At 47.8% G+C, this 115,343-nt stretch carries 94 protein-coding genes, 4 tRNA genes and 1 other annotated feature (2 of these 99 running past the window's edge); of the genes, 35 read left to right on the top strand and 63 right to left on the bottom strand.

Features of this window, described 5'->3' with window-relative positions; genetic code table 11:
- From ldtA to nac, 3 genes are all read right to left on the bottom strand, one after another.
- Positions 1-572: the 5' portion of a L,D-transpeptidase LdtA gene (gene ldtA / locus ABLV66_RS09110; protein ID WP_348875963.1), read on the bottom strand. Its footprint begins 370 nt before the window's first position; 572 of the gene's 942 nt are visible here — the first part of the coding sequence; it begins with the start codon at positions 570-572; its stop codon lies beyond the left edge, outside the window.
- Positions 573-648: 76 nt separating this feature from the next.
- Positions 649-1,599: an HTH-type transcriptional regulator Cbl gene (cbl, locus tag ABLV66_RS09105; RefSeq protein WP_045390486.1), complete on the bottom strand. Its 951-nt coding sequence runs from the start codon at positions 1,597-1,599 to the stop codon at positions 649-651.
- 106 nt (positions 1,600-1,705) lie between these two features.
- A complete protein-coding gene (nac, locus tag ABLV66_RS09100) occupies positions 1,706-2,623 on the bottom strand; it encodes a nitrogen assimilation transcriptional regulator NAC (protein ID WP_045390201.1) in 918 nt (305 codons plus the stop codon).
- 314 nt (positions 2,624-2,937) lie between these two features.
- On the opposite strand from nac, the gene ABLV66_RS09095 reads away from it, so the two are divergent.
- The 3 genes from ABLV66_RS09095 (at position 2,938) to ABLV66_RS09085 (ending at position 4,855) form a co-directional block, all read left to right on the top strand.
- Positions 2,938-3,013: transfer RNA gene (locus ABLV66_RS09095), tRNA-Asn, on the top strand.
- 117 nt (positions 3,014-3,130) lie between these two features.
- The gene (locus ABLV66_RS09090) at positions 3,131-3,844 is read left to right on the top strand and encodes a 4'-phosphopantetheinyl transferase family protein (RefSeq protein WP_348875965.1); all 714 of its coding nucleotides are present in this window, start codon (positions 3,131-3,133) and stop codon (positions 3,842-3,844) included.
- Between the two features lie 78 nt (positions 3,845-3,922).
- Positions 3,923-4,855, top strand: a complete 933-nt coding sequence (locus ABLV66_RS09085; protein ID WP_348875967.1) for a nucleoside recognition domain-containing protein — start codon at positions 3,923-3,925, stop codon at positions 4,853-4,855.
- Here ABLV66_RS09085 and ABLV66_RS09080 read toward each other — a convergent pair.
- Entirely contained in the window at positions 4,766-6,343 is a 1,578-nt protein-coding gene (locus ABLV66_RS09080) for an alpha/beta hydrolase (protein ID WP_049060177.1), read from the bottom strand. The two genes, ABLV66_RS09085 and ABLV66_RS09080, sit on opposite strands and share 90 nt — an antisense overlap.
- Positions 6,344-6,491: 148 nt before the next feature.
- On the opposite strand from ABLV66_RS09080, the gene ABLV66_RS09075 reads away from it, so the two are divergent.
- Positions 6,492-6,731 carry a histidine kinase gene (locus ABLV66_RS09075; protein WP_045390193.1) on the top strand — a complete coding sequence of 80 codons (240 nt, stop codon included), beginning with the start codon at positions 6,492-6,494 and terminating at the stop codon, positions 6,729-6,731.
- A 128-nt stretch (positions 6,732-6,859) separates the two neighbouring features.
- Positions 6,860-8,314 carry an AMP nucleosidase gene (locus tag ABLV66_RS09070; protein ID WP_045390191.1) on the top strand — a complete coding sequence of 485 codons (1,455 nt, stop codon included), beginning with the start codon at positions 6,860-6,862 and terminating at the stop codon, positions 8,312-8,314.
- Positions 8,315-8,406: 92 nt separating this feature from the next.
- On the opposite strand, the gene ABLV66_RS09065 is transcribed toward ABLV66_RS09070, so the two are convergent.
- The 3 genes from ABLV66_RS09065 to ABLV66_RS09055 form a co-directional block, all read right to left on the bottom strand.
- Positions 8,407-8,482: transfer RNA gene (locus ABLV66_RS09065), tRNA-Asn, on the bottom strand.
- 123 nt (positions 8,483-8,605) lie between these two features.
- Positions 8,606-10,045 carry an EmmdR/YeeO family multidrug/toxin efflux MATE transporter gene (locus ABLV66_RS09060; protein ID WP_045390189.1) on the bottom strand — a complete coding sequence of 480 codons (1,440 nt, stop codon included), beginning with the start codon at positions 10,043-10,045 and terminating at the stop codon, positions 8,606-8,608.
- 95 nt (positions 10,046-10,140) lie between these two features.
- Positions 10,141-10,233 carry a DUF5951 family protein gene (locus ABLV66_RS09055; protein WP_221694692.1) on the bottom strand — a complete coding sequence of 31 codons (93 nt, stop codon included), beginning with the start codon at positions 10,231-10,233 and terminating at the stop codon, positions 10,141-10,143.
- 5 nt (positions 10,234-10,238) lie between these two features.
- Between ABLV66_RS09055 and ABLV66_RS09050 the strand changes: the two genes are divergently transcribed.
- From ABLV66_RS09050 to ABLV66_RS09040, 3 genes are all read left to right on the top strand, one after another.
- Positions 10,239-10,314, top strand: a tRNA-Asn gene (locus ABLV66_RS09050).
- A 259-nt stretch (positions 10,315-10,573) separates the two neighbouring features.
- Positions 10,574-11,215, top strand: coding sequence for a hypothetical protein (locus tag ABLV66_RS09045; protein WP_348875969.1), 642 nt, complete (start codon positions 10,574-10,576; stop codon positions 11,213-11,215).
- Between the two features lie 275 nt (positions 11,216-11,490).
- Positions 11,491-11,566: transfer RNA gene (locus ABLV66_RS09040), tRNA-Asn, on the top strand.
- A gap of 43 nt (positions 11,567-11,609) precedes the next feature.
- Here ABLV66_RS09040 and ABLV66_RS09035 read toward each other — a convergent pair.
- The 4 genes from ABLV66_RS09035 to ABLV66_RS09020 form a co-directional block, all read right to left on the bottom strand.
- Entirely contained in the window at positions 11,610-12,965 is a 1,356-nt protein-coding gene (locus tag ABLV66_RS09035; protein WP_315711160.1) for a NosD domain-containing protein, read from the bottom strand.
- A gap of 109 nt (positions 12,966-13,074) precedes the next feature.
- Complete coding sequence (locus ABLV66_RS09030; protein WP_348875971.1) at positions 13,075-14,508, bottom strand: glycoside-pentoside-hexuronide (GPH):cation symporter; 1,434 nt, start codon at positions 14,506-14,508, stop codon at positions 13,075-13,077.
- 94 nt (positions 14,509-14,602) lie between these two features.
- Positions 14,603-15,613 (bottom strand): LacI family DNA-binding transcriptional regulator, encoded by a 1,011-nt coding sequence (locus ABLV66_RS09025; RefSeq protein ID WP_045391623.1) that lies wholly within the window; start codon positions 15,611-15,613, stop codon positions 14,603-14,605.
- 270 nt (positions 15,614-15,883) lie between these two features.
- Positions 15,884-16,456, bottom strand: a complete 573-nt coding sequence (locus ABLV66_RS09020) for a hypothetical protein (protein WP_348875972.1) — start codon at positions 16,454-16,456, stop codon at positions 15,884-15,886.
- Positions 16,457-16,587: 131 nt separating this feature from the next.
- On the opposite strand from ABLV66_RS09020, the gene ABLV66_RS09015 reads away from it, so the two are divergent.
- Entirely contained in the window at positions 16,588-17,478 is an 891-nt protein-coding gene (locus tag ABLV66_RS09015; protein WP_348875973.1) for a LysR substrate-binding domain-containing protein, read from the top strand.
- Positions 17,479-17,524: 46 nt separating this feature from the next.
- On the opposite strand, the gene ABLV66_RS09010 is transcribed toward ABLV66_RS09015, so the two are convergent.
- The 4 genes from ABLV66_RS09010 to ABLV66_RS08995 all read right to left on the bottom strand — a co-directional run bounded on the left by ABLV66_RS09010 (position 17,525) and on the right by ABLV66_RS08995 (position 20,844).
- Positions 17,525-17,863 (bottom strand): DUF1869 domain-containing protein, encoded by a 339-nt coding sequence (locus tag ABLV66_RS09010; RefSeq protein WP_045391899.1) that lies wholly within the window; start codon positions 17,861-17,863, stop codon positions 17,525-17,527.
- A 9-nt stretch (positions 17,864-17,872) separates the two neighbouring features.
- Positions 17,873-18,205: a TehB family protein gene (locus ABLV66_RS09005; protein WP_045391632.1), complete on the bottom strand. Its 333-nt coding sequence runs from the start codon at positions 18,203-18,205 to the stop codon at positions 17,873-17,875.
- 214 nt (positions 18,206-18,419) lie between these two features.
- Entirely contained in the window at positions 18,420-20,336 is a 1,917-nt protein-coding gene (locus ABLV66_RS09000) for a putative bifunctional diguanylate cyclase/phosphodiesterase (protein ID WP_045391635.1), read from the bottom strand.
- Positions 20,337-20,346: 10 nt separating this feature from the next.
- Positions 20,347-20,844 (bottom strand): putative pterin-binding protein, encoded by a 498-nt coding sequence (locus ABLV66_RS08995; RefSeq protein WP_045391638.1) that lies wholly within the window; start codon positions 20,842-20,844, stop codon positions 20,347-20,349.
- Positions 20,845-21,131: 287 nt separating this feature from the next.
- Here ABLV66_RS08995 and shiA point away from each other — a divergent pair, with 287 nt between their 5' ends.
- Positions 21,132-22,451 (top strand): shikimate transporter, encoded by a 1,320-nt coding sequence (gene shiA, locus ABLV66_RS08990; RefSeq protein ID WP_348875974.1) that lies wholly within the window; start codon positions 21,132-21,134, stop codon positions 22,449-22,451.
- Between the two features lie 12 nt (positions 22,452-22,463).
- A complete protein-coding gene (locus tag ABLV66_RS08985; RefSeq protein WP_074165846.1) occupies positions 22,464-23,204 on the top strand; it encodes a lipoyl protein ligase domain-containing protein in 741 nt (246 codons plus the stop codon).
- 5 nt (positions 23,205-23,209) lie between these two features.
- Here the strand turns inward: ABLV66_RS08985 and ABLV66_RS08980 are convergent, their stop codons facing one another.
- A complete protein-coding gene (locus ABLV66_RS08980) occupies positions 23,210-23,947 on the bottom strand; it encodes an HPP family protein (RefSeq protein ID WP_348875975.1) in 738 nt (245 codons plus the stop codon).
- Between the two features lie 199 nt (positions 23,948-24,146).
- Between ABLV66_RS08980 and ABLV66_RS08975 the strand changes: the two genes are divergently transcribed.
- Positions 24,147-25,256, top strand: a complete 1,110-nt coding sequence (locus ABLV66_RS08975; RefSeq protein ID WP_348875977.1) for an adenosylhomocysteinase — start codon at positions 24,147-24,149, stop codon at positions 25,254-25,256.
- A 38-nt stretch (positions 25,257-25,294) separates the two neighbouring features.
- On the opposite strand, the gene cobT is transcribed toward ABLV66_RS08975, so the two are convergent.
- The 7 genes from cobT to dacD all read right to left on the bottom strand — a co-directional run bounded on the left by cobT (position 25,295) and on the right by dacD (position 31,273).
- Complete coding sequence (gene cobT, locus ABLV66_RS08970) at positions 25,295-26,353, bottom strand: nicotinate-nucleotide--dimethylbenzimidazole phosphoribosyltransferase (RefSeq protein WP_348875978.1); 1,059 nt, start codon at positions 26,351-26,353, stop codon at positions 25,295-25,297.
- A 27-nt stretch (positions 26,354-26,380) separates the two neighbouring features.
- A complete protein-coding gene (gene cobS / locus ABLV66_RS08965) occupies positions 26,381-27,121 on the bottom strand; it encodes an adenosylcobinamide-GDP ribazoletransferase (protein ID WP_047066394.1) in 741 nt (246 codons plus the stop codon).
- Positions 27,118-27,660, bottom strand: a complete 543-nt coding sequence (cobU, locus tag ABLV66_RS08960; protein WP_348875979.1) for a bifunctional adenosylcobinamide kinase/adenosylcobinamide-phosphate guanylyltransferase — start codon at positions 27,658-27,660, stop codon at positions 27,118-27,120. Before cobU ends, cobS begins: the two co-directional genes overlap by 4 nt.
- Positions 27,661-27,832: 172 nt before the next feature.
- A complete protein-coding gene (locus tag ABLV66_RS08955; RefSeq protein ID WP_015365834.1) occupies positions 27,833-28,156 on the bottom strand; it encodes a DUF496 family protein in 324 nt (107 codons plus the stop codon).
- Between the two features lie 168 nt (positions 28,157-28,324).
- Complete coding sequence (locus ABLV66_RS08950) at positions 28,325-29,383, bottom strand: FUSC family protein (RefSeq protein WP_045391654.1); 1,059 nt, start codon at positions 29,381-29,383, stop codon at positions 28,325-28,327.
- Between the two features lie 101 nt (positions 29,384-29,484).
- Positions 29,485-29,955: a DNA gyrase inhibitor SbmC gene (gene sbmC / locus ABLV66_RS08945; RefSeq protein ID WP_047067123.1), complete on the bottom strand. Its 471-nt coding sequence runs from the start codon at positions 29,953-29,955 to the stop codon at positions 29,485-29,487.
- A 151-nt stretch (positions 29,956-30,106) separates the two neighbouring features.
- Positions 30,107-31,273, bottom strand: a complete 1,167-nt coding sequence (gene dacD, locus ABLV66_RS08940; RefSeq protein WP_348875981.1) for a serine-type D-Ala-D-Ala carboxypeptidase DacD — start codon at positions 31,271-31,273, stop codon at positions 30,107-30,109.
- 386 nt (positions 31,274-31,659) lie between these two features.
- On the opposite strand from dacD, the gene ABLV66_RS08935 reads away from it, so the two are divergent.
- The 4 genes from ABLV66_RS08935 (at position 31,660) to sbcB (ending at position 37,743) form a co-directional block, all read left to right on the top strand.
- Positions 31,660-32,808, top strand: coding sequence for an acyltransferase family protein (locus tag ABLV66_RS08935; RefSeq protein ID WP_348875982.1), 1,149 nt, complete (start codon positions 31,660-31,662; stop codon positions 32,806-32,808).
- Between the two features lie 383 nt (positions 32,809-33,191).
- Complete coding sequence (locus tag ABLV66_RS08930; protein ID WP_052667984.1) at positions 33,192-34,454, top strand: O-antigen ligase family protein; 1,263 nt, start codon at positions 33,192-33,194, stop codon at positions 34,452-34,454.
- Between the two features lie 17 nt (positions 34,455-34,471).
- Positions 34,472-36,151, top strand: coding sequence for a hypothetical protein (locus ABLV66_RS08925; RefSeq protein WP_348875983.1), 1,680 nt, complete (start codon positions 34,472-34,474; stop codon positions 36,149-36,151).
- Positions 36,152-36,321: 170 nt separating this feature from the next.
- Positions 36,322-37,743, top strand: coding sequence for an exodeoxyribonuclease I (sbcB, locus tag ABLV66_RS08920; protein WP_348875984.1), 1,422 nt, complete (start codon positions 36,322-36,324; stop codon positions 37,741-37,743).
- A gap of 38 nt (positions 37,744-37,781) precedes the next feature.
- On the opposite strand, the gene fusA is transcribed toward sbcB, so the two are convergent.
- Positions 37,782-39,884 carry an elongation factor G gene (fusA, locus tag ABLV66_RS08915; protein ID WP_047045925.1) on the bottom strand — a complete coding sequence of 701 codons (2,103 nt, stop codon included), beginning with the start codon at positions 39,882-39,884 and terminating at the stop codon, positions 37,782-37,784.
- A 238-nt stretch (positions 39,885-40,122) separates the two neighbouring features.
- Here fusA and ABLV66_RS08910 point away from each other — a divergent pair, with 238 nt between their 5' ends.
- Positions 40,123-40,434, top strand: a complete 312-nt coding sequence (locus ABLV66_RS08910) for an ArsR/SmtB family transcription factor (RefSeq protein ID WP_015365828.1) — start codon at positions 40,123-40,125, stop codon at positions 40,432-40,434.
- Between the two features lie 104 nt (positions 40,435-40,538).
- Here ABLV66_RS08910 and plaP read toward each other — a convergent pair whose 3' ends face one another.
- The 4 genes from plaP to ABLV66_RS08890 all read right to left on the bottom strand — a co-directional run bounded on the left by plaP (position 40,539) and on the right by ABLV66_RS08890 (position 43,928).
- A complete protein-coding gene (gene plaP / locus ABLV66_RS08905) occupies positions 40,539-41,897 on the bottom strand; it encodes a putrescine/proton symporter PlaP (protein WP_015365827.1) in 1,359 nt (452 codons plus the stop codon).
- Positions 41,887-41,949 (bottom strand): membrane protein YoeI, encoded by a 63-nt coding sequence (gene yoeI, locus ABLV66_RS08900; RefSeq protein ID WP_098949253.1) that lies wholly within the window; start codon positions 41,947-41,949, stop codon positions 41,887-41,889. The genes plaP and yoeI overlap by 11 nt, the downstream gene beginning before the upstream one ends.
- A 236-nt stretch (positions 41,950-42,185) precedes the next feature.
- Entirely contained in the window at positions 42,186-43,067 is an 882-nt protein-coding gene (locus ABLV66_RS08895) for a LysR family transcriptional regulator (RefSeq protein ID WP_047078083.1), read from the bottom strand.
- A 36-nt stretch (positions 43,068-43,103) separates the two neighbouring features.
- Positions 43,104-43,928 (bottom strand): SDR family oxidoreductase, encoded by an 825-nt coding sequence (locus ABLV66_RS08890; protein WP_045391752.1) that lies wholly within the window; start codon positions 43,926-43,928, stop codon positions 43,104-43,106.
- A gap of 176 nt (positions 43,929-44,104) precedes the next feature.
- On the opposite strand from ABLV66_RS08890, the gene hisL reads away from it, so the two are divergent.
- The 9 genes from hisL (at position 44,105) to hisIE (ending at position 51,344) form a co-directional block, all read left to right on the top strand.
- Positions 44,105-44,155, top strand: coding sequence for a his operon leader peptide (gene hisL / locus ABLV66_RS08885; RefSeq protein ID WP_009654477.1), 51 nt, complete (start codon positions 44,105-44,107; stop codon positions 44,153-44,155).
- Positions 44,131-44,253 (top strand) — a sequence feature (His leader region). Its footprint overlaps the gene before it by 25 nt.
- Before the next feature lie 47 nt (positions 44,254-44,300).
- Positions 44,301-45,200, top strand: a complete 900-nt coding sequence (gene hisG, locus ABLV66_RS08880; RefSeq protein WP_045379285.1) for an ATP phosphoribosyltransferase — start codon at positions 44,301-44,303, stop codon at positions 45,198-45,200.
- 39 nt (positions 45,201-45,239) lie between these two features.
- Positions 45,240-46,544, top strand: a complete 1,305-nt coding sequence (gene hisD / locus ABLV66_RS08875; RefSeq protein ID WP_063414436.1) for a histidinol dehydrogenase — start codon at positions 45,240-45,242, stop codon at positions 46,542-46,544.
- A complete protein-coding gene (gene hisC, locus ABLV66_RS08870) occupies positions 46,541-47,602 on the top strand; it encodes a histidinol-phosphate transaminase (protein WP_348875985.1) in 1,062 nt (353 codons plus the stop codon). Before hisD ends, hisC begins: the two co-directional genes overlap by 4 nt.
- Entirely contained in the window at positions 47,599-48,666 is a 1,068-nt protein-coding gene (gene hisB / locus ABLV66_RS08865; protein ID WP_047066723.1) for a bifunctional histidinol-phosphatase/imidazoleglycerol-phosphate dehydratase HisB, read from the top strand. Before hisC ends, hisB begins: the two co-directional genes overlap by 4 nt.
- Positions 48,666-49,256 carry an imidazole glycerol phosphate synthase subunit HisH gene (hisH, locus tag ABLV66_RS08860; RefSeq protein WP_045391767.1) on the top strand — a complete coding sequence of 197 codons (591 nt, stop codon included), beginning with the start codon at positions 48,666-48,668 and terminating at the stop codon, positions 49,254-49,256. The genes hisB and hisH overlap by 1 nt, the downstream gene beginning before the upstream one ends.
- Entirely contained in the window at positions 49,256-49,993 is a 738-nt protein-coding gene (gene hisA, locus ABLV66_RS08855) for a 1-(5-phosphoribosyl)-5-[(5-phosphoribosylamino)methylideneamino]imidazole-4-carboxamide isomerase (RefSeq protein WP_047045942.1), read from the top strand. The genes hisH and hisA overlap by 1 nt, the downstream gene beginning before the upstream one ends.
- A complete protein-coding gene (gene hisF, locus ABLV66_RS08850; RefSeq protein ID WP_045391773.1) occupies positions 49,975-50,751 on the top strand; it encodes an imidazole glycerol phosphate synthase subunit HisF in 777 nt (258 codons plus the stop codon). The genes hisA and hisF overlap by 19 nt, the downstream gene beginning before the upstream one ends.
- Positions 50,745-51,344: a bifunctional phosphoribosyl-AMP cyclohydrolase/phosphoribosyl-ATP diphosphatase HisIE gene (hisIE, locus tag ABLV66_RS08845; protein WP_315711187.1), complete on the top strand. Its 600-nt coding sequence runs from the start codon at positions 50,745-50,747 to the stop codon at positions 51,342-51,344. Before hisF ends, hisIE begins: the two co-directional genes overlap by 7 nt.
- A gap of 75 nt (positions 51,345-51,419) precedes the next feature.
- Here hisIE and ABLV66_RS08840 read toward each other — a convergent pair whose 3' ends face one another.
- Positions 51,420-53,024: a phosphoethanolamine transferase gene (locus ABLV66_RS08840; RefSeq protein WP_063447760.1), complete on the bottom strand. Its 1,605-nt coding sequence runs from the start codon at positions 53,022-53,024 to the stop codon at positions 51,420-51,422.
- A gap of 295 nt (positions 53,025-53,319) precedes the next feature.
- Between ABLV66_RS08840 and ABLV66_RS08835 the strand changes: the two genes are divergently transcribed.
- Positions 53,320-54,498, top strand: a complete 1,179-nt coding sequence (locus ABLV66_RS08835; protein ID WP_315711188.1) for an acyltransferase family protein — start codon at positions 53,320-53,322, stop codon at positions 54,496-54,498.
- Positions 54,499-54,548: 50 nt separating this feature from the next.
- Here the strand turns inward: ABLV66_RS08835 and ABLV66_RS08830 are convergent, their stop codons facing one another.
- From ABLV66_RS08830 to ABLV66_RS08795, 8 genes are all read right to left on the bottom strand, one after another.
- Entirely contained in the window at positions 54,549-56,033 is a 1,485-nt protein-coding gene (locus tag ABLV66_RS08830; protein ID WP_052766190.1) for a glycosyltransferase, read from the bottom strand.
- A 4-nt stretch (positions 56,034-56,037) separates the two neighbouring features.
- Positions 56,038-57,207, bottom strand: a complete 1,170-nt coding sequence (locus tag ABLV66_RS08825) for a glycosyltransferase family 2 protein (RefSeq protein WP_348875987.1) — start codon at positions 57,205-57,207, stop codon at positions 56,038-56,040.
- A 166-nt stretch (positions 57,208-57,373) separates the two neighbouring features.
- Positions 57,374-59,128 (bottom strand): glycosyltransferase family 2 protein, encoded by a 1,755-nt coding sequence (locus ABLV66_RS08820; protein WP_348875988.1) that lies wholly within the window; start codon positions 59,126-59,128, stop codon positions 57,374-57,376.
- A 22-nt stretch (positions 59,129-59,150) separates the two neighbouring features.
- Positions 59,151-60,287 (bottom strand): glycosyltransferase family 4 protein, encoded by a 1,137-nt coding sequence (locus ABLV66_RS08815; protein ID WP_348875989.1) that lies wholly within the window; start codon positions 60,285-60,287, stop codon positions 59,151-59,153.
- A 6-nt stretch (positions 60,288-60,293) separates the two neighbouring features.
- Positions 60,294-61,184, bottom strand: a complete 891-nt coding sequence (locus ABLV66_RS08810; RefSeq protein WP_047045964.1) for a glycosyltransferase — start codon at positions 61,182-61,184, stop codon at positions 60,294-60,296.
- Positions 61,181-62,332 carry a UDP-galactopyranose mutase gene (gene glf, locus ABLV66_RS08805; RefSeq protein WP_047045968.1) on the bottom strand — a complete coding sequence of 384 codons (1,152 nt, stop codon included), beginning with the start codon at positions 62,330-62,332 and terminating at the stop codon, positions 61,181-61,183. The genes ABLV66_RS08810 and glf overlap by 4 nt, the downstream gene beginning before the upstream one ends.
- An 11-nt stretch (positions 62,333-62,343) precedes the next feature.
- A complete protein-coding gene (locus tag ABLV66_RS08800) occupies positions 62,344-63,084 on the bottom strand; it encodes an ABC transporter ATP-binding protein (RefSeq protein WP_045391802.1) in 741 nt (246 codons plus the stop codon).
- Positions 63,084-63,851 carry an ABC transporter permease gene (locus ABLV66_RS08795; RefSeq protein WP_045391805.1) on the bottom strand — a complete coding sequence of 256 codons (768 nt, stop codon included), beginning with the start codon at positions 63,849-63,851 and terminating at the stop codon, positions 63,084-63,086. The genes ABLV66_RS08800 and ABLV66_RS08795 overlap by 1 nt, the downstream gene beginning before the upstream one ends.
- A 951-nt stretch (positions 63,852-64,802) precedes the next feature.
- Between ABLV66_RS08795 and ABLV66_RS08790 the strand changes: the two genes are divergently transcribed.
- Positions 64,803-65,807, top strand: coding sequence for an NAD-dependent epimerase (locus ABLV66_RS08790; RefSeq protein ID WP_045391808.1), 1,005 nt, complete (start codon positions 64,803-64,805; stop codon positions 65,805-65,807).
- Between the two features lie 256 nt (positions 65,808-66,063).
- On the opposite strand, the gene ugd is transcribed toward ABLV66_RS08790, so the two are convergent.
- The 21 genes from ugd to galF form a co-directional block, all read right to left on the bottom strand.
- Positions 66,064-67,230: a UDP-glucose 6-dehydrogenase gene (gene ugd / locus ABLV66_RS08785; RefSeq protein WP_045391811.1), complete on the bottom strand. Its 1,167-nt coding sequence runs from the start codon at positions 67,228-67,230 to the stop codon at positions 66,064-66,066.
- Between the two features lie 223 nt (positions 67,231-67,453).
- Positions 67,454-68,818, bottom strand: a complete 1,365-nt coding sequence (locus ABLV66_RS08780) for a TolC family outer membrane protein (protein ID WP_228339515.1) — start codon at positions 68,816-68,818, stop codon at positions 67,454-67,456.
- An 11-nt stretch (positions 68,819-68,829) separates the two neighbouring features.
- Positions 68,830-70,161, bottom strand: a complete 1,332-nt coding sequence (locus ABLV66_RS08775) for an HlyD family type I secretion periplasmic adaptor subunit (protein WP_348875990.1) — start codon at positions 70,159-70,161, stop codon at positions 68,830-68,832.
- A 52-nt stretch (positions 70,162-70,213) separates the two neighbouring features.
- On the bottom strand, positions 70,214-71,989 hold the full coding sequence (locus tag ABLV66_RS08770) for a type I secretion system permease/ATPase (protein WP_348875991.1): 1,776 nt from the start codon (positions 71,987-71,989) through the stop codon (positions 70,214-70,216).
- 250 nt (positions 71,990-72,239) lie between these two features.
- The gene (locus ABLV66_RS08765) at positions 72,240-74,843 is read right to left on the bottom strand and encodes a beta strand repeat-containing protein (protein WP_348875993.1); all 2,604 of its coding nucleotides are present in this window, start codon (positions 74,841-74,843) and stop codon (positions 72,240-72,242) included.
- 507 nt (positions 74,844-75,350) lie between these two features.
- On the bottom strand, positions 75,351-76,412 hold the full coding sequence (locus ABLV66_RS08760; RefSeq protein WP_348875994.1) for a glycosyltransferase family 4 protein: 1,062 nt from the start codon (positions 76,410-76,412) through the stop codon (positions 75,351-75,353).
- Between the two features lie 155 nt (positions 76,413-76,567).
- Positions 76,568-77,974, bottom strand: coding sequence for an NADP-dependent phosphogluconate dehydrogenase (gnd, locus tag ABLV66_RS08755; RefSeq protein WP_045391829.1), 1,407 nt, complete (start codon positions 77,972-77,974; stop codon positions 76,568-76,570).
- A gap of 219 nt (positions 77,975-78,193) precedes the next feature.
- Positions 78,194-79,345: a glycosyltransferase family 4 protein gene (locus ABLV66_RS08750; protein WP_348875995.1), complete on the bottom strand. Its 1,152-nt coding sequence runs from the start codon at positions 79,343-79,345 to the stop codon at positions 78,194-78,196.
- A gap of 82 nt (positions 79,346-79,427) precedes the next feature.
- The gene (gene cpsG, locus ABLV66_RS08745; protein WP_088389864.1) at positions 79,428-80,801 is read right to left on the bottom strand and encodes a phosphomannomutase CpsG; all 1,374 of its coding nucleotides are present in this window, start codon (positions 80,799-80,801) and stop codon (positions 79,428-79,430) included.
- Between the two features lie 16 nt (positions 80,802-80,817).
- On the bottom strand, positions 80,818-82,239 hold the full coding sequence (locus ABLV66_RS08740) for a mannose-1-phosphate guanylyltransferase/mannose-6-phosphate isomerase (RefSeq protein WP_047046485.1): 1,422 nt from the start codon (positions 82,237-82,239) through the stop codon (positions 80,818-80,820).
- A 55-nt stretch (positions 82,240-82,294) separates the two neighbouring features.
- Positions 82,295-83,284, bottom strand: a complete 990-nt coding sequence (locus ABLV66_RS08735) for a polysaccharide pyruvyl transferase family protein (protein WP_047078094.1) — start codon at positions 83,282-83,284, stop codon at positions 82,295-82,297.
- Position 83,285: 1 nt separating this feature from the next.
- A complete protein-coding gene (locus ABLV66_RS08730; protein ID WP_348875997.1) occupies positions 83,286-84,827 on the bottom strand; it encodes an MATE family efflux transporter in 1,542 nt (513 codons plus the stop codon).
- 61 nt (positions 84,828-84,888) lie between these two features.
- Positions 84,889-85,872, bottom strand: coding sequence for a glycosyltransferase family 4 protein (locus ABLV66_RS08725; RefSeq protein ID WP_047056464.1), 984 nt, complete (start codon positions 85,870-85,872; stop codon positions 84,889-84,891).
- Positions 85,873-85,889: 17 nt separating this feature from the next.
- Entirely contained in the window at positions 85,890-86,936 is a 1,047-nt protein-coding gene (locus tag ABLV66_RS08720) for a glycosyltransferase (RefSeq protein WP_348874677.1), read from the bottom strand.
- A 112-nt stretch (positions 86,937-87,048) separates the two neighbouring features.
- Complete coding sequence (gene wbaP / locus ABLV66_RS08715; protein WP_047078097.1) at positions 87,049-88,476, bottom strand: undecaprenyl-phosphate galactose phosphotransferase WbaP; 1,428 nt, start codon at positions 88,474-88,476, stop codon at positions 87,049-87,051.
- A 101-nt stretch (positions 88,477-88,577) separates the two neighbouring features.
- Positions 88,578-90,743, bottom strand: a complete 2,166-nt coding sequence (locus ABLV66_RS08710) for a polysaccharide biosynthesis tyrosine autokinase (protein ID WP_047078098.1) — start codon at positions 90,741-90,743, stop codon at positions 88,578-88,580.
- A 16-nt stretch (positions 90,744-90,759) separates the two neighbouring features.
- Positions 90,760-91,194 carry an arsenate reductase/protein-tyrosine-phosphatase family protein gene (locus tag ABLV66_RS08705; protein ID WP_072047967.1) on the bottom strand — a complete coding sequence of 145 codons (435 nt, stop codon included), beginning with the start codon at positions 91,192-91,194 and terminating at the stop codon, positions 90,760-90,762.
- Position 91,195: 1 nt separating this feature from the next.
- Complete coding sequence (locus ABLV66_RS08700; RefSeq protein ID WP_047078099.1) at positions 91,196-92,332, bottom strand: polysaccharide export protein; 1,137 nt, start codon at positions 92,330-92,332, stop codon at positions 91,196-91,198.
- 111 nt (positions 92,333-92,443) lie between these two features.
- Positions 92,444-93,883 carry a capsule assembly Wzi family protein gene (locus ABLV66_RS08695; protein ID WP_047046462.1) on the bottom strand — a complete coding sequence of 480 codons (1,440 nt, stop codon included), beginning with the start codon at positions 93,881-93,883 and terminating at the stop codon, positions 92,444-92,446.
- Positions 93,884-94,804: 921 nt separating this feature from the next.
- A complete protein-coding gene (locus tag ABLV66_RS08690; protein ID WP_045391862.1) occupies positions 94,805-95,434 on the bottom strand; it encodes a phosphatase PAP2 family protein in 630 nt (209 codons plus the stop codon).
- Between the two features lie 448 nt (positions 95,435-95,882).
- Positions 95,883-96,773, bottom strand: a complete 891-nt coding sequence (gene galF, locus ABLV66_RS08685; protein ID WP_015706060.1) for a UTP--glucose-1-phosphate uridylyltransferase GalF — start codon at positions 96,771-96,773, stop codon at positions 95,883-95,885.
- Positions 96,774-97,628: 855 nt separating this feature from the next.
- On the opposite strand from galF, the gene ABLV66_RS08680 reads away from it, so the two are divergent.
- Positions 97,629-99,215, top strand: a complete 1,587-nt coding sequence (locus tag ABLV66_RS08680) for a TerC family protein (protein WP_047046458.1) — start codon at positions 97,629-97,631, stop codon at positions 99,213-99,215.
- A 47-nt stretch (positions 99,216-99,262) separates the two neighbouring features.
- Here ABLV66_RS08680 and asmA read toward each other — a convergent pair whose 3' ends face one another.
- The 4 genes from asmA to alkA form a co-directional block, all read right to left on the bottom strand.
- The gene (asmA, locus tag ABLV66_RS08675) at positions 99,263-101,110 is read right to left on the bottom strand and encodes an outer membrane assembly protein AsmA (protein WP_348875998.1); all 1,848 of its coding nucleotides are present in this window, start codon (positions 101,108-101,110) and stop codon (positions 99,263-99,265) included.
- Positions 101,111-101,137: 27 nt separating this feature from the next.
- Positions 101,138-101,719, bottom strand: coding sequence for a dCTP deaminase (dcd, locus tag ABLV66_RS08670; RefSeq protein WP_015365790.1), 582 nt, complete (start codon positions 101,717-101,719; stop codon positions 101,138-101,140).
- 91 nt (positions 101,720-101,810) lie between these two features.
- Positions 101,811-102,452, bottom strand: coding sequence for a uridine kinase (gene udk, locus ABLV66_RS08665; RefSeq protein WP_015365789.1), 642 nt, complete (start codon positions 102,450-102,452; stop codon positions 101,811-101,813).
- Between the two features lie 114 nt (positions 102,453-102,566).
- Complete coding sequence (alkA, locus tag ABLV66_RS08660; RefSeq protein ID WP_348875999.1) at positions 102,567-103,415, bottom strand: DNA-3-methyladenine glycosylase 2; 849 nt, start codon at positions 103,413-103,415, stop codon at positions 102,567-102,569.
- Between the two features lie 136 nt (positions 103,416-103,551).
- On the opposite strand from alkA, the gene yegD reads away from it, so the two are divergent.
- Positions 103,552-104,904, top strand: coding sequence for a molecular chaperone (yegD, locus tag ABLV66_RS08655; protein ID WP_348876000.1), 1,353 nt, complete (start codon positions 103,552-103,554; stop codon positions 104,902-104,904).
- A gap of 99 nt (positions 104,905-105,003) precedes the next feature.
- Here the strand turns inward: yegD and ABLV66_RS08650 are convergent, their stop codons facing one another.
- Entirely contained in the window at positions 105,004-105,060 is a 57-nt protein-coding gene (locus ABLV66_RS08650) for a type I toxin-antitoxin system Ibs family toxin (RefSeq protein ID WP_512174160.1), read from the bottom strand.
- Between the two features lie 256 nt (positions 105,061-105,316).
- On the opposite strand from ABLV66_RS08650, the gene ABLV66_RS08645 reads away from it, so the two are divergent.
- The 5 genes in view from ABLV66_RS08645 to baeS are tightly spaced (at most 1 nt apart) and all read left to right on the top strand, a layout consistent with a single transcriptional unit that may run on beyond the window.
- Positions 105,317-106,561: an MdtA/MuxA family multidrug efflux RND transporter periplasmic adaptor subunit gene (locus ABLV66_RS08645; RefSeq protein WP_289578134.1), complete on the top strand. Its 1,245-nt coding sequence runs from the start codon at positions 105,317-105,319 to the stop codon at positions 106,559-106,561.
- The gene (locus tag ABLV66_RS08640) at positions 106,561-109,683 is read left to right on the top strand and encodes an MdtB/MuxB family multidrug efflux RND transporter permease subunit (protein WP_348876001.1); all 3,123 of its coding nucleotides are present in this window, start codon (positions 106,561-106,563) and stop codon (positions 109,681-109,683) included. The genes ABLV66_RS08645 and ABLV66_RS08640 overlap by 1 nt, the downstream gene beginning before the upstream one ends.
- Complete coding sequence (gene mdtC / locus ABLV66_RS08635) at positions 109,684-112,761, top strand: multidrug efflux RND transporter permease subunit MdtC (protein ID WP_348876002.1); 3,078 nt, start codon at positions 109,684-109,686, stop codon at positions 112,759-112,761.
- A 1-nt stretch (position 112,762) separates the two neighbouring features.
- Positions 112,763-114,178 carry an MFS transporter gene (locus tag ABLV66_RS08630; protein WP_047078107.1) on the top strand — a complete coding sequence of 472 codons (1,416 nt, stop codon included), beginning with the start codon at positions 112,763-112,765 and terminating at the stop codon, positions 114,176-114,178.
- Positions 114,175-115,343, top strand: partial view of an envelope stress sensor histidine kinase BaeS gene (gene baeS, locus ABLV66_RS08625; protein ID WP_320483215.1) — the 5' portion only. 286 nt of this gene lie beyond the right edge of the window; 1,169 of the gene's 1,455 nt are visible here — the first part of the coding sequence; its start codon is at positions 114,175-114,177; its stop codon lies beyond the right edge, outside the window. The genes ABLV66_RS08630 and baeS overlap by 4 nt, the downstream gene beginning before the upstream one ends.

The following is a 115,343-nucleotide window of genomic DNA, read 5'->3' as shown; positions in this document are numbered from 1 at the left end:
GCATACAGCCTGCCGATATAGATAGCATATAGCCCCATCGGATTATCTGGCCCGGGGGGCACCATCGCCGGCAGGGTTTTACCTTCTTTGGCGTACTCACGACGGGTATTCGCCGTCGGTACCCAGGTAGGTCCTTCCTGTTTACGTTCCACCGTCGTCACCCAGTTGCGCGGCGTTTCACGCCCCGCCTGGCCAATACCGATCGGCAGCACCTCGACGGTAGTGCCCTCGGGCGGATAATAATAAAGCCGCATCTCGGCGACGTTGATTACGATACCGCTCCGTACGGTGGCAGGCAGGATCAATTGCTGCGGGATAATCAACGAACTACCGGATTTAGGCAAATAGACATCGACGCCGGGGTTAGCCTCCAGCATGTTGCTGAGCCCCTGCCCGTACTGCGCGGCAAAGGTTTCCAGCGGCTGGGTGTTACGCTCGGGCACGCTAATTTTAATCGGGCTGCCAACCAGACGACTCCCTTCCGGCGGTAACTGATAACTTACCGCCAACGCGCTGTAGCTGGCCAACATCATCACCAGAGAGCAAAGCAACTTCATACGCCGCACCATCATTTTCCCTTCCTCAGTCGCGACTCACGTGAATGAATTATAGCTGCTTTGGCACCTCCCGCTGACCTGCTGTCCGCACTCAGATTTGATAATCGATAGCCACTTCCTCCGGTTCCATCGCCTGGCGTTTAATCTCATCCAATGATAACCCGGCATTGCACAGTTCAATGAAACGCCAGACATAGTTACGCTGTAACTGACCGCGTTTTAACCCCAACCAAACGGTATTAGCATCAAAGAGATGGCGTGTTTCCAGACGGGTAAAGGTATCCGCTTCGCGAGCATCGCCGGATTGCTCCGCCACCAGCCCCACGCCCAAGCCCAGCTCCACGTATGTTTTAATGACATCGGAATCCTGAGCGCTGAGAACGATATCCGGCATCAGCCCTTTACGGGTGAAGGCTTCATCAATACGCGAACGTCCGGTGATCCCCTGCCGATAGGTAATTAACGGCCAGCGTGCAATAGCCTCAAGCGTCAGCGGCGTAACCTCAATCAGCGGATGATCTTTTGGCACTAACAAACTGTGATGCCAGCGGAACCAGGGGAATGCCACCAGCGTCGGATCGTTACTTAAGCGCTCGCTGGCGATACCAATATCCGCCCCGCCGTTGTGCAGCAGCGCTTCGATTTCCTGCGGCGTCCCTTGCACTAACTCCAGCCGCACGTCGGGGAACAGTTCGCGAAAAGCTTTAATCACCGGAGGCAGGCTATAGCGTGCCTGAGTATGCGTGGTGGCAATGGTTAATACGCCTGAAGCGTCGTTGGTAAAAAGGTCGGCCAGCCGGCGGACATTGCTGGCTTCGTTGAGGATCCTTTCGGCAATAGAGAGCAGCGCTTTGCCAGGTTCGGTCATCCCCAGCAGACGCTTACCACGGCGGATAAAGATTTCTATCCCCAACTCTTCTTCCAGCTCACGAATATGGCGGCTGACGCCAGATTGCGAGGTGTACAGCATGTTAGCAACCTCCGTCAGGTTGTAATCCCGACGGGCCGCCTCACGAATAATTTTAAGTTGCTGGAAATTCACCTTTTCCCCCAGGTCTTCAGACATAACATGATGTCTATTGTTAAAGTCTGTTTACCCGGCAAACAAATAATAAAAACCAGCAACTTATTCCTTAAAAGAATATAACCTAACTGACCAGCTGTAATTCACGATTCTCCAGGGACGGACGACTAACCAGCGACAGCAGGATATCTTTGACGGCCTGTGCTTGAGGAGATAAGCCGCCACGTGCCGAGGTATTCAGTGATAACGACAGACTCATCGACGGCGTGCTGATGCGCGCCATCCAGCCATTAGCCGTAGCACACAGCGCGCGCGCCGCCGATTCCGGCAATACGGTAACGCCCATTCCACTGGCGATTGCCGCAGTTAATGTGGTGATGGATTCGATCTCGCCAATTACTTTTGCCGACAGGCGGCGTAAAGTGAAAGCTTCGGTGACCCGGGCGCAAACGGCGCTATAGTCGCGCGGTAAAAACAGGCTCATTTCCGCGACGGCTGAAAGGTCAACGCTTTGCCCCGGACAGTTTTGCGTACCGACCAGATACAAATCCTCTTTCAGCAGCGGCTGGCTGACCACTCCCGCCACCGGCGAACGCTCATACAGCACCGCCATGTCCAGCTGACCGCCAAGCAGCTTGTCATTCAATACGCTGCCGCTGCACTCCTGCAGATATACGTTCACCTCGGGAAGTTCATTACGCACCGTTTGCAACAGCGGCATGGTGATCGCCGAAGCCGCAGTGCCCGGCGCAAGTCCAATAGCCACCTGCCCGCTCAGCGTCTGGCCAACGTTATGTACCGCCAGATGCGCCTGTTCACACTGACGTAAAATGGTCCGCGCATGGGTATAGAGAATCTTCCCCGCTTCCGTTGGCGTGACGCCTCGCTTGGTGCGAATCAACAGTTTCTGCTCCAGTTCACCTTCCAGGGTCGCTACCTGCTGGCTCAGCGCCGGTTGTGCGATGTGCAAGACTTCAGCGGCCTGGGTCAGACTGCCGATATCGACGATTTTCACAAAATACTTCAGTCGTCTTAAGTTCATTTTGCCTCCTGTAAGGGAATGCCACTACTGGCCATTAAGTTACAGGTATTTTGCAAGATGCTTGCCAGGTTTTACGTCGCGACATCATCACCCTGCTGGTGCGGCAAAATAAGGGTTTGTGATAATACTGGTGGCTTCCATGAGCGCATGATATGCCCCATTAGGGGTATAAATGCACCATCACGGTGCATTGCGGCATGATTTATCATAAAAGGCTTTTGATTGTTGAAATTGTCAGCAGTCGCACGCTTTATGGCGATTCAGCCTTTGACAACACCGTCAGTCATCGATAATATGCGCCCCGTTCACACGATTCCTCTGTAGTTCAGTCGGTAGAACGGCGGACTGTTAATCCGTATGTCACTGGTTCGAGTCCAGTCAGAGGAGCCAAATTTAGAAAAGCCTGCCTTCGAGCAGGCTTTTTGTTTTATATTTCACACAACTCTTCTGCTTCGTTCATCACCTGCGCTATGGTAGCGCCATACTGGTTTTTCCTGATGAGTCTGCATGTTTATCGTTACCAACAGCTTTCACGATCTCCCCTTTATTCAGCACGCCGAATGCGGCTATCTTCGTGCTGACCCGGCGTTGACATTTTGTCGGGTACGTTTCGCCAGATCGCAACTACAGGACGCTCTTTTTAGCCAGTACGCCATCCCGCTCCCTCCTTCTCTTACTGGCGCCGTCGCAAAACGGAAAGCCGAATATTTGGCCGGGCGCTACTGCGCGCGCTATTTGCTGCAACAATCAGGTTGTTTCGAACCGGTGTTAACCGCTACGGATCGTGCGCCAATTTGGCCGGCAGGCTGGCGAGGAAGCGTCTCGCACAGCGAAGATATTGCCATCGCGGTGGTTAGCGCCGAGGACGACGGTTTGTATCCCGGGGTCGATATCGAGCATCTGCAACCGGGGATCATGCTGGAAAGCGCCGATATGTTTGTCTCGAGACCGGAACAGACGCTGCTTTCCTGTTGTGGTCTGGATAAGGAGTGGGCGCTGCTGCTGGCTTTCTCGGCCAAAGAAAGCCTGTTCAAAGCGCTTTATCCGCGCGTACAGCAGATGTTTGATTTCGATGCCGCCGCTATGGTCGCACTCGACCCGGCAAATCAGCGTTTCACGTTACGCCTTAATAAAACCCTCAGCGACGAGTTGCCCACAGGTAGCCAGTTCAGCGGCGAATACCACTTCCGTGAAGGCGCTGTTCTTACCTGTCTACGCTAACACACGAAAGCATGTTCATTTTGCCCCTTCAGGATTATGATGGCGCTAACTATTTGACCTGCATACAGTGATAGATAAATGGATGTCATCGGCATCATTATGTCAGCGGGAAAATCCTCCGTCGACGTAGCGCTTTATACCTTGTTACCCATTATGGTCGTCATGCTGATCATAATGAAATATCTCGAAGTCCGTGGAATTCTCGACATCATCGTGCGCTGGCTGGCGCCGCTGCTTAAGCCCTTTGGGTTGACCGGCATGAGCGCCTTCGCGCTGATTCAGATAAATTTTGTGAGTTTTGCCGCCCCGCTCGCCACGCTGGCGATTATGGATAAACGTGGTGTTTCCGACCGACAAATAGCCGCCACCCTGGCGATGGTGTTCGCCATGGGCCAGGGCAACGTTTTCTACCCCTTAACGCCGTTCGGCCTGCACTGGCTGGCCGCAATCACCATTTCGATTGTCGGTGGACTCTGCGCCGCAGCGGTCTGCTGGTACGCCACCGGGCGTAAGTTATCCATTGTCGAGAGCAGCCGGGCAGAAGTGCTCCCGGAAAGCGAACAAAATAATCACGGGCTGATTGCGGTCATCAATAGCGCCGGCGCCGACGCTATCCGCCTGGCGCTTGGCGCCGTGCCGATGCTGATTTTATCTTTGACCATCGTCGGCCTGATGCAGGCGGCTGGCGTCATCGAGATGCTGCAGCGCGTACTGATGCCGCTGCTGCTATGGCTACATATCCCCGAAAACTTCGTCCTACCCGCGCTGGTGAAATGCGTGGCGGGCGGTACCGCCTATTTTGGGGTTATCTCCGAGCTGGCGCAGCAGGGTAAAGTGACGCTCAGCCAGATTAACGCCTCCGCAGGGCTCCTCATCCAGACCTTCGACCTACCCGGCATCGGCATTTTCCTTGGCGTCAGCTCAAGATTTGTGCGTCTTTTCCGCTTCGTCGCCCCTGCCGCCCTCATCGGTATTGCGCTGCGGACGGTACTGCACATCCTGTGGTTCTGAGAACGACGGCAGACGCTGATTGATCCGCTGCAGCAGATAGGGGAAAAACGGGTTAGAAGTAGCGCGCATTAACGTATCAAGGCCGACGCTCAGCGTCGCGGTCTCGCCGCGTAGCGAAATGGTGCCAAGGCTAATACCGCTAAGGTTTTTCTCCGTCGGCTCGCGGCCATACAGCGAATCGGTGATGGGGAATGGCACCGCAATATGCGAAAGCGAGTACATATCCTGCGGCCAGGCCAGATGCAGCGCCTGCGTTCTCTCTGCGGTTTGCCCCGCCAGCGTCAGTCGCGCGACGGTATCGAGGGTGTGCTCAGTCGCGTTCGTCACGATAGTCGTAGAGTACGGACGCGGCGCCGGAGGTAACAAGGTATTCACCGCTGAGTAGGTCGCCGGGCGAAACAGCGCCCGCAGGTTCGCCGCCTGATTAATATCGAAAATCACCAGTTCGCTGCCGTTGTCCGGCAAATAGCGGTACAACGAATCAACCACCGCCCGGGTGCTGACTGTAGAATCAATCACCGATTGAAAGGTTAACACCGGGGCGAGAGAGGTTAAGCGTTGGCTCTGCGCCGCCGCAAGAATCTGTTTTTGCAAGGCCTGGGTCAGCAACCACGACTGGCGCGCCGCCTTAACCGGAAAGGAATTGTACTTATAGGGGTTAAACTCCGGAACGACATTTAGCCACGCCGCACGCGCAAAGGCGGGAAACACCGAGGGTAGCCCGGCAAGTCCTGCGAAACGGGCAAAAGCGGTTACGCCAATCATCGGCGATAACAGTATTATCTGCTGCGGCCTGACCAGCGATTTATCGGTCAGTTCATCGAGCGCATACTTCAGCGCCAACGCGCCGCCGTTAGAATATCCCACCAGATGCAGCGGCACATCCCCACCGGCAAGTCGCGTCGCTTCCCGAACCGCCAGGCGCGTTGTCGCCAGCCACTGTTGCCAATCAACGTGGGTTAATGCGCCCGGGGCGGTACCGTGGCCGGGTAAGCGCGGCGCCACTGCAATAAACCCCTGCCGTTGATACTCTTCCGCCAGATAGCGCACGCTGTAGGGGGAGTCGGTTAAACCATGCAGTAGCACCACCGCACCACGCGGTTTGCCGGATGGCAATAGTATAAAGGAGCGATTCCAGTCAGGCTTAAAGCGTGGTGGATAGACCAGGCTGTCGCGATAAAAGCGGTTTATCGGCGTTTTGTCAGCGGCAGGCAGTTGGTCACTGACCTCACGCCGCAAATCGGCGAAAATCTCATCTTCCCGTTTGAGATAGCTGGCAAAACTGGCGCGGTCGATTTCATCAGCGGTCATCTCATCGCCAGACCAGGTATGCCAGCGCTGCAATGCAGGTCCACGTTCAGATTCATATATTCGTCCGATGAAAAATACCACCACTACAATAACCGCCGCTGCCAGCGTTTTTTTTGCTAGCGAGACTATTCTTAATCCAGAATGATTCAGAAACTTGTTAAGCCGCATCAAAGCCATAAGCGTTATTTGCCTGTCCCGCTGCATCGCAGAGTTAAGATTTAACAACGTGAGCTAAACGTAAATTAAACCAATGGGTAGTTTCAGTTGTCTTTAAAGCGATAACACGTCAATTATCATGCCGAGTGTATCAAGCCAGGGTGAAAAAATGGAATGGTGGGTAAAAAAAGTACGGAAAAATTCATCTCCAGCAAGAACTTGCGTGGTTCTACAGAGCGGTCAGATCGTGGTGATTGCTGAAATCGAAAGCCGATGCAAACTGCAGGAAGGCGATAAGTTAACGCCTGGTCCTAATGCGCTTTATTACATCAACAATAACAGCGCGGCGACATTAAGAGTGATAAGCGCAAGTAATTTTAGCGCCGAACGCTGGGCACAGACTGCCTGACCCTGCGCGGCTAAGCTTTTATTATCAACGCGTTTGAATATTTACCCGGGACAGTAATTTTCCTTCGCCATTTTCACGCTGTAGCATACTATCGACAGTATCAGCAGACCTGAAACAAGGAGCGAATGATGAACCAGAAGGCCGTCAGTCTGACCCCGGAGCAGGCGCTTTCCCAGCTGGAAGCGCAGTATGAAAGAGCGGTTAACGCGTTGCGTAAGGCCATTGGCGAGTACATTCACCACAATATCCTTCCTGATGAAATAGCCCGTGCTGAAGGCTTATTCGTCTATCCTCAACTGTCTGTTTCATGGGATGGCGCCGAGCACAAAGCCTTAAAAACCCGTGCCTGGGGGCGATTCACCCATTCGGGCTGCTACACCACCACCATTACTAACCCAAAACTCTTTCGCGCTTACCTGCTGGAACAATTAACTCTGCTGTATCAGGATTACGGCGCGCATATTAGCGTTGGCCATTCGCAGCACGAAATTCCCTTTCCTTACGTGATTGATGGCTCAGCCCTGACGCTGGATCGCTCAATGAGCGCTGGATTAACACGTTATTTTCCAACCACCGAACTGTCGCAGATTGGCGATGAAACCGCCGATGGTCTGTTCCACGCTACCGAGTATTATCCGCTGTCGCATTTTGACGCCCGCCGCGTCGATTTTTCGCTGGCACGTCTGAAGCATTATACCGGCACGCCGGTTGAGCACTTCCAGCCGTATGTATTGTTTACCAACTACACTCGTTACGTCGATGAGTTCGTCAGCTGGGGCTGTAGCCAGATCCTCGATCCGGATAGCCCGTACATTGCCCTCTCCTGCGCAGGCGGGATTTGGATCACCGCCGACACGGAGGCCCCGGAAGAGGCGATTTCCGATCTGGCGTGGAAAAAGCACCAGATGCCGGCCTGGCACCTGATCACTAACGACGGTCAGGGCATTACGTTGATCAACATCGGCGTCGGCCCGGCGAATGCAAAAAATATTTGCGATCACCTCGCGGTGCTGCGTCCTGACGTCTGGCTGATGATTGGCCACTGTGGCGGCCTGCGTGAGAGCCAGTCGATAGGCGACTACGTGCTCGCGCACGCCTATTTACGTGATGACCACGTGCTGGATGCGGTGCTGCCGCCGGATATTCCCATCCCGAGCATCGCCGAAGTGCAGCGCGCGCTGTATGACGCGACTAAACAGGTTAGCGGCATGCCGGGCGAAGAGGTCAAACAGCGTCTGCGTACCGGTACGGTGGTGACGACCGATGACCGCAACTGGGAGTTACGTTATTCCGCCTCGGCGCTGCGCTTTAATCTCAGTCGGGCGGTGGCTATTGATATGGAAAGCGCCACTATTGCCGCACAGGGCTACCGTTTCCGCGTTCCTTACGGCACGCTGCTGTGCGTCTCCGATAAACCGCTGCACGGTGAAATCAAACTGCCGGGACAAGCGAACCGCTTTTACGAAGGGGCGATTTCCGAGCATCTGCAGATAGGGATCCGCGCCATCGATCTGCTGCGCGCCGAGGGCGACCACATGCACTCCCGCAAGCTGCGTACCTTCAACGAACCGCCGTTCCGTTAATCCCAGGAGAGCCCTGCGCGCTATGTGCGCAGGGAAAAATTGTATGGATGCAGAAAAGCAAAAAGCCTGCTCGAAAGCAGGCTTTTTAAATTTGGCTCCTCTGACTGGACTCGAACCAGTGACATACGGATTAACAGTCCGCCGTTCTACCGACTGAACTACAGAGGAATCGTGTGAACGGGGCGAATATTAGCGAGCACGCTCAGCCATGTCAAAGATGTTTTTTATAATGGCGATCGTTTGCCTATTTATTCCTCACTTCGTCTAAAAAGTAACGCTTTTTCAGTATATTCATGACTTTTCTTCCAGCCGAGCCTTTAATCGCGGGTACTTCCACAACCAACGCCCGGTGATCATCCGACGATAGAACAACAGGCCGCGCACCGCCCAGTCAAGCACCATACCCAGCCAGACGCCGATAACGCCCATACCCAGCATGATCCCCAGCGTATAGCCAGCAACCACCCGGCAGCCCCACATACCCAGCATCGACACCCACATGGTGTAACGCACGTCGCGTGCGCCTTTAAAGGCACAGGGCAAGGTCCACGAAAGCGACCAAATTGGCATAAACAGGGCATTGAGCCACAATAATTCTTTAACCACTACTTTTACATCTTCTTCGCTGGTATAGAACGAAGCGATCAGGCCGGCGAAAGGTGCGGTGCCCCAGGCGATAAGCGTCAGGATAATGGTCGACAGCCAGAACACGAACCAGGCCTGACGTTCCGCCTGGCCGACTTGCCCTTTCCCCAGACGTTTACCGGTAATAATGGTGGAGGCAGATCCCAGCGCGTTACCCGGCAAGTTAATTAACGAAGCCACCGAGAAGGCAATAAAGTTTCCGGCGATGACGTTGGTCCCCATACCGGCAACAAACATTTGCGTCAGCAGCTTGCCGCCGTTAAACAGTACCGATTCGATGCTCGCCGGGATACCAATACCCATCACTTCCCAGATAATGGCAAAGTTAAACGGCTTAAAGTAACTCTTCAGCGAAATGCGCAGCGCCGGGTTAAAACCTGTCATCAGTACCCAGATTGTTGCCAACGCACCAATATAGCGGGCAATAGTCAGCCCCAGCCCAGCGCCGACAAAGCCGAGCCCCGGCCAGGAAAAGAGGCCGTAAATCAGGATACTGCTGATAATAATATTGAGAATATTCATCCCGCCGTTAATTAGCAGCGGTATTTTGGTGGTTCCCGCGCCGCGAAGCGCGCCGCTACCGATTAAAGCAATGGCCGCCGCCGGATAGCTCAGCACGGTCAGTTCGAGATAGGTTAAGGCCAGCGCTTTAACCTGAACCGTAGCGTCTCCAGCAACGATATCGATAATCTGCTGACCAAAAGCGTGAATAACCGCCGCCAGCACAATCGAGAACAAGGTCATGATCGCCAGCGACTGCCGCGCAGCCGCCCTCGCCCGCTTTCTATCGCGCTTGCCGAGGCTGAAGGCCACCACCACGGTGGTGCCAAGGTCAATCGCGGCAAAGAACGACATAATCACCATATTAAAGCTATCGGCTAAGCCCACCCCGGCCATCGCTTCTTTGCCGAGCCAGCTAACAAGGAAAGTACTCAGCACGCCCATCAATAACACGCAGGCATTTTCCAACAGGATCGGTACGGCAAGGGGACTGATTTCACGCCAGTAGAGCACCCGATAGCTCTTGCGTTTTTTAAACCAGGACGTGCGCGCTACGGCCTGGCGTACTGCTGAAGTGACGTTCAAGGGAGACCTTAGTGAGAAGAGTTGAAACAACATTTCAAATGATGATTGAGAACTGCTAATCCTGCAAAGTATTTTTCCTGATAATTTGTTGGCAATTACGACAATTTGTTGAGAGATGCAGCAAGCGAAGCCCCACCACTGAATTGATATTTGACAAATTTTTTTTCGCCGCTAAGATACCACTCCACACGATTCCTCTGTAGTTCAGTCGGTAGAACGGCGGACTGTTAATCCGTATGTCACTGGTTCGAGTCCAGTCAGAGGAGCCAATTTTAAGAAAAGCAGACGTTCAGCGACGTCTGCTTTTTTGCTTTCCACTCTCTTCTGTTCGTTCGCTTCATCCACAGACATCAAACATAACGACTAAACCTGCTGAGCACCGTCGAAATGACTATTCCTTCCAGCGTTTACGCGCCAACAGGAATAGCAAGGTTTACTGTCTTCGTGGTAGCATAGAATCAAGTTAGTCTGAAATATTTAGATACTTTGAGAAAATATTTTTAACACACACATACCAGGATTAAATACATGGATAGATCATTATTATTTTTTTATTGCCTGTGTGGGTTTCTCCTGACTTACTTTTTATTTAAATTTGCAAAAGAAAAATATAAATTACAAAGCTTAACATTTATCTTTTCGTTCATAATAAGTTTAGTTATCGCATCTTCTTTTTCGGTTTTATCAACAGGAGAATGGTTTTTAGTAGTAATAGCATCAACGGTTACCCTTTTATTTTTATTAGGATTCTTCACGGCGCTACTAAAACAATTTGTAATGTACCGATACATTCTTCGTTGTGTTGATAATTTGAAACTTCTATCCCCTGCCGAAATGGTTGAATCTTTAATTAACAACCATAATAAAAAACAGTGGTACGTTTTATATTTTCCTGTAGAAGGCGTCATTGAGATTGGCGTTAATTTATTCGCTGAAAACCCTATTGTTGGCAGAAGATTATACATTAGAACTATGACAAACCGCCAAATGTACATTATTCCTGAGAACATCTCCAGCACTATAGATTTACAATCTAATATAGCTTGTACGTTATATGAATTTTATACCCTCGCCCCGCAAACCAAGAGTTTAATTGAAGATTATTTAAACAGAATTAAAAATGGTTATTTGCAGCCATGGCGGCTAAATGCAGAACACGATGAAAAATAATCCATTCACGTCTCAAGTTACACCTGTATTGTAGGCAGGTGTATCCGAATGACGATTGTACTCTCATCGTCTAAATGACTCTTTAATGCAACTGCGGAATAGAGTGTTTTCCGGATCCACTTGTGAGTCTTCCCGCCTTTTTACTGCTTAAATCTTCGCTTAAGTGCTGAAAAAATCGCTGCCATTGATGATTTTACCAGCGAACAATCGCAAATGACGCAATCTCCTTTGACAACCCGTCACTCACTCGTTAACATGCGCCTCGTTCACACGATTCCTCTGTAGTTCAGTCGGTAGAACGGCGGACTGTTAATCCGTATGTCACTGGTTCGAGTCCAGTCAGAGGAGCCAAATTCAGAAAAGCCTGCTTTCGAGCAGGCTTTTTGCTTTTCTATTATGACAAGCCGGGTACCGGCGTTGCTCTAAACGCATTGACCGCTTTATCAAGCACAACCTGATCGTCACTTCCGGAATCAAGTATGGTATTACATTGAGATGCTGCGTCGACCTGTACGGTCGTCACGTCGAGAACTTCCAACCCCTCTAATGCCAGCAGCGCTCTAACTTGTGTAGAGAAACAAGATTCTGCATGACCTTTTAACGATGATGTATCGGTGGTAGCAACAATATGATTGTCAGAAATATAGTTACTATCTCCTGATGCCAACCGTATTATCACAGGTGTAGCGCCAACGGGAACGATATACTGTTTATCAATCGATTCAGAAATATGGTTAGCAATGATCGAATTATTCTCACCCTCTATATATAGCAACCCATACAAGTCATCTAAACCATTACTATACGCCTGCATAGGTTCCCAAGGTTCATGTTCACGGAAAAAGTGGTTTGCCGTCACCAGGTTTTCTGAACAGCTTTTCTCAAAAACCAACATCCCTGGATAGAATGAATGAAACCTGTTGCCGCTAACTGCAGAACGGACGACACCAGAAAAATGAATACTGCTTTTACCGCGGGGAAAAATGTTGTTTGCTGTAACCAGAAGGCCACCAAAGTTCTCTGCATAAATAGAATATCCTCTATAACCGGCACCTATCAAATTATCAGTTACTTTTGAAGCCTGTCCCGATCCGCGGAGTTCTATACAATTACCGCACTCGGCAATAAAGTTATTATGTATCGCCAATGCATCGGCATTATATATAGTGATGCCGTGTTCAAGATATACGAATCCCATTCCACTAATACGGAATGAGTCCTGCGCACTGGCAATATAAATACCCGTTTTACCATTGAGGTAGGTGTTTTCAGGGTCGTTATTTCCCGAACCATCATCTACAAAATGTAACCCATCAATGCAAAAATCAGCAAACTCAACTGAGCTTATTCTTGGGTCACCGCTACGCTCAATATAAAAAGCCGCCCCTTCCGCTTCCGGAGTCGTAGCTGATGGTGTTATATCAACAAGTATACGGCTACCGCCTGGCCACAATTCATGCCAGCTTGCCCACTCATTTTCCGGGGTATTAAAACGGATACTTGAAGAGGTAAACCCATGTCCGTCCCCTTTAATTTTCAAATAACTGACGTCTATTACTACCTGAGTGAGCAAATGATAGTCTCCAGGTGGAATAAAGATCACGGCCCCCGGCTTCCCGCCATCATTAACATCTGTGTCAGTCTGCCGGTTTTTAATATCAGCAATAATACTATTAATCACAAAACCGATATCTTCAAAAGGGTTACCTTCACTCCACTCTGTTACATCATAATAATTATTACTCGACATGCGTTATTTCCCTCTACATTATTAGGATAGGTAGATATTATGGTTCTAGTGACCTTCTGAACATTATAATAAGTAACACCTCCCCTGATTTCTTTCAGAAGAATTTTAACTAATGATTAACCACTGTGGTCGTATCTCGCCCGATGTCATGATGCGGTGAAGAACCGTTATTAAGTTCACGCTTAGCGAGTTCCACTTTAATTTGCTCAAGAAAGTGGTTATTCAATTTAAAGTATCTAACTACAAATGCACTAAGAAAATAGGTAATCATTGGCAGTAAAGAAAACATAATAATGATACCTTCGATAGTCTCTGTGTTTTGTTGAGGTTTATTAGCGATGTAACCCGTTAATGATAATATCCACGCAACAATCGCACCAGCAACTGCCAGGCCCATTTTTAACATAAACAAATTACCGGCAAATGAAATACCGGTAAGGCGTTTACCGTATTTCCAGTCACCGTAGTCATCAACGTCGGACATCATAGCCCATAATATTGGGCCTGATTGAATTAAATGCAGGATGTTAATGATGATAAAGAGTGTAAGTAGTGGCAGCAAAGATCTGGGATCGACAAACCATAGAGCTAAAGAAAGGAAGCCAAGAACGATATTAATCGAACGGAACAGCTTAATTTTATCAAAACGATCGGTGAGTGGTTTCGCTATAACACTACCTAACATGTTACATGCAACACCAAGAGCCAAAAAAAACGTAGTAAATCTGACGGAGGCTTGCATAACATAGGTAGCATAATAAATAGTCACTGCACCACGAATAAATGCCGGAAAAACATTAAGGAAAGTAATACATATCATCAATAACCATTGATCGTTTTTGATGATATCTTTTAGATCATTTATTAAAGAGTCATTAACTTTAATTGCAGTAACACGTTCTTTGATACTGGCAAAACAAAAGAAGAACATTAGTGTCGCAGCGCCTCCCATGATTACCATAGTCAACTGAAAACCAGCCGCTCTGTTACCGTTACCTAACCAGTCTGTTAAGGGTAAAATTGAAGAAGAGACAATTAGCGTCGCCAATCCATTGAGGAAAAATCGCCATGACAAACAGCCTAAACGCTCTTTCTGGTTTAGCGTGATCACACCAGCTACTGAGCAATATGGAATATTGATAGCAGTATAAATCAATGACATCACAAGATATGTCACCCAGGCATAAACAATTTTTCCATTCATACTTAAATCGGGCGTTGTGAACATCAGTACTGCTCCCAAACCAAATGGCAATGCCATCCATAATAACCATGGTCGGAATTTACCCCATCGGCTATGAGTACGATCGCAAATCGCCCCCATAACCGGATCGCTAAAGGCATCAAAAATACGAATGACCAGAAACAAGGTACCGACAACACCGGGAGCTAAGCCATAAACATCTGTGTAGAACCATGTTAGATATAACGCCAGTACACTCCAAATCATACAAGAACCAGCATCTCCCATTCCATAACCAATTTTTTCTTTTAAATGCAGTTTGCCGTAAACACCTTGCCTTTCGATTGAGTTTGCAGACATAGAAAACCTCTAAAGTATACAGTCATAAGTGTTCAACAGAGGTTAGTAAACCAATGTTAGTTTATATTTATAAGTTAATAATGGCGTATATAGATTAAAACAAAGTAATATTAATACTCACACTACTCTCCCGAATAATTAACCGAGAGACAATTTCGTGCATTTCAATACTGCCTTGCTTCGTTTCGTTGTTAATCATTTGAAATGCCAGATGGGCGATTTCACTTATCGGTTGCGCCACACTGGTAATTTTTTTAGTTTGTGCCAGTAAAGTATTATCAAAACTAGCGATGGCAATATCTTTAGGCACAGATATTCCTTTTTCTTTTAACCCATCAATAATATAACTAGCAGCCACATCGTTATAAACCCAGAGAGATGAGCAATGATTTATTCTCGCGGCTAGCCTGACAATAATATCATCGAGTATACTAATATGCCCTGACGTTTTCTCACCCTCACCTTTCGCTATCCAAAACTGATTTTCTTTATCTATAGACAATCCCTGGCCGGTAATTCGTTTTGCCCATGAAAAAACCTTTCGGTTATCTGCGCCTTCCTGCGCTACAAATCCAAACGTGGTATGACCGGTCTGAATAAAATGCTCAGCTATAACTTCCGCCCCTTTACTTTGATCGATAGAAACAGAATTGAAAAATCGCGATACCAGCGTAACCACGGCAACGGGGATATTAGTTGCGATGAGCCATTCTGCAAGTTCGCTTTCGGCTTCTGTTGGTACCCATAGCAAACTGTCAATACCCATACTAATAAGCGTATATATTATTTGCTTATCTAGCTGCGGTTGATTCTGATGAGTTTTGACGATAACCGTTTTACCGATGTATCTTGCCTCTTCTTCAAATGTCGCCAGCAGTTCACAAAAATGTGGGTTGACAAGGTTTGGCAGAACAACAGCAATCAGCCCAGAACATTTCCCACTCAATTGAAACGCACTCTTGCTGGGCACATAGCATAAGAAATCCATTGCCTCACGAACTGCCTTGCGAGTTTCTGGAGCCACGCTGGGATGATTATTCAGCACGCGTGAGACCGTAGCGGTGGATACTCCAGCTTTTATTGCTACGTCTTTAATGGATGCCATAGTAAATAACTGCGTCGACTAAGAATGACGTAACTATAAAGTGTGATGAAAGTCAAAAATGTAAGCCACTTCACATGTTGTCACGTTACATAAAACAGCGATTTTTCTCTCAATTCTGCTGTCACAAAATGACTAAGCGTTCACGACTTATATTTAATGAATTCACTGACAAACAGAGGATAAAGAGCACCACGCCAAAACCAAAGTCGTCGTGGTGTTACGCTTGCGTAGATGATAGGTAGGATTTGCCACGGTCAATAACTGGCCGATTTACGACATTTCCTGCTGCCTAATTTTCACCAGCACCGCTCCCAGCAAGGCCAGATCCACCAGGACCGCCAGTGCGTAGACAAAACCTCCCTTTCCCGAATCCGCATAGTGATTGGTTAGCAGAGTCGCCAGGATAATAATAACGATACCTGCTATCATCGGGATGTTCGCCATCATTCCCGACGAATATCTTGCTGTAGCATTGTTTTGCCAGACGATGCCCAGACCTAATCCACCAAAGGCGATCCCCGGCATTTGAGATAGCCAACCGTGTCCGCTATTCCACAGCACCAGTAACATTAACCAGCCCATAGCGGACAGCACAAAGGCGTAGCACGATACCCTAACGCTAAAACGTGCTGGCCACGGCTGCCAACGCGCGATTGCATAGCCAACGGCAAAAGCGCCCACCAGCGTCAGCAGAGACGCCAGAGTACCGATAGCGCCAATCATGGAGGAAACGCTCAATAGCAGCGCCCCCGCCGCGAATACGCCACTTAGCGCGATAGCTTGCGTGAACGGGACTACGCAAATTGTTGCCCCACCGGCGTGCTGATTAGAATAGATACTCATTATTCACTCCTGATAATGGCTAACGCTGATGAATTAAACTCAGCGTCTATTTCACATATCAGTAGGCTAACGCCTGTATAATGAGTACAGCAAACGCATAGATTTCAGCCATAGATGAGAAAAACTCAGCCATGAGAAAAACCCGCCTTCCTCCGCTGGGCGCGCTGCGCGCCTTTCATGCCGTGGCCCGCTGCCGCAGTTTTAAACGCGCCGCCGATATGCTCGGAGTGAGCGCTACTGCGGTGAGTCATCAGATAAAACTTCTGGAATCTGTGCTGGAGTGCCGGGTCTGTGAACGCAATGCCATGGGCGTCAGCCTGACCGACAGCGGCGAAATCCTCTACGCAGGCACGCAACGCGCCTTTAGCGCGCTGGAAGAAGCGACTACGCAAATTGTTCGCTCACACCAGCCGCCGTCGCTCACCGTCACCACCACCTCCAACTTTTTGACCCACTGGCTGGTACCGCGGCTGGCAGCATTTAAAGCGGAATTTCCCGCCATCGACCTGCGGCTCCATACCAGCGTCGAGCGTGTGGATCTCAACTTGCGCAGCGTCGACGTCGCGATTCGCTATCGTGAAAAACCGGAGCGTGAACTGCACTGCACCTTGCTACATGAAGACCGCTTTATCGTCGTCGCCAGCCCAGCGCTGGGTATTACACGGCTGGAGGATTTGCGTCACGCTACCCTGTTCCACGTTGAACATCGTCACGTTCCGGCAGATTCGCCAGACTGGGAGAACTGGCTGCGCCGCTACGGGCCATCACAACTGAATACCGGCGCAGGGTTAACCTTCAGCGACGAGACGCATGCGCTCCAGGCGGCTGTGGCGGGACAAGGCGTGGTTATTGCCAGCGAACTGCTGGCGCGCGATCTGCTGCAACGCCGGGTTCTAGTAGCGCCATTTGAGATGTCCTTACCCGGTGCGAACTATTATCTGGTGGCGACACCAGAGATAGCCCAGCGCGGCGATATCAGCGCGTTGCGGAACTGGCTACTGCGGCAGATCGCGCTTAGTTGAAGCCTGTGAAAAGGCAGATATCGGGCGATATCTGCCAGACGGCGTATTACCAGCCGCAGACGTTAGTCTCTTCGTCAGACTCATAGCCGCGCACAATATTGATGAGCTCTTTCACCGCGTCAGCGGCGATCTGCGGGTCCTGTAAGGAGTCAAGCGAGTCAAAGTCTTTATCCACCGACACGCCATTATTATTATTCGTTACCGTCAGACTAACCCCTTTACCCTGTAAATTATCGCTCGAAATCCCAGAGAGTAATTCTGCTACGGCCTGAGCCGCGATATCAGGAACATAGAGCGCCATCGGCTTTAAATAAACTTTCTCATATTTTTCGTGATTGTTGCCATTGACTATCGCTAATGAATAACCTTTATTTTCACTGTTCATAGACATAGCTTATCCCTCAATCAGAATTTTAGGGTCAACGTAAAAATCGACATTAAATACGGTATCGTCAGATAATGCCTCAATGCAGTGCCACTTTTCCGCAGGGAAGACACCAAACTGCCCCGCTTCGATAGTCATCGTTTCAACAGGGTCTGGGCTCGTTTCATCGGCATAACCATAATAGCGTATTGCACCCTGCATCACCGACAGACGCGGATAGACGCCCTGTCGCGTGCCGGCATCAAGATGGCGTTTCCAGATAGACGCGGGTGCGGTCTCTTTGGTCCACATAGGGGTGGAACGGGTCTGAACATAATGGGTAGGTATAATGATTCGCTGCATGATTTGCCTCTCTTTCCGCGCCGTGAAATAACGCCGCGAATGGAACGATATATTGCATATCATATACCCCTTTTAATTGCTAAGGGTATTATTTTTTCGAATCTATTGCTTCTACCCCTATTTATACCCATTACGTATTAGCTTTATTTAAAATATAAAAAAGCGCCTGCGATAGTTCACAGGCGCCAGTTTATAGACCGAAGATGATCTTTTTTCAGTTGTTATTTAACAGCCCCGGCTTCCCAATTAAATAACCCTGGACGAGATCGCAACCTAATTGTTGCAGCGAAGTTAACTGTTCCTCGGTTTCAACGCCTTCGGCGACGATGCGCATATGCAAGCTTTTCCCCATACTGATGATCAGGCGCACAATATCAAGGTCGTCTTTTTGCATAGGTATATTGACCACAAACGAGCGATCAATTTTGATCTTATCGAAAGGGAAATAACTCAGCCGCGACAATGACGAATAGCCGGTACCAAAATCGTCAATAGAGATCTGAATCCCCTGCTCGCGCAACTGGCTGAGGATCTCCAGCGAGCGTGTATTTTCGTTAAACACATCAGATTCCGTAATCTCAAGATCAAGGCGTCGCGGGTCGAGTCCGGTCTTCTTTAGCACCGCTGCCACCGTCTCGGTAAGCGAAGTATTAATAAGTTGAATCGGTGAGACGTTAACCGAAACCTTCAGCGGCTGTTCCCAGCGGGCAGCCTCCTCACAGGCAGTTTTCAGCACCCACTCGCCAAGTTGGTTTATCAGGCCGGTTTTCTCCGCCACCGGAATAAACTCAACGGGCGGTACCATACCGCGTAGCGGATGGAACCAGCGTACCAGCGCCTCGTAGCCGTAGATTTCACGCGACACCGTGTCGGCGATTGGCTGGTAGTAAACCTTGAACTGGTCATTTTCCAGCGCATGCAGCAGATCGTCCTCAAAGGATTTGTTTTCCTGTAAACGTTGCAACATGCCAGGACGGAAAATCTCCACGTGGCCCGCGCCAGACTTTTTCGCTTCATACAGCGCCAGATCGGCACATTTGTATAAGTAATCGGTACGACTTTCACCATCGGAGATAACGATGCCGATGCAAGCGCCGATGTTAATCAATGAATCGTAGATATAGTAGGGCTGGCTGATTTTCTCGCGGATCACATCCGCCCGCTCCAGCGCCATTTCTTCGCTCAGATCCTGCGATACCAGGGCAAATTCGTCGCCGCCAAGCCGGTACAGCGTCTCTGATGTTTTACGGAAGAACGACAGGCGGCTGGCGAGCTCCTGCAGCAGTTTGTCACCCGCATCATGTCCCAGGGTATCGTTAACATCTTTAAAATTATCCAGGTCGAACAACATAACCACAGCGCAACCATTATAAGGTTTTACGTGATTAACCACTTCCTGCAGCCTCTGCCAGAAAGAGAGGCGGTTAGGCATGCCTGTTAACGAATCGTGATAAGCGTCATATTGCAAACGGCGGTTTTGTACCTGCAGTTTCTCTTTCGACAGCTGCAAATCGTTAGCTAACAACTTCATGCGCACATGCGCTCGACGCAAGTTATTATTTTGCCGAAGCATCAATAAACCCAGAGAAATACACATCGTAATCAGCAAGATTGAAATCACCGAATAGATGTAATAAAGATGCTGAATCTTATCGTGCGTAAGATTAACGACATCAAAGTCCTGCGCCAGGGTCATGGAGGCCAGTGAGGTCATCGGGCCATCCAACTTACTCATGGTATGCAACAGAGTCACCATCTGCTCAGGCGTCATGGTGTCCAGTTGCCGATCGAGTTGATCGAGGATCTGAATCAGACTGGTAACCGTGGCCTGCCGCTGCTCGCTTTTTCTGATGAACTGGCCAAGATCGCCCTGCTGTAGCAGCTCGATCTGGCTCATCATTATTTCCAGGCGCAGGCGTACCTCATCGCGGTCGGTCCCCTTCACGTTCAGCGCCAGGGCGCTTAAACGAGCCTCAAGACGCATATATTCAGAGACCATCTGGGATACGGACCACGAGTCGGTGTAACGTGTTAATTTTTGCAGCTCACTCTGCCGCTCATGCACCAGATAGGTAATGTATCCGGTGACAATAAAAAGCGACAAAATAATGGCAGTGAGTATTCGATTCAAGATCAGAGCCTTACTCAATTATAATCTTTGAAACCTGCCATGCCGAGCGGGAATAATAGATTTGGTTCTGTAACTCCGCGCTACTATCGTAGGGATAAACAATAAAAAGCGGCCCTTTGTCACGAATGCGCATATATTCGCCATTCATCTTCAGCGCGAGGATCACCGGGAATTTATGAAAATCCTCCACCGGCACCTCGGTTGTATAATCATTCAGAGCCATCACTTTCGCCGTCTTACCTTGCGCACCCACTAAGTCCATAAGTTTGCTAAGTGAAATACCGTCAAAGCGCACTTTTCCTGAATACCAGGGTGTGGTTGTGATCACTGTCTCATTGCCCAATTTTTCTAACGCGGCAACATCAAATACGGCGGTATCGCCTTCGTTTGTATTGGTAATCTTTCCTGAAATGGTTAAAACGGGTTTGCCCGTTGGCGCAGGCAGTTTTTCTGCGAAAGCATTAGGTAAAACTAAAACATAAAATAAAACTGCAAAAATTAGACGCATATCACCCACCATATCCAGCGTTGGAGATAGTAATTGTAAACCATTTACGTGAATTCTTAAAAGCTGTCCCAGTGGGGCGACAAAAATAAAATAGCAGTCATGGTCAACAGTTAACCCGCGCCAGCGGTGGAAATTAAATGTTCGATTTAGACATTTTTTACTTTATTGTCTTTCCTGCAGGTAAAAAACTTTTCAGTTGCGCTTGTGCGCGGTAATCTCCCTAACGGCGCGAAGATAAGAAAACGTCTCATTCAAATAATAACAAATTAGCAACAAACAGGACAGACATGGACTCAACGCTTATTTCACCCGACTCCGGCAAGGGGGTTGGTTCTCTTAATCGCGCTCGTCGCGCGGCATGGGGCAGCTTTGCCGGCGCCGTCGTCGACTGGTACGATTTTCTGTTGTACGGCATCACCGCCGCACTGGTGTTCAACCGCGAATTTTTCCCACAAATTGGCCCGGCGATGGGCACGCTGGCAGCCTTCGCGACTTTCGGCGTCGGCTTCCTCTTCCGCCCGCTCGGCGGCATTATCTTCGGCCATTTTGGCGACCGTTTAGGCCGTAAGCGCATGCTAATGATGACCGTGTGGATGATGGGGATCGCCACCGCTTGTATCGGCCTACTGCCTTCCTTTAACCAGATTGGCTGGTGGGCGCCGGTTTTGCTGGTGATTTTGCGCGCGGTGCAGGGCTTCGCCGTCGGGGGCGAATGGGGCGGCGCGGCGTTGCTGTCGGTTGAAAGCGCGCCGAAAAACAAAAAAGCGTTCTATAGCAGCGGCGTGCAGGTGGGTTACGGCGTCGGTCTGCTGCTCTCTACTGGGCTGGTATCGCTTGTCAGCAGTTTCACCACCGATGAGCAGTTCCTGAGCTGGGGCTGGCGCCTGCCGTTCCTGTTTAGCGTAGTGCTGGTACTGGCGGCACTGTGGATCCGCAACGGCATGGCCGAGTCGGCGGAGTTTGAACAGCAGTTGCAGAAAACGCCCGCCGTGGAGAAAAAACGCCTGCCGGTACTGGAAGCGTTGGTACGCCATCCGGGTGCCTTCTTATTAATCATCGCCCTGCGCCTGTGTGAACTGTTAACGATGTATATCGTGACCGCATTCGCCCTCAACTACTCGACGCAAAACCTCGGCCTGCCGCGTGAACTGTTCCTCAATATCGGGTTGCTGGTGGGCGGTATTAGCTGTTTTACCATTCCCTGCTTTGCGTGGCTGGCGGATAGGTTTGGCCGCCGTCGGATCTATATTACCGGGGCGCTGATCGGGACATTAAGCGGCTTCCCCTTCTTTATGGCGCTGGAGCAGCACTCGCTGTTCTGGATCCTGTTTTTTGCCCTGATGCTGGCCAACATCGCCCATGATATGGTGGTCTGCGTGCAGCAACCGATGTTTACCGAAATGTTTGGCGCCAGCTATCGCTATAGCGGCGCAGGCGTCGGATACCAGGTGGCCAGCGTGGTCGGCGGCGGTTTCACGCCCTTTATCGCCGCCGCGCTGGTCACTTTCTCTGGCGGCTCGTGGCACAGCGTGGCGATTTATCTGACGGTCGGCTGCCTGATCTCTGCCGTCACGGCGATGTTGATGAAAAATCGCCATCCCGTATAAAAAGGGGGCTTCGTGATAACACCACAGAATACGGACTGCTGGCCTGACGGGTTCAACGCCGACGAATTGCCCATTGTCCGCTGCAATGATCCAACGCTCGCCGAACAGCCTTTGTTCGAGCGCGCACGCCGCGGTGAAGCCGTCGCTCAGCTCTGGCAGGCGCCGCAGGGGTTCGTGGTACCCGGCAGTTACCGTAAATTCGCCAATCTGCCCGCGGTCAGCGAAGCCTTTGCCGCCCGCGGCTGGCCGGTATGGATCCGTCGCTCCGGCGGCGGGCTGGTGCCGCAGGGGCCGGGGATCCTCAACCTGAGTCTTGCCTGGCCGGTAACCCAGCCGTTAGGCGAAGCCGCCGAACCTATTTATCTGTTGTTGTGTGGAATATTGCAACGCACGCTGGCGACCTTTGGCGTCGAAAGCCAATTTCAGGCCGTCAGCGGTTCCTTCTGCGACGGGCGCTATAACCTTGCCTGCGGCGAGGGAGAGAACGCGCGCAAGATTGCCGGTACCGCTCAGTACTGGCGGCCCGTAGCCGAAAGCCAGGGGCACATCGTTCTGGCCCATGCGGTGATATTACTGGATACCGACCTGCAGGCAGCGCATCAGGCGGCCAACAGTATTGAGGCGCAGCTCGGTAGCGGCAAGGTCTATGGCGCGGACAAAACGATTACCCTCGCCGAATTATTGCCAGGTGAAACCGACCTCATCGAGCGATTCAGGCTGTCGCTCGCTAAGACGCTGCAAAGAGTGGGTTAACAGCCTCACTGGCGCACTTTTTGATCGGCGGCAAGACGCAACCGCGCCTGCTGTTCGATATTCTCCAGTAGCTCCTGAACATCGTCCTCATCGATATCTAGGAATTGCCCCTCCAGCAGCGCAGCGTGAATATCTGCGCGAGTGACTGTAATCCCCATCGGTACCGCATTCGGCTTCACTTCTTCCGCAGCCAGCGGATGCGGGTAGCGGCGACCGACCAGGTTATTGAAGACAATCGCCAGCAGCGCCAGCATCATGGAGTTCAGGAGCACCGGCGTCAGTACAAACTGGTAGCCTTCACTGTGTACGCCGGCGCCGCCAAGAATAGCCGTGAGCGCCACCGCGCCGCCAGGTGGATGCAGGCAACGCAAAAAGTACATCCCGGCGATCGCCAGCGCCGCCGCCAGGCCGCAGGCGATCGCCGTATCCGGCACTAACAGCCCCACCGTGACGCCGATCAGCGCTGAAAGCACGTTGCCGCCAACGATAGACCAGGGCTGAGCAAGCGGGCTGCTGGGCGCGCCAAATAGCAATACCGCCGAGGCGCCCATCGGCGCAATAAACCACAGATTCACCTCGCCAAGCAGCCAGTGGCTGAACATGCTGGTGACGGCAAGACTCGTTCCGGCGCCGATTGAGCCCAATAAAATATGCTTTTTCGCAACGGGTAAAGCGTGGGGTTTTAAACGGCCGAGGAAAATACGCGCGCGGGAAAATAGCGGGCGCTGTAAAACGCGTAACATCGAACGAATCGCTCACATCATAGGAAGAAATTATATTTCATTGTCTTTATTTAACTCTTCATTAACAACCATGTATTTATGATGCCTATTATTTGCAACTTTATCGGGCAGTGCGGGTTATGTGATTTTTACATGCTGCGTTAGAATCATCTTCCCCTCCGGGGTTAAACCCACTCTACGGATTAAAGGTCACAATACGGTGAATAATAAGACAAATTTAACGAAAGAAGTGGCATGGGCCAGCCAGAATATGCCGCGTACCCTGCGCCAGGTGGCGGCCCTTCCCGACCTCAGCCATGTACGCCTGGCCTGCTGTATGCATCTGGATATGAAAATGATCCCGCTGGTGCAGGGGCTCCTGGAGAAAGGGGCGAAAGTCTTTTTGACCACCTGTAACCCAACCACCGTGCAGGATGAGGTCATCGCCTGGCTAGTAGAACGTGGCGCGGAAGCTTGCGCCTGGCGCAATATGAGCGATGCCGACTGGCAGCAATCATGGGAAAAAGCCATCGCCTGGGGGCCAACTCACCTTTGTGAGATGGGCGCAGATATCACCACCCTGCTCCACCAGCGCGGCGAGTTCGGCAATGTCGTCGCCGGCCTTGAAGCCACCGGCTCCGGCGTCAATCGTCTCGGTGATATCCGCCCCGGCTATCCAATTTTTAACTGGGATGATCTGCCGGTCAAAGAAGGGCTACATAACCGCCATATGGTTGGCCTGACGGCCTGGCACACCTTCTTCCAGACCACTCACCTTACCCTACATGAGAAAAAAGTGCTGGTGATCGGCTACGGCCTGGTCGGGCAAGGCGTCGCGGCGGCGGCAAAAGCCTTCGGCGGCCAGGTCATGGTGGCGGAAATCGATCCGGCGCGCCGTTTACAGGCCGCTTATGACGGCTGGCATGTCGTGGATTTACAGGATGCAATCGCATCAGCCGACGTCGTAGCCACCGCCACCGGCGGCAAGAAAGTGGTCAACAGCCTGGCGCTGGACAGCGCTAAAGATGGCGTGTTTATTCTCAACGTCGGCCACGTGGCGGAAGAGATTGACTGCGAACACCTGCGCCAGTTCCCGCATGAAGAGGTTATGCCCTATATCAACGCTTATCGGCTGCCGGAGAAAACAATCTATCTGATGGCCGATGGCTCAATGCTCAACCTTACCGCCGGTTTTGGCGATAGCCTGAATGCGTTTGATGTCACCCTTGCGGTGATGGCCAGCGGCATTCGTCATATCGTCACCGACGGCATGCAAGCAGAAGCGGATGTTTATCTGCTGCCGCAAAGCGTGTGGCAGCAGGCGCTGTAAGCACTATTTCGGGGGGCCGGTCGGCGCCCCGAAGCCGGTTAACGGGTTTCCGGCAGCACGATATTGCTCTCCGCCAGCGTCCCCATATCGTTGAACATTGCCCCTGCGGCCTCGACCAGATGCATCGCTAACGCCGCGCCGCTGCCTTCGCCTAAGCGCATCCCCATATCCAGATAAGGCTTCAACTGCAGATGCTCCAGCGCAATATGTGCCCCCTTCTCCGCCGACAGATGCGACGGAATCAGATACGGATGCAACTGTGGAGCAATCCGGCAGGCCGCCAGTGCCGACGCGTATGATAAGAAACCATCAAGTATCACCGGCAATCCGCAGGAAGCGGCGCCCAGCATGACCCCGGCCATCCCGAGCAAGTCAAAACCGCCCACTTTTGCCAGCACGTCGAGACCATCGCCCGCTGAAGGCTGGTTGACCGCTATCGCCCGGCGTACGACTTCCGCCTTGTGCGCCAGCTGCGATACCGGAAGGTTCGCGCCGATGCCCACAACATCGCCGGCATCATGATCGGTCAGCACGCTGACTACTGCCGCAGCGGGGGTCGTGTTAGCCATTCCTAATTCGCCCACGCCGAACAGACGCACGCCCTGCTCCGCAAGCTGACGGGTGTAGCGCATGCTCGCCAGCAGCAGCGTTTCGGCCTGCTCCCGGCTCATCGCCGCGGTGCAGGCAATATTGCCGCTACCGCGCGCCACTTTCATATTCACCAACCCCGGGATCGGTTCGGCGTCAATCCCGACGTCAATCACCTGAACATCAGCCCCCGCCTGCGCTGCCAGCACGCAAACACCGGTATTCTTACGGGTCATATTGACCGCCTGAATCGCGGTCACCGCCTGTGGCGAGACGGTAACGCCTTCATGCCAGACGCCGTGGTCGGCGCACATAACCACAATAGTTTTACGTGGAAAACGTAACGTGCCCTGTAGACCCGGCATGCCTGCCAACTGAATCGCCAGCGATTCCAGACGCCCCAGGCTACCAGGCGGTTTCAACAAGCCGTCAATATGCTCACCTGCGCGCGACATCGCGCTTTCGTCCAGTCGCGGGATGGCTGCTAACCATTCAGTTAATGTATTCATATGCTTCCTGTCAGCGCGGTATATGCTCTATAGCAACGCCAGTAAAAAGATAACTTCGCCCAGTTCAATGGCCGCCCCAAGCGTATCGCCGGTTTGCCCGCCCAGCGTGCGCTTCAGCGCCTGACCAAGCGCCGATATCACCAGCAGCGTTATAACCGCAGCCAGCAGGCCATGCAGGCCCAGCAGCAGCGTTGCCAGCGCCAATGATAGCGCCAGGGTAATGACGGTCTGTCGGAAAGTCACCTTGCCAATAAATACGTTACCAAGCCCCTGCTCCCGGGCATAGCGCTGGCGGTACATCAACAGCACCGACATCCCTCGCGCCACGGCACAAGATGCAGCCAACGCGGCCAGCATCGAGGTGCCACGCAGCGCCAGTTCGCTAATGACGAAGACCTTCGCCACCAGCACAAAGATCAGCGCCAGTCCGCCGTGCGTCCCCAACCGGCTATCGCGCATGATCTCCAGCATCCGCTCGCGGCGGCGGGCGGAAAAGATCCCATCGCAGGTATCCGCCAGGCCATCAAGATGAAAACCGCCGGTCAGCAGCGCCAGCGCCAGTACGGCAAACAGCGCGGCCAACGGCAGGCCGCACCAGGCATGAAGCGCCAGCATCACCAGCCCGGCAATCGCGCCAAGTAGTAACCCCACCAGTGGGAAAGTGACGATCCCGCGCTCATATTGATCGATTTCCAGCCCCTGTGACCAGCGGGCCGGAACCGGCAAGCGGCTCATAAAAGAAAGCGTGGCGAAGAACGATTTAATCATTTGATTTTGACTCCTATCCCTGAAACAACCAGCCACACCTCATCGGCGGCCGCGGCCAGCATCTGATTCACGCGCCCGGCAATATCGCGAAAATGCCGCGCCAGCCGGTTATCCGGCACTATTCCCAACCCCACTTCATTGGTGACCAACAGCACCGGCGCCGGGCAGGCGCGGCAGGCAGCAATCAGCTGTGTGATTTCTTGCGTGACTATCCTTTCCAGCGCAGCGTAATCCCATTCATCAGGATCCGTTTCCCCACCTTCAGCGAACAGAATATTGGTGACCAGTGTAGTGACGCACTCCAGCAAAATGGCTTCATCGGGTGCATTATCGGGGGTAATGAGTGGCGCCAGGTCACGGCTGCGCTCTGCAGTACGCCAGTGCGCCGGACGGCTATTACGGTGATGTTGAATGCGTGCGGCCATTTCATCGTCAATAACGGCTGAAGTGGCGATATAGAGCACCGACGCGCAGGATTGGAGTAATGATTCGGCGTGACGGCTTTTGCCGCTACGCGCGCCGCCGGTAATTAGTATCATCGCGGCGGTACCTGAAGCTGGGACTGCATGTGATAAACCCTTCCGGTATCAATAAGTTCACGGCGGCAGTATAACAAACTGTCGGCTTAAAGGGCGATGCTTATACGGAGGTTTAAGGCGGGAAGATGGAGGAATCCGGCGGCCTGCTATGCCGCCGGAAGAAGTGGGTGTTTTATTCGCCGACTTTGGCTTCACCCATCACTTTGAGTTTTTTGGAGATATCGCGACGCTCTTTCGACAGCTCGGCGTTTTTGATGATGTAATCGTCAACGCGGTCTTCGTAGTCGGTTTTCATGCTGGCGATGATACCCTGAATGGCTTCAACGCTCATACCCGGCTTGATGTAATCGCTGAGGTTGTCCAGCAGCAGGACACGCTTCTGGTTATCACGGATCTTTTTCTCAACGTCCTGAATTTCACGCTGCAGTTTGTTCTTACGACGGAACAGACGAACAAACTCCAGAACGTCCTGGAAAGAAGGCTTAGTTGTTTCCATTTTTACACCCCTAATATTTGAGATTCGGATTCGCTAAAGCGACTGCCCTATAGGGCTAACATAACTGCTAGCAGTCGCTGATGACAATGTTTTTTCCTTTGCGTTTATCATAACCCTAAATGCTGCTGAATCGAAGCAACCTGTTCACTTCGCGCACGTATCTGCCTTTTATTTGCGCAGCGCGCGGCAAATAAGGTGCGACAGCAGCTCAAGCTGGCGCGCCAGCTCAATGGTCAGCCAAACATAGCCGTGAATCGGCGTTTCCGACAGATTATCGTCCTGATGCTCTTTGATAAGCTGTCGCAACTCGACCACGATCTCGTTGAGCTTCTCGGTGTTGGCGCGAACAGGCTGCGGGTTTCCCTCATACAGGGCATGGGCGATAGTCAGCAACGTTTGCTGGGTCATCCGTTGGGTTTCGCGCAAAGTCTGGGCGTTAAGCATCACAAAATGGCCCTGACGAGAGGCCCAATAAGCGTTGATTTGCAGTTCCAGCATGCATACCAGATTACGGCTGACGGTCTGGATGGCTTCGAAGATTGCTTTCTGAATATGCGTTTCTTTGCTAGCCGGGGTTATCAACCCGCGCATTTTCACCACGTCATTGAGCGCTTTCTGAAGATGTTTTTCCAGCCGCGGGCGCTCAACCAGATTTGGCGAAAAACCGGCCTGATACAGCCGATTAAACGTTGTGACATAATTCGCCATCTGGATGCGCCAGTGCAAAAACGCCCGCTGCGGCCAGATACCGGTAAACAGCATCGCCAACAGTGAACCAAAGATAACATCGCCGCTTCGCCACAACGCGGTGTTCATATCGCCCGGCGGCGCGCCCACCACCACCGCCAGCGTAATGCCGATAAGCAGCGCCTGATAGGGCCGCTTGCCGAGCGCCAGCCAGCCGCAAAGGAACATCGCCACCGCGCACCACAGCACCATGATTGGCAGTGAAATAAGCTCAAGTTTGAGCGCTACCAGCCCCAATACCGAACCAAGGATAGTGCCGCCAATACGTTCGAAGGCCCGCGGCACCACATTGCCCCAGAAAGAGATAGGCCCCATCACCACCACCAGGGTGATCAAAGGCCAGGTGCCCTCCGGCACGTTCAGCAGACGCACCAGCAAGAAGGTCAGAACAAAAGCCAGCGCGATGCGGATACCGTGCACAATTCGGTAATGACGATACAGTCGGATCTCAAATGGCTTAAGTGATTTATCAGCGCGCACGGCCTGCTCCGGCAAACAGAAAAAGCCAATTGTAGCCGCTTTTTTCGCAAGCGCACTGCGCTAGTGTAAGAAACCTTGTCAAAATCAGGGATAAAGGTTTATTAGCCGACGCGATTCACCGCTACGTACATCTCAATATCCCAGTGACCGTCCTGGTTGCCGTCGTTAAGGTAGATTTCAAAACAGGGTTTATCAGCAATTTGAAGATCGCTGCTCTGCAGCAGGCTGTCAAAGAACTGCAGCCACGGCGTGGAGAAATCATGGTTAATGACCCGCGCGCTGGCGCAGGCGTAGTCGCCGCCGGCAATCGCGGTGAGGATGACTCCTTCGCTATTCGGCGGGATGACGTAATCATCCGCCACGGTAACAACGGTGTCACAACGCAGTTTTTCCGCGGGCACCTGCTGCGGATTATCGTAATAAACCGCCACCCACTCCTGCGCCGGCACCTGGTGGTGACTGACCCACGCCGCCAGTTGTTCAAACCCCTGCTTTACGGTCTGCTCCCACGGGCCAACCATATGAAACCCGGCAATCTTGCGGGCGTCGAGAGATTGAATGCTGTAGTTCATAGCGCCTCCAGTGTTGATAGAATACTGTATAAATATACATCAAATTTAGCAGCCGGATGAACAACAGTATGTGCGCGGATTCACAGAGTCGCCACAAGCGCGAAATGAATGAAGCCCGCCGCAGAGCGCGGCGGGCCCATGGGTACAGAGATTAAATGCCGTGATGCAGATAATCGCTCAGACGGGAAAACACCCCGCCCTTGCCAACGCTTTCAAGCGTCACCAGTGGCCAATGACCGACCACTTTGTCGCCATCGTAAAGCGAGATTTCGCCCACGCGTTGGTTAGCGGCGATAGGCGCTTCCAGATCCTTAGTATCCAGTACATATTTTGCTTTGATACGTGGAACTTCAGATTTCGGGATCGCGAGCCAGAAGTCCTGATCTGTGCCGAGCTTGATCTGCTCTTTGTCGCCATACCAGATATGTTCGACGCCAACCTGCTTACCTTTTTGTAGCACCTGGACGGTGTCAAAATTCTGTTGGCCCCAGTGCAACAGCTTAGCCGCCTGCTCTTCTCGCCCTTTTGGACTATCGGCCCCCATCACCACGGCAATCAAACGACGCTGGCCATCGACCGCCGAGGCAATAAGATTGAAGCCCGCTCCTGAGGTATGGCCGGTTTTCAGGCCATCGACATTCATGGTTTTGTCCCACAGCAAACCGTTACGGTTCTGCTGGGTGATACCGTTCCACGTCAGGCTTTTTTCGCTATACATGTGATAGACATCCGGCTCGCCGTGAATAATCGCCCGCGACAACACCGCTAAATCATAGGCGGAGCTATGCTGGCCAGGCGCGTCGAGTCCGTGGACGGTTTCAAAATGGGTGTCTTTCAGATGCAATTTTTCAACGTAGCTATTCATCAACGCGACAAATTGCGGTTGGCCGCCGGCGACATAGTCAGCGAGCGCGACGCAGGCATCGTTACCGGAATCGACGATCAGTCCGCGGCTAAGATCGCGGACGCTAACGCGATCGCCCGCTTTAAGGAACATCAGCGAAGAACCGTTAAACACCGGATTGCCCTTGGCCCAGGCGTCTTTGCCGACGGTAACCATATCATCAAAGGTAATACGATGGCTGTCGATGGCGCGGTCGACGACGTAGCCGGTCATCAGTTTGGTGAGGCTGGCGGGGTTACGCTGTTGGTGTTCGTTACCGGCGGTCAGGATTTGACCGGTAGTGTAGTCCATCAGCACCCAGGAACCGGCCTGGATCGAAGGCGGCGTCACGGTGACGGGCAAATCAGCAGCGGCAAATGCGCAGGAAACGCTCGAAGCGAGCAAAGTTACAGCAAATAAAAAACGGCCTTTCAACGGCATATCCTCAAGATTTACAGATTCGCCGTCCTTTTTACGGAAGTTCGCCTGAGAGATCAGGGTTAAATTGCAAGAAAATATGACATGGTAGATTTATCGATGCTCATAATGAATAAAAAGCATAACAACTAACCTATCTAATATAACGCCATTTATTTTAACGAGGCTATTAACACCCATAATTAGCATGGGATTTAAAAACACTCAAACACAAAAAGTAATTAAGAAAAAACCTAAAAATGCATGTCATAAAAAATTAATATGAAAAACCTTCATGAGGTTATTCTTAAATACTTTCCATAAACAATTCCTATGTAGACATTTCAACTGATCATATATTATCTATTAACATCTAATTCACAAACATATTCATTGGTGTAACGATGAGCCAGACTAAAAACTGGTCTCCTGAGCTTGATGGCTTACGAGGCTACGCTTCCTTGTGGGTCCTGCTCGGTCACATTTGTATTTTGACACGATGCAACATCCCTATCCTGAGCAACCCGGATTTTGGCGTCGATCTTTTCATTTTGCTGTCCGGCTACCTTATGGCCAAGAATTACATAGAGAGGCAGCACGTCGAACCCTGGATGTCCGTTAAAACGGTAACTTCATTTTGGACAAGGCGCTTTTTCCGAATCGCTCCGCTTTATTATGTCCTTCTAATTGTGGCATTTATTTTCGGTGAAACCTTTGGTCACTACCGGGATGCTATCGCGCTGGCATGGCCTGAAACGCAAACTGAGACCGCGAGATATACCGACTCATCAATGGCGAACGTGTTAACGCACATCTCATTCACCTTTGGTTTCCTTCCTTATTATTCATTCAGGACAGTCCTTCCTGACTGGAGTATTGGGCTTGAAATGCAATACTATGCCCTTTTCCCGTTTATCATGATGCTGGTCATGGGGATTGGTTTCATTAGGACTTGCCTGGCATTGATTGTAATGTGCGTAATGGCTGCATTTATTTTCCCTGGATATTTCGCAGCATTCCCGATGCCCTCGATGATTTTATTCAAGCTACCTTTATTTATATCAGGAATGTTACTCTATAAAGCCGTAGCAGAGAGCCGTAAGATCTACGTTATGGTTGCATTACTTTCTCCACTCGCTGCATTTTTGATGGGTTACTTTACTTCACCTATCCGTATGATCATTGAGGTTATGATAATCCTTGGGATGTCGATTCTTCTGATGCCTCATAGTGATAAATCGCCACTAAAAGGTATTGTCTTCTTTAGCAGAAAGTTACTTTCCGCCCGCTTCAGTCAGTTCCTCGGTGACGTATCATATTCGGTATATCTGTTGCATTTGATGATTGTTATTCCAGTTATAGGGAAACTTGTCAAGTATAACGGATTTTTTGATTTGGCCGCCCCATTACGTAGTCTACTTGTTGCCGTTATTTCATTACCAATTATTTACATGATCTCATTAGGTTTTTATCAATACATTGAGAAAAAAGGAATTATGCTTGGAAGAAAAATCATTAATTCCAAAAAAATAACAACAAGTGAAGTAATGTAATTACTTCGAGCACATGATTTTCGCGCGATGTTTATTATTTAAAATAAAATCGCGCTTATTTTATATAATAATACAAGCAAGAGCTTTAAAAACTTAAAACATAAGTATAACTATTGAATTTCATCTAAAAAACAGTTGGCACTATTAACATCTAAATTCTCTCATAAAATCTTGATAGCAAATTGTCCTAAATTTTATCCCAACAAATTTTTGCAGTGGAAAAATGCGCTTACTCTTGAGATACTGAGTATAGCCATATGCCTCTTTAGCTGTGAATTCATACAGCTTAACTTATTACTTAGAAATCATATGGTTATCTTGTAACTACTATTACTTTAGGTGAATTTTACTATGAAATCACAGACTACAGGGAACGCGCAAGTATGATGCTCAAAGTAAAGTATGCATCGTTTATCATGTTCATCTGTGCACTAGGAAGCCAGCTAACTGACGTGAGTGTGGGGGTGCTGAAGCTATGGGAGTTGATGGCGATTATCATTTTCCCATTTTTCATGACTAAAATACACAAAAAGACATTACCTTTCGTATTGTTCTTTTTTTCTCTATTAGTGATATCATTAGCTACACAGCTTTTTACAGATGTTTTCTTCTGGAATTATGGCGGCCTAAAACAAAAATATGTAATATCAGTAGTTCGTTTCGCTGAACTTATGCTATGTATCTCAACCGCTATTGTAATGCTCAACGCTGCACGAAAATATAAAGTTGAACTTCCCGAGTTGATTAGTAAATTCATTACTTATAATTTCTATATGACATTATTTGTACTTGGGTTATTAACGATAGATATAGTCGCAGGGACACATATTGTTAGTTATTATCAGATCCATCGATTGAAGGGATTCTATGTTGAAGGTGGACCTTATGGTTTATATTTAGCGTCTCTGATATTTCTTGAGTTTCTTTACAAGAAAAGAAAATTGATGATGTTTACATTTGCAATAGCACTTGCGTTTTCACAGTCGAAAGCAGGAATATGTGCAATTGCGATTTTCCTCTTTGTTAGTTTCATGATGAAAAACAAATACTTAAGTGGATTCCTTAAACCAGGGAACTTCATAAGATTTTCTTTCTTCATAGCACTGAGTATTTCTATTTCGGCATTCGCAATTTTTAAGATTGCATATAACTATATTGATGATTATCAGAATGTATATTCATTAATCAAAGGGCGTGCAGGTGATCCAAGTTTGATTATGGGTCGAATTGCTGCATCCCACATTGGCCCGAAAATTTTCGAAGACAATCCTATATTTGGCGTGGGCCTCGGTGGTTATTCGTTAGTAAGAAATAACTTAGAATACAGGGAAGGTTTCCCCGTTGTATCTGGATGGGATCTAACTGGCCTTGGAGGATTTTTCAATTTAATGATTGAAAATGGTATATTTGGCGTGTTGGGTTTCATTATTATTATTTTATTGACTTACAAAAAAGATCTTCCAGGCATGTGCTTTATGATGCTATTTATTATTCCTTTTATTTTTGGCGCGCAGTTATATATGTTCTATCCTTGGGTATTTCTTGGATTCTACTTTGTATATCGTTATGGCGACCCAAAGTTGAGTGCTGATCAAAAAGCCACTGTCGATAGTGCATTAACGGCTAGTCAGGCAAACTCTAATTAAGAATACTGGAGAAACTGATGATTTTTTCGCGAAGGAATTTTCTAAGATATATACTTCCATCCGCCTTTATCGTGGATGCAACCCTTAACAAATCAGAAGCTTCTCCAGTTGCTATTGCTAACGATAACACTCATTTAGATAATAATGCAGTCCTTTCGGCCTCCCCATTACATTATAAGGCCCAATATAGTAGTCAGCCAGATGATACGGCTGCCGTTCTTACTGCGATTAACTATTGTATTAAAAACAATAAATATCTTGATCTTAGGGGAGGCCCGTGGAAAATATCGAAAACTTTAGATCTGACAGGCGTCAAATCTATTATCACAGACTGGTCAGGTCGGCTGATTATCAATACCGATAATTTTCAAGCAACTAATAATGGTAATTTTGCTGTAATTATCGGGAACCCGGACTCTGATTATAAAAGTGATCGAGCAAATTACACAACGGTCAATGGCCTTTTGTGTATTATTGCTGAAGATCGAAAAATACCTTTAAATGGATTGTTTATAAAAGGCTCACTTTTAAGCTTCGATTCTATTCGAGTTATAGGATTTAATGGTTCCGGTATAGTATTATCTTCAGTATGGGATAGTTCTTTTAAAAGTCTGTCAAGCGAGCTTTGTGGCAATGTCCATAAATACCAAATAGCAATAATTAGCGGGGGAGATACCTCAAATTGCCTTTCAATCGATAGGATACAGTCGGAAAGAGCATTTCATAAATGTTTATATATAAACGCGATCCGTTCAACACTAAACACTCTACATGCAGAGAGAACTACGATTTTAACTAGAGATGATGGCTCAAGCCTTTCATCTTCCTTAAAATATACCAATGTTTCTATAACATTGAGTAATTGCGTTCTAAATCAAGTTATTCATGACACGTCCGCAAAAAGTAATGATCTTAGCAAATTAGAGAAGATTGTTGCAGATAAATCATCCGTTGTCTTAAATTTAGTTGATACTATTCTTAATTCTGCTCATTTAAATGGATGTGTTCTATCAACCTCAATGGCAATAAGATCTCAATTTAATTCTGTTTTCTGCGAATCATGGTTCTTTGAGGATATCCAGTCAATAGATAATTCTTCAATCGACTGCTCAAACATTAGTAAAACGCTTGTAATCACTCGAAATTTATTATTACAAAACTCAAATCTGGCATCACTCACTATGCCAGAGAATGCTCATGACATACTTATTGATAAATGTAAAATCAGCAACGCTTCTATAAGTAAAAAAATCACCGGCAATATACTATTTCGTTCCTGCCTATTCCAGCCAGAGATGGAATTATTAGAAACAGGCAGCCAAAGTGATACAACACCACAAATTTCACTTTCAGCAAACATCCCTGTTTCTTTTAATGATTGTATTTTCCTTGGCAAGGTTAAAGGAATGCAGAACTCCCAAGCAATTTTTAAAGGGGGGTTTATTAATGATGCAGACATCGCAAGTGGATTTGTTGGTCAATTCTATAATGTGCAAATTAAAAAATTCACTTTCTCTGGAGAAGCGGCCTTTATTACCAATCAATGCATTATTGAGGATGTTATTTCATGGAGTCCTCCTAAGAATTTAATCGCGCCATTAGGTGTAAAATCTGAAATAATGAGTGTTCAAAATGGACATTCTCAATATTACTCTCCCGGAAACAATGGTCAGTGGCTATTAAAACAAAAAGATTAATATTTTAGAGGAAGTGCCATTAGGGAGTCTACCCAAAACTCCCTTTTGAACTTGTATTATGTAAAAACATCATTTAAAAATGCGTCAAAAATGCTATAATCATTAAATTGATATTATCTATTTAATTTTAGATTTTTTCTTTCGGAAGACTATATGGATTTTATGTAACTATGATAGAAAGAGAACAACAATCCTTCCTCTTCCACGACTACGAAACCTTCGGAACCAGCCCTTCGCTCGACCGACCGGCGCAGTTCGCCGCCATCCGCACCGATAGCGATCTGAATGTCATTGGCGAACCGGAAGTCTTCTACTGCAAGCCTGCGGACGACTATCTGCCGCAGCCGCAGGCGGTAATGATTACCGGTATTACGCCACAGGAAGCGCTGGCCAAAGGTGACAACGAGGCCGCTTTCGCCCGCCGCATCAACGATCTGTTCACGGTGCCGAAAACCTGTATCGTCGGCTATAACAATGTCCGCTTTGATGACGAAGTCAGCCGCAATATTTTTTATCGCAACTTTTACGATCCCTATGCCTGGAGCTGGCAGCATGATAATTCGCGCTGGGATCTGCTGGATGTCATGCGCGCCTGCTATGCCCTGCGTCCGGAAGGTATCAACTGGCCGGAAAACGAAGAAGGATTGCCAAGCTTCCGCCTTGAGCATCTGACCGTCGCAAACGGTATTGAGCATAGTAATGCCCACGATGCGATGGCCGATGTGTACGCCACCATCGCGATGGCGAAACTGGTGAAGACCCATCAGCCGCGTCTGTTTGAATATCTGTACAGTCATCGTAATAAACGCAAGCTGGCGACGTTGATCGACGTGCCGCAGTTAAAACCACTAGTCCACGTTTCCGGTATGTTCGGCGCCGCCCGCGGCAACACCAGCCTGGTCGCGCCGCTGGCCTGGCATCCGGATAACCGCAATGCGGTGATTATGGTTGACCTGGCGGGTGATATGTCGCCGTTGTTGGAGCTCGATGCCGATACACTGCGCGAACGCCTGTATACTCCACGAGATGAACTCGGTGATTCACCGGCAGCGCCAATTAAGCTGGTGCATTTAAATAAATGCCCGGTGCTGGCGCAGGCCAATACGTTGCGCCCACAGGATGCCGACCGTTTAGGTATTAATATTCAGCGCTGCCTGGAGAATGCCCAACTGCTGCGCGCAAATCCGCAGGTACGCGAAAAGGTAGTCGCGCTATATGCCGAAGCCGAACCGTTCACGCCATTGGATAATGTTGACGCCCAACTTTACAACGGATTCTTTAGCGATGCCGATCGCGCGGCGATGAAAATTGTGCTGGAAACCGAACCCCGAAATCTGCCGGCGCTGGATATTACCTTTGCTGATAAACGCATTGAACGCCTGCTGTTTAACTACCGCGCGCGTAACTTCCCCGGTACGCTTGATGAAAACGAACAGCAGCGTTGGTTAGAGCACCGCCGTAACGTCTTTACGCCGGAATTTTTGCAGGCCTATGCCGATGAACTGCAGTTGCTGTATCAACAGTACGCTGACGATAGTGAAAAACAGGCCCTGTTGAAAGCGCTGTGGCAATATGCGCAGGAAATCGTTTAACCCGGGCCAGGCCGTAACCGTAGCCCGGGAATACTGACTTAACTTTTCGCGCGGCTGGCGATGATATCGTCGGCCACGTTACGCGGCGCTTCCGCGTAATGATGGAACTCCATGCTATAGGTCGCGCGGCCCTGCGACATCGAGCGCAGCGTAGTAGAATAACCGAACATTTCGGCCAGCGGCACATCGGCACGAATAATCTGGCTACCGAAACGCTCCTCCATCCCCTGCACCATCCCGCGACGGGAAGAGAGATCGCCCATAATATTCCCCGCGTACTCTTCCGGCGTCTCCACCTCGACGTGCATCACCGGCTCCAGGATCACCGGGTCCGCTTTTCGCGCCCCTTCCTTGAAGCCGAAAATTGCCGCCATACGGAAAGCCATCTCGGACGAATCGACGTCATGATACGAACCAAACGTCAGAGTCGCTTTAACGTCGACGACCGGATAGCCCGCCAGCACGCCGGCGCCCATCGCTTCACGCAGCCCTTTCTCCACAGAAGGGATGTATTCACGCGGTACCACCCCACCTTTGGTGGCATCTTCAAATACAAAGCCGCTCCCCGCCGCCAATGGCTCCAGTGTCAGCACGACGTGCCCATACTGCCCCTTACCGCCGGACTGACGCACAAATTTACCTTCCACATCCTTCACCGTTTTACGGATGGTTTCCCGATAGGTAACCTGCGGACGGCCAATATTCGCCTCAACGCCAAACTCGCGTTTCATACGGTCGACGATAATCTCCAGATGCAACTCCCCCATCCCGGAGATAATCGTCTGTCCGGACTCTTCATCGGTGTGCAGGCGGAACGACGGATCCTCGGAAGCCAACCGCTGCAGCGCAATGCCCATTTTCTCCTGGTCGGCCTTAGTCTTCGGTTCAATCGCCAGCGAAATGACCGGTTCCGGGAACTCCATGCGCTCGAGAGTGATGACCGCATCCGGATCGCATAGCGTATCGCCCGTCGTGACATCTTTTAGACCAACACAGGCGGCAATATCGCCGGCGTGCAACTCGTCGACTTCGTGGCGATCGTTGGCATGCATCAGCACGATACGCCCGATACGCTCTTTCTTGCCCTTCACCGGGTTAAAAACCGCATCGCCCTTTTTCAACGTCCCGGAATAGACGCGAATGAAGGTCAACTGGCCGACGTAGGGATCGGTCATGAGTTTAAACGCCAGCGCCGACAGCGGCTCATCGTCGCTCGGGTGACGTTCCGCCGGTTGCCCCTTGTCATCAATACCCTGAATAGCCGGAATATCCAGCGGCGACGGCATGAATTCAACGACCGCGTCGAGCATCCTCTGTACGCCTTTATTTTTAAAAGCGCTACCGCAGAGCACCGGCTGGATCTCGCCGCCGACTGTGCGTTTGCGTAGTCCGGCCACAATTTCCGCTTCGCTCAGTTCACCGCTCTCTAGATATTTATCCATCAGCTCATCACTGGCTTCCGCCGCGGCCGAGACCATTTTTTCCCGCCACTGCCGGGCCGTCGCCAGCAGGTCATCGGGTACAGGCGCGTAACTGAACGTCATCCCCTGCGTTGCATCATCCCACTGAATGGCCCGCATCTTTATCAGGTCGACGACGCCGGTAAAATGCTCTTCGGCGCCAATGGGGATAACAATCGGCACCGGATTGGCCTTCAGGCGATCGATCATCATTTGCACCACGCGGAAGAAATCGGCGCCCGGGCGGTCCATTTTGTTAACGAAAGCCAACCGCGGGACGTGATACTTGTTGGCCTGCCGCCAGACGGTCTCCGACTGCGGCTGCACGCCGCCGACCGAGTCATAGACCATCACCGCGCCGTCCAGCACGCGCATCGAGCGTTCTACTTCGATAGTGAAGTCCACGTGCCCCGGAGTATCAATGATATTAATACGATGGGGCTCAAAGCTGCGGTCCATCCCGGGCCAGAAACAGCTTACCGCTGCGGAAGTAATGGTAATCCCACGTTCCTGCTCCTGCGCCATCCAGTCGGTAGTTGCCGCGCCATCGTGTACTTCACCCAGCTTATGGCTCATTCCGGTGTAAAACAGAATGCGCTCAGTGGTGGTGGTTTTACCGGCATCGATATGCGCGGAGATACCGATGTTGCGATAACGTTCGAGGGGGATGGGTCGGGGCATGATGCGTCCTTAGTCATTTTGACTGTCAATGAGCGGCTAAATCCGCCGCGGTTAGGTTTACGGCATCTATAATAGTACAACTGTACGAGTATATTCGAACTGTTTTCTCTATCACTGTTATCGGTCAGGTTGCGACGGCGCGCGTGGCGCAAGAAAAGGAGTTTGGGTATATTAGCCGCCAGCCGCCGATACGGACTGCTGTTCGCGTAAACAGCACAACCGCCGACACAGGAATATTATGATCGCCAATCACCCCGAACGTGAACAAATTCGCCTGGAAAATGTCCTTTTTGCCCTGGGTAACCCCTTGCGGCTGGAAATCATTCGCACGCTCTCCGACGGCAGCGAGCAGAGTTGTAACGCGCTACGCAAAGAAGATATCGCTAAATCCACCATGACTCACCACTGGCGGGTACTGCGCGACAGCGGCGTGATCTGGCAACGTCCTCAGGGGCGGGAAAACTTAATTTCGCTACGCCGCGACGATTTGGATGCCCGCTTTCCAGGACTGCTGGATACGCTGCTTAACGTGATGCGACAGGAGAAGTAAGCGCTCCATCCCCTGCCCCCCGGCCGCCACCGGGGATATTCAGCGGACGCCAGAAACAAAAAAGCCGGAGGTTTCCCTCCGGCTTTTGTTAGCATAAAGCGTGATTACGCAACGTCTTCGTATTGCGGTACCGGGTTGCGGAAGCTTTTGGTTACACACGCCAGGTAAATCAGACCGATACCGGCCCAGATCAGACCCAGGATCATCGAGCTCTCTTCCAGGTTAACCCACAGCGCGCCGACAGTCAGAGCGCCGCACATCGGCAGGAACAGATACTGGAAGTGGTCTTTCAGCGTCTTGTTGCGTTTCTCGCGGATCCAGAACTGCGAGATAACCGACAGGTTAACGAAGGTGAACGCCACCAGCGCGCCGAAGTTAATCAGCGCGGTCGCCATTACCAGGTCAAAGTTAATCGCCAGCAGCGCGATCGCGCCAACCAGGATGATGTTCATCGCCGGAGTGCGCCAGGTCGGATGCACGTAGCCGAAGAAGCTTTTCGGGAATACGCCATCGCGGCCCATTACGTACATCAGGCGCGCAACGCCAGCGTGCGCCGCCATACCGGAAGCCAGCACGGTGATAGTGGAGAAGATCAGCGCGCCCACCTGGAAGGCTTTACCTGCCACATACAGCATGATTTCAGGCTGTGAGGCATCCGGATCCTTAAAGCGCGAGATATCCGGGAAGTACAGCTGCAGGAAGTAGGTAGCAAAAATGAAGATCAGGCCGCCAATCAGCGCAGTCAGGAAGATAGCGCGCGGAATAACGCGTTCTGCATCTTTGGTCTCTTCAGACAGATTGCTGATGCCGTCAAAGCCGGTAAATGAGAAGCAGAGTATCGTCGCCCCGGTAATCATCGGGATAACGTGCGCATCGCCGGACCAGAACGGACGGCTGCTGGCCAGCGTACCGGCGCCCTCGCCTTCAAATACGCCATACACCACCATGCCGAGGATCACGGCAATCAGTACCACCTGCAACACCACGATAACGGTATTGAAGTTGGCGACGGACTTGATGCTGCGCAGGTTAAAGGCGGTCATAAACGCGACCAGCGCGATAACAAACACCCACGATGGAATCGAAGGCACCAGCGCTTCAAAGTAGATTTTCGCCAGCAGGATATTGATCATCGGCGCGAACAGGTAGTCGAGCAGAGAGGACCAACCCACCATGAAGCCAACGGTCGGGCTAATGGATTTCTGGGCGTAGGTATACGCTGAACCCGCGGAAGGATAGCGGCGTACCAGCTTCCCATAGCTCAGCGCAGTAAAAAGAATAGCGATTAACGCAAAGGCGTAGGCCGTCGGCACGTGGCCGTCGGTCATACCAGAGACGATACCGAACGTATCGAACAGCGTCATCGGCTGCATATAGGCCAGGCCCATCATTACAACCGGAACTAACGTAAGGGTTTTACGTAATTCCACGCGAGAGGTATTTGGAGTAGCGTTATGCGACATAGTTATCCCCTTTTACGGCGAAGGCCAGCGCGTAAGCAAAAAATTGCCCCATTTCTTTCTATTCCTCAGCGACAACGACTGTCGGTTTTTAGTAAATATCTATCCGGTACGAAGCCCGGCCTCTTGGTATTGAATGATGTGTCTTTCGACCAAAAAAATAACCGACACTTTAAAAAAAGCGTCGGCTAGTCTCTGGTTTTCAGGCTGCGTATTTTGCAACAACTTCTGGCTTAATGACAAGATGTTGTAAGGTTTATTAATAGGCTAAGAATTCTAACCGCCTAATATTCATACTATTTTAGTATTGTAGATCTGACGAATAGCACTATTTGCTAATATCGCTTGTAACCACCATTGCGCGGCAAGGCCAAAAACGTCTTCATTCCAGCCAATCCATGCCCGATGCAGCCGCGCGGGTGTGGTAATGCGTTTCTCGACCAATTTGCCCTTCTCCAGCCAGGCCTTAGCCAGATAACGCGGCAAGTAGGCCCAGCCCAGCCCGGCGCATACCAGCTCCAACAGGCCGTTCATATCAAAAACCGTCACACTCTCCTGCTTTTCGCTTTGCAGCAAACCGGCATCGCAGATAATCGCCCGATATCGCTGTAACACCCGCAAATTCAGCGGTTCCTTAGCCTGCGCCAGCGGATGATTAATCGCGACCACAAAACACAGATCCAGCTCGCCAAGCAGACTAAAACCATAACCCACCAGCGTTGGCGGCTCGTTAAGCGCGCCCAGCACCATGTCGACCTCGCCTGCCGCCATAGCATCCCAACCTCCAGCATTGGTGAATTGCAAACGGGTCACGTTGTGCTGTTGATAAAACTGTTCCATGAGTGAAGTTAAAAGAGAGAAAGGAAAAGTCATATCGACGCTGATGGTCAGGGTATTTTCCCAGCCCTGATGTAACCTGATAGCCTGCAGCTCAAGTTCACGAGCGGTATGAAGTAGCTCACGCCCCTTTTCCAACAGCATCTGCCCGGTGCAAGTAAAGCGCGCCCGATGGCCGCTACGATCCAGCAGTTGGATATTCAGATCGCTTTCTAGTTTATGGATGGTGTAGCTCAGCGCCGAGGGGGTTTTATAGAGCTTTGCCGAGGCCGCGGCAAAGCTCCCCTCTTTTTCTAAGGCATCAAGAATAACGAGGACATCCAGCAGTGGTTTCATCGCCCCCCCTTACGGTACGCGAATGCCTGCTGGTGGTTACTCCATCGGCATCACCAGCGGATCGGGGTACTGGTATTCAAAGCCAAGCTCATAGCAGATCCGGTTGCCATCAATGATTTTGCCTTTACCGCCTTCCGGGTTATCGGTAAATACCGGTAACGGCAGCCCAAGTTCACGGGCCATCTGCGGATAAAAGACACCTCGCGCCGGATGCATTGGCGCACATATATTATAGATGTGTCCGCCTTTCGGAGCCTGAAGCAATAACTCAATCGCGGCAATAACATCCTGCAGATGCACCAGATTGACCCCGTGCTGGCCATCCGGAGCCGATTTACCGGCAAAGAAACGCCCCGGGTGGCGAGAAGGCCCCACCAGCCCGGCGAGACGCAGAATATCCACCGAGGTACCCGGCAACGCATGCAGCCAGTCCTCCAGCTCTTTCAGAACCCTGCCGCTGGCGGTTTGCGGATCGCGCGGCGAATTTTCCTTCATCGTCCCTTCAGTATTGCCATAAACCGAGGTCGAACTGGTAAAAATAATGCGTGGAATATGCCGCGAGAGCGCGGTATCGACAATCTCCTGCACCGCCTGTAGATAAAAATCTTCCCCGGGGCCCGTGCGCCGCGCTGGTAACGTGATGACCAGCGCATCGACGTTCATCATCGCGTCCAGATCCTCAGCATCACAGATCAGCTGGGGGTCAAGACGCAGCGGATATCCTTCAATACCGCACATCCGCGCCGCCTCTACGCCATCCTGCGTCGTTTTACTGCCGGTGACATGCCAACCACGCGCGCGCAATGACAACGCAAGCGGCATGCCCAGCCACCCTAATCCGACAATCGCGACCTTTTTCATACCCTGGCTCCTGACTCATTCGCTGTGCTGATACTAGGCTACGCCAGCCTGCGAGACCTGACAATTTGTTCGACGAATATGAAATGAATTAATGATGGAAAAAAGGGCTTGCTTTATGCGCCGGAACTGGTTTAGGTTAAAAGACATCAAATGCATAGTCATTCAAAGAGAATTTTATGAACAGCGTTCAATTTAAAAACCACCATCATCACCATCATCCTGACTAGTCTTTCAGGCGATGTGTGCTGGAAGACGTTTGGATCTTCCAGTGGTGCATGAACGCAAAGAGAGCCCCCGGAAGATTCACTTCCGGGGGCTTTTTTTTGGACCGAATTCGGACAGATTCAGACAGGTATTCAGAGGAAAACAACAATGTTAGACAACACCCGTTTACGCATAGCTATTCAGAAATCAGGCCGTTTGAGTGAAGATTCACGCGAACTGCTCGGCCGTTGCGGCATTAAAGTCAACCTGCACACCCAGCGTCTGATCGCCCTTGCGGAAAACATGCCGATCGACATTCTGCGCGTTCGCGATGACGATATTCCGGGGCTGGTGATGGACGGCGTTGTCGACCTTGGCATTATCGGCGAGAACGTGCTGGAAGAAGAGCTGCTGAGCCGCCGCGCGCAGGGCGAAGACCCGCGCTATTTCACCCTGCGCCGTCTCGATTTTGGCGGATGCCGCCTGTCGCTGGCGACACCGGTGGATGAAAACTGGAATGGCCCGGCGGCGCTGGACGGTAAACGCATCGCCACCTCTTACCCGCACCTGTTAAAGCGCTATCTCGATCAGAAAGGTATCTCCTTTAAATCCTGTCTGCTGAACGGCTCCGTCGAAGTCGCCCCACGCGCTGGCCTTGCCGATGCCATCTGCGATCTCGTTTCTACCGGCGCAACCCTCGAAGCCAACGGCCTGCGCGAAGTTGAAGTGATTTATCGTTCCAAAGCCTGCCTGATCCAGCGCGACGGTGAGATGGACGATGCGAAACAGCAGCTGATCGACCGTCTGCTGACCCGTATTCAGGGGGTTATCCAGGCCCGCGAATCGAAATACATCATGATGCACGCGCCGACCGAACGGCTGGAAGAAGTGGTGGCGCTGCTGCCGGGCGCAGAGCGGCCAACTATTCTGCCGCTGGCAGGAGACAAACAGCGGGTAGCGATGCACATGGTCAGCAGCGAAACCCTGTTCTGGGAAACCATGGAAAAACTGAAAGCGCTGGGCGCCAGTTCTATTCTGGTGCTACCGATAGAGAAAATGATGGAGTAATCCAGCAATTCGTTTACGGGACAAACAGGGGAAATGACCATGAGCTTCAATACCATTATCGACTGGAATAGCTGCAGCGCCGCACAACAGCAACAACTATTAACGCGCCCGGCGATTTCAGCTTCCGAGAGCATCAGCAAAACGGTAGCCGGGATCCTCGCTAACGTAAAAGAGAATGGCGATGCCGCCTTACGCGAATATAGCGCCAAATTCGATAAAACCACCGTCACAGCGCTCAAAGTGTCTGACGAAGAGATTGCCGCCGCCGGCGCGCGCCTCAGCGACGAGCTCAAACAAGCGATGGCGGTGGCGGTCAACAATATCGAGATCTTTCACAACGCGCAGCAGTTGCAGGTTGTCGATGTTGAAACCCAACCCGGCGTTCGCTGCCAGCAGCTTACCCGCCCTATCGCCTCCGTCGGCTTATATATTCCGGGCGGTTCGGCGCCGCTGTTTTCAACGGTGCTGATGCTCGCCACACCGGCGCGCATTGCCGGCTGTCAGGAAGTGGTACTGTGCTCGCCGCCGCCGATTGCCGATGAAATCCTTTATGCGGCGCAGCTTTGCGGCGTGCGTAATATCTTTAACGTCGGCGGCGCGCAGGCTATCGCGGCAATGGCCTTCGGCACGGAATCGGTGGCGAAAGTCGCTAAAATCTTTGGCCCTGGCAACGCCTTCGTCACCGAGGCCAAACGCCAGGTCAGCCAGCGCCTTGACGGCGCGGCTATCGATATGCCCGCTGGCCCGTCGGAAGTTCTGGTGATTGCCGACAGCGGCGCGACGCCGGATTTCGTCGCCTCCGATCTGCTCTCGCAGGCGGAACATGGCCCGGATTCCCAGGTTATCTTGCTGACCCCGGACGCCGACATAGGCTCCCGGGTCGCCGCAGCGGTTGAACGTCAGCTAGCGGCCCTGCCGCGTGCCGAAACCGCGCGTGAAGCGCTTTCCGCCAGCCGTATTATTGTCGCCCGCGATCTCGCCCAATGTGTAGAGATCTCAAATCAGTACGGACCGGAGCACCTGATTATCCAGACCCGTAACGCCCGTGAACTGGTTGACGGTATCACCAGCGCCGGTTCGGTATTCCTCGGCGACTGGTCGCCAGAATCGGCAGGTGATTACGCCTCTGGTACCAACCACGTGCTGCCGACCTACGGCTACACCGCGACCTGTTCCAGCCTCGGTCTGGCTGATTTTCAAAAGCGCATGACCGTACAGGAACTGACGCGTGAAGGCTTCGCCGCCCTCGCCCCGACTATCGAGATCCTGGCCGCAGCCGAACTGCTGACCGCCCACAAAAACGCCGTAACGCTGCGCGTAGCCGCCCTTAAGGAGCAAGCATGAGCATTGAAGACTTAGCCCGCGCCAATATCCGCGCGCTGACGCCGTATCAATCCGCCCGCCGTCTTGGGGGGAAAGGCGACGTGTGGCTGAACGCCAACGAATTCCCCACCGCCGTGGAATTCCAGTTGACCGAACAGACGTTAAACCGCTATCCAGAACCACAGCCGAAGGCGGTTATCGAAAACTACGCGCAATATGCCGGCGTAAAACCAGAACAGGTACTGGTGAGCCGCGGTGCTGACGAAGGCGTCGAGTTGCTGATCCGCGCCTTTTGCGAACCGGGCGAGGACGCTGTCCTTTATTGCCCGCCAACCTACGGCATGTACAGTGTCAGCGCCGAAACCATCGGCGTTGAGTGCCGTACGGTGCCGACGCTCGCCGACTGGCAGCTCGATTTGCCGGGTATCGAAGCGAATCTCACCGGCGTGAAAGTTGTGTTTGTCTGCAGCCCCAATAATCCGACCGGGCAGATAATCAATCCGCAAGATTTCCGCGCCCTGCTGGAAATGACGCGCGGTAAAGCAATCGTGGTAGCGGATGAAGCCTATATTGAGTTCTGCCCCCAGGCATCTCTGGCGAACTGGCTGAGCGAGTACCCGCACCTGGCTATCCTGCGCACTTTATCGAAAGCCTTTGCGCTGGCCGGGCTGCGCTGCGGTTTTACGCTGGCTAACGCAGAGGTGATTAATGTACTGCTGAAAGTCATCGCGCCTTATCCGCTCTCGACGCCGGTCGCCGATATCGCCGCCCAGGCATTAAGCCCGGCAGGCATTGCCGCTATGCGCGCGCGCGTGGCGCAGATCATTGATGAACGCGCATACCTGGTCAATGCGCTGCGCGGCATCGCCTGCGTCGAGCAGGTTTTCGATTCCGAGACCAACTACCTGCTGGCGCGGATAACCGCCTCCAGCGCGGTGTTTAAATCTTTGTGGGATCAGGGCATTATCTTACGTGACCAAAATAAACAACCCTCATTAAGCGGCTGTTTGCGTATCACTATCGGTACCCGTGCAGAGAGCCAGCGCGTGATTGACGCTTTGACTGCGGAGAATGTATGACCCAGAAGTTTCTCTTTATTGACCGTGACGGTACGCTTATCTCTGAACCGCCGGTTGATTTTCAGGTAGACCGGTTTGAAAAACTGGCCTTCGAACCGCAGGTGATCCCGGCGCTGCTTAAGCTACAGCAGGAAGGCTATAAGCTGGTGATGATCACCAACCAGGATGGCCTTGGTACCGATAGCCTGCCGCAGGAGGAGTTCGACGGCCCGCACAACCTGATGATGCAGGTCTTCTCCTCGCAGGGCGTTAACTTTGAATCCGTGCTGATTTGCCCGCACATGCCTGGTGATAACTGCGACTGTCGTAAGCCGAAGACCCAACTGGTATTGCCGTGGCTGGAAGAGGGCGTAATGGATAAAGCCCACAGTTACGTCATCGGCGACCGCGCCACCGATATAGAGTTAGCGGATAACATGGGCATCATCGGCCTGCGCTATAACAGTGAAACGCTGAACTGGCCGACCATCTGCGAACAGCTGACCCGTCGCGACCGCTACGCTCACGTTGAGCGCATCACCAAAGAGACCCAGGTTGACGTTAAAGTCTGGCTGGATCGTGAAGGCGGCAGCAAGATCCACACCGGCGTGGGTTTCTTCGACCACATGCTCGATCAGATTGCCACCCACGGCGGCTTTCGCCTGGAGATTAACGTCGGCGGCGATCTTTACATCGACGATCACCACACCGTAGAAGATACCGGCCTGGCGTTAGGCGAAGCGCTGAAGCTGGCGCTGGGCGATAAGCGCGGCATTAACCGCTTTGGCTTCGTGTTGCCGATGGATGAATGCCTGGCGCGCTGTGCGCTGGATATCTCAGGTCGCCCACACCTCGAATATAAAGCTGACTTCACCTATCAGCGCGTCGGCGACCTGAGCACCGAGATGGTCGAACACTTCTTCCGCTCGCTCTCCTATACCATGGCGGTGACGCTGCACCTGAAAACCAAAGGTAAGAACGATCACCACCGCGTCGAGAGCCTGTTCAAGGCCTTTGGCCGTACGCTGCGCCAGGCCATTCGGGTCCAGGGCGACACGTTGCCATCTTCAAAAGGGGTATTGTGATGAACGTGGTGATCCTCGATACCGGGTGCGCCAACCTCAACTCGGTGAAATCTGCAGTGAGCCGCCATGGCTATGAGCCAGTGGTCAGCCGCGAGCCGGATGTTGTTCTGCGTGCCGATAAACTTTTTCTGCCCGGCGTCGGCACCGCGCAGGCTGCGATGGATCAGCTGCGCGAACGCGAGCTCATTGACTTGATTAAAGCCTGTACCCAGCCGGTGCTGGGGATTTGTCTCGGCATGCAGTTACTCGGTGCGCGCAGCGAAGAGAATAACGGTGTTGAGCTACTGGGCATTATTGATGAAGAAGTGCCGAAAATGACCGACCACGGACTGCCGCTGCCGCATATGGGATGGAACCGGGTCTATGCCAAAGCCGGCGATCGCCTGTTCCGCGGCATTGAAGAAGGCGCTTATTTCTATTTCGTCCATAGCTACGCCATGCAGGTCAATCCGTACACTATCGCCCAATGCAACTACGGCGAGGCCTTCACCGCGGCGGTACAGAAAGATAACTTCTTTGGCGTACAGTTCCACCCTGAGCGCTCAGGTAGCGCCGGTGCGCAACTGCTGAAAAATTTCCTGGAGATGTAATGATCATTCCAGCTTTAGATTTAATTGACGGTACCGTGGTGCGCCTGCATCAGGGCGACTATGGTCAGCAGCGCGACTATGGCAACGATCCGTTACCGCGCCTGCAATCCTATGCGGATCAGGGCGCGGAAGTATTGCATCTGGTTGATCTGACCGGGGCGAAAGATCCGGCAAAACGCCAGATTCCGCTGCTTAAGACCCTGGTTGCCGGCGTTACGGTACCTGTGCAGGTCGGCGGCGGCGTACGTACGCAAGAAGACGTTGCCGCACTGCTTGATGCCGGCGTGGCGCGCGTGGTGGTCGGTTCAACGGCAGTGAAATCGCCGGAGGAGGTCAAAGGCTGGTTTAAACGCTTTGGCCCCGAGCATCTGGTGCTGGCGCTGGATGTACGCATTGATGCCGAGGGTCATAAACAGGTGGCGGTGAGCGGCTGGCAGGAAAACTCTGGCGTCACTCTGGAAGAGCTGGTGGAAAGCTATCTGCCGGTCGGCTTGCAACATGTGCTGTGTACCGATATCTCCCGTGACGGTACTCTGGCGGGTTCCAACGTCTCTCTATATGAAGAGGTCTGCGCGCGTTATCCGCAGGTGGCGTTCCAGTCTTCCGGCGGGATCGGCGGTCTCAGCGATATCGCCGCGCTGCGCGGAACCGGCGTTCGCGGGGTGATCGTCGGCCGCGCGCTACTGGAAGGTAAATTCAACGTAACGGAGGCCATTCAATGCTGGCAAAACGGATAATCCCCTGCCTGGACGTCCGCGACGGTCAGGTAGTAAAAGGCGTGCAGTTTCGCAACCACGAAATTATCGGTGATATCGTTCCGCTGGCAAAACGCTATGCCGATGAAGGCGCGGATGAACTGGTGTTCTACGATATTACCGCCTCCAGCGATGGCCGGGTAGTCGATAAAAGTTGGGTATCGCGCGTAGCGGAAGTGATTGATATTCCGTTCTGCGTAGCCGGTGGAATTAAGTCGCTGGAAGACGCGGCGCAGATCCTCTCCTTCGGCGCCGACAAAATTTCAATTAACTCGCCTGCGCTTGCGGATCCAACGTTAATCACCCGTCTCGCCGATCGCTTTGGCGTGCAGTGCATCGTGGTAGGGATTGATACCTGGTTTGATGAACAGACCGGAAAATATCACGTTAATCAGTACACCGGCGATGAGAGCCGAACTCGCGTCACCCAATGGGAGACGCTGGATTGGGTACAGGAAGTACAAAAGCGCGGAGCGGGAGAAATTGTTCTCAACATGATGAACCAGGACGGCGTGCGCAACGGTTACGATCTGGATCAGCTCAGAAAGGTCCGTGAAGTGTGTAACGTTCCGCTGATTGCCTCCGGCGGCGCCGGTACCATGGAGCACTTCCTTGAGGCATTCCGCGACGCCAACGTCGATGGCGCCCTCGCCGCTTCCGTGTTCCATAAACAAATTATTAATATTGGCGAATTAAAAACGTTCCTGTCAGCCCAGGGCGTGGAGATCAGGGTATGTTGAGTGAACAGCTGGATTGGCAAAAAACCGACGGCATGATGCCGGCCATCATACAGCACGCTGAATCTGGCGAAGTGTTAATGCTGGGATATATGAATGAGGACGCGCTGGCGAAAACGCAAGAAAGCGGCAAAGTAACCTTCTACTCGCGCACCAAACAGCGCCTGTGGACAAAGGGTGAAACCTCCGGCAACTTTCTTAATGTGGTCAGCATCACCCCGGATTGCGATAACGATACCTTGTTAGTGTTGGTCAACCCGATAGGCCCGACCTGCCACAAAGGAACTTCAAGCTGCTTTGGGGAAACCGGACACCAGTGGCTGTTCCTCTATCAACTGGAACAACTGCTGGCCGGGCGCAAACATGCAGACCCGGAGAGCTCATACACTGCGAAACTGTATGCCAGCGGCACCAAACGTATTGCGCAAAAAGTTGGGGAAGAAGGCGTAGAGACCGCCCTGGCCGCGACGGTAAATGACAAGTTTGAACTGAAGAATGAAGCGTCAGACCTGATGTATCACCTGCTGGTACTACTTCAGGACCAGGGGCTGGATTTAGGGGATATTATCGATAATCTTAAGTCCAGACATAAGTAAATCGAAACATGCATTGAAGGGACTCTGGTTTAATATGATCATCCTTTAAACCAGAGTCTATGTATTAACCGCCGATTAAGGATGTTGCGGTAAGGGCACATCCCTTAATTCAGAGAAACGAATAGCATCTTCTTTTTCATTCAGCACGAAATCAGAATTTTTTACCGCGTCTTTCATATGCTCATCAGAAACAGCATAACCCATCATTTCTAACACCAGGAATTTGGTTAAATCAGATGAGAAGTAGTGGTTGTTGTTGCGCAATTGTTCAGCCTTCGCACACCAGGACGCATCATTCATCAGCAATGGAATTTTATACATTTCATTATCACTGGATGGAAAACCATGTCCCTGCCCCACAACTTCCCCATGGTCTGATACATAAACCAACTTGTAATCTTTAAGATAGGTATCAGCAAGGGTAAAAATACTCTTTAAGGTATCATCGACGTTATAAATAGACGCATCATAATCATCAACCATCGGGTTGTCCGCTTCCCCTCTACGGTCAGAATAAGGCAAATGGTTACCCATCAGATGAATGACGTAAAAATTTCTCTCTTGCGATTGCTTAAAATAATGCTTGATTGCCGGTAATAACTTTTCGTCCTGCCCCTCGTTAACTGGGAAACGGGTATTATTATCTTCCGGAGTTTGCAGTACTTCAGCATATTTTGCCAGATAACCGAAAGGCTTGTTCCACATGTTGTTTTGCATCTGAGAGTCGAACCAGTACGTATGGTAGCCCTGCAATTGTGCCATCTCGATAAGATTCTTAAATTTAAACAAGTTGCCACGCTGCAAGGGCGTTTCAAAAGAAACCAGCATCGGTACAGCAAGTCGTGTTTGCGCAGCCGGAGAGTGAACGTTATTAACGACACATATTTGTCCATCTCTATCCATCTGCGATAAGTTTGGCGTAGTATCTTTTCCATAGCCGTAAATACCATAGCGGCCAGGGTTAGATGATTCGCCAATCACATATATAATGTTCTGGCTACCTTCAGTCTCTTTTTTAATATAATCAGGATATTCTTTATGCTCTATCTTTTTGTATTTAACATCATCAACTATATTTTCAGCGATAATCGACACTGAGGAAACAAGAGGTCCAAAAAAAATCTTGTACTGATCGATGTATGGCTGCGAAATAAAAGTTGGTGAATATTCGATATTATTGATAAAGAATTTAGTCCCCCAAAAACTAACACCATCTATCACAGGCTTTGAAAGAATAAGGATAAGACTAATAGTCAAAATAACACGTTCTTTAACAGAATAGCGTGCTTTTGGTATTTTAATAGATAACAACGAAAGCGCAAAAAGTATGAAAAGAAAACCTACCAGAAATTTTAGACCAAAGGTTTGTACGGTACCTAATGAAACGGAAAGGCCAACCCCGAAGGTTGACATAACCATACTAGTTGAGAGTCCACCATATTTCTGATAGATAAAGTAAGTCAAAAACGTGATCAATGAAACAAAAACCACCAGACTATTTCTGATTATTTTATTACGAATACAAAAAATCAAACGCAAGAAAATAAAAACAGAGAAAAAAGTGGTAAAAAATATATTTGTAGGTTCAAACCAACACAACACAAGGGACAGAAAAAACAGTATAAAATATAAAAAACGTCTGGTTTTTAAATACTCTAAACATCTAAAAAAAACGCTCATGCAAACTCCGAAATAAAGCAACTTATTATTGTGCATTGTAATGTTGCTATTTTAACACACTGAACCTCACTGACAAATATCACTCCATTGATCCTGGATAATGAAAGCGTTTAAAAATAATTTATTCGGCATGATGGGTGCTGCACTCCGGGCTTAATTTCACATACTTAAGAAAATTTAATGTTAAATCAACTATCGTGAGACCGATCACAACAACAAAAAAATAACCACCAGTTAACATCAGTGTGGTAATATAAACAAATACCGTCAGGTTCTGCTTCTTGACGCGTTGGTTATGGAACACAACAAAAATAAAGCCAAACAGGCTACGGGGTCTCACTTGCAACATTATAAACATCTCGACGGACTCCGCGGAGTCGCGTCGCTTGTCGTCGTGCTTTACCATATGGATGTATTTATGGGGGTGCTGGTATCGCCAAATGGATTATATTCGCAAAACTCAGTATGGTGGCAGATATATCGAAGAATTTTGGATGGGAACTTCTCAGTTTGTCTATTTTTCGTAATGAGTGGTTATGTGTTGCTCATTGGCTTTTATAAGCGGCAAAACGACCTTTCTTATCTTAAAGAAAGCTTTATAAAAAGATACTTTAGACTTACCCCACTGGTACTCGCTTCAGTCATTCTGGCTGTTGTTTTACAAAATACGATAGGCTTCCATAATGCCGAAATGGCGGCGATCGTCGGTGGACACGAGTGGTTAAAATCTAACTATCAATCAGAACTCACACTAACTGGAGCCATATACAATGGTCTGTATTCTGCTTACATAGGCGATACCTCCTATAATGGCCCACTCTGGACGATTAAAATAGAGTTAATGGGGTCACTTTTTCTGTATCTCTATGCCGCATTATTTTTTGTCAAAAAAAACGGTGCCCACATCATAATATCAGCAATACTTATCTATCTGATTGAACCGACACTTGGCTGCTATTTGATACTATTTATCATTGGCGGTACTATTTTGGTATATAACATAAAATTTGAACCTAAGTTTATTCTTCCAGCCAGTATATTAACAGTTGTTCTTGCAACAGAAAATCCGTGGACAATTGAAATTAACTTCTTAAATGAACTCACAGGTTTTAGTAAAGAAAGTTTAGCCACATTCTGTCACTCAATCGCAGCAGTAGTTTTATTATTAATAGCTAATACATCATCAAAACTTTCAAATTATCTGTCCAGATCTGTATTTACTTTTCTGGGTAAGATCTCATTTTCCTTATATGTATTTCATATCCCTATTATCATGAGTATTGGAACGGCATTATTTGTTTATTTACATGATGCAGGTATTACTAACCAATTTGCTAGTATAATAAGCACATTAGTCAGTTTATTATTTTGTGTGCTTATCTCATGGTTTGGCTATACATTCATTGATAAACCATCTACAAAAATTGCATCTTTAGTAGGCGACAAGCTGAATATGAGAGCCAGCCAATTATAAAAAAAAAGCCGCGAAAGAAATCTTTCGCGGCTTTTAATAAGGTAGAAGAGTTAGAATGTTTTAGCTTTTAGCAGCTTTAAATAAAACATAAATCTTTCTCTTCCTTTATTTTTGGCTATTACCAGCATATCAAATTTAGACAAAATCTTCTTAGATGCAAAAATTTGTGCCAGAACCTGTTTAAAATATTCATCCTTGAATTTCGCTTCAATGACACTCCAGGCCCAGAAGTGGACATCAAGTTCTAACTCAAATAATTTACGTTCTTCATCATAGTTGAACGTATCCGAGTTACGACTGTAGATCCAATCAAAAATAGGGAAATGAACATAAAGTCGGTCATCTCGCACAGAAATATCCTGACCTAAGCGCCCTTGACGATAATAGTAATAATCAAAAGGTATATTAGCAATAATCTTGGCGTTTAAAAAAGTCTCGAACTGGAAAGGTAAATCATCAAACCGACGAATATGCTCAGGGAAAGAAATTCCTTTGTTTTTCAGCATGTCAGCAGAGTAAATACGACGCCACATTGTTGGGCGCTCGCGTAGTAAATCCAGACGGCTGAGATTGATGTCCAGTGGGAATTTAACTATTTCACCGGTCTCATAAGCTTCTTTATAGCCACACTGGGAAATGTCAGCATTTTTCATCACCGCGGCACGGAACAAATCTTCATACATCTGAAGATCGCACCAATCATCGCCGTCAACAAAACCAATATATTGCCCTTTGGCCTGGCTAACGCCGGCATTTCTTGCCGTCGCGCACCCACCATTGGCTTTATGGATAACTTTCACTCTGCCTGGGTATCTCGCAGCCCAGGCGTCAGCTTTCTCACCAGAATCATCCGGTGTACCATCATCGACGACTAAAATCTCTAAACTTTCAATAGACTGATTTGCCAGGGACTCAATGCACTGGTCGATATAGGCGCTGATATTATATGCGGGTACGACCACTGAAACTTCATACTCATACTTCTGGCGACTACCCGCGAGAGGTTGGTGTTGATCCTGAATGCGCCAGTAAAAAGTATCCGCCGCACGCGCGCATTGACGATAAACAATTAACGGATCAACATCGTACTGATTGAATTCACCACAAATATGGTCAAGTTTCCACTGTGCAGTAACATACTCCAGAGCTGCCCGGGTAAATGCAGGAAGAGAAATACGAACACTAACGTGACGCTCACCAATCAACTCATTAATTTCAGGGTTGGAGAAATTATCAAACAGATAGACACGTTCTTTCAATTCAGGGTTTTTATTTAATAGTTCCTGAATACGTTTAAACTTGCTTGCATTAGATTCAACAACAATTATCGCGCGCGGCTTGCTGTTATAAAATGCAACCAGGAGCTCCAGACCAGTATAAGTACCGACAAAAGCCAAAACATCACTTTCGCAAGAAAGCAAATCTACGCCAAAAAAGCTTCGCTCGATGATATGCTTGTGTTGTGCTAACTCATCATGGCTAATTGCTGAAGGTAGTTTATTTAGATATGCATTCAATTGTGTTCTATTGATCATTTTATTAACCTACTACCCGTTTTCCGAACTTATTTTTTGCAAATCGCAAAGCTTTTTTGAAGATCAATTTATTGACATCAATGTTTGCAGTAGAAATAGCCTTCAACAGTTTAAATTTTGTTGATAGCGTTTGCTTACCAGTACTGTACTCTGTGAGAAAATCCGTTGCGCCATTGAAAAATGCCAACATAAGAATAAACTCTCTGTTACGCTCCGCAAAACCTAAGGAAGTTTTTAAGCGCGAACGCACGCCCGGATTTGATACAGAAAACAGATCCACACCTTGCTGGAAGTAACGACGTCGATCATTCAGAGTTGTATATCTACCACACCAGAAAATCATTTTAAATATTAGCGACATTACGCAATATTGCTGATATGCATTGAGACCTTTAACTTCAGGCTTCTGCAATAACTCTTTCGCGGTCTTAATTATATCAAATCGCTTTTCGCTTTTTTGATCCGTAATCTTCCCTTCACGATTAACTCGGTAAAAATAGCCGACAGTATCTATCATGCCAATTTTTGTTGCGTTAACCAGACTTACAATATGAGGAGTAACGTCTTCAAAATGAATCCCTACCGGGAAGATAGTTATATACTTGTCAAAAAACTCTTTCTTAAGGATTCGGTTGTTGGTGTTAGGTTCAAGACTGAGGATTTGCGGATATGCTGCAATATTTACTGTCTTCTTCAGCTCACCACCTAAAATGTGATCCCAAGTCGCTGCATCATAGAACGGATACGAATCTTTTGTTTGGTTGTCGTAAACGTATGAACGATATAATACAATATCAAGATCGTCAGACTCGGCAAATTCCAGGGAATCAAGAACAGCTTTTTCGTTCAACCAGTCATCACTATCACAGAAAGAAATATATTGGCCATTCGCGTAGCGTAAGGCCGTGTTTCTGGCCTCTGATAGCCCTTTATTTTCCTGTGATACGAAAATTGCGTTACCTTTATAGGTATCAAGCCATTGCTGAACAACTTCGACACTATTATCAGTACTGCCATCATTTACAATGATAAGTTCTATTTGATCATTACCATTTTTATCAAATGAAGATAAAGTCTTCTCCACAAAACCAGAAGTATTATAGACTGGTACTATAATAGACAATTTTGGTATAACCTTTGATTGTCGAGTATCACAAACTATCATGTCGCTCATTACTGTCTCTTGTATAAATATATTTAACTTCAGACTAGATTGTAGAAACTAGCCAAATCAAAATGAGTATCTTCCGTATAAATAAATATCCCAAACCCTATCAGCAAGAAGAAATATTTAACTATGACAATATAATCATTACGAATAAAGAAAATATCATCAACATTTAAATAAAATATTTCTTCCAAAAATTCTCAGACGTTAAGTACGAGATCTTCTTTCCATACTCTTCTGCAACAGCATTATAGGTAAAGAACCCTTTGCTAATGGCCCACAATGTTTTAATGATCAACTTAGCACAGCGTAATTTATCCTGCTTCAGTACGATAAAACTACCCTCAGTAGTTTCATAGTAAACTTCAGCATTCAAAAAAACCTGTTTTGTCGGATGAATTTCTGTGTTAGGGATTCGTACCCTATTTCCAGCCATAATAAACCCAGGAACCAGATGACCATTGAGAAGAAACAGCCTGATTATCTTCGCCCATTTGGACTCGGGGCTATCACGGTCAGTTTTTTTCACGCCGTTACCCTGCTCAACTTCACCTGGCAATTCATCTTTCGACAGCTCACTAATCCGTCTACGCGCTTTTTGCGCATCCGCATCGTCAATCCAGAAATCAGGGCCTTGCATTACATCTGAATAAGCTTCAATGATAGCCTCAGCCGAAGAATAACGGTATGAAAAGCATAGCAAAAGTACTTTTGCTAATATCCAAAAAGCTATCTGTCTTCTTTTCTGTGATGACGGGTATACAAATGCAGGAACCAACAGACCTCTAACGCTCAAATATTCAACTAATGCGCTATATTTTTGATTAAAATTCATCTGCCACGACGCAATGCCATTGAGAGTAACGATCGGGTAAGCATGCATTATCCCGAATAAAATGTCATCGCCGCGGACGAAGAAAGGAAAAGCATAGTATTTTATCGCTGATACTTTGAAAGCGCAGAACCACCATGCTGCGTAATTGGCTTGTCCGTCCTCTTTATTAAACACATCCAGGCCACTTGGTGTTGAGACATCAACACCATTTTTTAAAGGCCGCATTCGTATCTGTTTATAAGGATAAATAGCACCTGCCTCGTAAACCGTTTGAGGTTTATCCTCATATAGCATACTGCCTGCTATCATCTGTTCATCTTTTTTTGAAAAACACATGAACCAATATGCTCTTTTAATACTTTCGATTTCACAGGATGCGTCATCATCCATAAAGATACAATAAGTTTCTTTATTGTTCTTTTTCACCTCAAATAAACCACGAGTGAAACCACCGGCCCCCCCCATGTTTTTATTTTTTATATAAGTAACATTAGGTCTTGGCTCTAAACCTAAATTGCATCCATTATCAATAACATATACATGAAATTTTGACTGACCAACACTGTCGGAAAATAAGTTTTTCTCAAATCTCGACAATGTCGATAATAATGCTGCCTGTCGATTATAAGTCGTGATGACAATCGCTAACTTACCAAAATCCTCTACTGCCCCATATGTAGTAAAAGAAAAACTCCTGATTTCACTATCATCAATCGACGACCAGTAAAAATAAAGCCTACCGTCACGACATTCAGTTAATTCTAAATTATCTAGTGTGAATGCCCCTTCAATTTCGCGTTGAAATACTTTTTTTAATATATCTTTCGTTTTTAAGAAAATTGTGGCGATACCTCTGCCAACAACATCAACTTTGAACCCAATCTGTTTAACTGTTGTGTGTTTCGACCACTTCTGGAGATCAAATGAATTATAAAAAGTATCAAAGCAAATGTCATGATTCCTCGATACTCTGACGTACCCTGCATCACTATAGCATGTAGATACATTATCAGATAAAAAATACAGAGCGCTAATTTCACGGTGGTGTATATCAGGGAATACTGATGACTGTAATGCAATATTATTATTCATAACCTAACCGCATAAGTATTTTTCAGCGCTGAAACAGCTCTTCATATACTTGTAATGTTTTATCAATAACAATTTCTGATGTATAATGATTGACAATATTTTCCCTGGCATTGATACCCATTTTTTGTCTGTCATCATCTTCATTTATCAATGCTTTAATTCTCGCGGCCAGTTCTTTGACATTTTTGCGTTCAACTATATAACCATTATAGCCGTCTTTAATTAGTGAGTTACACCCACCATTATCATAGACAACACAAGCTCTACCTACGGCACCAGCCTCAAGCAGAATTCGCGGTACACCTTCGGGATATACAGAAGGAAGAGCAACAATATTTGCCCCAGCAATCAATTCTCTAATATCATCTCGAGTACCTAACCAGACGATATCGCCTGCTGCGTGCCATTTTTCTATTTGCCCCAAGGTAATCCCATCGTCATCATTCTCAACAATGATACCTGCAACCTGAATAGTACAATCTATCCCTTCTAACTTCAGGATCCTTTTTGCCTTAATGAGATCAAGTAATCCTTTACTATGTAGCATACGACTGGCAAAAAGTATTATTCCATGAGTCAATTTCGGTTCTTGCTGGTATGAAAAATAACTGATATTAACCCCGGCGCCATCAATGACCTTTGCTTTCTCTTCTTTGACTCCCAGCAGAGAAAGTATTTTTCTTTTATCTTCTCGATGTTCAAATATTATTTTACAATCAACATTTGAGAACAAATATCGATATAACCTGAGGACAAGCCAACGTAATATTTTAAAAATGAGTTGCTCACTCTCAAACACTCGCCCTAGCCCTACAAAACTATAAACAAGTTTAGTTTTGTGATATTTGGCCCACAGACAACTTATGATCCCAGGTTTAATCGTAATGCAATGAAGGATATCAGGATTAACGCCTTTCAATATCCTCGAGGCATTAATAAAGCCTTTGATAAAAGCAAAAGGATTGATGCTTTTCTCATTAATTTGACTATTAACGCAGTGAAATCCTAATGCGGTGAGTCTGTTTGAAATTGCATCATCTACAAAATTTGCAATAACATAGACATCATATCCATTATTTAATGCAGCAATTCCTCTTTCGAGCCAATGAAGTTCAAAATACCAGGCAGAGTTAACAAAATAGCATAATTTCTTTTTCATAGCGGATTATGCACCTCTACCTTTTGGCTTCCAGAAACCATCCTTGATTCCATTATAGACATTAATCATACATTCTTTCCGCTTTTCATGCTTCAGTGCTGTAAATATATACTTCAACAACCTTAATGAAACATCAAATAAGGTGAAAGGCGAATTGTCCTGGAATATTTTACGGGACAAGATAAGGTTTCTACTTAAATAATATAGTTTCCATGGGGCTATTAATTGATTAGTAGTATCAATATCATGGACAATACATAATTCAGGAAGGTAAATAATAGGCGTACGCTGCAGGACCAGATGATGACCAAAATAAACATCGTCAAAATAGATAAAAAGCTCATCATATATAAACGATATAGATTTCTTTAGTGTCTCCTGACTTATCAACATTCCTACAAATGATACGCTCACCACGGTCTCTTGCTGGCTTCCGTCAGGAATAAAACGTGCAGGATTAACTCTGTAAGCGATATTTCCCCAAAAACCATTAGGAATTTTCTTCCAGGGTATATTCATCTTGCAGCATTTGTCTGATGTATCCACCACCGTGCAGACATAGACATTTTCACTCGATAAATCAAGTGACTGAAAAGCTACGCCAAAATCTTTCTTCGGATACGCATCATCATCGTAAAATAGAACCCAATTAGTGTTCAAATTTTGCGTTATCCATTGCGCTCCATATTTAAAACCGCCAGCCCCACCATCATTCATCTCCCGATGTAAAACTATAACTCGTTCATCGCAAACAGAATTAAGATAGGCTTGAGTGTCGTCGGTTGATGCATTGTTAACCACAACTATATATTGAAAAGGCAACGCCAGCGTTGCCTCTATTGTTGTTTTTAACTTTTCTAACCGATTATAAGTGACGATTAGAGCAGCTACATTCATCTGACTTTGACCGTGAACACAGGCATCACAGAATTCTGTTCTAATGACTTAAGATAAGTTCGCCCAGTTTCCAGAGCTTCAGCAATAGTTACATCCATATCAAGATAGCGGTATGTACCCAGACGACCAACAAAGGTAATATTCGCTTCTTTTTCGGCGCGATCGAGATAGTTTTGCAGCATAGCCATCTCCCCTACCTGACGAATTGGGTAATACGGAATATCCTCAGGCTCACATGAGCGACTAAACTCGCGATAGCAGATTGATTTTTCATGACTTTCCCATGGCGCAAAGTACTTATGCTCAGTAATACGAGTATAAGGCACTTTTTGCTCACCATAATTCATTACCGCACATCCCTGATAATCACCGTCGGTTCGGAAAGCATCGAAATCCAAGGTGCGATAGCCCAGACGTCCCATATCATATTTATAAAAACCATCCAGCGCGCCACTATAAAATACATGGTCATATTCGCCACGAGTGGTTTCATCAAACAGGGTGTTTAAAGCCACTGAAATATTTTTATGATCTAATATCTTATCTACGATTACCGTGTAGCCGTCTTTTGGCATCCCCTGATATTTATGATTAAAGTAGTTATCATCATAATTAAATCGTACAGGCAGACGCTTAAGAATTGAAGCCGGGAGCTCCGACGGAGACATCCCCCACTGTTTGATTGTGTAACCTTTAAAAAAGGCTTCATAAAGTTCTTTGCCGACAAAACGCAGTGCCTGCTCTTCAAATGTTGCAGGTTCTTCTATCGTTTTATCACTCTTTTCATCAATTAATTTACGTGCTTCGGTTGGGGAGCACGTGGTATGGAAGAACTGATTAATTGTGTGTAAGTTGATTGGTAAGGAAAATACTTGCCCATTGACCGTCGTCTTCACCCGGTTCACATAAGGCATCATTTCCGTGTATTGGTTGATGTACTCCCAAACCTCAGCATTGTCAGTATGGAAAATATGAGGGCCATAGGTATGAACCATAACGTTGGTTTCACTATCCCGCTCACTATAGCAGTTACCAGCAACATGCGGCCGGCTGTCAATAATCGTCACCTGATGACCTGCTTCAGCCAATAAGCGACCAATAACCGCGCCTGAAAATCCTGCGCCGACAATAAGTACATTCTTCTGCATTAGTTTTTCCATCAAGCCATTGAGGCTACATATTCATCAACAATAGAGCTTGCCTCACCGATAGCTTTCAACCGGTGATTTTCAACCCACACAACTTTATCGCAAATCTGCATAACATCTTTCATGCTGTGGCTAACAAACAGGATTGTTACCCCACGTTTTCTGAACTCATTGATTGTTTCAATACATTTCCGTTGAAATGCGATATCCCCAACCGCGAGAACTTCGTCGATAATCAATACATCTGGATCAACCTGGCTAATAACGGAAAAGCCCAGCTTCGCCAGCATGCCACTTGAGTATACGCGAATAGGCTCATCAATGAACTCACCTAGCTCTGAGAACTCGATAATTTTATCAAGCCGTTTATTAACTTCTGCTCTGCGTAACCCCAGTAAGGTGGCATTAAGTTTGATGTTTTCACGCCCGGTAAGTTCCGGATGAAAACCGCCTCCCAGCTCCAACATCGAAGCCACGCGGCCGACAACTTTTACCTCGCCCTTACTTGGCTTTAGCACACCAGCAACGAGACCAAGGGTCGTACTTTTGCCAGCGCCATTGCGGCCAATCAATGCAACTGATTCACCCTTATTGACGGTGAATGACACATTCTCGATAGCCAGATACTTACGGCCTTTTAGCAAATTAAAGGCCCGACGCGGATGAAAAAACAAGTCTTTAATGCCAGAGCCAATATGATGATATAGAGGATACTCTTTTGTTACATTGCAAAATTCAATAACAGCGGTCATCACAAAATCTCTGCAAATCGATATTTTAATTTATTAAAGACCCACACTCCTAACAGCAACACAACCATGCCTGATGAGTATAGATAAGTGATATGCACATAATCCAGGTTGCCATTCATAAGCAGATCTCGCCAGGCCATAATCATGCTAGCCAGTGGGTTATAATCAATGATCCAGGTAAATTGTTGCGGGATCATATCTGAATTATAGAGTATCGGGGTACAGTAGAACATCAACATAATGCCCAAGGCGACAAATCGCTCCAGGTCACGGAAAAACAAATTCAGCGTTGAGAAAATTAGAGCAAATCCAAATGTAAAAATAATCTGTCCGATCGCCAGTAGAGGAATGCCCCAGAACCAACTCAGCGACGGTGACATACCATAAACATATAGAAACACAGCGATTACAGGAATTGTACACAAGAAGTGCAGCCCTTCCATCATCACATTACTCAAAGGAATAACCGAGCGCGGAAATACTGTTTTTTTAATGATCTGCGCATTAGAAATAAATGAGTACAATGAATTGGTTGCCGAACTTGCGAACCATTGCCACGGGAACAACCCAGTAATCAGGAAAACGGTATAATTTGGAATTTGTACTCTCATTACCATTTTAAAAATAAAATAGTAAATCATCGCAAATAATAAAGGGTTTGCGATAGACCATAAATATCCAAAGATGCTACTTTTATAGCGAACTTTTAAATCTTTATTAGTTATCACAACAAGTAGATCAAATAAATATCCTAATTTAAACTTCATTATTTGCACTCATTTTTTTGAAATCGACCACGCAATCATTCTTTCCTCTGGCACCTTGAGGAAATTGTGCACAGCTATAATATCAACATAATTATAATAAATTAGCCAAAAGCAGTCGTTGCCTCTATATCCACGGTATAGAGAAACCCTTCTTAGCAACCATAAGCAGTTCCATATAATAGCGTACTCTATACCATCATTTGGAGTATGTTACGGGGGTGACTATACGACTACAAACGATTAACTTTGTCTAGTTGACTCGCAACAGCCAACGATCACATCAATCAGAGACACGCTACCGCCATTGGCTATCGCAACCAAAGCGCGCAAAACAAGCTTAGCATTTGATAAATCGTCATAAACCTCAAAGCATTACTACCGCAAGAGTCCATGATTTTGCTCTGTCTCAAGCCTCAAGTTGAGCTCAATCTGAGAGCGGTCACTCTCGCCGCTTTAGAGGCAACTTGCCATCAGGTTAGTCTCATTTCAGGCAACAGACCTGACAACTGAGTTACTTAACTTTATACAAGCTGCCCTATTCTGCAGCGTCATTAATGTCAGTGGCATACCTGCCTATTATGGTAATAAAATCAGAAAGTTGCAATGTGGGCATCTTAAGTTAATACCATATGAATGAAACAGCAGCATAGTATACTCCCGGACTATAAGATTAAAAGCGAAAAAGCAGTATTGGCTGGCAAAGAAGAGATATATACCAGGTAAGTACAATGCCGTTTAAACATTTGTCTACAACTAAAAACACTTGCTAACCAATGAGAGTGATTTTCACTCTCATATTGGAGATGGCGTCCTTGCTACGGTAGGTTTAGCTTTAAATGTTATTCTCTCCAACCTTTCCGAACCAATCAGTAAACAAGATGATCGATACCTCCCCCCTGTGTAAAATAGGCCCTTATAGGCAGTGGGACATAATGATCCTGGAGGATATAAATGAAATTTTTAGTCACTGGTGCTGCTGGCTTCATCGGCTTTCATGTATGCAAACGCCTGCTTGAAGCTGGTCATGAGGTTGTCGGAATCGACAATATGAATGACTACTACGATGTGAGCCTCAAACAAGCCCGCCTGGATCTTCTGAAAGCACCTTTGTTCAGTTTTCACAAAATTGATCTCGCCGATCGGGTCAGCATGGAGCAGCTTTTTGCTACGGAGAAATTTAACCGCGTAATCAACCTTGCCGCTCAGGCCGGCGTGCGTTACTCGCTGGAAAACCCACACGCTTACGCTGACGCTAACCTGATGGGCTTCCTGAATATCCTTGAGGGTTGTCGCCATACTAAAGTTGAGCACCTGGTCTACGCGTCATCCAGTTCCGTCTATGGCTTAAACCGTAAGATGCCGTTTTCAACCGATGATTCGGTAGATCATCCTGTATCGCTATACGCGGCAACCAAAAAAGCCAACGAATTGATGGCACATACTTATGCGCATCTGTATGGAATTCCAACAACCGGGCTGCGGTTTTTTACCGTCTACGGACCCTGGGGACGCCCGGATATGGCACTATTCAAATTCACGAAAGCCATGCTCGAAGGGCAATGTATAGACGTCTACAACTACGGAAAAATGAAGCGGGACTTCACCTACATTGACGATATAGTTGAAGCAGTTGTTCGTGTTCAGGATGTTGTTCCGCAACCGAATCCAGACTGGACGGTTGAAGGCGGGTCTCCGGCGACCAGTTCCGCCCCCTATCGGGTATATAACATTGGTAATAGTTCGCCTGTAGAACTGATGGACTACATCACTGCGCTTGAAGAGGCGCTGGGAATGGAAGCTAAGAAAAACATGATGCCGATGCAACCAGGCGATGTTCTGGAGACAAGCGCTGAAACTCAACCGCTATATGATCTTGTTGGTTTCCGGCCACAAACCACAGTTAAGCAAGGAGTGAAGAACTTCGTGGATTGGTATAAAGACTACTACGCAATTTGATAGTTTCTTATCTTCTATTTTACCGCAATCAAAAGATTGCGGTATATTAACCGCCAATAGTGTAATCAGCCTAGTATTATCCCTACGCTATATATATCTAATTCGACAGGCGTATCTTTCGATGTAGAAGACAGAGATAGTCTCGCAAATGCCACGGTAGCATTAGTATTTTATTTCAGCACATAATGATGCTGCGTTTTTTCTTTATAAAAAATTAAGACAGGTAATTTTGCAAACTACCTGTCATTATGGAAAGTTAATCGTTACCAAAGAGGTCACGCGTATATACTTTATCTTTCACATCCGCCAATTCTTCTGCCATGCGGTTAGAGATAATAACATCTGATTCCTGCTTGAAAGCATCAAGGTCGCGAATAACGCGTGAGTTAAAAAACTCATCTTCCTTCATCACTGGCTCGTAAATAATTACAGGTATACCTTTCGCTTTTATCCTTTTCATTATACCTTGAATAGAGGAAGCACGGAAATTATCAGAGCCGCTCTTCATAATTAACCGATACACACCAACAACTTTCGGGTTTTTCGCCAGAATGGAGTCTGCAATAAAATCTTTTCGGGTGCGATTAGCATCAACAATTGCCGAAATAATATTATTGGGCACCGACTCATAATTCGCCAGCAACTGTTTGGTATCTTTCGGTAAGCAGTACCCACCATAGCCAAAAGAGGGATTGTTGTAATGATTACCAATTCGCGGATCCAGACATACACCCTCAATAATTTGTTTACTGTTTAGTCCCTGGCTTTCGGCGTAGCTGTCTAACTCATTAAAATAGGCAACACGTAGTGCTAAATAAGTATTAGCAAAGAGCTTAATAGCTTCAGCTTCAGTTGAATCAGTAAAAAGGGTCGGAATGTCTTTTTTTATCGCACCTTCTTTCAATAGGTCTGCGAATCGCTCAGCACGAGCAGAACGCTCACCAATGACAATCCGTGATGGATATAAATTATCGTACAAAGCACGCCCCTCGCGGAGAAACTCCGGCGAGAAAATGATATTTTCAATGCCAAGGCGTTCTTTTATGCCACGAGTGAAACCAACTGGGACCGTTGATTTTATAACCATAACAGCTTTCGGATTGATAGCAGTCACATCACGGATGACAGCCTCAACAGAAGACGTATTGAAGTAATTTGTCTTGGGATCATAATCTGTCGGCGTAGCTATAATAACGTAATCAGCGTCATGATACGCATCGAGTTTGTCTGTTGTTGCACGAAAATTAAGCTTTTTTTCCGTTAAATATTGTTGGATCTCATTATCTGCTATAGGTGAAATTTTCTGGTTAAGCAAATCTACTTTGGCCTGAATGATATCCAAAGCAACCACTTCATGGTTCTGGGCAATCAGAACACCATTCGATAAACCAACATAGCCTGTACCGGAAATAGTAATTTTCATAGAGCAACACTTCTACAGTTAACGGGTGATGGCAAATCGCCACAGTAATCATGGATACTGCTGGCGTTTTACTCTTTGCGAATAGTGAAGTCAAGACGGGGACGGGTCTTAAGGGTCCCCTTCATGTGAGCATACAGATTGAAGCGTAGTATCGATACGGGTTTCAGAGATGCAAAAAACAAACTATTTTACACTCTTTCTGTTTCCGACTTCATAGCTTAACTCAAGAACGATGGAAATACCCCGCGACTTGCATAATATCTTTTTCGCTCAGCGTACCTGAATCTCCAAGCAACGTAATCCAGGCCTTAATATACGTGTATTTGGCCTCTGCTAAATCTCGCTGCGCAGCGTAAAGCTGCTGCTCCGCATTAAGCACATCAACGTTAACCCTTTGCCCTGCAAGCACACTTTGCCGCGTGGCCTCAACCTGCGTCGTTGCAGACTTTACAGCCAGTTCGTAAGCCCTAAGCTTCGCCTGGCTACTAATACATTGATTAAACTGTTTACGCAGATCGTTCATTATCGAACCGACCTGGGCGTCCAGTTCATACTTGGCCTGACCATAACGTGCCGCGGCCTGCCTTGTCGAGGCAGCAACCCCCCCGCCAGAATAAATTGGCATTGATACCTGAACCCCAACGCTATCTGTTCGATATTTTTGATTTACGGTGTTGTCGCTGCTGGAATCATTTTCCGAATGTGATGCGTATAGCTGTACCTGAGGCATAAATCCAGCCCGGTTGCGTTCTACATCATAACGCGCTGCATCCACGCCATGACGTGATGAAGCTAGTTGGGGATTTCGTTCCATGGCTAATTTTTGCCAATCATCGAATGCTGTATAACGTAGCGGCGAGACCTGAAATTTGCCTTGCCGTAACGTCTGCAATGCATCTAACTGATCAAGTGGAATTCCGATGATGACTTCAAGTTCCCGCTGAGCTGAGTCTAACACATCCCGAGCCTCGATAACCTGAGCTTCGGCCAAACTGTACCTTGCTTGAGTCTCAGCAACGTCCGTTACAGTACCCTCGCCAGCGGACATCAGGCGATCATTTAAAGCAAGTTGTTCTTTATAAGCAGCTTTCTGCGCCTCAGCGAGTGCAATTTGATCTTTTGCATATGCAACACTGACATAAGCCGAAATGACCCGGACTGCAAGATCGAGATATTTACTGCGATATTTTTCGTCGGCCATCAAACTTTGTGCGACTCCCGTTTTATATTTCGCATAAGCCTCATAATCAAATAGAGGTTGCGTTAAGGTCACGGAACCAGCATAACTGCGGTACTGCTGTCGTTTAGTCACATCGCTGACATTGCCAAAAATATCACTCGTCTGATATTTTTGAGTCTGCCAATTTCGAGGTGCATTCTGATAATTGAGAGAGACTTTTGGTAGCAACCCTGCTCGTCCGATATTCCTTGCCTCATCACCGGCTTCTTTTTCTTTAATCGCCGCCTGAAATGTTGGGTCTTTTTCCAATGCAAGCGAATAAGCATCCAGAATACCCAATGCATGCACCGGTGAGGATATCACCCACACTATCGAACTAAGGGCTAGATTAATCATCTTCCTTTTCATGAAAATCACGATTATTCCTCGGTCAATGAAGTACGCGCACGATCCAAAATAGGTTTAAAGAGATAACTTAACAACGAACGTGACCCCGTCCTTACGAACACCTCGACAGGCATCCCAGGTTTTATTTCCTCGCCCTGGAGCATTTTAATGCCTTCCGGAGTGACGGTTACCTGCATCTGATAATAAGCTTCCCCATTTGCTTTATCGATTAAACGGTCTGCAGAAACGAGCGTTACAGTACCAGGTATTTTAGGGGTCCTGTTCTGGTTAAAAGCAGTAAACATAAGCTCAACGGGAAGTCCGGTATATACTTTATCGATTAATTGTACTTTTAATTGAGCATCCACAACCAGCGCAGCTTCACTGGGAACCACATCCATAAGATGGTCGCCTGCACCCACTACTCCCCCTTGGGTAAATATATTCAGCCCAACAACTGTTCCATCAACTGGCGAAATAATTTCCGTATTCCCTAGTTCAAAATTAGCCATATCAAGTTTGTTTTTATAATCATTTACATCCATTTGCGTTTGCGCTAACTGTGTTCTTACTTCACGCTGATAATCCGCATAACGCTGGTCTATTCGCTGTTGCGACTCTAGCAGTTGTTTTTGAAGCTGTCCGATCCTGCCAATCGTCTCATCAATGCTGCTACTGATTTCTGCAAACTGACGTTGAGCCTCCAGATAACGATTCCTCGGCAAATACCCTTCAGCAGAGAGCTGTTTCATACTGGTCATCTGCTCACGGATACTGTTTAGCTGAATCTGTTTATTCGCCCGGGAATCCTGTAATCCCTTAAGCTGGAAACGGATGCCATCAATAGATTGTTTAAAACCATCAACTTCACTACGTAATGCCTGTCGGCGCGAAATAAAAAGTTGTTGCTGCAAGGCAATGATTTCCGCTGCACGAGGCTTGTCTTTGATAGCATTGAAAACGTCAGAGAATTTTATGGTATCCAGGTTATCTCTTTCGGCCAACAGACGCCCTTCTGTTGCCAGAGTGGTATAATATTGAATCTTCAGAGAATCCACCTGCGCCTGCGCCTGAACCTGGCTCATTTGAACCAGTACCTGCCCGGCTTTAACCTTATCCCCTTCTTTAACCGCAATATTGCTAATAATACCGCTAGTTGGAGACTGGATTGTTTTACGGTTTCCTGAAACTGTTACCGACCCTTGAGAAGCAACGCCTTTATCCAATGGGGCAAAAGCTGCCCATAAAAGGAAACCGCATAAACCAATGGCGATCACCAACCAACCGAAACGCGTATACTTCCGCTCATCAGTAGAATCTGATGAGGTATCGCCACGAAGAGACTGATTAATGTAAGAAGACATATTCCCCCCTTTAACAACAGATAGTTGCAGCTATTATTTGAGAAGCCGTTTTTTAGTTTATTTGTGTTTTAGGGGGTGCCCCGTTGCCGTCATGCGATTCATTATTAACTGCATGCATTGCCTGTTGCTGTGCTGACTGAGTTCTCTGAGCATTATTCAAAGCCTGAAGTACCTGCTGGGTGGTACCAAATGCGTTAACCTTACCAGTGACTAACAATAACAACTTACTGGTCATTGAAAGCAAGTTAGTTCGATGCGTAATCAGTACCACCGTTTTTTTCCGCTCTCTAAGAAAGGCAATAGCCTTATTAAGAGCTAATTCGCCAGCGTCATCCAGATTAGAATTAGGTTCATCAAGAACAATCAACGAGGGATCGCCATATAAGGCCCTTGCAAGACCAATTCGTTGCTTTTGACCTCCGGAAAGTCCGTTTCCTCCGTTGCCAATAACTGAGTCATAGCCATGTGGAAAACGTAAAATCAGTTCGTGTACCCCTGCCAGTTTCGCGGCAGCAATCACTTTCTCAGCATCGACATCATTAAATCTCGCAATATTCTCCGCTATGGTTCCGGCGAACAATTCAATGTCTTGTGGTAAATAGCCAATATGGGGGCCCAGTTCATCTTTATTCCACTGATAAATATCTGCGCCATCCAAACGAACAATTCCTTCACTAACCGGCCAAATCCCAACTAATAATCGTGCCAGGGTCGATTTTCCGGATGCACTAGGGCCAATAATGCCAAGCACATCACCCGCCTGTAAATTAAATGACACAGCGTGTAGTACCGGTTCACCCTGCGCGCCCGGCGGTTTCGCAGATACATTTTCTACGCTCAGTACTCCTTCAGGCTTCGGTAGAGACATCCCGGTGCCACGGGGTGGATTACTATCGAGTAACTTCACCAACCGGCCATAAGATAGTTTTGCCGAACTCCAGCTTTTCCAGACGTTAATCACTTGTTCTATCGGAGCAAGCGTTCTTCCCATCAAAATAGAACCTGCGATCATCATCCCCGGAGTAATATGGCCATCAATGGCCAACCAGCCCCCCAGACCGAGCACCAAAGATTGCAAGGAAAGACGCACAAACTTTGTAATAGAATTGATACGTGAAGCTCGTTCGCTCGCGACTCGCTGACTGTTCAGAAATCGTTGATGTAAACTAAACCATCGTCCCTTGATATTTGGCAACATTCCCAATGCTTCTATAACTTCCGCATTACGCAAGTTGGTGCTGGCAAGACTTCCTGATTGCAACGCAAGCTTACTCGCTTCAGCCAATGGTTCTTTTGAAACTATTTCATTCACCACGGCCAACGCTATCAATATTAGTGAGCCAATTAATGCAAACACCCCCAACCAGGGATTAAACAGAAAAATGACCAACAAATAAATCGGGAACCAGGGTGCATCAAAAAAAGCAAAAAGCGCGCTGCCGGTCAAAAACTGACGCATGTTAGTAAGATCGTTAAGCATTTGCCCGGCATCAGCAGATTTGTTTTTGAGATTATCTTCGTATGCTGCGGTATAAATACGTGTATTTAAACGCATATCTAGCTGTGCGCCAATCCGTATTACCACCATGCTACGGACGTACTCCAGCAATGCCATCATACCAAACATGGCAAGCATGATAAGGGTTAGCATCAGTAGAGTAATTTCATTACCAGAGGGTAGCACCCGGTCATAAACCTGGAGCATATAAATCGAAGGTACTAACATTAAGATATTAATGAATGCGGTGAAAACACCAACTGTCCAGAATATTTTACTGCGAGTGCGTATTACGTCCGCAATTTCATTGCGCGGTAAATAGTGCTCCACTGCTTTTTCCCTTAATTTTGTGTACCTTCAGCCACACCTCTACCGACAGTAGAGCAATCAGATCCCAACAACTCAGGCTGGAGATATTTATAATATATAGATAGGAAAGTACTAAAATATCAAGCTACAAAAAAAATATTTTTAAATCCATACGAAAATTAATGTTAATAAAAGCACGACAGAGATCACAATAAAAAGGGGAAGAGTGACCTCCCCCTTTCTTTATAAAACATCCATCACATCACGCTACTTAAGCGTAGTGCAAAGTATCAACCAACTGCTGATGGGTTTGCCCGTTGAGATACACTACTGTATCGTTCGCATCCAGGGTATGGTCGTTGTTGTTATCAATGATCAAATAGTTACTGGCTTCATGAGAGTTATCAGTCCAGATGACTGACGCCACACCAACTTTCGCAGTGAGGTCCCCACTACCACCGATACCAAGGATTTGACCTAACAGACCGACAACGCCGCCAACCACACCACCAACCAATGTACCTAATAACGAGTCAACGACATCAGTCGTACGTACACCATAATCAGCTACCTGGGTATGCGTGACATCATTGTTAATAGTCAGACCTGAGGCGGTGTCAAAAATGCTATCTTTACCACTATTAAAATCTGAAATAGTCACACCAGAGTTGACGGTGCTCGCTTTCAACTGGTAAAGGTTCGCGCCGTCACCACCTGAAACAATGGTGTTACCGAGAACCTTAAAGGTGTCCGTAACGCTAGTTCCTTGAACCGATAAGTTATGCCCGCCACCTAACCCCAACAGATTAATAATCGTTGTTGTCACGCCTGCTGCGGGAAGAATGGTAAGGAGTTGATAAAGGATCCCTTTACCAGTTCCCCCCACATTAGAATCCAAATTCAATCCTGCAGAATTTGCTGAAGCATTGATAGTCTCCAGGTTGCCGTAACCTGTGCCTACCGTCAGATTAAGCAAATGGTCTCCAGTAACATTAATTGTCTGTACTTGACTATTGGTTCCCGCCAGCGCAATGCTGTTTGCAAAGCTGCCTGTACCACCAGAACCAATATTCAATGTTGTCAATGCGGTACCAAGTAGCGAATTACTGCTATTAAGGGCCAGTGCTCCCGCATTAATATCGCTATTACTGGTTGCTGTAAAATTAACATTAAAGTGATCCGTGATATCCTGTCGGAATGTAATATCGACACTACTTGCCGCAGTCGCGTTACCTGTGACTTCAAGTTGCGCGGAATTGCCACCTGCAGCATTAATCACATGGACGTTACTTGCCAGACCCGATAGCACAAATCCTTGTGAGCCGACTGTTGAAGTTCCAGCCTGGGTGATATTTGTCCCAAGAGTACCAGTCAAACTCGATTCGGTGGTTGCATTACCCGTTAATACGCCAAAGTCAAATGTATGGGCCTGCGCAGTAGATCCAGAACTAACAGTTGCCTGCCCTACATAGCCAGCAAGATCCAGCTTTTCGAAGTTACTAAATTGCGCGGAGTTAGAAGTGATGACCGCAGTTCTGTTTAGAATAGTCCCACCCATAACGACATTTTTCGTAATAAAGTTAGCCGAAATGGTATCAATCCCAGCTCCACCATCAGCGGTGACAGATGTGCTCACCGTATTTGCCCCGCCAGTAGAGTTACCGGCCCATTTCAGCGTATCGTTACCCGTTCCGAGGTTAAACTTAGCCGTGGCGGTGGTCATATTAACAAGGTTACTCACAAGAACATCATCAGCGCCGGAACTGGCATTGAGGATCACGCTGCCGTTGTTAACAACGATGTCCACTCCAGGGTTTACCCCATTATCGGACAGGTTAACAGTGGCTGCGCTTGAACCATTAATGGTGAGATTAGCCAAATGATCCGCGAATTTGAGGTTAACGGTGCTCGCCACGTTAGCATTGAGTTGCGCGTTAGTCAGAACCGCAGTTTCAGCATTGGTGAGCTGATGGCTGGCATTAGTGTTAACAGTACCTGTCGCGTTGCCGCCTGCGGCGCTGGCGCTGAGGACTGCGCTGGTTTTATAAAGTAGCCCGGTGCCAATCTGGTATTCAAAAGCATGCTGATTGGTTACAGTTGCCGCATCTGTAGCCGTAGAACCGCGTAAATCGTTAATGATTGCCTGAGTAATGGTTGCCTTATTGGTACCAAGAGCGCTGTATTGCGCTAAAACCGCTGCGCTAGGCGCGACGCCGTAAATTCCTTGATAAACATGTGTGATAAAGGCATCACCAGTTAAGTTAGATCCCTTGCTTTGAAACTCGGAAGATGCGATTAATTTTGTCAGTAATGAACTATATGTATTCCCACCGGTGGCGAGATAATTAGTCCAGTCGCCAAGCCCACCCATATCAACTGAACGGCCAACTAAAGAAATGTACGCAGCTTCGACTTGCTCCTTGCTACTTAAAGCGACGCTCCATGTATTCCAGTTCGCTGAGCCATAGTCTTTGTACATGACTTTATTCAGTGCATTATCAAAGCTATTTTGTGCAGTTAGCGTCGCAGAATCGAATCCTGTATAATTAAGAACGCCATTAATTACATTATTAAGTGCAGTATTTAAATTTGAGCCTGTTAAAAAGGTTTGGGCGACACTATCTGCTGGGGTACTTCCCCAAATGGACGCATAGACAAGTTTAACTATCTCAAGGTCAGTTTTGCCAGAATACAAAGTCTGACCCGCTGTGGATGCTAACAGGTTAGAAATATATTGTTCTTGGCTAATCGCCCCCGTACGAAACTGGCCTGCTACGGCATCATAGGTGGAAGCCGTCGTATAGGTGTTTTTCCCAAGAATTGCAAATTGTATAGCTGCAACTGCTTTTTGTGTGAGTAGCACTTGAGTAACCATTTAAGAATCCTCAAAATTTCGTATCAGGAGCAATCCAGGCCCAGAGTTATTGGGAGTACATTGGAAGCGTTTGCATCAGCATAGATGCACCTTCCCCTTAATAAGAAAAGTCTAAAAAAATCACACCGTCAACACGCCCGAATAAAAAAATAAATCACGAATAGTTTCCATAAGTTATACAGCTATAAATTAAAACCAGAGCTTCCCTCCCCCCACTAAATTCAGTAGGGGAAAACGCAAGAAGGATAAATTCAAATTAGAAACGACAAATACCACCACTTATAGCAAGGGTATTTTACATGTTAACAGAATTGCGGAATTTTTTGAGGATAGGGCCAGAGGATGGTGTAGTAAATGCAGGCTTAGCAGATGTAGCCTAATTGAGGTCAGAGCAAGTCAAGGCGGGTAAAATGTTAATTAACTGAAATAATTAACACCATTATTAATAAAGCAACTTTGTTGACAATGAATAACGTGTAACACACTCGAGAGTGTATAGTGAATAAGCTATTCAACTTTAGTAATAAGCATATTCAGTGTTTCAGCGGAACGTTCCCAGGAGTATCTCTGCACATTTTCTTTACCTTTTCTAATCAACAAGTTACGGTCTTCAACGCTGTTGTTTAATTTTATGATAGCTTTGATAAGCTCATATTTTGAGTCTGGATCAAAGTACAATGCACTATCACCTAAGGTCTCTTTAAGGGAAGCTCTATTTGAAGAAATAACTGGGCAAGAGCATGATTGAGCTTCCAGTGGGGGTATACCAAATCCTTCATAAAAGGATGGAAATATAAAAGCTTTTGCACCTTTATATAATGAAATAAGTTCATCATCAGATACACGCCCTAAAAAATCAATTCTTGGATCATTAGTTTTTATATTTACACAATTAAACACTGTGTTCCTGTCACCTATTATCTTCAAATTTATATTTAAATCTGCAGATAGTATAGTTTCAATAAGACCATGAATATTTTTATGATGATTAACCGAAGATACAGTCAGGAAGTAGTCGCATCCACGAATCTCATTAGTCTTAACCATACTGTCATGTGGTTTAAAAAAATTATTACTCACAGCATTCGGAATGATATGAATCTTACTGGCATCACAATTATAATAATTTACTAGCTCACTTTTAGAAAAATCACTAACCGTCACTATTAATTTAGAGTTCTTTAGTAAAATAGGGGTTAATAATGAATATAACCATCTGAAGCCAAATGAAAAGCTTTCTGGGTAACGAATATAAGTAATATCGTGTTGCGTAATAATCTGCCTTTTGAAAAGCAAAGGACCAGTGTTGCATAAGTTGATTAGCATGCAATCTTTCTGTTTTTTTAAAAAAAGAGGTAATGTGAATTGTTCCCAGAAATGGCCTCTACCCCCTGAGATTTCTTTAATATTAAAACCTGAAATGTTATAGCTTTTATCAATGGCGGAGATATTGGGTACCAAGACCACAACATTATGTCTCAATTTCGATAACCGAAGAGTCATTTCATAAGCAAATCGCTGCACACCGGTAAGTTTTTGAGTAAGAAAACGACCATTAACATAAATCATTAGCGACCTACTTGAGGTTTATTATTATAAGACACTCATTATGACAGGATTATAAATTGAAAAAAACCATTTTCGAACAAAATATAATATCTAAACAGATATAGATAAAAAAAAGCCCTGTAAAAACAGGGCTTAGAAAGCAAATCTTTACTAACTTAGTTAATCCATTCAGTATGGAACACACCGTCTTTGTCAGTGCGCTTATAAGTATGTGCGCCGAAGTAATCGCGCTGAGCTTGAATTAGGTTCGCTGGCAAAACAGCAGAGCGATAGCTGTCATAATAAGCAATAGCAGCTGAGAATGTCGGAACAGGGATCCCATTTTGCACCGCATAAGCTACGACATCACGTAATGCCTGCTGGTAATCATCAGCGATCTGTTTAAAGTATGGGGCTAATAACAGATTGGCTATTTTATCATCCTGATTATAAGCATCGGTGATCTTCTGAAGGAACTGAGCACGAATGATGCACCCTGCACGGAAAATTTTAGCAATTTCACCGTAGTTGAGATCCCAATGATACTCATTCGAGGCAGCTCGCAACTGAGAAAAACCTTGGGCGTAAGAAACAATCTTACCTAAATATAATGCTCTACGGACTTTCTCGATAAATGCAGTTTTATCACCGGCAAGTTTAGCCTGTGGGCCCGTCAAGACTTTAGACGCTGCAACACGCTGCTCTTTTAGGGACGAGATATAACGAGCGAAAACTGATTCCGTAATAAGGGACAAAGGTTCGCCTAAATCGAGAGAACTTTGGCTTGTCCACTTACCGGTGCCTTTATTCGCGGCTTCATCAAGAATAACATCTACCAGATAGTTACCTTCTTCATCTTTCCTGGTGAAGATATCTTTTGTAATATCAATAAGATAACTGCTTAGCTCACCTTCATTCCATTTGGTGAAAGTTTCCGCCAATTCGTCGTTAGAAAGATTTAAACCACCTTTCAACAATGCATAGGCTTCAGCGATAAGTTGCATATCACCGTATTCGATACCATTATGAACCATCTTAACATAATGGCCAGCCCCATCAGCTCCGATGTAAGTTACGCAAGGTTCACCGTCTTCCGCAACAGCAGCAATTTGTTTAAGAATTGGCGCAACAAGTTCATAAGCTTCTTTTTGACCACCCGGCATAATTGAAGGGCCTTTCAACGCACCTTCTTCTCCGCCGGATACCCCTGTCCCGATAAAATTGAACCCTTCAGCAGAGAGTTCACGATTACGACGGATAGTATCCTGGAAGAAAGTATTACCCCCATCAATAATGATGTCGCCTTTTTCCAGGTATGGCTTAAGAGATTCAATAGCACTATCAGTGCCGGCACCGGCTTTAACCATCAACAGGATGCGTCGAGGGGTTTCCAGAGATTCAACAAACTCTTTCACTGTGAAATAAGGGACTAATTTTTTGCCTGGATTCTCAGCAATAACTTCTTCAGTCTTTTCACGGGAGCGATTGAAAACAGAGACGGTATAGCCACGACTTTCGATGTTGAGCGCAAGGTTTCGGCCCATCACCGCCATACCAACAACCCCAATCTGTTGCTTGGACATTACTTACTCCTGTCTGGTGTGGTCACTGCGACACGTTCGCAGTTTAAATGTGATGTTTATATTAGCTCAAAGCCTGTATGACGTATAGTGTAAAAATGTTCACAAATTAAGAATGGCAGTCATAACCCATTGAAAATTATTGGTTTTAATTCTGCCTTTTAATACCATTACCGCAACAAAAGCCAAGTGGCACAAAATTGCTTAGTTTTTATTCATTTATTAATAGATAATTTTTTTATTTTCCACAAATTCACAATATTTAGAATTGACGTATTCAGAAATTTCCTGATTAAACCGCTCGGTTGAAAATTTTAGCGCATGAGCACGACAATCATTAGGAAGAATTTGATCCTGCATAGTTTCAAACTTTTGGACAGCATCAATGACAGAACCTATATCCTGTTGGTCAAAAAGGATACCTGTTGGATTATCTACACCAAATGGTCTTACTGTTTCAAGTGAACCACCTTTGCCAAACGCAATAACAGGCGTCCCACAAGACTGCGCTTCAACAGGAGTAATTCCAAAATCTTCTTCTGCCGCAAAAACAAATGCTTTAGCATTTCTCATATGTTCTTGCATGACTTCATTTGATTGATAACCCAGGATTTCAATGTTAGCCGTGGCTTTAGACTTTATCTTTTGCATTTCCGGCCCATCACCAACAACAACAAGTTTACGGTTTGGCATGTGACTGAAAGCCTCAACTATCAAATCAATACGCTTATATGGAACAAGGCGTGATGCGGTAAAGTAATAATCTTCTTTAGCTTCATTCAGAAGAAAGCGATTGACATCAACAGGCGGATAAATGACATCAGCCTCTCGCCCATAAACTTTTTTAATCCGCCGCGCGATAAATTGCGAGTTAGCAATAAAATGATCAACGCCATTTGCAGTACGGTAGTCCCACATGCGCATTTTATGCAAAATCAATTTTGCAATCATTCCTTTGACTCCATGATCTAAACCTGCTTCCCGTAGATATTGATGCTGGAGATCCCATGCATATCTTATAGGGGAATGAACATAACTAATATGCAGTTGATCAGGCCCCGTCAAAACCCCTTTAGCAACAGCATGGCTGCTAGAAAGAATGACATCATGGCTGGATACATCAAGTTGCTCAATCGCTAATGGCATTAAAGGAAGATATGTTTGATATTTTTTCTTCGCTTTTGGGAGGCGTTGAATGAATGTTGTGGTTATTTCTTTATTCTGAAAGTGTTTTTTATTTTCAGAGGAAAGAAAATCCACAACAGAATACAAGTGTGATTCTGGATATGATTTAATAAGTTCCGCTACTACTTTTTCAGAACCAGCATAAGTAATAAACCAATCAGCAACAATACCAACATTTAAATCGCGCATAAAAATCCATCGTACATTTATAATTTAACATGCAAAATATAAAGGTGCTCCAGATTTGAAAAGCACCTTTAGTAATTTAAATTTAAGCCCTTAACAAGGCTAAAATCTCTGCAGTTTTTTCTTTCATTAAAGTAACATCACTTCTGGATTCCACATTTAAGCGAACGACAGGCTCAGTGTTAGAACTACGTAGATTGAAGCGCCAGTCCGCAAATTCAAGGCTTATACCATCCGTGTAATTAATATCAAGAGCTTCATTCTGATATCGCTCAAGAACCCGTTTGATCGAGGATTGCGGATCGCTAAGGGAGCTGTTGATTTCTCCAGAGGCAGGATAAGCTTGCATCCGTGCACTAACTAATTGGTTTAGCGTTTTATCCTTGATACAGAGCAATTCAGCGACAAGGAGCCATGGGATCATTCCGCTATCGCAATAGGCAAAATCGCGGAAATAATGGTGGGCGCTCATTTCGCCGCCGTATATTGCATCTTCTGCACGCATACGTTCTTTAATGAAAGCATGACCTGTTTTAGACATCACAGGAATACCGCCAGCATTTTTTACAATATCAATTGTATTCCAGCTTAAACGCGGGTCATGAATAATACGAGAACCAGGATTCTTTTCAAGAAATGCGTCAGCCAAAAGACCAACAATATAGTAGCCTTCGATAAAGTTACCCATATTATCGAACAGGAAGCATCGATCGAAATCACCATCGAATGCAATACCCATATCAGCATTATTTTTTATGACAGCGTCAGTGGTATCTTTTCTACACTCTGGTAATAATGGATTTGGTATACCATTTGGGAAGGTCCCATCGGGTTCATGGTGCACCTTTATAAATTCAACAGGAACATTATGTTTTATAAAGCGCTTCTCAAGGGCATCAATAACATGACCAGCGGCGCCATTACCAGAGTTAACAACTAATTTTAGCGTTCTATTGATATTATGAAGATTGATATAGCTCAATAACTTATCAATATATGCATCTAATATAGAAATGGATTGATAACTACCTTTAGGCTGCGATGAATTTATAGCAAAATTATTCTCTTCGGCAAGACGCTGGATCTCCCTTAGCCCAGTATCACCACTGATTGGCTTTGAGTTCTCGCGGACGAGTTTCATTCCATTATAATCAATTGGGTTATGACTGGCTGTTACTTCCACTCCGCCATCAACACCGAGGTAAGATGTAGCAAAATAAATCTCCTCAGTACCCGATAAACCAATGTCTAAAACATCAGTACCAGCATCCTGCAATCCTTTGGCAAGGGCAAGTTTAAGGGATTCACTAGTTAGTCTAACATCGCCTCCGACAACCATTTTTTTAGGCTTAAGATACTCACCATATGCACGACCAATACGGTATGCGATGTCCTCTGTAAGTTCCGAGCCTAACTTGCCGCGAATGTCATACGCTTTAAAGCAGGTTAATAATTCCATCATTTTCCCCGTTTAATCAAATTCCATAATGATCTTTTAGACGAACAATATCATCTTCACCTAAATATGAACCAGATTGAATCTCAAGGATTTCAAGATCTATTTTCCCTGGATTTTCCAGCATATGAGTCGAACCAGCAGGAATAAATGTTGATTGGTTTTCAGTAAGCAAAAACTCACGTTCGTTTAAGGTAATCTTCGCTGTTCCTGATAATATAATCCAGTGCTCGGCCCGGTGGTGGTGCATTTGCAAAGAAAACTTACCGCCCGGTTTAACTGTAACTTTGTTAATGTGATATTTAGTTGTATTAACCACTTTATCACTATGCCCCCAAGGGCTATAGGATTCACGGTGGATCCTATACTCTCTACGCGAAGTCATTTTAAGATGTTCAACTACACGTTTAACGTCTTGCACCTGTGATTTATCTATAACGAGCACAGCATCTTTGGTGCTGACTACTACCAGATTGTTAACCCCAACGGCAGCTACTAGTTGTTCTTCGCTATTTATATAACAGTTAGAAGAATCATGAACAAAAACATCCCCGGATAGTGAATTACCTTGACCATCCTTATCGTTGACTTCCCACAGTGCTGACCATGAACCAACATCATTCCAACCTGCATCCAGTGGTACTACAGATGCAGATTGCGTTTTTTCCATTACAGCATAATCAACTGACTCATCAGGGCAAGCAATAAAAGCATCTTTATCAACACGAATAAAATCACGTAAAGAATCGGTATGCACAGTCTGCATTGCCTTTTTACATGAGCTAAGAATATCTGGACGGAACTCATCCAACTCTTGCAGAAAGCGTCTTGCTCGAAACATGAACATACCGCTATTCCAGTAATATTCACCGCTGTCCAAATATTCTTGTGCTGTATGCAAGTTAGGTTTTTCAACGAAACGTTTTACATCATAAGCTATATGATTATCGAAATGCTCTTCGTTACCACGCTGGATATAACCATATCCCGTTTCAGGGCCAGTAGGCACAATACCAAACGTTACAAGTTTCCCTTGATTTGCATAAACTACAGCGCTGTTGATTGCAGCTTGAAAAGCATCGTTATTCTCAATAACGTGGTCCGCGGCCAAAACAAGTAGCAATGGATCATCATCATCATGTGCTACTGCGTGTAATGCAGCAAGTGCAATTGCTGGAGCCGTATTACGTCCAATTGGTTCAAGGATAATGTTATTAGATAGCTTTTCGATTTGACGTAGTTGTTCTGCGACTAAAAAACGATGTTGTTCGTTACATATCACAATAGGTTCTTTAGTCTCTAAACCATTAAGGCGAGTAATTGTCTCCTGAAGCATTGATTGCTCGCCGTGTAAACGTAAAAACTGTTTTGGATATAGCTCTCGCGACATCGGCCATAAACGACTACCAGTACCTCCAGCCATTATCACTGGGAGAATCATGACTTAACCTCATTTAATATATTTACAGTTCGATAAAGAGACATTTAGAATAAAATTAAACAACAAAACTTCTGCATTTATCCGCTAATTCATTAGCATATTGTTCATGCAATGTTTTATTTTTAATAATAGTATTCATACCTATTTTCTTACCATCAAATTCGAAGTTAGCAGTCGCATTGGCATTCATATCGACGTCAATTCTATTAAAGAAGTCAAATAATCCATCGAAACGGCAGTTATCAACTTTATTTTTAAAACCACCATTTACAAAAATAACTGGAGTGCCCATAGCCAGGCATGGAAGAGCAGTATGAATCCTGGAGGTTACTACCAGTTTTGCATTAGCCAATTTCCTCAGAAAATCATCGGCTAATTTAAAACCTTCGTCAGCGGAAAGGTACGGAATGATCTGTTTTTCATGTTTAGCATGCTTGAGTAATTCACTATCAAAAAATTGGTTTAGTACTTTGCTTCTATGATTAAATTCAAATGCCCGACCATTTAGCAAGCGTTTTCCGAAACGTAATGGTTGGCTCATTAACTCTGGTAATGACATTGAGTCATACATCACATCGATAAAATAAATATCATCAGTAACATTATCCCGTTTATATTTATTCCCCAACGTAAGTGTCATACAGCCTGAGTAATATGCATCAATCCCTTTTGAGATCAGCAAATCACGAGTGTAAAAATCACGGCAACCTATCGGCGCATGTTTTTTAAAGTGCTCAATACTCGCAGGTGTGAAAATTTTATCTACAATAGTAGAGTTAATATGGATTGAAACATATAAAGGAGTTATATCTTCAGATGGCGGAAAGTTTTCTGGTATATCCATATACCACGCATTCATGATCATTTTTACTTTATTACCACTATAAGTATTCATATGATCTCGTGGTATATACTCATTCACGCAAGGTAAAAACTGGCGTGCTGCTGTACTTTGTACATAATCACCCAGATTGATCCAGTTTCTTTTGACATAGATGTCACTTTCGTACGTCAGGACGCCATATTGAGTATTGTTTACTTGCATGTTATTTCCTACCTAATTTTTTCTTTATTAAAGATGTTAAATATTTTCTTTCTGAACTAATTAGCACCAAATAGAAAAAGAGTATAGCCACTGAGATTGTGTTTAAGGCGATTAGAAGCAGTAATCCTAAAAAACCTACAGGAAGTACGGTGTTAATGTAAAATGAAATTGCAAATGATATTACAGAAACAGAAAATAAGCGCGGGAAAATATTAAGGAAAAATATTTTACTATTTAATCCAGTTACTTTTTCCACATACAAAACTCTGAACATAAGCATTGCAACTGCACAAAGTATACGACTAGACACCGCCACAACCAATGCAAAACCCAAAGAGTAAAGAGCATATGTTAATACCAAAGTTAAAAGCATTATTAATGATGCTATTAACTGATAGTTCCGCAACTTTCCCACTGCATATGCTACGGTAACAAAAGGTCCTGATAGAGAATCAATGATGACATACAGTATGACAATTCTTACCAACACCACCAAATGTTCTGGAACTTGTTTCAACCATAAGTTAATAACAAAAGGCGCATCTACAAAGGCGGGTACTGCTGCAATCAGTACGATAAAGCCAGTCAACTTGCAGGATAAAGATAGAAGAGACGAAACCTCTTCGTGATTTCCAGTTGAATGCTGCTTTATCAGTTGAGGATTGAATGCGGTTTGTAAAGTACCTATGACACGGTTAAATGCAATCAGCACCTGCTCCGCTAACCAAACAGAACCATTTGCCACAACTCCGACAAAGAAATATGTCAGGAGAGCAATACCTTGAGAAAGTCCGACTAAACTCAATGAGCCCATCATTGACCAACTCGAGAAGGATAGTATTTCCTTGAGCAGTTCTTTATTTTCTTTGAAACTTACCTTTACAGTACATATATCTATTTTCTTAATGCAACTAACAAAATAGACAAAAAACACTGATATATATCCAAAAAGCAAGAATGCAGCATACCATATTAATTTCGAGTCGAATTCGAACAAGGTAAATAAATACACCATGCCCCAGCGCTGAATAGCATCAAATATCCCTATCTTAGCAAACAAATCCATCTTTTCAGTTGCAATTAACGCTGCAATAAATGGTGTTTGCATGATCTGAATAAGCAGAGATATGACAGACAACTGGTACACCAAAAATATTTCTGTCATACGCTCAACGGGAACTCTTAATTTATAGATTAAGAACCATAACCCAATTGTTTCAGCGAGGAATAAAACGGCACCACATATTATGAAATGGACCAATATACTTGTCGAAAAGACTCTTTTAGTCCAGGAAAAGTCCCTTCTACCTAAACCAACTGACAGGAACCTTTGAGTTGCCAAAGCTGATACGTTTTGAATGAACGAAAATAAAACGATAATACTGCCAATGACACTGTAAAGCCCAAAGTCATAAACCCCAAGCGCATTTAAAACTAAGCGTGAGGTATAAAAAGTTGCAAACATTATTAGTAACATCCTGCCATAAAGCATGAATGTGTTCTTTGCAACTATTTTTTTATTTGTAGCGTATTTTTCACTCATTTTTACCAACATTATCGTCAACACAGAAAAATTTCATTCTTGTTTTACGATTTCTATACTCTCAACTACTTGTTAGATACTTATTAACAAGTTCTGCGGTAGCACTCCAGGAATATTTACCGACCTGTTTTGAGCCTTTACTAATGAGTTGGGTTTTAAGTTCAATATCAGAATGTAATTTAGATATTGCAGTTGCTATTTGCTGTATATTCTCAGGGTCAACTACAAGTGCTGCGTCGCCAGCAACCTCACCGAGGGAGGTTGTTTTGGAGGTAATTACAGGTATACCACTTGCCATTGCCTCAATAACAGGGAGACCAAATCCTTCATAGAAGGAGACGAAAATCAATCCTTCTGCACCACGATAAAGCTCAGGTAATTCTTCGGTTTTGACAAAACCAGTAAATACAACCCTATCAGTAAGCTCATTGATTTCAATGAGAGTCGCTAACTCATCGGTTTTCTTGCCAGTAAAAACAAGTTTTACGTTTTTAGGGATATCTGCTCTGGCAAACGCCTGAATTGTTCCAACCTCATTCTTATGACTTTTCCTGTTACTGACACATAAATAATAAGGATATCCAAAATCTTTCTTTTGTCCATTTGGTCGAAAATCGTTGGATACTCCATTCCCTACATTTACAACTTTTTCAGCAGGAACCCCGGACCATTGGATGATTTTTTGTCGAGAAAATTCGGAAACAGTAAAAATATACTTAGCTTTTCGACATCCTCTTTTTATAACAACCTTATAGAATATTTTTTTTAATAGACTCGAATTTTCAGGACGCTCCAAATGATTCAAATCATGGATTGTAAACACAAATGGTATTCTGGAAAATAATGGAGGAATATAGCCTGGAAAAAAAACTATACCATCACGCATCTTCAGCATTTTTAACGATGTTTTTATGCAATCAACAGGGCTGAATGGTTTGCCGGTGAAACCCGCACTCTTATAATTTGTTATTTTATTAATTTCTTCAGCAAATGTTCCGATTCCGCCTGAACCTGACCATCGGTCATCAATTAGAATGTTTTTCATATATTCCTTGATACATTTCAGTGGTTATTTATTATAGTCTGGATCTTTTTAGCCAGCGCCGCAGCTTCAGAGTCACGACTTCCTGGCTCATATAAATTTGTGGGAGGAAGAAAATCAATCATCCCATCACGTGCAGGGGCGATAATCGGGATATTGGCTTGCTTTGCTTCTAGCATCAGAAGCGGCACCCCTTCAAACCGAGATGGCAAGGTAATAAGATCAACATCCTTGCTATACTCCCATACATTTGGCTGCCAGCCATAATAATTTACTCTAATATTATTATGTGAACATCCTGTTATAGTTTTCAGCTTCTCAAGATCAGGACCATCTCCAATAACCTTAAGCACTATTTCTTTAGAGGTCGAAATAGAATTTAACGCCTGAAATAGAATATCTTGTCCTTTTTGTCTAAATGAAACTCGTCCTGCCATTAAGATAGTAAACTTATCCTCATCTTTCTTATAGATATATCCCTTACCTCTAATGTATTCTATTGGTAACTTAGAGGAAAAGTTATGTAATACTCTAACTTTGGCATTTTTGTTTTTAAGGGAAATCTGTTCGGCAAAAACTTTACTAATCGTAATATAATTCTCGCACTTCTTGTAAACAAATTTCGATAATATGTCTTTTAACCACCCTAACTTGCTACCCATCAAACGAAAACTATGCGCATAAGGTATATAACTAACTAAGTTTTTGACTCCCGCAGCCTTCGAAGTATTAACAAATACAGAGCCTAACTCAATATCACCTTGCACAATGATAATAGTTTTATGTTTCCCCTTCAGAGATACTAGTAGTTCTTTAGCTTTTTTTCGAAAAGGATAATTAAAAGTAGAATGAAGTATTTCAATTTTTTTATGTAACACTTCATGATTCTCATATGCAATATTATGATCAGTGAGAATTTTTTTTAACGCTATATTATCTGAAGGGACAAAGCATGCAAACCTAAACCCTTTATTTCTAAATTTATTTAAATGAGCAATCGTCATCAATTCATGACCACCGACGATTGCTGCAGTAAATACGACAGCGATTACTTCTTTTTTATTCATAGATAGTCCATGGACAATGCAGTTCGCATACTACCCATTTGTTAATAATTAAAACACTATTTAATCTGTAAGTAATATGCGAAACTTTTTTATTTTTCACCTTTAAGATGATTTAATATGCGCCATCTTTTTTTAATACAACACCTATAGTTTTAAAAAGGATGGCTATGTCGTTCCACATAGACCAGTTTTTAACATACCATGCATCCAAATAGACACGAGTATCATAATCAACGTCACTCCTGCCACTCACTTGCCATAGTCCTGTCATTCCAGGTTTACTAAGTAAATAATAATCGACTTCTTCGTTATATCTTTCTAACTCTGCGGTAATAATAGGGCGTGGGCCAACCAGACTCATCTCCCCTTTTAAAACATTAAACAATTGAGGGAGCTCATCAAGACTTGTACTACGTAAAAATTGGCCAATTTTGGTGATTCTGGGATCATTTTTCAATTTAAATGTTGCATCCCATTCGGCTCGAGCTTCTGGATCGCTCGCCAGTAAGTTATCCAGGACCTCTTTTGAGTTAACTACCATTGATCTAAACTTCAGGCATTTGAAAGGCTTACCATCTTTCCCAACGCGCTCATGACCATAAATAGCAGGACCGCCATCCTTTTTAACTTTATTATATATATAAAGTAAAAGTGGAGATAAAATTAGAATAATACCCATCGAGCCGAATATATCAAACCCTCGTTTAATAATTCGTGAAGATAATTTAGCCAGATTCTGCTGTACTCTAAATATCATAACTTCATGGCTAAATATGAATGACATATCCGTACTATCTAATGGTACGCCCCGTAGGGTTGGGATTACCGAGACAAAACGATACCCTTTGATCATAAACTCGCGAAGCCAGTTATTTCGGATTTCACTTTGATTTGATTCGACTGCAACAATGAACTGCGTACGCTTATCAATGCTAGCTAACCAATTTTTATTAGCATCTAGCACTACTGTTTTATTAGTATGTTCAACAGTTCTAGTTTCACCATCGCAAGAAATAAAACCAATGACGTCTAAACCGAGATTTCGTTCACTATTTATTGCGTTGTAGGCATCGATAGCGTTTTTACCATTTCCCACTATCCACGTATCTCGCAACCAAAGGCCCATTCGATTCAACAGCCATTTAGTAAACATCCTGGTTAATGGTAGCAAAATAGCTGCAATTACCCATGTTAAAAGCCATACATACCGTGAAAAATACCATTTTGCAAATGCTATTACAGCAATTTCAATAACAGCAAATATTACCAAAGTACGGAGAATTTCTTTTAACTCAAACCAAAAAGTTTTACGATAAAAATAATGCCGCAGACGAATTCCGTACCAACTAATGCAACAAATACCTAAAAGCCAATGTAAAGCAACCCACCCTTCAATCTGCTCATTAGGAACTCTTTCGTCAAAATGACTCATTGTAAGCGAAAGAATTCCGAGAGATAAATATAGAGATATTACAAAGCTTAAAAAATCAGATACCGCTAAGGATACACTGCACCCAACATTTCTAGCAAAACGGGTCATGATTCCCTCTGCTTATACCACGCTTAACATGGAGAAAGTTACTATGGAATAGAATACGGACTCTATAAATAGAGCCCGTTTTGTTTTAACCTTTCAAATTTTTAACTTTTTTCTTTATCTGAATACGAATAACCGTAATAACTATAGCCATAGCCATAATAGCTACTTGCTTTTTTAACGACTCCGTTCAAAATAGCACCCTTAACATCAATGCCACTTTGCTCAAAACGTCTTACACTAACTGCAATTTCTTTGACAGTATTTGATTCAAATCTTGCTACTAGTAATGTTGTCCCTGCATAACGACCAATAATTGCAGCATCGGTGACTGCTAAAATAGGAGGAGTATCTATAACGACCAAGTCATAATTAGATGAAGCCCACTTTAGCAAATCTGAGAATCTTGAATGCATTAGCAGCTCGGCAGGATTTGGTGGAACTTGACCACGTCCAATATAGTCAAATTCGCCACTGGTAACCTTCTCTATTGTACTTTCTACAGAACTTTGGCCAGAAAGTATATCTGATAATCCTTTTGTCTGTTTGTGGCCAAGCATCTTATGCACATAACCTTTTCTGAGGTCAGCATCTATAAAGAGAACTTTCTTCCCAGTCAGAGCAATGATCGCAGCCAAGTTAGTACTTATGAATGTCTTACCAGCATTTGGGCTTGCTCCGGAAATCATCAGTATATTATTTTCGGCTTCCATCATCGCAAAATGTAAGCTCGTCCGAAGACTCCTAATCGCCTCTACCGCAAGGTCTGCAGGGTTTTCTACAGCCAGCAGTCTATCCGATTGATTTTTGTTTCGTATATTGTTCTTCGCAGAATGTTTAGTTAACCATTCAGATACTGGAACGCTCGCATACACGCTTACTCCCAGCTCCTCTAACTGTTCTGGAGATTCAATACCACGACGCAGGAATACTTGTACAAAGACCATAGCTATTGACACGATAAAACCAAGTACAATGCCAGCTAATATTACAATTATTTTTTTAGGTTTAACTGGTTTCGGATCGGTTACAGCGTCATCAATGATTCTGACGTTACCAATTGCGCTTGATTTAGCAATATTCAACTCTTGCTGACGGTTGAGTAGTTGCATATATACAGCCCGACCAGATTCAACATCCCTACTAAGGCGCAACACTTCTTGTTGAGTCGAGGGCATTCCACTGACACGTTTATTTAGCTTATTTTTTTCATCTTGAAGCGTTTTCCTTTTTTCCATCAGTGCTTTGTAAGTAGGATGTTCTTTTGTATAAAGTTGAGAAATTTCTGCTTCACGAAATGTTAATTCGTTCAATTGATTATCAACGTTAACAATCTGATCCAGAACTGATTTTGCCTCCATGGTAAGGTCAACAGAGTCTTTTTGTTGTCGATATTGATTCAACTTGTTTTCAGCTGAATCTAAATCTCCACGTACCAAGGGTAATTGATTATTAAGGAACTCCAGGCTTTTAGCATCCTGCGCGGCTTGACGCGCAACGTTTTGAGCCAGATAATTTTGACTGATACTGTTTAATACTCGTGAAATGAAATCAGGGTCTTCACCGGTCAAAGTTAAGTTAAGCATTCCCGTATCTTTGCCCTGATCTAAAGCGCTAAATGATTCCTGCAGATTCGTGATTGCTTTCAGTCGAGAATAATATTTAACCTCAAATTGCGTTCCAGGTTTTGCATCAATCGATTTTATATCGAGAGCAATACCTTTCTCATCCAGTGGTACACCAACGGTCCCCTGTAAAACGATACCGTCAAAATCGACAGTGTAATGTTTATCATCTTTTACTGTTACCAAAATTTCAGGTACTTTTCCCCCAGCATCTTTCGGCAAATAAAGGCGATTAATCTCCAGATTACCTTCTTTCTCACCTAATAATCTAGCAAACCCCTTTCCTAATAGTGGAAAGTGTTTCTGTTCAACAAGAGCCTGAAGATTAAGATCATCAACAGTCTTTCCTAGAATCATACGTGACTGCAGTAATGCTATTTCTGGCGCAGATTGAGGTTGACTATCCGGCAACATTTGGCTGAGGCTATCTATTAATGCGTTACCCTGCTTTTGTTCAACCTGTATTAATGCATTAGCTTCATAAATTGGGGTAGCAAACAGAGCATATAAAACTGCTATAACTGTAAAGCCAGTGGTTATAGAAATAATGAGTTTGCGATGGTCAATTAATTCACCGAACAAACGTCCAAAATCAATCTCATTATTTTCTTGTGGTGTTACTTTTTTATCAATTACCGATGTCATGCGGTTTTTCCCGATATTATTGCCCTAACTTCTCAGCCCAAGAACGACAACTTAAGTCAATCAACTGATAAACTGATTCGAATGCTTCATCGCTCTTCCTGTAAGGGTCTGGTATCTCTTTACCTGATAGCCAATGCCCAAGAAGCATTGTTTTCCCCCTAACTTCTGGAGCAATCCGACTGACTTGTTCTAAATGAACTTGCTCCATTACTAAGAGCAAATCATATTGGCGCCCAAGACTTGCGCTAAATTGCTTACCTTCATGTCCTTCCAAAGAAAGACCATGACTTTCAGCAATTCGTATCGCTGAGGGATCTGCAGGATGACCGATTAAGGCACCAACACCCGCTGAGTCTATTTTCTTAGTCGGTAATGCCTTACGTAATAATCGCTCTCCAATCGGAGAGCGGCAAATATTACCGGTACAAATAACTAATATTGAGTCAAACATATTATGGCCACGTTTTGATATATCGGACAGTTTCGGTCATATCATGTACCCCAGTAATTGTCGGAACTAGCTGAGATATCACACGATTCCATCGCACCAATGGGGCTGTTGTGACATATACGATGTCATACGGCTGTAGCTGGAATTCTGTACCTAACACCATGGCCGATGCATCCTGTGCATTAAGCTGGTAAATATTGGCGATTTTACCCTCTTTATCGCCTTTTAACTGCCGCACGACAAAGACCCCTGTGGCATCACTAAACGCCTGTGACATCCCTTCAGCATTACCCAATGCCTCAGCTAATGTCATGCCGCTTCGATCCATTTTCATGGTACTTTGTTTACCAACTTCCCCCATGACAAACACTTTCAGATCATCATTTCTTGGTACGAACAATATATCGCCCGGGTAGAGTAAATGGTTTTCTGTCAAATCACCTTTTTGCATTAATGCAAACAGCGATATTTTTGTGTCTTTGCCGTTGTGAGTTAAAACAACGTTACGCCAGTCTGCATCAGGAGCTAATCCACCAGCATTATTTATTGCATCCATTACGGTTAGCGGTATATTTGTGATCGGCTGTTGTCCAGATTTAACAACCTCTCCGGTGACATAGGCTTTTTGTGAACGAAATGCAGCAATACTCACGTCTACTTGCGGGCTTTCAATATAGGTTGTTAATCGACTCGCTATGTCGTGACGTACTTCGCTCAACGTTTTACCTGCGACCTGAACCTTACCTATATAAGGATAAAAGATTGTTCCATCGGAGTTTACCCAGTTACCCGTATCGCTAGCACTACGATACTGACCTGCAGGAGTCGTTAGTTCAGGGTGATCCCAGACAGTCACCATCAGTACATCGCCAACACCAATTCGGTATTCATAGCTATGAAGCAACTGGTCGAGTTGCGGATTTGGGCGAGCCAGCACAGTCTCAGGTCTAAGCTGCTCCACTAACCTCGGCGTCATTGGATATACGTTCACCAATTTATCCAGGTCATAATCGCTATCCGGAAGTTCAACTACATTTTTGCGTAAGCTGTTCAGCCCCTGACCCGGAACAATAGTACACCCTGTCAAAAAGCTAATTGCCAATGCCACTGCTGAAACCCTAACAATTTTTTTCTTCATAATGTCACATCATCAATAAACCAAATTTTTTCAATTACTGATTTGCCGTCTGAGTTTTTACCGATTAACAATTCACAATCAGTAATCCTTACCCTCTTCGCAGCATCCAGCCTATAAGCTAAATGGAATCTCTATCCCTGCACTGGCACCAACATCGTCGCTATCGCTATTATCGGCATTGGTGTACCAAAGATTAGTATTCAATCGAACAGATTTATAGACATCGCCACTCCAGCCCAACTGTATCCCTTTTAAGGTGTCTGAATTAGGAAACGCTTTATTGATAGTCTGATTTTCCGGGTTCACTTTCGCGTACACCAGACGGGTACTCCAGCGCTGATTATCTTCAGTCACCAACTCAACTTTGCCTGCAAACAACTGGCCATCTCCCCCCATCGCATCACCTAGTGGATAGCCTTGCTGATAATAACCATCTTTATAGATGTGATGGGTATAACTGTAATTAGTGCGACTCATATTGGTACGGGTATCATGCGCTTCCACATACCAGTTAATCGCATCTTTACCCCAGCCGTGGTGACCTTCAATACCACCAAGATACATATTCGCGGAAGGTAAGAATCCTGACTCATCTTCGCCAATCATTTGGCCATAGAAACTCACCGGCCAGCCCAGAGTAGGTTCGAGCTTAAACTTAAAATCAAAACCGGCAAGTTGGTTGCCCGGTTCATTTGGGTCGTTGGCTGAGGTGTTGTCTTTGCCGGTGAATCCATCCCAGAAGTTGCTAAACGATTGAGGACGTCCCTCCCCACCCCACTGCATTATGCGTGAAGCGCCAAGCTCAAGTGACTGGAACGGAGTAAAGGTAAAACGGCCACCGATAATTTTGGTATGAGGTACGGCCGTGTATTGGTTCATCTGGCTTGCGGAAATCTGATACTGCCACGGACCAATCCAGCGCAACCACCATGTCTCAGGAGCAGCTTGTTCAGCGCGTTGCATTAAAAAACCGGTCATCGGTCTTGCCGCATCGCCACGAATCAAGCTACCTTCATAACCAGGGCCCCACCACTGGGGCACCTGGCCGAATGATAACCATTGATTCCAGAACTTGACTGCGCCATATGCGCCGTTGGCATTAAAACGTGATCCATTGCTAATACGCTCGCCGCCTTCGACATTCCCCTGCAGATGCACATCCCACCATTCACCGCTGTTATTGAAGGCAAGAGAGAGAGAATTATCTGCTGGTTGGCTTTGGCCGAATCCCTGCGGTGTTCCAGGCTGGTCAGTTGACGTATAGCCGCTTACGCGAAAATCCGCCTTCAAATTAGAAAGGCGTTGATTGATGCGCGCCAGGACAACTTGTTCAGAGGAATATGAAGGTTTTGCTTTTTTCAGTGCTCGGGTAATTTCTTCCTGGCTGAGCGGCCAGGTGGAGAGACTTAGATGAATGACTCCGCGATCGGATAACCACGCCAGGTCGTTGCGAAGTTCATTATCATTTTGCACCAACCCTGCTGCATATACCTGCGAGCTAACTGATGCAACCAGACCCAAAGCAAGTGCGATACGAGCAATTTTTATCATTGTTCAAGTTCCATTTACGAGTCCCTTCCCACCAGGTGGGTACGGCAATGGGGATTTTTAAGAATCAGGAGCTTATGAGTTCGACAAGCCTATTTTTTACAACAGCGATCCATTGCCTCGATGGACAACATCCTCAGGTACGAGCGGTTTGCTGCAAACGGATGTGAACTTAATGCATTCATAATGTAAGCGATATTGGTTGCCAAGGCTACTTTCATGGGCTCAATAATGTGCACATGATCAGAAGTCTGACAACGTCGCTATGCGTATGGTGAGTATTCAAAACATTGGGTACCGTGAGTGTCAGGATACGCTACCGCCCTTGGCTTAACAGCTACCAACGCACTGTACCTCTTACCCAGGAATTTTCTTTACATCGACTGTTGGTGAATTAACCACAGCAATTATTTTTACCGCCTCGAGTTTACGAGATTCTTCTGTTAATTGGGAGTATAAATTCACCCCCACGAAGCGGATAAAACGATATTTTTCATTTTTACTGGCAAGGGTTCATCTGTTAATAAGATTATTTAATGACATCCCTCACCAGCTGACCACTTTATTACCACCCTAAGAATGAACCATGGTAACCATATGATTTTAAAGCAATTAAAATAAATGCCATGTTTAAGTAAAAAAATACCCATGCAGTAGTCAACTACAAAATATGATAGATATCATCACCCACTTCTTTTTTGGGTTCCAGAACGATAACTCTGATTTCCGTTATTCTCTTTTCATTTAAGAATCATCTTATCCGTAATAACATACCGAACCGCGCTTTCAAAGATCCTGTTAACATTATTATGTTTCACCATTATGAAAGCCACGATTCTAAAATCCCTTAGTTAACTATGGATACGCCATTTATCATACTAATCACGCCAACTGTTAACCCGTAAACTTATCGAAATAGTATGATTAATATATATGCTTATGTAGATCGGCTCTGGTAAACGGCTTCTCAAATGGTCCGATCATGGTTGCAACCTCGCCTAACAACGACTGCGTCGGTGCTTTAACCCCAGTGTTTAATAATATGAGTGGGATAATTACCACGCTCAACGCCCCCATCCATGAAATCTGCGCAGAACGAAAAGCCGACGTACGCCATTGCAACAGCAGAAAAGTCAAACTTCCACAAGCCCCCAGAATAAATCCACTCACCACTTCAGATACCGAATGTGCATGAATCATCAATCGGGAATAACCCACAATACCCGCCAGAATAAAGCCCAGAAGCACGGCCCCCCAGCGCAGGGATGATGAAGCACGAGAAGTTAACAGCCATAAGAGTATTGGCCAAAAGGCGGTTGAGAGTGCGGTATGTCCGCTGAAACCGGTAAAATCGATTTCCCGTATGCCAATTCCCCAGCCCATAAAGGCCAGTTTTGAAATGCACACGACAGTCCCCGTAATCCCAAAGAGCAGCGCCCATTGCCAGGCCAGAGTCCGGGATGTTTTACGCAGCACCAGCACCGCGAACAGCACCACTGCGCTAGGAAGCAACACGGTACTATCGCCAAAAAACGAGACAAATTGCCAGTTCATTTACGCTTCATCCTCTGACGATACATCCCTTTTCCCTGTATCTTATCCATGAATTCCTTATGGGCATATTCATCCATTAACGTTACGTTTATATGCATACATCACCGTTGTTTAATGGCTAAACATGATCTCAGTCAAGTTTTATTTCGCATCTCTAACTGTGCTACAGTGCGCTTGCTTAAGAAAGAGCGCACTAAGCAACTATCAGTTAAGCAATTTTCTGACTCATCTGACCAAATGACTGCTTCACGCACGACAATCATCAATCAGCCATCGCATCTATGTACTCAATAAGATTCAACTGAGATGAAAACTCTTCATTGCAATTAATGAACCGAATAAATAAGAATCTCGGCTTCATTTCAGTTGGATCTTCTAACGCTGGCGTGCCACTCAACAATATGATGTTATCTGCACGCCAGCTTTCGTTCGTATTAAGCGCCTGGTTTCACGCCAGCAGCTTTTTGATGCTCTCGCGGAATTTAGTTCCTTCTTTATGGTTACGTAAGCCGTAGCTTACAAACGCCTGCATGTAGCCCATTTTTTTACCGCAGTCGTAGCTCTCACCGGTCATCAACATGGCATCAACAGACTGTTTCTTCGCCAGTGCGGCTATAGCGTCAGTCAGCTGGATACGACCCCATGCGCCAGGTTCGGTACGCTCAAGTTCTTCCCAGATATCAGCAGACAGCACATAACGGCCAACGGCCATCAAATCGGAATCGAGCGTTTGCGGTTCGTCTGGTTTTTCAATAAATTCAACAATACGGCCAATCTCCCCTTCCACTTTCAACCCATCTTTGGTTTGAATGACGGAATACTCGGAAAGGTCCCCTGGCATGCGTTTGGCCAGAACCTGACTGCGCCCGGTTTCATTAAACCGCGCTACCATTGCCGCAAGGTTATAACGCAGCGGATCCGCGCTCGCACCATCAAGAATGATATCCGGCAACACCACTACAAACGGATTATTGCCAACGGCCGGACGCGCACAAAGGATAGAGTGACCCAACCCCAGTTGCTGACCTTGTCGAACGTTCATTATCGTGACGCCTGGCGGACAAATCGCCTGCACTTCTGCTAACAGTTGGCGTTTAACTCGTTGCTCCAGCAGCGCTTCCAGCTCATAAGAGGTATCGAAATGGTTTTCTACAGCATTCTTAGATGAATGGGTGACCAGCACAATTTCTTTGATTCCGGCGGCGACAATTTCATCGACGATATACTGAACCATCGGCTTATCAACGATCGGCAGCATCTCTTTCGGTATCGCTTTGGTTGCAGGCAACATATGCATCCCTAACCCTGCTACCGGAATAATTGCTTTCAAACTCACCATTATTTCATCCACCTATATGGTTATAAACTTTCGAATTTTTGTCAGAACGTTGATGTCACTGGCATTTGTTTGTGATGGTACAGCATCGTACCGTGCACGACTTTAACCAAAATCCTAAATTACTCTCTTAGTCCAAGAATACACGCAAAAAATGCTAGCTGACAGGTAGCTTTAAGAAAATTCTCACACATTTGTCCTGGTCAATTGGCATTCATGGGAGCAGGGCAAAAGCAGCGCTTAATGCATTGTTATTTAACAATAATAATTGGAAAACGTTCCTGGCGATAAGCAACTTCCTTTGCAGATTAAACATCTTCTTTCTTAAAAACCGCCATGGCAAGACACTTCAGAAAAAGTCAAATACCATGTGAAATAGCAATTTGGCGATAGTAATTAGTAAAATCGTCTAAATTTTGGACAAAAGGCTAACTTGACTAACCTTCTTACCCGCAGATTAACCCATTGTCCATCGCTGATACTGCTGCTTTTATGCAACAATGAGCCATCTTAAGGGTCTTATTAAACGAGAGACCTGACAAGCTACGGAATTCAGTAGGAATTTTCCCCTAAATAACAACTTGGTGAAAAATACGCCAATATTTTGGTGTTGGCCACGGTTAATAATCTTTTCTTATCCTTGCTATTACCGCACAGTAATTGTATGGATTTCTAATTAATTCCAAATCAGCCCAAATAGATCTTAAAGGCCCGATATTTAACCATCGTTTATTACGTTATAACTTTCGTTTGTACGCTAACCCGCTACGCATCGCCACCATAAGTCGTTGCATTTTACCTGGCGCTTATCCATGATCGATAGATGATACGATTATGTTGTAAAGGTTCTTATTGATTATGGAATGGATTGCCGATCCCTCTATCTGGGCTGGTCTCATTACGCTCGTGGTTATCGAACTGGTTCTGGGGATAGATAACCTGGTATTCATTGCTATCCTTGCCGAAAAGCTTCCCCCTGCCCAGCGCGATCGCGCGCGTGTTACCGGTCTGTTGTTGGCAATGGTGATGCGTTTGGTTCTGCTGGCGTCAATTTCCTGGTTAGTCACCCTCACCACGCCGCTCTTCAACTGGCATGACTTAAGCTTCAGCGCCCGCGATTTGATCATGTTATTCGGCGGGCTGTTCCTGTTGTTTAAAGCCACCGTTGAGCTTAATGAGCGGCTGGAAGGGAAAGACAGTAATAATCCCACCCAGCGTAAAGGGGCGAAGTTCTGGGGCGTGGTGGCGCAAATAGTCGTGCTAGATGCTATCTTCTCGCTGGATTCAGTCATTACCGCGGTTGGTATGGTTGATCATCTGGCGGTAATGATGGCCGCAGTTATTATCGCCATTACGCTGATGTTAATGGCCAGCAAAGCCCTGACCCGCTTTGTCAACAGCCACCCCACGATTGTCATCCTATGCCTTAGTTTCCTGCTGATGATCGGTTTTAGCCTGATCGCCGAAGGGTTTGGCTTCCCAATCCCGAAAGGCTATCTGTATGCCGCTATTGGTTTCTCGGTGATGATCGAATCGTTCAATCAGTTAGCCATCTTCAATCGCCGGCGCTTCCTCTCGGCCAATCTCACTATGCGGCAGAGGACGACTGAGGCGGTGATGAATCTACTAAGCGGACGTAAGGAGAATGCTGAGCTTGATGCCGAGACGGCAACCATGGTCGCCGATCAGGGGGAAAACCCGCTGTTTAATCCGCAGGAACGCTTAATGATTGAGCGCGTACTGAATCTGAATCAACGCACCGTCAGCAGCATCATGACTTCACGTCATGATATCGAGCACATCGACTTAAGCGCGCCCGAAGAGGAAGTCCGCGCGCTGCTGGAGAAAAACCAGCATACCCGTATCGTCGTCACCGGCGGCAACGATAACGAGGATCTGTTAGGGGTTGTTCATGTTATCGACCTGCTACAGCAGTCGTTGCGCAATGAGCCGCTTGATTTACACGTTCTGCTACGCCAACCGCTTATTTTTCCGGAAACCTTGCAGCTACTCCCGGCGCTAGAGCAGTTTCGCCAGGCGCGGACGCACTTTGCTTTTGTGGTCGACGAATTTGGCTCCGTTGAAGGGCTGGTGACTATCAGCGATGTTATGGAAACCATTGCGGGTAATCTGCCTAATGAAGTGGAAGAGATCGATGCTCGTCATGATATTCACAAAAACGCCGATGGCAGTTGGACCGCTAACGGCCATATGCCGCTGGAGGATCTGGTTCAGTACGTTCCGCTACCGCTGGATGATAAACGCGAATATCACACGATAGCCGGATTATTGATGGAATATTTGCAGCATATTCCAGCCGCAGGTGAAGAAGTGAAGATTGGCAGTTATACCCTGCGAACTCTGGAAGTTGAAAGCCACCGAGTGCAGAAAGTACAGATTATCCCGCCGGTTGAAGTAGAAGATGAATTAGATTATGAAGTGTGAATAAAGCGGTTCAGCCGCCGCGGGTCACCTGCGGCGGCTGATGATGGTTACAGCTTATCGAGCAGTTTCTTCACATCTTTGCCGTTCTGACTATTACTATTGCGTTCAGCCCACTCGTTCAAACGCTGTCTGGCTTCGTCCTGCAACTGCTTACGCAGGATCTGATCTACCTGTAGGCTATAGCTTAACGACTGCCACTTACCATAGATACGCAGCGGGATTGCCGTCTGCTTGAGGCGGTCAATCAGCTTGCTTTCGCCTTTCCAGCCGCCTAACACCCGCACGTTGAAATGCATGTCGCAATCCTCTGCTTGCAGATTCAAATTACCTTGCCCGTTCAACGCCATCATTGCCGACTGTCCCTGCAAGCTGTTAAGCGTTATCTGGCCATTATTCAGGGTTAAATCACTGCTTAACGCGTCAAGCTGAGTCGCATTATCGAAGTTTTCTTGCGCCTGTACGTTGGTGCTCCTCGCTACAGCCTGCTGTACGAGCTGCTGGAAGTTGAGTCCTTCGGTACGCGTATCCTTCATTCGCAGCTGTGCCTGTCCCTGCCAGTTACGACGGAAGTCATCTGCATCAATGCGCGGGCCGGAGAAATCGCCATTCAGGGATAATTTTCCCGTCAGGCTAATCGGGTAGTGGAACGCCTGCAAAATGGTACCAATTTCCACATTATCTAACTGCGGTTGGAAAGCGGCATGGGACGTATTGCCCCGAACATCCAGCACTCCAGGTAACGAGATACGCCCCTCGCCCAGACTGCCCTGCAGTTGTTTCACCGTCAGCAGCCCCTGCTGGTTCGTGATATCACTCTTCACCTGGCTGAATCGCATACCACGCCACTGCACCTGATCCGCCGACAGCGCGAGCTGGCCGTTAAAGCCAAGCAAACTATGATAATCCTGCTGGATATCGCTATCGGCAATCACGGGGCGCAGCTGTCTCGGCTGGCTTTGCCCACGCTGATCGGCATTGCCTTCATTAGCCGCCGCGTTTTGCGCAAGCAAACTGTCCAGATTCAGGGTGGTCGCCTGCAGGTTTAGCACCCAGTCAGGTTTATCCCCCAACACAACGCTACCACTACCGGTAATTGCGCTGCCATTAGCCGTGAGATTGAGATTGTCGAAATTGAGTTTTTTCGCCTCTTCAATCCAGCTGGCTTGCAGACTTCCTTGCCCGTTGAGGCCATCCGGCGGCAGCTCCGCTCCGCGTACCTGCCAGTTGAGCTGCGAAAAATCCGCTTTCAGAGAATGAGGGTAATCACCGCCCTGAACCTGTGCAGTAAAGGACAACGCCAGGTCACGTTGATCGCGATTGACCCTGCCGGAGAAATCAACCGTCGCCAGATGGTTGTCATCCTGCTCCATTTGTAAGCGTATGTCGCGCACGGTGATCTGTTCGCCATTTTCATGCTGGAAGAACAGGACACTATCGGCTACCTGCAGCTTACGGACATCGTAGGACCAACCGCGATCTTGCGGCGCCTGAGGCAACGTATTGTCATGCGGCACCACCGGCGCGTTCTGGTCACGCACCGCTTCCGTTTTCGCGGTAAGCTGAATGACCGCGCCTTTCAGCATCACCTGCTTGACCTGCAGTTGATGAGAAAGTAGCGGCATCAGCGCAACATCCAAACGCATATTATCAGCACGCACGACCGGTTCGGAAGCACCTGGCGCCGTTAGCGCCATACGGCCGGAGAGAATACTCAACTGCGGCCAAACATGCCAACGCAGCGGACCATCAAGCTTCAGTTGATAGCCGCTACGCTCCGCCACTTCCTGCACCATATAGTTGCGGAAGTCATTAGGGTTGACCAGCAACACCAGCGCAGTGAGTCCCGCGACAATGACGGTCAACAAGATCATCAGCGTGGTCAGAATTCGTCTCATGACATCCTCTATAAGCCGCTTACTTTATCAATCCTTGTCGATTCGACTAGCCACCGCGCCCTGCTGGTCGCGATATTTGGCGTCTTCACGGCGGTTGTATGGCCGTGCCGCCGGGCCAGAAAGCGGCTCGAAGCTCAACGCGCCAATGGGCATTCCCGGGCGCAGCGCCAACGGCAGCTTGCCGGAATTATAGAATTCCAGCACGATGCAGCCAGACCAGCCCGGGTCAATACGGTGCGCAGTGACGTGAACCATAAGTCCGAGACGCGCCAGTGACGAGCGGCCATCAAGCCAGCCGACGAGGTCTGCCGGAAGCGTTACAGACTCATAAGTCACCGCCAGCGCCAACTCTCCAGGATGAAGATAGAAAGCCTCACCTTCCGGCAATACGATCTCTTCGCTCATGACCCGGTCCAGCGCCGCGCTCACTTCCGCCTTAGGGCCGCTCAGGTCAATAAATGGCGCCGTATGACCGCGGAAGGTACGGAATTTATTGCCTAAGCGAACGTCAACGGTCGCACCGTTAATTCGGTCCACCGGCGGACGTGGGCTGATTGCCAGGCGCCCTTCATCCAACCAGGCTTCTATATCTCGGTCACACAGACGCATGAGCTTTCTCCTTTAAGGCATCTAGCCCTTACGCTTTCCGGGAATAAGGGCAATTGGGGATTCTCTTTGCACGTTACACAATTAGTACGTGTTATTCAAAGAACTGACTGATTTTGGCCTTCAGAATATCGATGGCAATACGGTTTTTACCGCCGCGCGGGACAATAATGTCGGCATATTGCTTGGAAGGTTCAATAAATTGCAGGAACATTGGCCGCACCGTCTTCTGATACTGCGCCATCACCGAGTCCATGGAACGACCACGTTCGTTAACATCACGTTTGATGCGGCGCATCAGGCAGATATCCAGCGGCGTATCGACGAAAATAGAGAAGTTTAATTCATTGCGGAGTCTGGCATCCGTCAACAGCAGGATCCCTTCCAGAATGATCACTTTCTTCGGTTGAATATGAATCGTTTCCGGCATACGCGTATGTTCAACGTAGCTATACACGGGTAATTCAATTGGCTGGCCGCTTTTCAGCGTCTGTAAATGCTGGAACAACAAGCTATGGTCCATCGAGCTCGGATGGTCATAGTTGGTTTTTACACGCTCTTCCATCGACAGATGGCTTTGATCTTTGTAATAGCTGTCTTCTGGAATAACGCCAATATGCTCATCGCCAACTTGTTCACGTAATTCACGATAAAGTGTGCTGGCGATAAGGCTTTTGCCCGAAGCCGATGCGCCGGCGATGCCTACAATGACGCACTGATGAGACGTATCAGTCATAAATTTTTGCGACCTGATTAACCTGGATGTAGATGGAGGGTGACGTTTGACCGTCAAACGCGGCAATTATAGGGATTTCAGGGCGGCGATACCAGTAATATGCGCCCTGTACGCCTATTCCTCGTCCGGCGTCCAGCCTTCGGTATACCAGATATGCAACAACGCATAGGAGCGCCAGGGTTGCCAGCGGCTGGCATAGCGCGCGATACGCGCGGGCGTCATTCCAGGAAAACGCTGTTTAATCAGATAGTCATCGGGCAGAAAAATATCTTTTGCCTGCCAACCACGCAGCGCATAGTAATTCGCCGTCCAGCGACCAATGCCCGGCAGACTCTGCAATTGCTTCATACCGGTTGCAATATCAGCAGGCGCCGTCAACGGCAATTCACCGCTCAATGCCGCTTTGCCAAGGTGAATCAAGGCTTCCGCGCGGCGAAGGGGCATACCTAGCGCTTTGAGAGCCAATGGATCGGCTTGCGCCAGTTTCTGTGGGTCAGGGAAGAGAACATAGCCTGGCGCTTCGCTTAACGGCTGCCCGTAGGCCGCAGCCACTTTGGCCGTCAGCTTCGCCGCCATCGCTACGCTCACCAGTTGCCCCAATACCGCGCGCACCGCCTGTTCAAACGCATCCAGCGCGCCCGGCAAGCGTAACCCAGGCCGCGGCTGCGCCAGTTTGCCTAAGGTTTGCGTGACCTCAAACGGATCGCATGCTAAATCAAACAGTTGCGCTACGCGCGCCAGGCACTGGTCTGCTACCGGTAATAGTCCGCGAGAGAGCATCACCCGGAAACCCTGCCCGCATTCATCCGCTTTAACGGTAATCAATCCGCTGTGCCCATCGATACTAAAGCTGCGGGTATATTCATCTTCATGGAAGCTTTCAATTCCCGCCACCGCACGCGCGCTGAGAAACGCGAACATCCATCGCCAGTCATAGGGGGGTCGCCAGGGTAATAGTGTCATGCACTCTCCTTATTAATCGCAACAAGCATAGATGCTCTAAGACAGATGCGCCTTGCTTTTAAATTCCAGTTGTCGGCATGGCGGCAATCCGCTAAAGTCGCCCCCCTTCTTCACTGGCATGGGGATTTTTCCGGTTATGTTTATTGGTTTTGACTATGGTACCGCTAACTGTTCGGTCGCCGTTATGCAGGGTGACAGCCCACGGCTTTTAACGCTGGAAAATGGTAGCCCGCTGTTGCCATCGATGCTTTGCGCTCCGACGCGCGAAGCGGTCAGCGAATGGCTATACCGCCACCACAATGTCCCGGCCGACGGTGCGGAAAACCAGGCGCTGCTGCGTCGCGCCATTAATTATAACCGTGATGAAGATATCGAAGTCCTGGGCAACAGCGTTCAGTTCGGACTCGCCTCTCTGCATCAATACGTTGACGATCCGGAAGAGGTCTACTTCGTTAAGTCGCCAAAATCGTTTCTTGGCGCCAATGGCCTTAAACCCCAGCAGGTTGCGTTATTTGAAGATCTGGTCTGCGCGATGATGCTGCATATTAAGCAGCAGGCGCAGTCTCAGCTGAGTGAACAAATTACCCAGGCGGTCATTGGTCGACCGATTAACTTCCAGGGGCTTGGCGGCGATGACGCCAACGCTCAGGCACAAGGAATTCTGGAGCGGGCGGCGAAACGCGCTGGATTTAACGATGTCGTGTTTCAGTTTGAACCCGTCGCAGCAGGGTTAGACTTTGAGGCCACCCTCGATAACGAAAAACGCGTACTGGTCGTCGATATCGGCGGCGGCACCACCGACTGCTCGTTGCTGTTGATGGGGCCACAGTGGCGGCAGAAAGCTGACCGTCAGAATAGCCTGCTCGGCCACAGCGGCTGCCGTATCGGTGGTAACGATCTGGATATCGCCCTGGCCTTCAAATGCCTGATGCCGTTACTCGGTATGGGCGGTGAAACGGAAAAAGGCATTGCGCTGCCGGTACTGCCCTGGTGGAATGCGGTGGCGATTAATGACGTCCCGGCGCAAAGCGATTTTTACAGCGCCGCCAACGGCCGTATGCTCAATGACCTGCTGCGCGACGCCCGCGATGCTGACAAGGTCGCACTGCTGCTTAAAGTCTGGCGTCAGCGTCTGAGCTATCGCCTGGTGCGCAGCGCGGAAGAGAGCAAAATCGCCCTCTCCGCTCAGCCGTATTTCAACGCCGAACTACCGTTTATTAGCGATGAGCTGGCGACCGCTATCAGCCAGCAGGGGCTGGAAGAGGCGCTCAATCAACCGCTGGCCCGCATTATGGAGCAGGTAAAGTTAGCGCTGGAAAGCAGCCATGAAACCCCGGACGTTATCTATCTCACCGGCGGTAGCGCGCGATCGCCATTAATTAAGAAGGCGCTGGCCGCACAGCTGCCGGGGATACCGATCGCCGGCGGCGATGATTTTGGTTCCGTGACCGCCGGGCTTGCCCGCTGGGCGCAGGTGGTTTTCGCCTGAAACGCGAGCGCCATTCGGTAACCTGAGTTGACTTTGCCGCTTTTTCGTCCTAATTTGCAGGATGAAGGGTAAGGGAGGATTTCTCCTCCCCCTGGCGTCTTAGTAAGCCGGTAAGCTAATCACTAAGAGTATCTCCAGTATGATGACCAGGTTCATCATAACCCTTTCCTTATTTAAGGCCCCTTCCTCAGGAGGGGCTTTCCTGTATTTAGCCTCCGCTAAATCAAGCTGACGTTACCATGCCGCGTCCGACACATTTCTTTTCAGCGTTCGGCTTTGCGAGCCTCCTCGTGAAAGCCCGCCAATTCAGACCTTTCCATACGCGCTTTTCATAATTCCTCCATTTTTGCGGGGCGTTCCGTTACTAAACTAGTATCATTCAGCGAAAGCTTCAGGATGAGATAGCAAAATAATGAAAAGTAGTCACACACTTCGTTGGGGAATAGTCCTGACGGTAATTTTGGCGGCGGGAGCCGCCTATTGGTTCTGGCACGATCGCTTTGAAGAAACAACCGCAGGCGCTGCTGGCGCAAGTCAACAAGGAGCAAAACCGCCTGCCGGGGCGCGTCATGGGCGTTTTGGGGCGACGCTGGCCCCGGTGCAGGCGGCAACCGCCACCAGCGAATCCGTCCCCCGCTATCTTACTGGCCTGGGGACTATCACCGCGGCGAACACCGTGACCGTGCGCAGTCGGGTTGACGGTCAGTTGCTGAGTATCCATTTCCAGGAAGGTCAGCAGGTAAAAGCCGGCGATCTGCTGGCGCAAATCGATCCCAGCCAGTTCAAGGTCGCGCTGGCCCAGGCGCAGGGCCAGCTTGCCAAAGATAACGCTACCCTCGCAAACGCGCGCCGAGATCTCGCCCGCTATCAACAACTGGTCAAAACCAACCTTATCTCCCGTCAGGAGCTGGATACGCAGCAGTCGCTGGTGGTTGAATCCGCCGGTACGGTTAAAGCCGATCAGGCCGCCGTCGCCAGTGCGCAACTGCAGCTGGACTGGACCCGCATCACCGCGCCGATTGACGGACGCGTGGGCCTGAAACAGGTCGACATCGGCAACCAAATCTCCAGTGGCGACACCACCGGCATTGTCGTACTCACGCAAACCCACCCTATCGATTTGGTCTTTACCCTGCCGGAAAGCGATATCGCCACCGTGGTACAGGCGCAAAAGGCCGGGAAAACGCTGACCGTTGAGGCCTGGGATCGTACCAATAAACAGAAGATCAGCACTGGCAACCTGCTGAGCCTCGATAACCAAATCGATGCCACCACCGGCACTATTAAGCTTAAGGCGCGCTTTAATAACCTCGATGATGCTCTGTTCCCGAATCAGTTCGTCAACGCCAGAATGCTAGTGGATACCGAGCAGGATGCGGTCGTGATCCCCACCGCCGCGCTACAAATGGGCAACGAGGGGCACTTCGTGTGGGTGCTGAACAGTGAGAATAAAGTCAGTAAACATACGGTCACGCCGGGTATTCAGGATAGCCAGAAAGTGGTGATTAACGCCGGGCTGTCAGCAGGCGACCGGGTGGTGACCGATGGTATCGACCGCCTGACCGAAGGGGCCAAGGTCGAAGTCGTCGAAGCTCACAGCGCCGCGGAGGAACAACCCGCCGCCCGCCAGAGTGGTAAAAACGGAGCGGGCGCCTGATGCAAGTCTTACCCCCAAGCAGTACGGGCGGTCCGTCCCGGCTGTTTATTATGCGTCCGGTAGCGACAACGCTCTTGATGGTCGCCATTCTGCTGGCCGGCATCATCGGCTATCGCTTCCTGCCGGTCTCCGCGCTGCCGGAAGTGGACTACCCCACTATTCAGGTGGTGACGCTTTACCCCGGCGCCAGCCCGGATGTGGTGACGTCGTCGATTACCGCGCCGCTGGAGCGCCAGTTTGGCCAGATGTCCGGCCTTAAACAGATGTCCTCACAAAGCTCGGGCGGCGCGTCGGTCATCACCCTCCAGTTCCAGCTGACCCTGGCGCTGGATGTTGCCGAACAGGAAGTGCAGGCGGCTATTAACGCCGCCACCAACCTGCTGCCGTCTGATTTACCCAACCCGCCGGTTTATAGCAAAGTGAACCCGGCGGATCCGCCGATCATGACCCTGGCCGTCACCTCCAGCGCAATGCCGATGACGCAGGTCGAAGATATGGTGGAAACTCGGGTGGCGCAGAAGATTTCTCAGGTTTCCGGCGTCGGTCTGGTGACGCTGGCCGGCGGCCAGCGCCCTGCTGTGCGCGTTAAGCTCAATGCCCAGGCGATCGCCGCGTTAGGTTTGACCAGCGAAACCGTGCGCACCGCCATTACCAGCGCCAACGTGAATTCAGCGAAAGGTAGCCTTGACGGTCCGGCCCGCGCGGTCACTCTTTCCGCCAACGATCAGATGCAGTCGGCGGAAGATTACCGTCGACTGATTATCGCCTATCAGAACGGCGCGCCGATCCGCCTTGGCGATGTTGCGACCATCGAACAGGGCGCCGAGAACGCCTGGCTCGGTGCGTGGGCCAATAAGCAGCGGGCGATCGTAATGAACGTCCAGCGCCAGCCGGGAGCGAATATCATCGCCACCGCCGACAGCATCCGCCAGATGTTGCCGCAGCTCACAGAGAGCCTGCCTAAATCCGTTAAGGTACAGGTGCTTTCTGACCGCACCACCAATATTCGCGCGTCGGTCAGCGATACGCAGTTCGAATTGCTGCTCGCCATCGCGCTGGTGGTGATGATCATTTATCTCTTCCTGCGCAATGTCCCGGCAACCATCATTCCCGGTGTCGCCGTGCCGCTGTCGCTGGTCGGCACCTTCGCGGTTATGGTGTTCCTCGATTTTTCAATTAATAACCTGACGCTAATGGCGCTGACCATCGCCACCGGCTTCGTGGTCGATGACGCCATCGTAGTCATCGAAAACATCTCCCGCTACATTGAAAAAGGTGAGAAACCGCTTGCCGCCGCGCTGAAAGGCGCGGGGGAAATCGGCTTCACGATTATTTCATTAACCTTCTCGCTGATTGCCGTACTGATCCCGCTGCTGTTTATGGGTGATATCGTTGGGCGATTGTTCCGCGAATTCGCCATTACCCTCGCGGTGGCGATTCTGATTTCGGCGGTGGTCTCGCTGACCCTGACGCCAATGATGTGCGCGCGGATGTTAAGCCACGAATCGCTGCGCAAACAAAACCGCTTTTCGCGGGCCAGCGAGCGATTCTTCGAGCGGGTGATTGCCGTGTATGGTCGCTGGCTGAGCCGCGTGCTGAACCACTCGTGGTTAACATTGAGCGTGGCGTTAAGCACCCTTGCGTTATCGATTCTGCTATGGGTCTTTATCCCGAAAGGCTTCTTCCCGATCCAGGATAACGGCATTATTCAGGGCACGTTACAAGCGCCGCAGTCGGTATCGTTCGCCAGTATGGCGCAACGCCAGCAGCAGGTATCCGAGCTGATTCTGAAAGATCCGGCGGTTGAAAGCCTCACGTCGTTTGTCGGCGTTGATGGCACCAATCCGGCGCTGAACAGCGCGCGTCTGCAGATTAACCTCAAGCCGCTGGATGAGCGTGACGATCGGGTACAAACGGTCATTAGTCGCCTGCAACACGCGGTGGCAAGCGTACCGGGCATTGAGCTCTACCTGCAGCCAACGCAGGATCTGACCATCGATACCACCGTCAGCCGAACGCAGTATCAGTTTACCCTGCAGGCTAACTCGCTCGATGCGCTGAGCAACTGGGTGCCGCAATTGCTGTCGCGCCTGCAATCCTTACCCCAGCTTGCCGATGTCAGCAGCGACTGGCAGGATAAAGGGCTCGCGGCTTATATCAATGTCGATCGCGATAGCGCCAGCCGGCTGGGTATTTCCATGGCGGATGTCGATAACGCGCTGTATAACGCCTTTGGCCAACGGCTGATCTCGACAATTTATACCCAGGCCAACCAATATCGCGTGGTGCTGGAGCACGACACCCAGGCGACGCCGGGGCTGGCGGCGCTGAATAATATTCGCCTCACCAGCAGCGATGGCGGCATTGTGCCGCTGAAGTCTATCGCCAGCGTCGAGCAGCGTTTTACGCCGCTGTCGGTCAACCATCTCGATCAGTTCCCGGTTACCACCATTTCATTCAACGTGCCGGACAACTACTCCCTCGGCGAAGCGGTAGAGGCTATTTTGTCCACCGAGCAGTCGCTGGATTTCCCAAGCGACATCCGCACTCAGTTCCAGGGCAGTTCGCTCGCGTTCCAGTCGGCGCTCGGTAGCACCGTCTGGCTGGTGGTCGCGGCGGTCGTCGCCATGTATATCGTGCTCGGCGTGCTGTACGAAAGCTTCATTCATCCCATCACCATTCTTTCTACGCTGCCGACCGCTGGCGTCGGGGCGCTACTGGCGCTATGGCTGGCCGGTAGCGAGCTGGATGTGATTGCCATCATCGGCATCATTCTGCTGATTGGTATCGTGAAGAAAAACGCCATCATGATGATTGACTTTGCCCTCGCCGCCGAGCGCGAACAGGGGATGCCGCCGCGGGAAGCCATTTATCAGGCCTGCCTGCTGCGCTTCCGTCCGATTCTGATGACCACCCTCGCCGCCCTGCTTGGTGCGCTGCCATTGATGCTCAGTACCGGCGTCGGCGCCGAGCTGCATCGTCCGCTGGGCATTGGTATGGTTGGCGGCCTGATGCTCAGCCAGGTACTGACGTTATTCACCACGCCGGTGATTTATCTGCTGTTCGATCGGCTATCGCTGTATATGAAGAGCCGCTTCCCGCGCCGTGAAGAGGAGGCGTAAGTGAAGTTTTTCGCTCTCTTTATATATCGCCCAGTGGCGACGATTCTTATCTCGCTGGCGATTACCCTGTACGGGATCCTCGGTTTCCGCCTGCTACCGGTCGCGCCGCTACCGCAGGTCGATTTCCCGGTGATCATGATTAGCGCCTCGCTGCCCGGCGCCTCGCCGGAAACCATGGCCTCGTCGGTGGCCACACCGCTGGAACGCTCGCTGGGGCGCATTGCCGGGGTCAATGAAATGACCTCGTCGAGCTCGCTTGGCAGTACCCGTATCATCATGGAGTTTAATTTCGATCGCGATATTAACGGCGCCGCCCGCGACGTGCAGGCGGCGATTAATGCCGCGCAAAGCCTGCTGCCGAGCGGGATGCCCAGCCGCCCCACATATCGCAAAGCTAACCCGTCCGATGCGCCGATCATGATCCTGACGCTCACCTCGGATACCTATTCGCAGGGCGAGCTGTACGATTTCGCGTCAACCCAGCTGGCGCAAACCATCGCGCAGATCGACGGCGTCGGCGATGTCGACGTCGGCGGCAGCTCACTGCCGGCGGTGCGCGTCGATCTCAACCCGCAGGCGCTGTTTAACCAGGGCGTCTCACTGGATGCCGTGCGCAGCGCCATCGATAACGCCAACGTGCGTCGCCCGCAGGGCGCGCTGGAAGATGGAACCCATCGCTGGCAGGTGCAGACCAACGATGAACTGAAAACCGCGGCGGAATATTTGCCGGTAATCGTCCACTACAACAACGGCGCAGCGGTACGTCTTGGCGACGTGGCAAAAGTGACGGATTCAGTCCAGGATGTGCGTAACGCCGGGATGACCAACGCCAAACCGGCGATCCTGCTGATGATACGCAAGCTGCCGGAAGCCAACATCATTCAAACGGTCGACAGCATCCGCGCCCGCCTGCCGGAACTACAGCGTACTATCCCGGCAGCCATCGATTTACAAATTGCCCAGGATCGTTCCCCCACTATCCGCGCATCGCTGGAAGAGGTCGAACAAACGCTGGTGATCTCGGTCGCGCTGGTGATTCTGGTGGTCTTTCTGTTTTTGCGCTCCGGGCGCGCAACGCTTATCCCGGCTGTCGCCGTACCGGTATCGTTAATCGGTACCTTCGCCGCGATGTATTTATGCGGCTTCAGCCTCAATAATCTGTCGCTAATGGCGCTGACCATCGCCACCGGTTTTGTCGTTGATGACGCCATCGTAGTGCTGGAAAACATTTCCCGCCATCTTGAGTCGGGAATGAAACCGCTGCAGGCCGCGTTACAGGGCAGCCGTGAAGTCGGCTTTACCGTGCTGTCGATGAGCCTGTCGCTGGTGGCGGTGTTCTTACCGCTGCTGCTGATGGGCGGCCTTCCGGGCCGTCTGCTGCGCGAGTTCGCCGTCACGCTATCGGTAGCGATCGGCATTTCGCTCGCCGTATCGCTCACGCTAACGCCGATGATGTGCGGCTGGCTGCTGAAAAGCGGTAAACCTCATGAACCAACGCGCAATCGCGGCTTTGGCCGCCTGCTGGTCGCTATTCAGGGCGGCTATGGCAAATCGTTAAAATGGGTGCTGAAGCATAGTCGGCTGACTGGCCTGGTCCTGCTCGGTACGATAGCGCTCAGCGTGTGGCTGTATATCGCCATTCCGAAAACCTTCTTCCCGGAGCAGGACACCGGGGTGCTGATGGGCGGCATTCAGGCGGATCAGAGCATTTCTTTCCAGGCGATGCGCGGCAAACTGCAGGACTTTATGAAGATCATCCGCGAGGATCCGGCGGTCGATAACGTGACCGGCTTTACCGGCGGCTCGCGGGTGAATAGCGGTATGATGTTTATCACCCTGAAACCGCGCGACCAGCGCCATGAAACCGCGCAGCAAATCATCGACCGGCTGCGGAAAAAGCTGGCGAAAGAGCCCGGCGCTAATCTGTTCCTGATGGCGGTGCAGGATATCCGCGTCGGCGGGCGTCAGTCGAATGCCAGCTATCAATACACTCTGTTATCGGACGATTTGTCGGCGCTGCGTGAATGGGAGCCAAAAATCCGCAAGGCACTGGCGGCGCTGCCGGAACTGGCCGATGTGAACTCAGACCAACAGGATAACGGCGCGGAGATGGATCTGGTCTACGACCGCAACACCATGTCACGACTGGGTGTCAGCGTACAGGATGCCAACAGTCTGTTAAACAACGCTTTCGGCCAGCGGCAAATCTCAACCATCTACCAGCCGCTGAACCAGTACAAAGTGGTAATGGAAGTCGATCCGCTTTATACCCAGGACGTTAGCGCGCTGGAACAAATGTTTGTCATCAGTAAAGACGGCAAACCCATTCCGCTGTCGTATTTCGCCAAATGGCAACCGGCGAACGCGCCGCTTTCGGTCAATCATCAGGGGCTATCGGCCGCCTCGACCATCTCCTTCAACCTGCCGACCGGCAAATCGCTATCGGAAGCCAGCGACGCCATTGACCGGGCGATGACCCAGCTCGGCGTGCCGTCGAGCGTCCGCGGATCGTTTGCCGGCACCGCGCAGGTATTCCAGCAGACGATGAACTCACAGGTGATCCTGATTATCGCCGCCATCGCCACGGTGTATATCGTGCTGGGGATCCTCTACGAAAGCTACGTGCATCCGTTAACTATCCTCTCTACCCTGCCATCGGCTGGGGTGGGCGCGCTGCTGGCGCTGGAGTTGTTCGGTGCCCCATTCAGCCTAATCGCCCTGATAGGGATCATGCTATTAATTGGCATCGTAAAGAAAAACGCCATCATGATGGTCGATTTCGCCCTTGAAGCGCAGCGCAGCGGTAATCTGCCGCCGGAAGAGGCCATCTTCGAGGCCTGCCTGCTACGTTTTCGCCCGATCATGATGACCACCCTGGCGGCGCTGTTCGGCGCACTGCCGCTGGTGCTGTCGGGCGGGGATGGTTCAGAGCTGCGGCAGCCGTTGGGGATCACCATCGTCGGCGGTCTGGTCATGAGCCAGCTGCTGACGCTGTACACCACCCCGGTGGTCTATTTGTTCTTTGATCGTCTGCGGCTGCGTTTTACGCGCAAGTCTGCTCAACCGGTAAGCGAATAAAATGACAGATCTGCCCTCCAGCGTACGCTGGCAGTTATGGATTGTGGCCTTCGGCTTCTTTATGCAGTCGCTGGATACCACCATCGTTAACACCGCCCTCCCCTCGATGGCCAAAAGCCTTGGGGAGAGCCCGCTGCACATGCATATGGTGGTGGTCTCATATGTGCTTACGGTGGCGGTCATGCTGCCGGCCAGCGGCTGGCTGGCGGACCGGGTTGGCGTGCGCAATATCTTCTTCAGCGCCATTGTATTGTTTACCGTCGGCTCGCTATTCTGCGCCCAGGCCAGCACTCTCGATCAGTTAGTGATGTCCCGCGTGCTGCAAGGCGTCGGCGGCGCGATGATGGTACCGGTCGGGCGTCTGACGGTGATGAAAATCGTTCCACGCGATCAGTATATGGCGGCGATGACCTTCGTCACCCTGCCCGGCCAGGTTGGACCGCTGCTCGGCCCGGCGCTTGGCGGCGTGCTCGTCGAATATGCTTCCTGGCACTGGATTTTCTTAATTAACATCCCGGTAGGTATCATCGGCGCTATCGCCACGTTATGCCTGATGCCAAACTACACCCTGCAGACCCGGCGTTTTGATATTCTTGGTTTTATTCTGCTGGCGGTGGGAATGGCCGCCCTGACGCTGGCGCTTGACGGCAAAAAAGGGCTGGGTATCTCGCCGCTGCTGCTCGCCGTGCTGGTCGTCGGCGGCCTGATGGCGATGGGATTCTATTGGTGGCACGCCCGCGGTAACGTTAACGCATTGTTTAGCCTCAAACTGTTTCGCAATAAAACCTTCTCGCTCGGTCTTGGCGGCAGCTTCGCCGGGCGTATCGGCAGCGGGATGTTGCCGTTTATGACCCCGGTATTCCTGCAAATTGGCCTCGGCTTCTCGCCGTTCCACGCCGGGCTGATGATGATCCCGATGGTGCTGGGCAGCATGGGGATGAAACGCATCGTGGTGCAGGTAGTGAATCGCTTTGGCTATCGCCGCGTGCTGGTTTTCGCAACCCTCGGCCTGGCGCTGGTGAGTTTGCTGTTCATGGCCGTCGCACTGGCCGGCTGGTACTGGCTGCTGCCGCTAGTGCTGTTCCTGCAGGGCATGATTAACTCCAGCCGTTTCTCGTCGATGAATACTCTGACGCTAAAAGACCTGCCTGATGAGTTGGCCAGTAGCGGTAACAGCCTGCTCTCGATGGTTATGCAGCTCTCGATGAGTATCGGCGTGACCATCGCCGGGCTACTGCTCGGCATGTACGGCCAGCAGCATATCAGCGCCGATGCCCCAGCCGTTCATCAAGTTTTCCTCTACACCTATCTGAGCATGGCGGTGATTATCGCCCTCCCGGCGCTCATCTTTTCCCGCGTACCGAACGATGTCGGCAGCAACACCGTCATCCGCCGACGCAAAAGGAGTGAATCGTGAAACTTTGGCGCCCGGGTATCACCGGTAAGCTGTTCCTGGCTATTTTCGCTACCTGTATCGTGCTGCTGATTAGCATGCACTGGGCGGTGCGTATCAGCTTTGAGCGCGGCTTTATCGACTATATAAAACGCGGTAATGAACAGCGATTAACGATGCTCGGCGACGCGCTGAGCGAACAGTACGAGCAGCACGGCGACTGGAAGTTTTTGCGCAATAACGATCGTTTTATCTTCCAGTTACTGCGCACCTTCGAGCGGGATAACGACGAACGCCCGCCGGGTGGTCCGGGCCCACACGGCGAGCCAGGGCCAATGCCCGGGCCTGGCCCGCGTCCCGATATGCCGCCGCACGGTTGGCGCACGCAATTTTGGGTTGTCGATCAACAAGGGCGCGTGCTGGTAGGCCCGCGAGCGCCGGTACCGCAAGATGGCACCCGGCGCAACATTGTCGTCAACGGCGTGACCGTCGGGGCGGTGATCGCCTCGCCGGTCGAGCGGCTCACGCGCAACACGGATATCAATTTCGACCGCCAGCAAAAACGCACCAGCTGGCTTATCGTCGCCCTCGCCACCCTCCTCGCCGCTCTGGCCACCTTCCCGCTGGCGCGCGGGCTGCTGGCGCCGGTCAAACGGCTGGTGGAAGGTACCCATAAGCTGGCGGCGGGCGATTTCTCTACCCGCGTCACGGTCACCGGCGGGGATGAACTGGGTCGTCTGGCGCAGGATTTCAACCAGCTTGCCAGTACGCTTGAGCGCAACCAACAAATGCGCCGCGATTTGATGGCCGATATTTCGCATGAACTCCGCACGCCGCTAGCGGTGCTGCGCGGCGAGCTGGAAGCTATTCAGGACGGCGTGCGTAAATTCACCCCGGATTCAATTTCTTCGCTGCAGGCGGAAGTCGGCACGCTCACTAAGCTGGTAGACGATCTGCATCAGCTATCGATGTCCGATGAAGGCGCGTTAGCCTACCAGAAAGAATCGGTCGATTTAATTGCGCTACTGGAGGTCGCCGCAGGGGCGTTCCGCGAACGTTTCGCCAGCCGCGGGTTGACAATCGGCGTCTCGCTGCCGGATAACGCAATCGTGTTCGGCGATCGCGATCGGCTAATGCAGCTGTTCAATAATCTGCTGGAAAACAGCCTGCGCTATACCGACCGCGGCGG

It is taken from the genome of Klebsiella sp. CN_Kp073 (assembly GCF_040065495.2).
Classification (GTDB): Bacteria; Pseudomonadota; Gammaproteobacteria; order Enterobacterales; family Enterobacteriaceae; genus Klebsiella; species Klebsiella aerogenes.
Note: the sequence above shows the minus strand (reverse complement) of the source record. Positions and strands in the feature narration are given on the sequence as shown.

Bases quoted from the DNA above. Each gene is read 5' to 3' on its own strand.
- nac (WP_045390201.1), bottom strand. From the start codon at position 2,623: ATGAACTTAAGACGACTGAAGTATTTTGTGAAAATCGTCGATATCGGC.
- ABLV66_RS09090 (WP_348875965.1), top strand. From the start codon at position 3,131: ATGTTTATCGTTACCAACAGCTTTCACGATCTCCCCTTTATTCAGCAC.
- ABLV66_RS09085 (WP_348875967.1), top strand. From the start codon at position 3,923: ATGGATGTCATCGGCATCATTATGTCAGCGGGAAAATCCTCCGTCGAC.
- ABLV66_RS09080 (WP_049060177.1), bottom strand. From the start codon at position 6,343: ATGGCTTTGATGCGGCTTAACAAGTTTCTGAATCATTCTGGATTAAGA.
- ABLV66_RS09075 (WP_045390193.1), top strand. From the start codon at position 6,492: ATGGAATGGTGGGTAAAAAAAGTACGGAAAAATTCATCTCCAGCAAGA.
- ABLV66_RS09070 (WP_045390191.1), top strand. From the start codon at position 6,860: ATGAACCAGAAGGCCGTCAGTCTGACCCCGGAGCAGGCGCTTTCCCAG.
- ABLV66_RS09045 (WP_348875969.1), top strand. From the start codon at position 10,574: ATGGATAGATCATTATTATTTTTTTATTGCCTGTGTGGGTTTCTCCTG.
- ABLV66_RS09035 (WP_315711160.1), bottom strand. From the start codon at position 12,965: ATGTCGAGTAATAATTATTATGATGTAACAGAGTGGAGTGAAGGTAAC.
- ABLV66_RS09030 (WP_348875971.1), bottom strand. From the start codon at position 14,508: ATGTCTGCAAACTCAATCGAAAGGCAAGGTGTTTACGGCAAACTGCAT.
- ABLV66_RS09025 (WP_045391623.1), bottom strand. From the start codon at position 15,613: ATGGCATCCATTAAAGACGTAGCAATAAAAGCTGGAGTATCCACCGCT.
- ABLV66_RS09020 (WP_348875972.1), bottom strand. From the start codon at position 16,456: ATGAGTATCTATTCTAATCAGCACGCCGGTGGGGCAACAATTTGCGTA.
- ABLV66_RS09015 (WP_348875973.1), top strand. From the start codon at position 16,588: ATGAGAAAAACCCGCCTTCCTCCGCTGGGCGCGCTGCGCGCCTTTCAT.
- ABLV66_RS09010 (WP_045391899.1), bottom strand. From the start codon at position 17,863: ATGAACAGTGAAAATAAAGGTTATTCATTAGCGATAGTCAATGGCAAC.
- ABLV66_RS09005 (WP_045391632.1), bottom strand. From the start codon at position 18,205: ATGCAGCGAATCATTATACCTACCCATTATGTTCAGACCCGTTCCACC.
- ABLV66_RS08995 (WP_045391638.1), bottom strand. From the start codon at position 20,844: ATGCGTCTAATTTTTGCAGTTTTATTTTATGTTTTAGTTTTACCTAAT.
- shiA (WP_348875974.1), top strand. From the start codon at position 21,132: ATGGACTCAACGCTTATTTCACCCGACTCCGGCAAGGGGGTTGGTTCT.
- ABLV66_RS08980 (WP_348875975.1), bottom strand. From the start codon at position 23,947: ATGTTACGCGTTTTACAGCGCCCGCTATTTTCCCGCGCGCGTATTTTC.
- cobT (WP_348875978.1), bottom strand. From the start codon at position 26,353: ATGAATACATTAACTGAATGGTTAGCAGCCATCCCGCGACTGGACGAA.
- cobS (WP_047066394.1), bottom strand. From the start codon at position 27,121: ATGATTAAATCGTTCTTCGCCACGCTTTCTTTTATGAGCCGCTTGCCG.
- cobU (WP_348875979.1), bottom strand. From the start codon at position 27,660: ATGATACTAATTACCGGCGGCGCGCGTAGCGGCAAAAGCCGTCACGCC.
- ABLV66_RS08955 (WP_015365834.1), bottom strand. From the start codon at position 28,156: ATGGAAACAACTAAGCCTTCTTTCCAGGACGTTCTGGAGTTTGTTCGT.
- sbmC (WP_047067123.1), bottom strand. From the start codon at position 29,955: ATGAACTACAGCATTCAATCTCTCGACGCCCGCAAGATTGCCGGGTTT.
- ABLV66_RS08935 (WP_348875982.1), top strand. From the start codon at position 31,660: ATGAGCCAGACTAAAAACTGGTCTCCTGAGCTTGATGGCTTACGAGGC.
- ABLV66_RS08930 (WP_052667984.1), top strand. From the start codon at position 33,192: ATGATGCTCAAAGTAAAGTATGCATCGTTTATCATGTTCATCTGTGCA.
- ABLV66_RS08925 (WP_348875983.1), top strand. From the start codon at position 34,472: ATGATTTTTTCGCGAAGGAATTTTCTAAGATATATACTTCCATCCGCC.
- sbcB (WP_348875984.1), top strand. From the start codon at position 36,322: ATGATAGAAAGAGAACAACAATCCTTCCTCTTCCACGACTACGAAACC.
- fusA (WP_047045925.1), bottom strand. From the start codon at position 39,884: ATGCCCCGACCCATCCCCCTCGAACGTTATCGCAACATCGGTATCTCC.
- ABLV66_RS08910 (WP_015365828.1), top strand. From the start codon at position 40,123: ATGATCGCCAATCACCCCGAACGTGAACAAATTCGCCTGGAAAATGTC.
- plaP (WP_015365827.1), bottom strand. From the start codon at position 41,897: ATGTCGCATAACGCTACTCCAAATACCTCTCGCGTGGAATTACGTAAA.
- ABLV66_RS08895 (WP_047078083.1), bottom strand. From the start codon at position 43,067: ATGAAACCACTGCTGGATGTCCTCGTTATTCTTGATGCCTTAGAAAAA.
- ABLV66_RS08890 (WP_045391752.1), bottom strand. From the start codon at position 43,928: ATGAAAAAGGTCGCGATTGTCGGATTAGGGTGGCTGGGCATGCCGCTT.
- hisG (WP_045379285.1), top strand. From the start codon at position 44,301: ATGTTAGACAACACCCGTTTACGCATAGCTATTCAGAAATCAGGCCGT.
- hisD (WP_063414436.1), top strand. From the start codon at position 45,240: ATGAGCTTCAATACCATTATCGACTGGAATAGCTGCAGCGCCGCACAA.
- hisC (WP_348875985.1), top strand. From the start codon at position 46,541: ATGAGCATTGAAGACTTAGCCCGCGCCAATATCCGCGCGCTGACGCCG.
- hisB (WP_047066723.1), top strand. From the start codon at position 47,599: ATGACCCAGAAGTTTCTCTTTATTGACCGTGACGGTACGCTTATCTCT.
- hisH (WP_045391767.1), top strand. From the start codon at position 48,666: ATGAACGTGGTGATCCTCGATACCGGGTGCGCCAACCTCAACTCGGTG.
- hisA (WP_047045942.1), top strand. From the start codon at position 49,256: ATGATCATTCCAGCTTTAGATTTAATTGACGGTACCGTGGTGCGCCTG.
- hisF (WP_045391773.1), top strand. From the start codon at position 49,975: ATGCTGGCAAAACGGATAATCCCCTGCCTGGACGTCCGCGACGGTCAG.
- hisIE (WP_315711187.1), top strand. From the start codon at position 50,745: ATGTTGAGTGAACAGCTGGATTGGCAAAAAACCGACGGCATGATGCCG.
- ABLV66_RS08840 (WP_063447760.1), bottom strand. From the start codon at position 53,024: ATGAGCGTTTTTTTTAGATGTTTAGAGTATTTAAAAACCAGACGTTTT.
- ABLV66_RS08835 (WP_315711188.1), top strand. From the start codon at position 53,320: ATGGAACACAACAAAAATAAAGCCAAACAGGCTACGGGGTCTCACTTG.
- ABLV66_RS08830 (WP_052766190.1), bottom strand. From the start codon at position 56,033: ATGATCAATAGAACACAATTGAATGCATATCTAAATAAACTACCTTCA.
- ABLV66_RS08825 (WP_348875987.1), bottom strand. From the start codon at position 57,207: ATGAGCGACATGATAGTTTGTGATACTCGACAATCAAAGGTTATACCA.
- ABLV66_RS08820 (WP_348875988.1), bottom strand. From the start codon at position 59,128: ATGAATAATAATATTGCATTACAGTCATCAGTATTCCCTGATATACAC.
- ABLV66_RS08815 (WP_348875989.1), bottom strand. From the start codon at position 60,287: ATGAAAAAGAAATTATGCTATTTTGTTAACTCTGCCTGGTATTTTGAA.
- ABLV66_RS08810 (WP_047045964.1), bottom strand. From the start codon at position 61,184: ATGAATGTAGCTGCTCTAATCGTCACTTATAATCGGTTAGAAAAGTTA.
- glf (WP_047045968.1), bottom strand. From the start codon at position 62,332: ATGCAGAAGAATGTACTTATTGTCGGCGCAGGATTTTCAGGCGCGGTT.
- ABLV66_RS08800 (WP_045391802.1), bottom strand. From the start codon at position 63,084: ATGACCGCTGTTATTGAATTTTGCAATGTAACAAAAGAGTATCCTCTA.
- ABLV66_RS08795 (WP_045391805.1), bottom strand. From the start codon at position 63,851: ATGAAGTTTAAATTAGGATATTTATTTGATCTACTTGTTGTGATAACT.
- ABLV66_RS08790 (WP_045391808.1), top strand. From the start codon at position 64,803: ATGAAATTTTTAGTCACTGGTGCTGCTGGCTTCATCGGCTTTCATGTA.
- ugd (WP_045391811.1), bottom strand. From the start codon at position 67,230: ATGAAAATTACTATTTCCGGTACAGGCTATGTTGGTTTATCGAATGGT.
- ABLV66_RS08780 (WP_228339515.1), bottom strand. From the start codon at position 68,818: ATGAAAAGGAAGATGATTAATCTAGCCCTTAGTTCGATAGTGTGGGTG.
- ABLV66_RS08775 (WP_348875990.1), bottom strand. From the start codon at position 70,161: ATGTCTTCTTACATTAATCAGTCTCTTCGTGGCGATACCTCATCAGAT.
- ABLV66_RS08765 (WP_348875993.1), bottom strand. From the start codon at position 74,843: ATGGTTACTCAAGTGCTACTCACACAAAAAGCAGTTGCAGCTATACAA.
- ABLV66_RS08760 (WP_348875994.1), bottom strand. From the start codon at position 76,412: ATGATTTATGTTAATGGTCGTTTTCTTACTCAAAAACTTACCGGTGTG.
- gnd (WP_045391829.1), bottom strand. From the start codon at position 77,974: ATGTCCAAGCAACAGATTGGGGTTGTTGGTATGGCGGTGATGGGCCGA.
- ABLV66_RS08750 (WP_348875995.1), bottom strand. From the start codon at position 79,345: ATGCGCGATTTAAATGTTGGTATTGTTGCTGATTGGTTTATTACTTAT.
- cpsG (WP_088389864.1), bottom strand. From the start codon at position 80,801: ATGGAATTATTAACCTGCTTTAAAGCGTATGACATTCGCGGCAAGTTA.
- ABLV66_RS08740 (WP_047046485.1), bottom strand. From the start codon at position 82,239: ATGATTCTCCCAGTGATAATGGCTGGAGGTACTGGTAGTCGTTTATGG.
- ABLV66_RS08735 (WP_047078094.1), bottom strand. From the start codon at position 83,284: ATGCAAGTAAACAATACTCAATATGGCGTCCTGACGTACGAAAGTGAC.
- ABLV66_RS08730 (WP_348875997.1), bottom strand. From the start codon at position 84,827: ATGAGTGAAAAATACGCTACAAATAAAAAAATAGTTGCAAAGAACACA.
- ABLV66_RS08725 (WP_047056464.1), bottom strand. From the start codon at position 85,872: ATGAAAAACATTCTAATTGATGACCGATGGTCAGGTTCAGGCGGAATC.
- ABLV66_RS08720 (WP_348874677.1), bottom strand. From the start codon at position 86,936: ATGAATAAAAAAGAAGTAATCGCTGTCGTATTTACTGCAGCAATCGTC.
- wbaP (WP_047078097.1), bottom strand. From the start codon at position 88,476: ATGACCCGTTTTGCTAGAAATGTTGGGTGCAGTGTATCCTTAGCGGTA.
- ABLV66_RS08710 (WP_047078098.1), bottom strand. From the start codon at position 90,743: ATGACATCGGTAATTGATAAAAAAGTAACACCACAAGAAAATAATGAG.
- ABLV66_RS08705 (WP_072047967.1), bottom strand. From the start codon at position 91,194: ATGTTTGACTCAATATTAGTTATTTGTACCGGTAATATTTGCCGCTCT.
- ABLV66_RS08700 (WP_047078099.1), bottom strand. From the start codon at position 92,332: ATGAAGAAAAAAATTGTTAGGGTTTCAGCAGTGGCATTGGCAATTAGC.
- ABLV66_RS08695 (WP_047046462.1), bottom strand. From the start codon at position 93,883: ATGATAAAAATTGCTCGTATCGCACTTGCTTTGGGTCTGGTTGCATCA.
- ABLV66_RS08690 (WP_045391862.1), bottom strand. From the start codon at position 95,434: ATGAACTGGCAATTTGTCTCGTTTTTTGGCGATAGTACCGTGTTGCTT.
- galF (WP_015706060.1), bottom strand. From the start codon at position 96,773: ATGGTGAGTTTGAAAGCAATTATTCCGGTAGCAGGGTTAGGGATGCAT.
- ABLV66_RS08680 (WP_047046458.1), top strand. From the start codon at position 97,629: ATGGAATGGATTGCCGATCCCTCTATCTGGGCTGGTCTCATTACGCTC.
- asmA (WP_348875998.1), bottom strand. From the start codon at position 101,110: ATGAGACGAATTCTGACCACGCTGATGATCTTGTTGACCGTCATTGTC.
- dcd (WP_015365790.1), bottom strand. From the start codon at position 101,719: ATGCGTCTGTGTGACCGAGATATAGAAGCCTGGTTGGATGAAGGGCGC.
- udk (WP_015365789.1), bottom strand. From the start codon at position 102,452: ATGACTGATACGTCTCATCAGTGCGTCATTGTAGGCATCGCCGGCGCA.
- alkA (WP_348875999.1), bottom strand. From the start codon at position 103,415: ATGACACTATTACCCTGGCGACCCCCCTATGACTGGCGATGGATGTTC.
- yegD (WP_348876000.1), top strand. From the start codon at position 103,552: ATGTTTATTGGTTTTGACTATGGTACCGCTAACTGTTCGGTCGCCGTT.
- ABLV66_RS08645 (WP_289578134.1), top strand. From the start codon at position 105,317: ATGAAAAGTAGTCACACACTTCGTTGGGGAATAGTCCTGACGGTAATT.
- ABLV66_RS08640 (WP_348876001.1), top strand. From the start codon at position 106,561: ATGCAAGTCTTACCCCCAAGCAGTACGGGCGGTCCGTCCCGGCTGTTT.
- ABLV66_RS08630 (WP_047078107.1), top strand. From the start codon at position 112,763: ATGACAGATCTGCCCTCCAGCGTACGCTGGCAGTTATGGATTGTGGCC.